Origin of the sequence: Flavobacterium sp. 102 (assembly GCF_003634615.1) — a bacterium.
Taxonomy (GTDB): Bacteria; Bacteroidota; Bacteroidia; order Flavobacteriales; family Flavobacteriaceae; genus Flavobacterium.
In genome coordinates this window covers 1,557,130-1,672,472 of sequence record NZ_RBKX01000001.1, presented here as the reverse complement: position 1 = coordinate 1,672,472, position 115,343 = coordinate 1,557,130, and the positions used below count along the sequence as shown (strand labels likewise).

At 36.9% G+C, this 115,343-nt stretch carries 94 protein-coding genes and 1 pseudogene (2 of these 95 only partly in view); 25 read left to right on the top strand and 70 right to left on the bottom strand.

Going from position 1 to position 115,343, the window contains the following annotated elements; all coding sequences use genetic code 11:
• The 5 genes from C8C84_RS07300 to C8C84_RS07280 form a co-directional block, all read right to left on the bottom strand.
• A protein-coding gene (locus C8C84_RS07300; protein ID WP_147406821.1) for a hypothetical protein crosses the window boundary here: on the bottom strand, positions 1-614 show its 5' portion. 1,576 nt of this gene lie to the left of the window's left edge; the window shows 614 of its 2,190 coding nt (coding positions 1-614); it begins with the start codon at positions 612-614; its stop codon lies beyond the left edge, outside the window.
• A 417-nt stretch (positions 615-1,031) separates the two neighbouring features.
• Complete coding sequence (locus C8C84_RS07295; protein ID WP_121312902.1) at positions 1,032-2,315, bottom strand: citrate synthase; 1,284 nt, start codon at positions 2,313-2,315, stop codon at positions 1,032-1,034.
• Between the two features lie 184 nt (positions 2,316-2,499).
• A complete protein-coding gene (locus tag C8C84_RS07290; protein WP_121312901.1) occupies positions 2,500-5,082 on the bottom strand; it encodes a T9SS type A sorting domain-containing protein in 2,583 nt (860 codons plus the stop codon).
• 109 nt (positions 5,083-5,191) lie between these two features.
• Entirely contained in the window at positions 5,192-5,950 is a 759-nt protein-coding gene (locus tag C8C84_RS07285) for a LytTR family DNA-binding domain-containing protein (RefSeq protein ID WP_121312900.1), read from the bottom strand.
• Positions 5,951-6,026: 76 nt separating this feature from the next.
• Entirely contained in the window at positions 6,027-7,988 is a 1,962-nt protein-coding gene (locus C8C84_RS07280) for a tetratricopeptide repeat protein (protein WP_121312899.1), read from the bottom strand.
• A 253-nt stretch (positions 7,989-8,241) separates the two neighbouring features.
• On the opposite strand from C8C84_RS07280, the gene C8C84_RS07275 reads away from it, so the two are divergent.
• Together C8C84_RS07275 and C8C84_RS07270 are read left to right on the top strand one after the other, a co-directional pair.
• Positions 8,242-8,970, top strand: a complete 729-nt coding sequence (locus tag C8C84_RS07275; RefSeq protein ID WP_121312898.1) for a methyltransferase domain-containing protein — start codon at positions 8,242-8,244, stop codon at positions 8,968-8,970.
• A gap of 2 nt (positions 8,971-8,972) precedes the next feature.
• Positions 8,973-9,728 (top strand): glycosyltransferase, encoded by a 756-nt coding sequence (locus C8C84_RS07270; protein WP_121312897.1) that lies wholly within the window; start codon positions 8,973-8,975, stop codon positions 9,726-9,728.
• A gap of 1 nt (position 9,729) precedes the next feature.
• Here C8C84_RS07270 and C8C84_RS07265 read toward each other — a convergent pair whose 3' ends face one another.
• Together C8C84_RS07265 and sucC are read right to left on the bottom strand one after the other, a co-directional pair.
• A complete protein-coding gene (locus C8C84_RS07265; protein ID WP_121312896.1) occupies positions 9,730-11,076 on the bottom strand; it encodes a glycosyltransferase family 39 protein in 1,347 nt (448 codons plus the stop codon).
• A 126-nt stretch (positions 11,077-11,202) separates the two neighbouring features.
• On the bottom strand, positions 11,203-12,396 hold the full coding sequence (gene sucC, locus C8C84_RS07260) for an ADP-forming succinate--CoA ligase subunit beta (RefSeq protein ID WP_121312895.1): 1,194 nt from the start codon (positions 12,394-12,396) through the stop codon (positions 11,203-11,205).
• Between the two features lie 196 nt (positions 12,397-12,592).
• On the opposite strand from sucC, the gene C8C84_RS07255 reads away from it, so the two are divergent.
• From C8C84_RS07255 to C8C84_RS07240, 4 genes are all read left to right on the top strand, one after another.
• Entirely contained in the window at positions 12,593-12,997 is a 405-nt protein-coding gene (locus C8C84_RS07255) for a hypothetical protein (RefSeq protein WP_121312894.1), read from the top strand.
• An 86-nt stretch (positions 12,998-13,083) separates the two neighbouring features.
• Complete coding sequence (gene lysA, locus C8C84_RS07250) at positions 13,084-14,289, top strand: diaminopimelate decarboxylase (RefSeq protein ID WP_121312893.1); 1,206 nt, start codon at positions 13,084-13,086, stop codon at positions 14,287-14,289.
• 138 nt (positions 14,290-14,427) lie between these two features.
• Positions 14,428-14,913: a phosphoglycerate mutase family protein gene (locus C8C84_RS07245; RefSeq protein ID WP_158592552.1), complete on the top strand. Its 486-nt coding sequence runs from the start codon at positions 14,428-14,430 to the stop codon at positions 14,911-14,913.
• A gap of 85 nt (positions 14,914-14,998) precedes the next feature.
• Positions 14,999-15,790, top strand: a complete 792-nt coding sequence (locus C8C84_RS07240; RefSeq protein ID WP_121312891.1) for a DUF3667 domain-containing protein — start codon at positions 14,999-15,001, stop codon at positions 15,788-15,790.
• An 84-nt stretch (positions 15,791-15,874) separates the two neighbouring features.
• On the opposite strand, the gene pafA is transcribed toward C8C84_RS07240, so the two are convergent.
• From pafA to C8C84_RS07200, 8 genes are all read right to left on the bottom strand, one after another.
• Positions 15,875-17,485 (bottom strand): alkaline phosphatase PafA, encoded by a 1,611-nt coding sequence (gene pafA / locus C8C84_RS07235; RefSeq protein ID WP_121312890.1) that lies wholly within the window; start codon positions 17,483-17,485, stop codon positions 15,875-15,877.
• 163 nt (positions 17,486-17,648) lie between these two features.
• Positions 17,649-19,532: an OmpA family protein gene (locus C8C84_RS07230; RefSeq protein ID WP_233549756.1), complete on the bottom strand. Its 1,884-nt coding sequence runs from the start codon at positions 19,530-19,532 to the stop codon at positions 17,649-17,651.
• A gap of 7 nt (positions 19,533-19,539) precedes the next feature.
• Complete coding sequence (locus tag C8C84_RS07225) at positions 19,540-20,505, bottom strand: type IX secretion system membrane protein PorP/SprF (protein ID WP_121312889.1); 966 nt, start codon at positions 20,503-20,505, stop codon at positions 19,540-19,542.
• A 5-nt stretch (positions 20,506-20,510) separates the two neighbouring features.
• Positions 20,511-28,532: a gliding motility-associated C-terminal domain-containing protein gene (locus tag C8C84_RS07220; protein WP_121312888.1), complete on the bottom strand. Its 8,022-nt coding sequence runs from the start codon at positions 28,530-28,532 to the stop codon at positions 20,511-20,513.
• 384 nt (positions 28,533-28,916) lie between these two features.
• Positions 28,917-29,861, bottom strand: coding sequence for a nitronate monooxygenase family protein (locus tag C8C84_RS07215; RefSeq protein WP_121312887.1), 945 nt, complete (start codon positions 29,859-29,861; stop codon positions 28,917-28,919).
• A gap of 22 nt (positions 29,862-29,883) precedes the next feature.
• Positions 29,884-31,491, bottom strand: a complete 1,608-nt coding sequence (locus tag C8C84_RS07210; protein WP_121312886.1) for a S8 family serine peptidase — start codon at positions 31,489-31,491, stop codon at positions 29,884-29,886.
• A gap of 26 nt (positions 31,492-31,517) precedes the next feature.
• A complete protein-coding gene (gene mnmA, locus C8C84_RS07205; protein ID WP_121312885.1) occupies positions 31,518-32,705 on the bottom strand; it encodes a tRNA 2-thiouridine(34) synthase MnmA in 1,188 nt (395 codons plus the stop codon).
• 164 nt (positions 32,706-32,869) lie between these two features.
• Positions 32,870-33,577, bottom strand: a complete 708-nt coding sequence (locus C8C84_RS07200) for a toxin-antitoxin system YwqK family antitoxin (protein ID WP_121312884.1) — start codon at positions 33,575-33,577, stop codon at positions 32,870-32,872.
• Positions 33,578-33,897: 320 nt separating this feature from the next.
• On the opposite strand from C8C84_RS07200, the gene C8C84_RS07195 reads away from it, so the two are divergent.
• Positions 33,898-34,884 carry a fasciclin domain-containing protein gene (locus tag C8C84_RS07195; protein WP_158592551.1) on the top strand — a complete coding sequence of 329 codons (987 nt, stop codon included), beginning with the start codon at positions 33,898-33,900 and terminating at the stop codon, positions 34,882-34,884.
• 52 nt (positions 34,885-34,936) lie between these two features.
• Here the strand turns inward: C8C84_RS07195 and proC are convergent, their stop codons facing one another.
• The 9 genes from proC to eno form a co-directional block, all read right to left on the bottom strand.
• Positions 34,937-35,737 (bottom strand): pyrroline-5-carboxylate reductase, encoded by an 801-nt coding sequence (gene proC / locus C8C84_RS07190; RefSeq protein WP_121312882.1) that lies wholly within the window; start codon positions 35,735-35,737, stop codon positions 34,937-34,939.
• Positions 35,738-35,809: 72 nt separating this feature from the next.
• Complete coding sequence (gene yidC / locus C8C84_RS07185) at positions 35,810-37,705, bottom strand: membrane protein insertase YidC (protein WP_121312881.1); 1,896 nt, start codon at positions 37,703-37,705, stop codon at positions 35,810-35,812.
• A 45-nt stretch (positions 37,706-37,750) separates the two neighbouring features.
• Positions 37,751-39,367 (bottom strand): CTP synthase, encoded by a 1,617-nt coding sequence (locus C8C84_RS07180; protein ID WP_121312880.1) that lies wholly within the window; start codon positions 39,365-39,367, stop codon positions 37,751-37,753.
• Positions 39,368-39,478: 111 nt separating this feature from the next.
• The gene (locus C8C84_RS07175) at positions 39,479-39,718 is read right to left on the bottom strand and encodes a DUF3820 family protein (protein WP_370453653.1); all 240 of its coding nucleotides are present in this window, start codon (positions 39,716-39,718) and stop codon (positions 39,479-39,481) included.
• On the bottom strand, positions 39,718-40,122 hold the full coding sequence (locus C8C84_RS07170) for an OsmC family protein (protein ID WP_121312879.1): 405 nt from the start codon (positions 40,120-40,122) through the stop codon (positions 39,718-39,720). The genes C8C84_RS07175 and C8C84_RS07170 overlap by 1 nt, the downstream gene beginning before the upstream one ends.
• Positions 40,122-42,161 (bottom strand): LysM peptidoglycan-binding domain-containing protein, encoded by a 2,040-nt coding sequence (locus tag C8C84_RS07165; protein ID WP_121312878.1) that lies wholly within the window; start codon positions 42,159-42,161, stop codon positions 40,122-40,124. The genes C8C84_RS07170 and C8C84_RS07165 overlap by 1 nt, the downstream gene beginning before the upstream one ends.
• Before the next feature lie 95 nt (positions 42,162-42,256).
• Positions 42,257-43,786 (bottom strand): glutamine-hydrolyzing GMP synthase, encoded by a 1,530-nt coding sequence (guaA, locus tag C8C84_RS07160; RefSeq protein WP_121312877.1) that lies wholly within the window; start codon positions 43,784-43,786, stop codon positions 42,257-42,259.
• Between the two features lie 92 nt (positions 43,787-43,878).
• Positions 43,879-45,216, bottom strand: coding sequence for a peptide-N-glycosidase F-related protein (locus tag C8C84_RS07155; protein ID WP_121312876.1), 1,338 nt, complete (start codon positions 45,214-45,216; stop codon positions 43,879-43,881).
• 194 nt (positions 45,217-45,410) lie between these two features.
• Entirely contained in the window at positions 45,411-46,703 is a 1,293-nt protein-coding gene (eno, locus tag C8C84_RS07150) for a phosphopyruvate hydratase (RefSeq protein WP_121312875.1), read from the bottom strand.
• 221 nt (positions 46,704-46,924) lie between these two features.
• Between eno and C8C84_RS07145 the strand changes: the two genes are divergently transcribed.
• Entirely contained in the window at positions 46,925-47,989 is a 1,065-nt protein-coding gene (locus C8C84_RS07145; protein ID WP_121312874.1) for a hypothetical protein, read from the top strand.
• 38 nt (positions 47,990-48,027) lie between these two features.
• Here the strand turns inward: C8C84_RS07145 and carA are convergent, their stop codons facing one another.
• From carA to rpsL, 33 genes and pseudogenes are all read right to left on the bottom strand, one after another.
• Positions 48,028-49,149 carry a glutamine-hydrolyzing carbamoyl-phosphate synthase small subunit gene (gene carA / locus C8C84_RS07140; RefSeq protein ID WP_121312873.1) on the bottom strand — a complete coding sequence of 374 codons (1,122 nt, stop codon included), beginning with the start codon at positions 49,147-49,149 and terminating at the stop codon, positions 48,028-48,030.
• A gap of 427 nt (positions 49,150-49,576) precedes the next feature.
• Positions 49,577-50,050, bottom strand: a pseudogene (gene rplQ / locus C8C84_RS07135) (50S ribosomal protein L17); the annotation flags it as partial.
• A gap of 61 nt (positions 50,051-50,111) precedes the next feature.
• Positions 50,112-51,104: a DNA-directed RNA polymerase subunit alpha gene (locus C8C84_RS07130; protein WP_121312871.1), complete on the bottom strand. Its 993-nt coding sequence runs from the start codon at positions 51,102-51,104 to the stop codon at positions 50,112-50,114.
• Between the two features lie 21 nt (positions 51,105-51,125).
• Positions 51,126-51,731, bottom strand: coding sequence for a 30S ribosomal protein S4 (gene rpsD, locus C8C84_RS07125; protein WP_121312870.1), 606 nt, complete (start codon positions 51,729-51,731; stop codon positions 51,126-51,128).
• Between the two features lie 80 nt (positions 51,732-51,811).
• The gene (gene rpsK / locus C8C84_RS07120) at positions 51,812-52,195 is read right to left on the bottom strand and encodes a 30S ribosomal protein S11 (protein WP_121312869.1); all 384 of its coding nucleotides are present in this window, start codon (positions 52,193-52,195) and stop codon (positions 51,812-51,814) included.
• 8 nt (positions 52,196-52,203) lie between these two features.
• The gene (gene rpsM / locus C8C84_RS07115; RefSeq protein ID WP_121312868.1) at positions 52,204-52,578 is read right to left on the bottom strand and encodes a 30S ribosomal protein S13; all 375 of its coding nucleotides are present in this window, start codon (positions 52,576-52,578) and stop codon (positions 52,204-52,206) included.
• Positions 52,579-52,580: 2 nt separating this feature from the next.
• Positions 52,581-52,697: a type B 50S ribosomal protein L36 gene (gene ykgO, locus C8C84_RS07110; protein ID WP_073370549.1), complete on the bottom strand. Its 117-nt coding sequence runs from the start codon at positions 52,695-52,697 to the stop codon at positions 52,581-52,583.
• A gap of 10 nt (positions 52,698-52,707) precedes the next feature.
• Entirely contained in the window at positions 52,708-52,923 is a 216-nt protein-coding gene (infA, locus tag C8C84_RS07105) for a translation initiation factor IF-1 (protein WP_026714631.1), read from the bottom strand.
• A gap of 5 nt (positions 52,924-52,928) precedes the next feature.
• The gene (gene secY / locus C8C84_RS07100; RefSeq protein WP_121312867.1) at positions 52,929-54,272 is read right to left on the bottom strand and encodes a preprotein translocase subunit SecY; all 1,344 of its coding nucleotides are present in this window, start codon (positions 54,270-54,272) and stop codon (positions 52,929-52,931) included.
• A gap of 11 nt (positions 54,273-54,283) precedes the next feature.
• Complete coding sequence (gene rplO / locus C8C84_RS07095; protein WP_121312866.1) at positions 54,284-54,736, bottom strand: 50S ribosomal protein L15; 453 nt, start codon at positions 54,734-54,736, stop codon at positions 54,284-54,286.
• 12 nt (positions 54,737-54,748) lie between these two features.
• Positions 54,749-54,931, bottom strand: coding sequence for a 50S ribosomal protein L30 (rpmD, locus tag C8C84_RS07090; protein WP_121312865.1), 183 nt, complete (start codon positions 54,929-54,931; stop codon positions 54,749-54,751).
• A gap of 12 nt (positions 54,932-54,943) precedes the next feature.
• On the bottom strand, positions 54,944-55,468 hold the full coding sequence (gene rpsE / locus C8C84_RS07085; protein ID WP_121312864.1) for a 30S ribosomal protein S5: 525 nt from the start codon (positions 55,466-55,468) through the stop codon (positions 54,944-54,946).
• A 3-nt stretch (positions 55,469-55,471) separates the two neighbouring features.
• Entirely contained in the window at positions 55,472-55,825 is a 354-nt protein-coding gene (gene rplR, locus C8C84_RS07080; protein WP_121312863.1) for a 50S ribosomal protein L18, read from the bottom strand.
• Between the two features lie 11 nt (positions 55,826-55,836).
• Positions 55,837-56,379 carry a 50S ribosomal protein L6 gene (gene rplF, locus C8C84_RS07075; protein WP_121312862.1) on the bottom strand — a complete coding sequence of 181 codons (543 nt, stop codon included), beginning with the start codon at positions 56,377-56,379 and terminating at the stop codon, positions 55,837-55,839.
• Between the two features lie 16 nt (positions 56,380-56,395).
• Positions 56,396-56,794: a 30S ribosomal protein S8 gene (gene rpsH / locus C8C84_RS07070; protein ID WP_121312861.1), complete on the bottom strand. Its 399-nt coding sequence runs from the start codon at positions 56,792-56,794 to the stop codon at positions 56,396-56,398.
• A gap of 104 nt (positions 56,795-56,898) precedes the next feature.
• Complete coding sequence (gene rpsN / locus C8C84_RS07065) at positions 56,899-57,168, bottom strand: 30S ribosomal protein S14 (RefSeq protein WP_121312860.1); 270 nt, start codon at positions 57,166-57,168, stop codon at positions 56,899-56,901.
• A 3-nt stretch (positions 57,169-57,171) separates the two neighbouring features.
• Positions 57,172-57,723 (bottom strand): 50S ribosomal protein L5, encoded by a 552-nt coding sequence (rplE, locus tag C8C84_RS07060; RefSeq protein WP_121312859.1) that lies wholly within the window; start codon positions 57,721-57,723, stop codon positions 57,172-57,174.
• 2 nt (positions 57,724-57,725) lie between these two features.
• Positions 57,726-58,040, bottom strand: a complete 315-nt coding sequence (rplX, locus tag C8C84_RS07055; protein ID WP_121312858.1) for a 50S ribosomal protein L24 — start codon at positions 58,038-58,040, stop codon at positions 57,726-57,728.
• An 11-nt stretch (positions 58,041-58,051) separates the two neighbouring features.
• Positions 58,052-58,420: a 50S ribosomal protein L14 gene (gene rplN / locus C8C84_RS07050; protein ID WP_007803649.1), complete on the bottom strand. Its 369-nt coding sequence runs from the start codon at positions 58,418-58,420 to the stop codon at positions 58,052-58,054.
• Between the two features lie 2 nt (positions 58,421-58,422).
• Positions 58,423-58,683 carry a 30S ribosomal protein S17 gene (gene rpsQ / locus C8C84_RS07045; protein ID WP_121312857.1) on the bottom strand — a complete coding sequence of 87 codons (261 nt, stop codon included), beginning with the start codon at positions 58,681-58,683 and terminating at the stop codon, positions 58,423-58,425.
• Between the two features lie 15 nt (positions 58,684-58,698).
• Positions 58,699-58,890, bottom strand: coding sequence for a 50S ribosomal protein L29 (gene rpmC, locus C8C84_RS07040; RefSeq protein ID WP_121315001.1), 192 nt, complete (start codon positions 58,888-58,890; stop codon positions 58,699-58,701).
• 13 nt (positions 58,891-58,903) lie between these two features.
• On the bottom strand, positions 58,904-59,329 hold the full coding sequence (gene rplP / locus C8C84_RS07035) for a 50S ribosomal protein L16 (RefSeq protein WP_121312856.1): 426 nt from the start codon (positions 59,327-59,329) through the stop codon (positions 58,904-58,906).
• 18 nt (positions 59,330-59,347) lie between these two features.
• The gene (gene rpsC / locus C8C84_RS07030) at positions 59,348-60,109 is read right to left on the bottom strand and encodes a 30S ribosomal protein S3 (protein ID WP_121312855.1); all 762 of its coding nucleotides are present in this window, start codon (positions 60,107-60,109) and stop codon (positions 59,348-59,350) included.
• A 5-nt stretch (positions 60,110-60,114) separates the two neighbouring features.
• On the bottom strand, positions 60,115-60,525 hold the full coding sequence (rplV, locus tag C8C84_RS07025) for a 50S ribosomal protein L22 (protein WP_121312854.1): 411 nt from the start codon (positions 60,523-60,525) through the stop codon (positions 60,115-60,117).
• Between the two features lie 6 nt (positions 60,526-60,531).
• Complete coding sequence (rpsS, locus tag C8C84_RS07020) at positions 60,532-60,810, bottom strand: 30S ribosomal protein S19 (protein ID WP_007136562.1); 279 nt, start codon at positions 60,808-60,810, stop codon at positions 60,532-60,534.
• A 6-nt stretch (positions 60,811-60,816) separates the two neighbouring features.
• Positions 60,817-61,641 carry a 50S ribosomal protein L2 gene (gene rplB / locus C8C84_RS07015; protein ID WP_121312853.1) on the bottom strand — a complete coding sequence of 275 codons (825 nt, stop codon included), beginning with the start codon at positions 61,639-61,641 and terminating at the stop codon, positions 60,817-60,819.
• A 6-nt stretch (positions 61,642-61,647) separates the two neighbouring features.
• Positions 61,648-61,938, bottom strand: a complete 291-nt coding sequence (gene rplW / locus C8C84_RS07010) for a 50S ribosomal protein L23 (protein ID WP_121312852.1) — start codon at positions 61,936-61,938, stop codon at positions 61,648-61,650.
• 6 nt (positions 61,939-61,944) lie between these two features.
• Positions 61,945-62,574, bottom strand: a complete 630-nt coding sequence (gene rplD / locus C8C84_RS07005) for a 50S ribosomal protein L4 (protein WP_121312851.1) — start codon at positions 62,572-62,574, stop codon at positions 61,945-61,947.
• Positions 62,574-63,191: a 50S ribosomal protein L3 gene (gene rplC, locus C8C84_RS07000; RefSeq protein WP_121312850.1), complete on the bottom strand. Its 618-nt coding sequence runs from the start codon at positions 63,189-63,191 to the stop codon at positions 62,574-62,576. Before rplC ends, rplD begins: the two co-directional genes overlap by 1 nt.
• 113 nt (positions 63,192-63,304) lie before the next feature.
• Positions 63,305-63,610 (bottom strand): 30S ribosomal protein S10, encoded by a 306-nt coding sequence (gene rpsJ / locus C8C84_RS06995; protein WP_026710316.1) that lies wholly within the window; start codon positions 63,608-63,610, stop codon positions 63,305-63,307.
• An 11-nt stretch (positions 63,611-63,621) separates the two neighbouring features.
• The gene (gene fusA / locus C8C84_RS06990; RefSeq protein WP_121312849.1) at positions 63,622-65,778 is read right to left on the bottom strand and encodes an elongation factor G; all 2,157 of its coding nucleotides are present in this window, start codon (positions 65,776-65,778) and stop codon (positions 63,622-63,624) included.
• Positions 65,779-65,788: 10 nt separating this feature from the next.
• Entirely contained in the window at positions 65,789-66,265 is a 477-nt protein-coding gene (rpsG, locus tag C8C84_RS06985; RefSeq protein WP_121312848.1) for a 30S ribosomal protein S7, read from the bottom strand.
• A gap of 24 nt (positions 66,266-66,289) precedes the next feature.
• On the bottom strand, positions 66,290-66,673 hold the full coding sequence (gene rpsL / locus C8C84_RS06980) for a 30S ribosomal protein S12 (RefSeq protein ID WP_007136570.1): 384 nt from the start codon (positions 66,671-66,673) through the stop codon (positions 66,290-66,292).
• Between the two features lie 274 nt (positions 66,674-66,947).
• Here rpsL and C8C84_RS06975 point away from each other — a divergent pair, with 274 nt between their 5' ends.
• Both C8C84_RS06975 and rlmB read left to right on the top strand, forming a co-directional pair.
• Positions 66,948-68,615, top strand: coding sequence for a hypothetical protein (locus tag C8C84_RS06975; RefSeq protein ID WP_121312847.1), 1,668 nt, complete (start codon positions 66,948-66,950; stop codon positions 68,613-68,615).
• A gap of 79 nt (positions 68,616-68,694) precedes the next feature.
• On the top strand, positions 68,695-69,429 hold the full coding sequence (rlmB, locus tag C8C84_RS06970; RefSeq protein WP_121312846.1) for a 23S rRNA (guanosine(2251)-2'-O)-methyltransferase RlmB: 735 nt from the start codon (positions 68,695-68,697) through the stop codon (positions 69,427-69,429).
• A gap of 114 nt (positions 69,430-69,543) precedes the next feature.
• On the opposite strand, the gene C8C84_RS06965 is transcribed toward rlmB, so the two are convergent.
• Positions 69,544-70,308 carry a rhomboid family intramembrane serine protease gene (locus C8C84_RS06965; RefSeq protein ID WP_121312845.1) on the bottom strand — a complete coding sequence of 255 codons (765 nt, stop codon included), beginning with the start codon at positions 70,306-70,308 and terminating at the stop codon, positions 69,544-69,546.
• Here C8C84_RS06965 and C8C84_RS06960 point away from each other — a divergent pair.
• On the top strand, positions 70,294-70,566 hold the full coding sequence (locus C8C84_RS06960) for a hypothetical protein (protein ID WP_121312844.1): 273 nt from the start codon (positions 70,294-70,296) through the stop codon (positions 70,564-70,566). The genes C8C84_RS06965 and C8C84_RS06960 overlap by 15 nt on opposite strands.
• A gap of 76 nt (positions 70,567-70,642) precedes the next feature.
• Positions 70,643-71,920, top strand: coding sequence for a replication-associated recombination protein A (locus tag C8C84_RS06955; RefSeq protein WP_121312843.1), 1,278 nt, complete (start codon positions 70,643-70,645; stop codon positions 71,918-71,920).
• 16 nt (positions 71,921-71,936) lie between these two features.
• Here the strand turns inward: C8C84_RS06955 and C8C84_RS06950 are convergent, their stop codons facing one another.
• Genes C8C84_RS06950 through radC form a run of 3 tightly spaced genes read right to left on the bottom strand, consistent with a single transcriptional unit; the run spans position 71,937 to position 74,080 of the window.
• The gene (locus C8C84_RS06950; protein WP_121312842.1) at positions 71,937-72,704 is read right to left on the bottom strand and encodes a hypothetical protein; all 768 of its coding nucleotides are present in this window, start codon (positions 72,702-72,704) and stop codon (positions 71,937-71,939) included.
• A 1-nt stretch (position 72,705) separates the two neighbouring features.
• Positions 72,706-73,389, bottom strand: coding sequence for a YjjG family noncanonical pyrimidine nucleotidase (locus tag C8C84_RS06945; protein WP_121312841.1), 684 nt, complete (start codon positions 73,387-73,389; stop codon positions 72,706-72,708).
• A 1-nt stretch (position 73,390) separates the two neighbouring features.
• Positions 73,391-74,080, bottom strand: coding sequence for a DNA repair protein RadC (gene radC / locus C8C84_RS06940; RefSeq protein WP_121312840.1), 690 nt, complete (start codon positions 74,078-74,080; stop codon positions 73,391-73,393).
• A 51-nt stretch (positions 74,081-74,131) separates the two neighbouring features.
• Between radC and C8C84_RS06935 the strand changes: the two genes are divergently transcribed.
• Entirely contained in the window at positions 74,132-74,746 is a 615-nt protein-coding gene (locus C8C84_RS06935; RefSeq protein ID WP_121312839.1) for a DUF1287 domain-containing protein, read from the top strand.
• A gap of 91 nt (positions 74,747-74,837) precedes the next feature.
• Here the strand turns inward: C8C84_RS06935 and murC are convergent, their stop codons facing one another.
• The gene (gene murC, locus C8C84_RS06930) at positions 74,838-76,193 is read right to left on the bottom strand and encodes a UDP-N-acetylmuramate--L-alanine ligase (RefSeq protein ID WP_121312838.1); all 1,356 of its coding nucleotides are present in this window, start codon (positions 76,191-76,193) and stop codon (positions 74,838-74,840) included.
• 2 nt (positions 76,194-76,195) lie between these two features.
• A complete protein-coding gene (locus C8C84_RS06925) occupies positions 76,196-76,894 on the bottom strand; it encodes a lipopolysaccharide assembly protein LapB (RefSeq protein WP_121312837.1) in 699 nt (232 codons plus the stop codon).
• Between the two features lie 491 nt (positions 76,895-77,385).
• On the opposite strand from C8C84_RS06925, the gene C8C84_RS06920 reads away from it, so the two are divergent.
• Together C8C84_RS06920 and C8C84_RS06915 are read left to right on the top strand one after the other, a co-directional pair.
• Positions 77,386-86,766 (top strand): PKD-like domain-containing protein, encoded by a 9,381-nt coding sequence (locus tag C8C84_RS06920; RefSeq protein ID WP_121312836.1) that lies wholly within the window; start codon positions 77,386-77,388, stop codon positions 86,764-86,766.
• A 182-nt stretch (positions 86,767-86,948) separates the two neighbouring features.
• The gene (locus tag C8C84_RS06915; protein WP_121312835.1) at positions 86,949-93,440 is read left to right on the top strand and encodes an MG2 domain-containing protein; all 6,492 of its coding nucleotides are present in this window, start codon (positions 86,949-86,951) and stop codon (positions 93,438-93,440) included.
• 53 nt (positions 93,441-93,493) lie between these two features.
• Here the strand turns inward: C8C84_RS06915 and C8C84_RS06910 are convergent, their stop codons facing one another.
• Positions 93,494-95,644 carry a S46 family peptidase gene (locus tag C8C84_RS06910; protein ID WP_121312834.1) on the bottom strand — a complete coding sequence of 717 codons (2,151 nt, stop codon included), beginning with the start codon at positions 95,642-95,644 and terminating at the stop codon, positions 93,494-93,496.
• A gap of 238 nt (positions 95,645-95,882) precedes the next feature.
• Here C8C84_RS06910 and C8C84_RS06905 point away from each other — a divergent pair, with 238 nt between their 5' ends.
• Positions 95,883-96,455 carry an outer membrane protein gene (locus tag C8C84_RS06905; RefSeq protein ID WP_121312833.1) on the top strand — a complete coding sequence of 191 codons (573 nt, stop codon included), beginning with the start codon at positions 95,883-95,885 and terminating at the stop codon, positions 96,453-96,455.
• Positions 96,456-96,507: 52 nt separating this feature from the next.
• Here the strand turns inward: C8C84_RS06905 and obgE are convergent, their stop codons facing one another.
• The 4 genes from obgE to hpt form a co-directional block, all read right to left on the bottom strand.
• Positions 96,508-97,542, bottom strand: coding sequence for a GTPase ObgE (gene obgE / locus C8C84_RS06900; RefSeq protein WP_121312832.1), 1,035 nt, complete (start codon positions 97,540-97,542; stop codon positions 96,508-96,510).
• A gap of 86 nt (positions 97,543-97,628) precedes the next feature.
• Positions 97,629-98,852 (bottom strand): hemolysin family protein, encoded by a 1,224-nt coding sequence (locus C8C84_RS06895; protein ID WP_233549870.1) that lies wholly within the window; start codon positions 98,850-98,852, stop codon positions 97,629-97,631.
• Between the two features lie 110 nt (positions 98,853-98,962).
• Positions 98,963-99,535 carry an adenylate kinase gene (locus C8C84_RS06890; protein WP_121312830.1) on the bottom strand — a complete coding sequence of 191 codons (573 nt, stop codon included), beginning with the start codon at positions 99,533-99,535 and terminating at the stop codon, positions 98,963-98,965.
• Positions 99,536-99,624: 89 nt separating this feature from the next.
• Positions 99,625-100,155: a hypoxanthine phosphoribosyltransferase gene (hpt, locus tag C8C84_RS06885; RefSeq protein ID WP_121312829.1), complete on the bottom strand. Its 531-nt coding sequence runs from the start codon at positions 100,153-100,155 to the stop codon at positions 99,625-99,627.
• Positions 100,156-100,252: 97 nt separating this feature from the next.
• On the opposite strand from hpt, the gene C8C84_RS06880 reads away from it, so the two are divergent.
• The 4 genes from C8C84_RS06880 (at position 100,253) to C8C84_RS06865 (ending at position 104,775) form a co-directional block, all read left to right on the top strand.
• Positions 100,253-100,786: a hypothetical protein gene (locus C8C84_RS06880; protein ID WP_121315000.1), complete on the top strand. Its 534-nt coding sequence runs from the start codon at positions 100,253-100,255 to the stop codon at positions 100,784-100,786.
• 57 nt (positions 100,787-100,843) lie between these two features.
• A complete protein-coding gene (locus C8C84_RS06875) occupies positions 100,844-102,013 on the top strand; it encodes a 5-(carboxyamino)imidazole ribonucleotide synthase (RefSeq protein WP_121312828.1) in 1,170 nt (389 codons plus the stop codon).
• A gap of 54 nt (positions 102,014-102,067) precedes the next feature.
• The gene (gene purE, locus C8C84_RS06870; protein ID WP_121312827.1) at positions 102,068-102,553 is read left to right on the top strand and encodes a 5-(carboxyamino)imidazole ribonucleotide mutase; all 486 of its coding nucleotides are present in this window, start codon (positions 102,068-102,070) and stop codon (positions 102,551-102,553) included.
• Between the two features lie 197 nt (positions 102,554-102,750).
• Positions 102,751-104,775 carry a M3 family metallopeptidase gene (locus tag C8C84_RS06865; protein WP_121312826.1) on the top strand — a complete coding sequence of 675 codons (2,025 nt, stop codon included), beginning with the start codon at positions 102,751-102,753 and terminating at the stop codon, positions 104,773-104,775.
• A gap of 213 nt (positions 104,776-104,988) precedes the next feature.
• Here C8C84_RS06865 and C8C84_RS06860 read toward each other — a convergent pair whose 3' ends face one another.
• Positions 104,989-109,014, bottom strand: coding sequence for a GEVED domain-containing protein (locus tag C8C84_RS06860; protein ID WP_121312825.1), 4,026 nt, complete (start codon positions 109,012-109,014; stop codon positions 104,989-104,991).
• A gap of 303 nt (positions 109,015-109,317) precedes the next feature.
• On the opposite strand from C8C84_RS06860, the gene C8C84_RS06855 reads away from it, so the two are divergent.
• The 3 genes from C8C84_RS06855 to C8C84_RS06845 all read left to right on the top strand — a co-directional run bounded on the left by C8C84_RS06855 (position 109,318) and on the right by C8C84_RS06845 (position 111,142).
• Positions 109,318-109,821 carry a GbsR/MarR family transcriptional regulator gene (locus C8C84_RS06855; protein ID WP_121312824.1) on the top strand — a complete coding sequence of 168 codons (504 nt, stop codon included), beginning with the start codon at positions 109,318-109,320 and terminating at the stop codon, positions 109,819-109,821.
• 428 nt (positions 109,822-110,249) lie between these two features.
• Complete coding sequence (locus C8C84_RS06850) at positions 110,250-110,690, top strand: hypothetical protein (protein WP_121312823.1); 441 nt, start codon at positions 110,250-110,252, stop codon at positions 110,688-110,690.
• Entirely contained in the window at positions 110,687-111,142 is a 456-nt protein-coding gene (locus tag C8C84_RS06845) for an SRPBCC family protein (protein WP_121312822.1), read from the top strand. The genes C8C84_RS06850 and C8C84_RS06845 overlap by 4 nt, the downstream gene beginning before the upstream one ends.
• Here the strand turns inward: C8C84_RS06845 and C8C84_RS06840 are convergent.
• Positions 111,122-111,937, bottom strand: a complete 816-nt coding sequence (locus C8C84_RS06840) for a hypothetical protein (protein WP_121312821.1) — start codon at positions 111,935-111,937, stop codon at positions 111,122-111,124. The two genes, C8C84_RS06845 and C8C84_RS06840, sit on opposite strands and share 21 nt — an antisense overlap.
• Positions 111,938-112,116: 179 nt before the next feature.
• Between C8C84_RS06840 and gcvP the strand changes: the two genes are divergently transcribed.
• Together gcvP and C8C84_RS06830 are read left to right on the top strand one after the other, a co-directional pair.
• Positions 112,117-114,960, top strand: coding sequence for an aminomethyl-transferring glycine dehydrogenase (gcvP, locus tag C8C84_RS06835; protein ID WP_233549754.1), 2,844 nt, complete (start codon positions 112,117-112,119; stop codon positions 114,958-114,960).
• A 134-nt stretch (positions 114,961-115,094) separates the two neighbouring features.
• Positions 115,095-115,343 carry the 5' portion of a group III truncated hemoglobin gene (locus tag C8C84_RS06830; protein WP_233549753.1) on the top strand. It continues 135 nt past the right edge of the window, so 249 of the gene's 384 nt are visible here — the first part of the coding sequence; it begins with the start codon at positions 115,095-115,097; the stop codon falls past the right edge of the window.

Sequence of the window (115,343 nt, the reverse complement as noted above, 5' to 3'; positions counted from 1 at the left end):
TCCGCAATAATAATGGCTTTATCTGTATTGTTTCCGGCTAATTTAGCTGTAGTAGGTGCTGATTCAAGAATCACATTCCCTAAAAAAACATTTCCGTTTCCGCTGATTAAATTTTTCGCTGTTTCGGCTCCAATAAAAATATTATAACTACCCGTTCTCAAATGTCTTGGAGTATTTACTCCCAAAGCGATATTATTATTTCCATTGGCGAATAACAAAGAAGCATATCCGACAGCCGTATTGTTACTACCGGTTGTATTCGATTCCATACTTCTATGTCCAATAGCAATATTACTTGCTCCGGTAATGTTGTACATTAAACTTCTGGTACCGAAAGCACTGTTTAAAGTTCCAAAAGTATTGTACCTCATTGACTCGTTTCCAAAAGCACTATTAAAACCCGCACTTGCAATACTTAACGCTCTAACTCCAAATGCATTGTTACTATTACTAGTATTGTTAAGTAGGGCATCTTTACCAAAACCGGTGTTAAAATCGCCAGTGTTGTTTACACCTGATCCTATTCCTGAAAAAGTATTATCAGTCTGTGCGCTAGTTTTTATAACTACGGCTAAAAGAGCTAACGTTGTAAATAAAAAGTATTTTTTTTTCATAATTAAAAAAATTTGGGGCATTAAAAAATCATTTAAAAACTCGTTAATTCAGGATTACTTAAGTTTGGCTTCAATACTTATTTTGTAAAAAAAACCATCTCGTTGCTTTATTGTAGGTTGTGCATTGAAATAGTTTACTGCTTAATTTTATTAAACCAAATTTATATTATTGTTTTTGAAAAATCTTCAAAATACATATTTAATCGATAAAATACACTTTTTTGAAAAATACTAATTAATTATTCTTACATTATAGTTATAACTTTACATTGTGTTAATTTTTAGGTCATTAGCCGTCGTTGCACGAGCATAAAAAAAAGGATATGAAAAACCCAAAACAGCATCATTTCATTCTTATAAACAAAAAACTCCTTGCTTTCGCAAGGAGTTTTTTAAAATAAATCCACTGATTTTATTTTATCTTTTGTCCATTGGTTGGAAATCTCTTAACGGATAACCCGTATAAACTTGTCTCGGTCTTCCGATTGGCTCTTTATTGATTCGCATCTCTTTCCATTGGGCTATCCAACCCGGAAGTCTTCCGATGGCAAACATTACGGTAAACATTTCTGTCGGAATACCTAAAGCACGATAGATGATTCCGGAGTAGAAATCAACATTCGGATATAATTTTCTGGATACAAAATAGTCATCTACTAAAGCAGAGGCTTCTAATTTTTTAGCAATATCTAAAATAGGATCATCAACACCTAAGGTATTTAAAACTTCATCAGCAGCCTTTTTGATAATTTTGGCTCTTGGATCAAAGTTTTTGTAAACTCTATGACCAAACCCCATTAAACGGAATGGATCATCTTTGTCTTTAGCTTTTGCCAAATATTTATCAGCATCTCCACCATCTTTTTGAATGGCTTCCAACATTTCCAATACTGCTTGGTTTGCACCACCATGTAATGGTCCCCAAAGTGCTGAAACACCCGCAGAGATTGAAGCAAACAAACCGGCATGAGAAGATCCAACGATTCTAACGGTTGAAGTAGAACAGTTTTGTTCATGGTCAGCGTGAAGGATAAATAATTTATCCAAAGCATCAATTACAACCGGATTTGCTTTGTAAGGTCCTGTTGGTAATTTAAACATTAACTGCATAAAATTATCCACATAACCTATAGTATTGTCATAATAGTTTAAAGGATAACCCATCATTTTTCTGTAGGTCCAAGTAGCAATCACCAAGAATTTACCCATGGTTTTGCATACTGCTTCATACATTTCTTTTTCGTTTTCAACATCCACCACTTTAGGATTAAATGCTGTTAATGCACTGGTAAGTGAAGATAAAACACCCATTGGATGAGCTGTTTTTGGAAAACCATCAATGATGTTTTTCATTTCTTCGTTTACTAATGTATATTTTCTAATATCATTTTCAAACTGTTGCAATTGGGCTTTGGTAGGCAGTTCTCCAAAAATTACTAAATAAGAAACCTCAAGGAAATCGGCTTTCTCTGCTAAATCTTCGATAGCATAACCACGGTAGCGAAGAATTCCTTCTTCACCATCGAGGAAAGTGATATCACTTTTACAAGAGCCTGAGTTTTTATAGCCCGGATCTAGTGTTATAGCACCGGTTAAGGCACGAAGTTTTTCAATATCGATGGCGGCTTCGTTTTCACTTCCTACAATTACAGGAAACTCGTACTTCTTACCATCAAATTCTAATATAGCTGTTTTAGACATGATATAAAATGGAAATAAATCTTGATAAATTAATAATTTAACAAAATTAGGGAATTCGAAATGAAATAAAAAAGAATTACAACAACGTTTTCGTTAATTATTTGATAAATTTTGCAAAATTGATATATAACCAAAAAAAGGCGCACTTTCGTACGCCTTTACCACAATTAATTTAACCCAAAATTTATTGCTTAATCAATTTATCAACTTTTATGCCTTTTTCTGTTACCACTTTCACAAAATAAATTCCATTGGATTGTGATGAAAGGTCAATTACTGTTATGGTATTGTTTATTATATTAGTTTGAATCAATCTTCCTTGAACATCAAACAATTGAGTTGATTTGATGTTGAAATCACCTTTAATATTAACCAATCCAGAAGTAGGATTCGGATAAATATTTAATGAATTATCAATCTCATAATCTGGATTACTCAAGGCTTGGAAAACCGTTTCCGCCTCATTAGTTTCCACAGGAAAATTATAATCAAAATAGATATTGGCTTGCTTGTTTACCATATCACCTTGCTGCAAAGAATTAGCAGACTGCAATTTAAGCAATACATTACCATGACCACCGGATTCTAATAAGATATTTTGGAAAACAAACTCGACTGTATTCCCATTTATTCTGGCATCTACTGCATGAGAAGCGTTTAATAATTGCAGTGTATTGATATCGAAATCTGCAGGATTTATTTCAGTTCTCACTACTATGTTCTCTGCTTGAAAAGTTCCTGTATTTTCAAATCGAATCATATAATGCAAATAGTTCCCTATTTCTGTTGGAGAAACGACATCGCCTTCTAAACAAGTAATGTCGTTTGGATCAAACGCACCGACTACGATTTGGTTGTAATCAAATGCATTGTCCTCCCAATTCTCATCTATTGACACATCAATAAATGAAGTGAAGGCTAAAATATCATCAATATTTACAGCCGGTGTATCCATTGGCGAATTGACGTGTAACGTTACTAGTATACTTCCGCTTTGAAACGGTAACAAATTGTTGATTTGCCAAGCCAAATTTCCTCCAGCAGAGGAATAAGGAACAGTTGAAGTAGAAACCAGCTGAAGTTTGGCAGCATCAAAATTGAAATTAACATAAACTGTTTCCGTTTGGTTTCCGTTATTTTTATAAACCAATTTATAGACAGCATCAAAACCAGGGCGCGCAGGTGTAACAGGCTCAATAACCATTTCTACATCTGAATGAACTCCGTTAGCAGTTATACAAAAATTTTGAGTAGCGGTGTTATTGTTGTTATCCGGGAAATTGATAGCGCCTATGGATGGTGTTGCAGTAAACCAACTCGGATTTTCAAAATCAGGAAGCCAAGTAAAAGTTCCTGTTTGAGTATAGAATGTATAGTCACCTGTTGTAGTCGTAAAAGAAGAACCTATTACTAATCCATCATTGATTTTAACTTTCATAAAAGGATGAAAAGTATCGTTGCTATCACAACCGTTATTATCAGCATCAAAAGTCAATACGCCGGTTATGGTATTATAATTTCCACCGGGAACAAAATCACAATAGCTGGTTATTGGCACGGTAGGCGTGCTTGAGATCAAACTATAGGTAAAATTATCCCCTTCGTCTACACAGATATAGGTTAAATTAGGCAGATTGTAATAAGTACTTGTGTTATAGTTAATATTATTCACTACGCCACTTTTTAGATTGATATGGGTCAAATTGGGATTGTTAAAATAACTTAAATTCATTAAAGATGGACTGTTAGAAAAATCCATTTCTGAAAGTAAGGTCGAACCACCGGCAAAAGAAGTCAAGTTAGGAAGATTTGAAAAATCGGCTGTAGCAATTGGATTATCGGACATAATCAATTGTTGCAACAAAGGAACATTAGACAAGTCTAAAGATGTAATCGTATTATTGTTAACAGCCAAACCTCTAAGACTTGGATAACCTGACAAATTAATTGTTGGAAAACCATTAGAACCTACATATAAATATTTCAGCAATGGCAATGAAGTTGGTAAAACTAAATTTGAAATTTGGTTTCCTTGTAAATTGATTTCTTCTATTGCGTTTATGTTTGTAAATCCTGAAGTATCGGTAATGTTATTTCCTGAAAGAATTAAGACTCTTAATGATGGGTAATTGGTGATTGAAATGGATGTCAGGTTACTATTCGCCAAATTGATTTCGGTAATTGCCGGTGAATTCGTAATAGCCAAATTACTTATCGCACAATCATTAGCAGTCAATCTGTTTAAAGAAGTTAATCCAATCAAATTCAAATCAGTCAACTGTGAATCGCCCCAAACACCAATAACAGTAACGTTTGCCAGATTTGTCAACGTCAACGAAGTGATATTGGAATAATAAAAATTGAAATGCGTCAAAGCCGGAAGATTTGAAAACGAAAAAACAGTAGTAGCGTTATTGCTACCTGAGATACTAATCGTTTGCAAATTGGTCAATCCGTTTAAATGGAAATCACTCACACTGTTACTATAACTACCAAAGTAGGCAAGATTAGTGAAATTTTCTAACCCAGAAAAATCATTAATCCCTTCAGATTGAAACTGTAATCCTGTTATCGCCAAAGCTTCAGCCATCTGAATTTCACCATCAGCATTCGTATCAACTGCTACATTTCCGGCACTACCGGTTGCAGTTGTATTGGAAGGACTTGCATTCAATAAGGCAGCTTTGAAATTTGCATCAGGAAAATTAATGATCTGAGCATTCGTTAATCCTGAAATTAAGAATAATAAAAAGTATAGTTTTTTCATAATATAGAGTATTCGTATTTGATTGATTTATTAGCCAATATAAATTTAACGGATGTTGCTTTACTAATTCTTCTTAAATGAGTAACGACCTATTTTGATTTAGAATTCGCTACAACATTTTCAATAATTCTTGTAATCTGTCTTTTTTTCTTTGCGAAATAGGAAGATTGCTGTTATCAGCCATAATCACATAACCGCCATCTTTCTTGATGTAGGATTTCAAATAAGCCAAATTGATTAAATGACTTTGGTGAATCCTTTCAAACCCATGTTCGGTTAACAATTCTTCGTATTCTTTCAAGGTTTTTGAAATCAAAATCGGTTTGTTGTTTTTGATATAAAACTTAGTATAATTGTCTTCGCTTTCGCAACGAATAATGTCGCTTACCTCAAAAAGATGAATTCCATCTGAGTTCGACAATGCGATGCGTTTGAAATTATCAACTTTCTTTCGGATATTTTCCAACAACAAATCGATGTGCGCCACATTGTCGTTTTTATCAATGACATTTTTCAGTTTCCCGATTACTTTCTCCAATTCTTCAGGATCAACCGGTTTTAGCAAAAAATCCAAAGCACTAAAACGAAAAGCCTTTATAGCGTATTGTTCATGAGCCGTGATAAAAACTATTTGAGAATTTAACTTCCCTTTTTTATTCACTTCTTCTAACAAATCAAAGCCGGAACCGTCACCCAAATGAATGTCTAAAAACAATACTTGCGGCGGATTTTGCAACAACAAAGCCGTACCACTTTCAACACTATCAGCTTCGCCAATAATATTAATTTCCGGAGCATAACGTGATAACAGACTTTTCATTCCGTTTCTTAAATTGGTGTCGTCATCAATTAATATGGCTGTAATCATTTTTTTTTCTTAATGTCAAATGCCTCAATGTCAAATGCCAAATATTCTTTATGACTTTCGACTTTATAACCTTCGACTATTTAATATATTGTATTGGCAGATGTAAGGTCACTTTGGTTCCCGAAATCTCTTCCGTATTGTTTTTAACTTCTTCGATTTTGAATTCTGTTTTTTGCTTGGTTGTCGATTCTATCATTTCCAAACGCTTTTTGGTGATGTCCAACGCCATCGATTTATGAGCTACAACCGAATGCTCTTTTTGAGCTTTCGACTCACTAAAGCCAATGCCGTTGTCTTCCACCGTACAAAACAAACTGTCTTTTTCAATGGTAAAACGCACTGAAATACTTCCTTTTTCTTTTTTGGGAATTACCCCATGAATTATCGCATTTTCTACAAAAGGCTGCAACAATAATGGCGGCAAAGCCATATCATCTTCAATCGCATCGCTTTTAAAAATAGAAAACGTAAATTTATTATTAAAACGCAATTGTTCCAACTCTAAATAGTTTTGTAAACTCTCAATTTCTTTGTCTATCGGAATTAATGTTTCTTTAGAATATTCTAAGGTCAAGCGCATTAATTTAGAGAACTTGGACAAATATTTGATGGCCGAGTCGGTTCCGTTTTGCACTATAAAACTCGAAATCGAACCCAAACAATTGAACACAAAATGAGGATTCATTTGTAAATGCAAGGCTTTTTGTTCATATTCTGCGAGTTCCTTTTGCAACGTAAGATTCTTTTTAAGCTGAATTCGATTGTAAATTAAAAAAGCCATTCCGAAAAGCAACAACCCAAAAATCGCGGCAAAAAAGAGCTGTAATGTATTTCTCTTAGATTCTTCTTTGAGCAATAAATCTCTTTTTTCGATTTCCTTTTGCTGAATGGCTTCACGCTTTTCGAAATCAAAATTCAATTCTTCTTCAACACTTCTACGAATATTTTCCTCATTGGTCAAACTGTCCTTGGCTTGGCTGTACAATTTAAAATGTTGTAACGCCAAAACGGAATTATTTTGCTTTTGGTAAATATCACTCAACAATTTTTCTGAAAGCACTACTTGTTCTAAAACTTTGATTTCTTTGGCTAAAACCAATGATTTATCAGCCATTTGCGTCGCTTCTTCAAGCTTATTTTGTTCCAAAAATAATTGGCCCAAAAGAAGGTAGCTATCGCCTATTCCAAATTTATCTTCAATGGTTTCAAAAGTTGAAATGGCTAATTTCCAGTGTTCAATGGCTTTGTTCGCTTGCCTAGTAACTTTATAATATAACCCGACATTATTGTACCATTCGCCCAATGCTCTCGGATTTGGATGCTGCTCCAAAGCTGTTTTGGCTTTAGAATAATAATCAAAAGCTTTGGATAAATTATTTTGTTTTAGGTAACCGTTTCCAATATTAGTATAAGTGATTCCGATGTTGGCATCCTTAAGTTTTTCTTGGATTTTTTGGGTTTTAATGAAGTATTCGAGTGCTTTAAAATCGGCTGATTGTGATTGATAAACGACACCGATATTGTTATACAATTTGGCACATTTTTCCTCATCTTTGATTTGCTCATAAATCTTAACCGCTTTCAAGTAATATTGTAGCGCTTTGGCATAATTACTTTGTTCCGAAAAAACAATTCCGATACTTCCTAATGCTTTCGCCAATCCATTTTGCCTTTCAATATCATTTTTAACAACCAAAGTTTCAAAAAGATGTTGGGCATCCGTAAAATGTTGCAATGCCTTAGGGTAATTTCCACTGATAATATTCGCATTTCCTAAATTCAATAACGCATTTCCTTCAGCCAATTCGTAGTTGATTTTTTGGGCCAAATCATACGCTTTTTGTGCATAATCCAACATTAACTTCGGATCACTCGTTTTGTATTGGTCGGCAATCGCATTGAGTAATTGCGCCTTATCAATATCGTTTCTGGTTTTATTTAAAAGAGAAACCAAACTGTCTATCTTCTGATTTTGTGACCAACTCACCATTGAAAAAAGCAACAAAAAATATAGAGGAAAGTATTTTTCTATCTTCATTCGTACATTTATATAATGTTCAAAACAAAAATAGCATTTCCTTTTGGTTGAAATATATTAAATGAGTATTTGACTGTTTTGGACGAGAATTTGCAACATTAGGCTTCGATTTTTTTGGGGCAATACAAAAAGTACTCGTGTCAAAAAGATAATTGAGCACTTTCAAGATTGGTTTTCAAAAATGATTGACAACTAAAAACTATCTTATGCTAAAAATATTATATTTACAACGTTTATAAATCAATCAGAATAAATGGATATTAAAGAGATTTCGAGCGGTGTTGACCAAAATACGCATTGGTACTACCAAAGCAAAAAAATTCCTTTACTCAATTACTTTGAAAGTTTATCAACTGACATTAAATATGACATCATCGACGTTGGTTCCGGCACCGGTTTTTTTGCGGAAGAAATTTTAAATGCCTTTCCTCAGAAAATAAACAATTGCTATTTAATCGATACTGAATACACCGAAGAAGAGATTCAAAAATCCTCCGGCACAAGACTAATCAAGCAAAACAAGATTCCTGATTTGATTTCAAATTCATTAGTGGTCATGATGGATGTTTTAGAACACTTAGAAGACGACAAAAAAATGCTTGATGAGATTAGGGCTAATGCCAAAGGCCAAAATTATTTTTTCATCACTGTTCCGGCTTTTAAATCTTTGTGGTCCGCTCATGATGAATATTTGTGTCACTATAGAAGATATACTATTCCATCGCTTAAAAAAGTGCTAGTGGAAAGCAACTATAAAATTACCTCAACTTATTATCTGTACGGAATCTTATTCCCGTTGGTTTGGTTAAGCAGAAGAATTTCCAACTTAGTTCCCAGTAAAGAAGTCAAATCAGAAATGAAACCGCTTCACCCTATTCTCAATAAAATCATATTTTCTATATGCCGTTTTGACGCAAACTATTTGACTAAAAATAAATTGATGGGTGTAACTTGTATTGCTTTCGGAAAAATCATAAAATAAAAATGGAGGAAAAGGAAAATACATTTCAAATCGGTATTGTGGTTCCCTGTTATAATGAAGCCAAAAGAATTCATTTAGATGACTTTGCCCAACACATTCAATCCCATTCCAATCATTTTTTCTGTTTTGTAAATGATGGTAGTAATGACGGTACTTTAGCATTATTAGACCAATTTTCAAAACAATTTCCCAATCAAGTCTATGTGCTTGACAATGACAAAAATTTGGGAAAAGCGGAAACCGTCAGAAATGGCGTCAACCATTTATTCTCTTTAAATAAATTTGACATCATCGGTTTTCTCGATGCTGATTTGGCCACACCATTATTTGAAATTGAACCAACGGTCAAAATATTCGAAAACAATAACAAACTAATCGTATTCGGCTCAAGAATTAAGCACCTTGGAGGCAATGTAGAAAGAAGATTTATCAGGTACTTATTAGGTAGAATATTCGCAACCGTAGTCAGCAATTGGCTGTTAAAAACCCCGGTTTACGACACCCAATGTGGTTTTAAGTTTTTCAAAAACACTATAATTGAAGCCATTTTTGCTAAAGAATTTAAATCTAAATGGTTTTTTGATATCGAATTATTTTGCAGAACCCTTCAAACCTATAAAAACACAGACATCAATGAAATAACCCAAGAAAGATTTCTAACTACTTGGAGAGATGTAAAAGGCTCAAAAATAAAACTAAGTGATTATTTCAAAGTGCCTTTTGAATTAATTAAGCTGAAAAAACACTACAAAATATAATTTATTTCAAGAAAACAAACTTTGAAATAAAGTTGACTTTTCGTTGTATCCAATTCATACGGTACAAACCGACAGCACTCATAATATACAAAGCCACGCGTGCCGGGAACATGTATCGCGGTTCCATATAAGTTAATCCGTGAAAAATTAACAGTGCTACAATTACACCCCAAAAAAGCCAATAATTAATTCGGTTCTTTTCTTTCCACAAAAACAGAGTTGCGCCTAAAATGATGATGATATTGATGGAGTTTATCAGTAAAATAATAAACCAATATCCTATGACACCTTGAATTGGTCCAAGATGAAATTGCTCCGGCTTTACACTATTGATGAAATACATATGGCCATAAAAACATTTGACAAAAAATTGTCGGGCAAACAAGAAAGGATGTTCAAGCGCATCTTTGATTAAGAATTCTCTATAAACTTCGGTGGAAGAACGTTGAGTCTCATTCATAGTCTTTTCTAACTCTTGACCACTTTTTCCCCAATTCTGATAATCTTTACTGTCCGATCGGATATCGCTTTCCCAAAAACGAAAATCAGTTGGTTCTTCCCTGAATTGAAATCTGCCTTGATGGGCCACATAATACAAAAGTCCTTCCTGATTGTCGCCTGATTTTTCTCCTGTTATTAACTTGGCCAATTGAAGCGTACCCAATCCCATGAAACCAATACAAGCAAAAGCGAAAGCCAATTTCTTTCCATAAATTCTAAAAAATGCCTTGTTTTTAAAGAAAGAATAGGCAATCACCAAAAACCCTATCATCAGTAATAACATTGTATTAGGTCTGTTCAATATCAAAAACCATATCCCAAGCGTTAGTAATAACCAGCCGGTTTCTTTTGCGGCATTCTGAGTTATTTTAGACCAACCGTATAAAGCCAAAGTCAGCGAAAAAAAAGCAGGCACTTCGGCCAAAATCCCTAAAGAATAGTAGCAATGAATCGGAAAAATAAAGAACAGCAAAACACTCAGTAGTCCAACTTCTTTGGAAAAGAGACTGGAACCGATTTTAAAAATCAAAAGCAAACTGATGGTAATGGTAATAAAAGTAAACACCACGCCGTAAACCCAAAGTTGGTTGTCCGTAGCATCGGAAGGCGCGACCAAATAAGCCGGCGTATAGAAAAAAACCGGTCCGGGCGCTTTGGTTATCATTACCTTTTCATAACCAATATCACCTTTGAGATATAAGGCCAAATGCTTCGCTTCTTCATGAAAAGTAATATCTCCAAAAGGTTTTGCTTTAAAAGGCAAATTGAGCACTACAACCATCATTAACGAGGAAATCAAAATAATGAGTAGATTAATCCTTTGGGTGAAAAAATACTTGATGTTCATTTACAGATTAGCTTGGTGATAAAATTAAGGTCGAAAAATAATAAAAAAACCCGAGCTTTCACTCAGGTTTTTAATTCTATATTCAATTTAGCTTCGCTCGATTCGGCTAAGCCTAGTGTTGAATTTTTAAGACAATGCGGCTTTCACTTGATCCGCTGCTTCTTGGAATTGTACTGCGGATAAAATCGGCATTCCTGAATTATCGATTAATTCTTTTGCAATCTCTGCATTGGTACCTTGTAAACGAACAATGATAGGCACTTTAATAGCATCACCCATGTTTTTGTAAGCGTCTACAACTCCTTGTGCTACTCTGTCACAACGAACAATTCCACCGAAAATATTGATCAAAATGGCTTTTACGTTTGGATCTTTTAAGATAATTCTAAACGCAGTTTCCACACGTTTTGCATCAGCCGTTCCACCTACGTCCAAGAAATTAGCCGGTTCAAAACCTGCATATTTTATCAAGTCCATAGTAGCCATGGCCAAACCTGCTCCGTTTACCATACAGCCAACAGTTCCGTCAAGATCAACGTAGTTTAAACCAACTTCTTTGGCTTCCACTTCAATTGGATTCTCTTCACGAATATCTCGCATGTCAGCATATTTTGGTTGTCTGAACAAAGCGTTGTCGTCGATATTTACTTTGGCATCAACCGCCATGATTTTGTTATCAGAGGTTTTTAACACCGGATTGATTTCAAACATTGAAGCGTCGCAACCAATGTAAGCATTGTATAAAGAATCAACGAACTTCACCATTTCTTTGAAAGCATTTCCTGAAAGACCTAAGTTGAAGGCAATTCTTCTCGCTTGGAAACCTTGTAAACCAACAGCCGGATCAATTTCTTCAGTAAAGATTAAATGTGGTGTGTGTTCTGCCACTTCTTCAATATCCATTCCACCTTCAGTAGAATACATAATCATATTTCTTCCTTTGGCTCTGTTTAACAAAACCGACATATAAAACTCCGAAGTTTCACTTTCTCCCGGATAATAAACATCTTCTGCGATTAAAACTTTGTGCACTTTTTTACCTTCAGGTGGTGTTTGTGGAGTAATCAATTGCATCCCGATGATTTGTTCTGCAATTTCTTCTACTTGTTGCAAGTTTTTGGCCAACTTCACTCCGCCGCCTTTTCCTCTTCCACCAGCGTGAATTTGAGCTTTGATTACATGCCAACCTGTTCCGGTTTCAGCAGTCAATTGTTTTGCCGCCGCAACTGCTTCTACAGGATTATTAGCCACAATTCCACGTTGAATGCGAACGCCGTAACTGGCTAAAATTTCTTTACCTTGATATTCGTGTATGTTCATAATAAATAGTTAGTTTTTATAAAGCATTGAACAATCCCGAAACTTCGGGACAGCTAAATGTGCCACAAAAGTAATTAATTAGTATCAAACCTAAAAGAAATGTATACCAATTTAGTATATTTCTTAATCTGCATTTTTTTTCCTCAGCCACGCAACCGTTTTTGAGTTAAAGCATCTAAGTTCTAAATCAAAAGACATGAAATCAATCTTATCCCTAACCATCTTATTACTGATTTTACTTTCAGGTTGCAGTAATGATTCCAATCCAAATTCCGATGCCGTTCAAGGACAATGGAAACTGATTAATGTAAGCGGCACTTTTGCCGGAATCGACAATAATTTTGCTCCCGGATTAATCACTTGGAACTTTAATCCAACGACGCAGACAGTGACTGTCGTCAATAACAATACTGATCCTGACAAATGGGATGTATTCGAAACCGGTGTTTACAACTACCTAATTATTGACAATCCTGAATTTCCTTGTGGTGAAATCATCAAAATAGACGGAATAGAGATGGGCTGTTTCTCAGTAACTGATAATGAATTTGTTATAGACCAGTCTATTGCTGATGGTTTTAGACTTAAATTGGTACAATAGCTTTCAAAAAGCATGAATTCTGCTATTTTTTCCTTTGGAATTGCGAGTGTTGCGACTTAGCTTTGCAGTTAAATTAAATAACAATTATGCAACCGACAGAATTAGAACAATTGGCCCGTGAATTCGGGAATCCACTTTATGTGTATGATGCTGAAAAAATTGAGTTTCAGTACAATCGTTTAACCAATGCTTTTGCCAAGGTGGAAAAGCTTCGCATCAACTACGCGATGAAAGCCTTGTCAAACATTTCTATTCTGAAGCTACTGAAGAACTTGGGCTCAGGTCTTGACACCGTTTCTATTCAGGAAGTACAATTGGGCTTGCATGCCGGATTTACACCGGACAAAATCATCTTTACACCCAACGGCGTTTCTTTCGAAGAAATCGAAGAAGTAGCGGCACTCGGCGTTCAAATCAATATTGACAATCTTTCCGTATTGGAACATTTTGGCACAAAACATCCGAAAGTTCCGGTTTGTATTCGTATCAATCCGCACGTAATGGCTGGTGGAAACGAGAATATTTCCGTGGGTCATATCGATAGTAAATTCGGAATTTCTATTTATCAAATTCCGCATATTTTACGCATCGTAGAAAACACTAAAATGCACATTAACGGAATCCACATGCATACAGGATCTGATATTTTGGATATCGAAGTATTCTTGTACGCTGCCGAAATTTTATTTGATGCTGCCAAACAATTTAAAGATTTAGATTTCTTGGATTTCGGTTCCGGATTTAAAGTACCTTATAAAAAAGGAGATATCGAAACCAACATCGAAGAATTAGGCAAAAAATTAACCAAACGCTTTTTGGCTTTTGAAAAAGAATACGGTCGCGAATTGACTTTGGCTTTCGAACCGGGAAAATTCTTGGTCAGTGAAGCCGGCTATTTTTTGGCTAAAGTCAATGTCATCAAACAAACCACTTCTACCGTTTTCGCCGGAATTGACACTGGCTTTAACCACTTGATTCGCCCGATGTTTTACGGTTCACAACACACTATTGAAAACATTTCGAACCCAAAAGGAAAAGAGCGTTTCTACACTGTTGTTGGTTACATTTGTGAAACGGATACTTTTGCCAGCAACCGCAGAATTACTGAAATTCATGAAGGCGATACTTTGTGTTTTAGAAATGCCGGAGCGTATTGTTTCTCGATGGCTTCCAACTATAACTCGCGTTTCAAACCTGCAGAAGTATTGTGGAAAAACGGCAAAGGTCATTTGATAAGAGAGAGAGAATCTTTTGAAGATTTATTACAGAACCAGATTTTGGTTGAAGTATAAAAATAGAATCCCGTCTCGTACCAAAAAACAAGACGGGATTTTTTTATGAGCAATCATTTCAATCCTACTATTTCATAAAAAGATTTATCTTTGACTATAACCTAAAGGTAAACGACCATGAAAAATTTTGGCTTAGTTATGATTTTACTATTTTCCTTAACTTCCTATTCCCAAAACTCAACAGCGTTCATCGTTTTACGACATGCTGAAAAGGCGGACAATAGCAAAGACACCAATCTTAGTACTGATGGTTTGCTAAGGGCAGAAGAACTTAAAAAAACATTAAGCACTGTATCTGTAGATGCTATTTATTCAACACCTTATAATCGCACAAAACAAACGGTAACACCATTGGCCACTGCTAAGGGAATTACTATTACGGAATATCCTGCTGATAAGCCTTATCAAGATTTTGTTACTGAACTAATGGCTTCCCATCGTGGAAAGACAATTGTCATTGTTGGGCATTCGAATACGGTTCCCGAAATTTTAAAAGTGCTTACCAACAATACTTTTAACGTAAGTATTAGCGAAAGTCAATTTGACAATTTGTTTGTTGTAACGCTTGTAGATGGGAAACAACCTGAAGTAGCTCCAATGAAATACGGAAAAAGCACACCTTAATTCTTCTGACAGAAAATTTTTAAAACTCCGTAAAAATTTTGTGGTATTTTTTGTAGTTTTGGTTGGCTAAAAAAACTAATCAAAAATGGAAAACACCTGTCAGAACTGTGGCACTGCAATAACTGTGAACTTTTGCGGCAATTGCGGTCAAAAAAAATTCAAGCGAATTGATAGAAAATATTTGATTGACGAATTGCAATATCTTTTATTGCATACCAACAAAGGTTTTTTTTATTCAATAAAAAAAATTCTAAAAAATCCAGGTAAAACTGCCAAAGAATTTATTGACGGTAGCCGAGTGAATCATTATAAACCAATAATGTTAACTTTTGTATTAAGTGGTATTTCTACATTTATTTCATTTAAGTTTTTAAAAATGGAAAAAATCATGAAAGCGTACTATGCTAGTTTAGATATCCCTGAAAGTACTGCAAACAATATGATGACATTCTTGTCGAGCTACAATTCATTATTAATGTTACTTTCTATACCTTTTATATCTATAATAACTTATTTATTGTTTAGAAAATGGAAGACTAATTTTTATGAACACATTATCATGAATTCTTATATTCAGTGTTTTTATCTATTGTTCACCATACTTCTGCTCTATCCTATTTTATTCTTTTTAAAAGATGGAAATGTTGGTTTGTTTATAACCATTACATCTCTTTCAATGCTTTCTATACCAGTAATTATGGTTTGGTTTTATAAAGATTTTTTTCCGGAGAAAAGTATTGGCGATGTTATAGTGAAAGTAGTTTTCTTTGTTCTTATTGGTATAGTGCTTTATGTTGTCTTGATTTTTGCTTTTGTAATTGGAACATTAGTGATGTATGGACCAGAATCACTAAGAGAATTAGCTCCGAAGAAATAAACAAAATCAATTGTCAAAACTTTTATAAATAAAAAATATATTCCAACCAAAAACATAAAAAGACTGCTTAAGCAGTCTTTTTTATTAGTTTTCTAAAATCTCTTCCAAAACCTCACTATCTGTTGCGTTAGGCAACGTGATTTTTAATTTTTGTGCCAATGTTGGAGCGATTTGTGTGATTTCTTTTTTATCGTGGGTTTCGCCTTTTTTGATGTTCCAACCATAAAATAATAAAGGCACATTAGTATCATAAGTATAAGGAGAGCCGTGTGTTGCACCAGTAGCTGAATACTCAATAAATCCGGGTTTATAGACAAAATACAAATCGCCGTTTTGAGTTGGATCATAGCCTTTTTGAACAAAGCTTAACAACTGGTCGGAACTTGAAGATGTCAGTATTTCTTCTTCGGTGTAAACTCTTTTTACATAATTTTTAGTGTATAAAAAGTCTTTGAAACTTTGTTTTACTTTTACTAAATCCAACCCTTTTGTTTTGATTATTTCTTTATCGAAATGAACATTATAACTGTCATATTTCAACAATAAATTAACGCCAAAAGTTTGTTCTGAAAACGCTACTAAATCTTTCGAAACGTCTTTATAACTGATGTTGTCTACATTATATTTGTGGTCTTTTAAGTGCGTTGGGTTTTCGGAGCAAGCATGATCGGCAGTCATAAAAATCAAATAATTTCCTTTACCAACAGTTTTATCTAAATAATTTAAAAAACCAGCTATCGTTAAATCAAGGCGCAAATAAGTATCTTGGATTTCAATCGAGCGCGGACCAAAAGTATGTCCGATATAATCGGTTGAGGAAAAACTAACCGCTAAAAAATCGGTGATATCATCTTTACCCAATGCTTCTTTTTCGATGGCTCTTTTAGCCAAATTGGCTAAAACATCATTTCCAAATGGTGTAACTCTTAATACTCCGGCATCGTTACTTTCATACATTTCTTTTAAATTGTATGGAAAAACCGGAGCCTTTTTATACAACTTTCCTTCATAATTGTTATCGTCCGTTAAACTCTCATTATATGTTTCGATAGGTTTTAGCAAAGGCCAACCGCTGTTCATATAAGGTAAATATTGTTTTTCCTTGTTGAAGTCATCCACCCATTTGGGTAAAGCATTTCCATAAAATGAACTCGAGATAAACTCACCTGTTTTAGTATACCAAAAAGCCCAATCCGCAAAATGTCCGGCCGGAAGAATGGCGCCTCGGTCTTTGATACTCATTCCTATCACTTTTCCTTTGAAGTTGGTGGCTAGTTTCAACTCATCGGTTATGGTGGTGGCTTGAAGATTCTTCGGTGACATTTTACCTTCTTTCTCTGTTCCCGGAACCAAAGTAGTCACACTTTCATCGTCTGTACAATACACTTCTTTTTTTAAGGTTCGGTGAAACCATTCGTTGCTAACAATGCCGTGCATAGCCGGAGTTGTTCCGGTATAAATAGACGCATGTCCGGGCGCGGTATAAGTTGGCATATAATTGTAATGCATATTGTGAAAAGTATAACCATCTTTCATCAATCGCTTAAAACCATTTTCGGTAAAATCGCTTTGAAAACGGTATAGGTATTCCATTTTCATTTGGTCAATCACTATGCCGACTACTAGTTTTGGTCTTTCCTGTGCCGAAAGATTAGAAAAAATCACTAAGGAAAATAAGGAAAATATTTTTTTCATTGGAGTTAACTATTGAACAACAAAAATAGCGATTACAACCGAATTCATTCTGAATATTTATGTTAATCTAAAGTTACCTTATAGCTAAAAAACAAATGCACGCTTGGTAAAGCATGCATCTGAGTTCAAAAAATCCAATTTATAACAACATTCAACAACTAACTTATTTCAGAATCATAAATGTACATCTACGATTGGTGGCATGTTCACTTTCGGTACAATCGTTTTTCGGACAAATGATCAATGGTTTGCTTTCACCATAACCTACAGATTTCATACGTTTTCTGTCTATTCCGTTTTGCACCAAATATTCTAAAGCCGAAGCCGCTCTTCTATTTGACAATCTCAAATTATACATCTCAGAAGCTCTGGTATCGGTATGAGAACCGATTTGAATTTCCATGTATGGGTATTTTTTCAATAAACCAACCAAGACATCTAAGACTTGTGCGGCTTGTGGTTTGATATTCCATTTGTCTAAGTCGAAGTAAATATTTTCTAACTCGATTAAAACCGTTCCGTCTTCTTTTTTGTTGATGATGTCTTCTGCATCGTAATAAGACTCAACTTTCATTTGTAAATCGATATAAACTTTGCCTTTCACGCTCGTATCAAATTCGGCTTCCGCCGGAATATAGAAATCTTTAAAAGCCATGATTTTGTATTTCGTATTCGGCTCCGTATTGAATGTAAAATCGCCATCTTTACCGACTAAAACTTCTTCGAGCAATTCGCCTTTTTCGTTATACAATTTCACTGTTGCACCAGGCAAAAGCTCCGATGATTTCATATCACGCACTTCACCTTCGACTAAATATTGCAGTTTATTATCTTCACGCACGAAAGTATATAAATTGTCATCTCCGGTCCGATTAGAAGCAAAATAACCTTTATCATTAGCTTCATCCAATATGAAATTGAAATCGTCCATTTCGCTGTTGATTGTTGAGCCTAGATTTAACGGTTTGTCGAATTCTGTTTCGTCCAATTTATAACTCATAAAAATATCCAGATTTCCGTTGCCTTGATGACCATCGGACGCAAAATACAAGGTTCCATCTTCGGTTAGAAAAGGAAATTGTTCGCGGTGAATGGTATTGATGGTTTCGCCTAAATTTCTCGGCTGACTAAAAGTGCCGTCTTGCAAAATATCGACTACAAAAAGATCCATCGAACCAATCGTTCCTTTCATATCGCTGGCAAAGTAGAGTTTCTTTCCGTCTTTCGTTAAAAATGGATGTTCCACTGAATATTCGTCGCTTGAAAACGAACACATTTTGACATTGGTCCATTTGTCACCAACATATTCTGCTTTATAAATTTTTACCGTGGCTACTCTTTCGTTGTTTATTTCTACTTGTTTGTCACCGGTTCTGTTGAAATACATGGTTTTACCATCGGCACTGAATGTTGCGTTACTTTCGTGTTTTTTGGTATTGATACTTTCGGGAAATGGTTCCACTTTGACCAATTGTCCTTTATCATTTACAGAAGCCATGAACAAATCGAGATAAGGTCTGTCATTCCAACCATAGGCTTTTTCATCGGCATTTCTTAGCGAGGCAAAAGTTACTTTATCTCCATAAAACGCAATTCCGAAATCACCATTGGTTTTGTTCTTCGACATCATTTCGAGTTTGAAACTGTGTGGTGTATTTCGCGTCACATTCTTCATGAACTTAGGCGTATTTTGGTCGAAACCTAAATATTCCGACATGATAACATCGCCTTTATCAAAATCTTTGGTGCCTTTTAAAGCATTGGCATAACGGAAATAAACTTCTTTTTTTACACTGTCTTTGTAAGTAAAGAACAACTGTCCATAGGCGCGAACAGCATTATTCATTTGGAAATTGAAATAGTAGCAATCGCCTAAATTCTGTAACACTTTTTGTGACTGTTCACATTGCTCATAAGCCTCTGCGGCTTTGACATAGGATTTTCTGTCAAACAAAGAATGGGCTTGTTTGACACTAACTTTTTTTTGGGCAAAAAGAGTGGTGATACTGCAAAAAATAAAAAGTATGTAGAAGATTTTTTTCATCATATCCATTTTAAAAGAATCTTGGTGATTTATCATACCCTTTTTTCGAAAGTCGGCCCAAATCAAGATCGAACAAAACAAACACTTCATGTGAACCTGAGTTAAAACTTCTCAAATTGGAAAGTGTATAATCATAAGAATAGCCAATTCTTAAGGTTGGTGTAACATAAAAACCTACCAAACCGCTAACAGAATCATCTATTCGATAACCTACTCCGGCTTCGAATCGGTTGTTGATTAAAACATTAGTCGTTAAATCTATTGAAACCGGTGCGCCTTCTACGCCTTTCGCCATGAAAGCCGGTTTCAATTTGAAATTATCGTTGCCGTTAAACGTAAACACATAACCACCGGTCATAAAGAAATGGATGGACTCAACACCACTACCTACCAATCCGTTATTGGTTTCTAAATGCCTTGATGTCATCAAGTTTGGAGCAGACAGTCCGAGATAATAGTTGTCGCCAAACAAATAAGTTCCGGCGCCAATATTTGGAAATGTTTCGCTGATGTTATTCTGAAATGCCGGATCGAGCACCGGATCGGTGTATTGAAAACCGTTAAAATTGGCACTAAAAAGCGTTACTCCGGCTTTTACCCCAAATGACAATCTTGTTTTTTCGGATAGCGATAATACATAAGCGAAATCGGCAAAAATATTACTCTCTTGTACAACGTCTCCGATTTCGTCATGAACAATAGAAATTCCCATTTCGACTTTTTTAGATAAAGGTTTGTGGGCAAAAAAAGATTGAGTTGTTGGAGCGCCTTCAATACCAACCCATTGGGCGCGATAGATTCCACCCATATTAATGACATCTTTATTCTCTGTCGCATATGCCGGATTAATGACACTCATATTATACATATAATGCGTAAACTGAGGATCTTGTTGCGCAACCACAGCAGAAGAGCTCAACACGATAAGTACCGCTGAAATATATTTTAAAAGACTATGTTTCCTATTTGTACTCATCTTCCTTATCTGTTTAGATATACTCTTCCTTGGATAGCTTCTCTTATTCCGTCATTGAAATTCAATATGTAGAAATAAACGCCTACTGGCAAAAGATTGTTTCCAAGATTTAATCCGCTAACGGTTGTTGTTCCGTCCCAATTTGGCGTATTTCTATTTCCTGTATAGATTAAATTTCCGTAACGGTTATAGATTTCCAATTTGAAATTCGGGTATAATAGCGCTAAGTTCGGAATTTCAAAAGTGTCGTTAATGCCGTCATTATTTGGCGAATAACCATCCGGAATAAATAAGTCATCACATACGGTTGTATCTACAGTTACTTCTAATCTAATGGCTCCTTCACAACCACTCGCCGCGATTAAAGCTGCATAATAGGTTGTACCGTTAACCAGTAAATCTGTACTGGCGTAAGCCGTTCCTCCGGTTGGAGCATTGTACCAAATTACGGTTGGGAATCCAATCAAATTAGCGGTCAAAGTCTCAATCGTTGGGTTATCATCTTGACAGAAAAGATTGCCATCCTGAATGATTTGTGGAGTTCCAATTAAGGTGACGTTGAAATTAATCGGATTGACAACATTCCCCGCGACACCACAGTTAGTTACTATAGAATTCAATTGGTTAATGGTTAATGTGGTACTTCCATTATTAATTAAATCGGTTGCCGGAATGGAAAAGGTTGCTGTTCCACCCGTGAATGTAACTGTAATAGTATTCAACGCCGTATTGGCTCCAGTTAATTGATAGGTGATGGTGTAATCGCCATTTGGTAAGTCAGTCGCTCCTGAAATGGTAACTAAGCTGGTAAAATTAGCACAAGTGTCTTGAACGGTGACTGATGCGGTGGTTAAACTTGGGATTGGATTAATTACAAAACTAACGGTTGCATTTTCATTGGCATTGGTACAACCGGTTGTGGCAATAATTCCAATAATAGTTAAAGTGTAATTTCCTGCTACTGTAAATATCGATGCCGGAACAGTGAACTGTCCTATTCCACCGGTAACTGTTACATTTCCGGTAACACCGGTCGTAGGCGTTGCATTGGGAATAGAGTAATTGAATTGGTAAACGCCATCCGGTAAGTTTACTGCATTGGCAATATTAACTACAAGACTATTTCCGAAACAAACATTGGCTGCAGATAAATTCGCACTGTCAATATCGGCTAAAGGTCTCACTTGGATTTGGGTTGCTACATTGGTTAAGCTGGTTGAACAATTCGTAACTGTGTTCAATATATTAGTAAACATGATTACAGTGGTTCCAATATTAGGAAGTGAAGCTGTTGGGATACTGAAATTGCCAATTCCTGAAGTAATCGTAACTGTTGCGGTTTGTCCGGACAAAATATTGGCACCGGATAAATCGTAGCTCAAAGTATAAGTTCCATCCACCATTCCGTTTAGATTCACAATTGCATTCGACCCTAAACAAGCCGGAGAAATCGTAACATTAACAGTGGAAATTATTGGATTGGCTAAAATAGTAAACTGAACCACTTCGGTATCGGTTGTACAAGCGTTGGTCACTGAATAAGTATAGCTGTAAGTTCCCGGAGCAAAATTGATAATGGTGATTGGTGAAGTTACCACTAGTGCACTACTGTCTGTCCATACACCACCAGAATTCTGACCCGTTAATAAAGTCGCCAAATCTAAAACGCCTACACTTGGACATAGCGATACAATTCCTGTAAATGTTCCTGCATTGGGTTGTGGATTTACAATTACTGTAACGGTAGAACTTGAATTTGCACAAGGCGAAGTACCAACTACAGTATAAGTAAAATTATAGGTTCCAACACCAACCGTTGAAGGATTGAATACATTGGCTATCAAAGCGCCTGTTCCATTATCATCATTCCAGGTTCCTGTGCCTTGCGTTCCATCTAATCCGGTAAATAAATCTACTGAAGTTGAAGTTACACAGACATTTAAAGTCTGGCCAACTCCACCGGAATTTGCTGCTTGGATTATAGTAACGATTACATCTGCAGTATCCGTTGTACATAAACCACCACCAACACTATAAGTATAAGTTGCGGCAACATCAACCGTCGGATTGAAAAACCCTGTTCCACTAGCTAAAGCCGGAGACCAAGTTCCGCCTGCTTGTGCATTGACACCTAATAATAGGAATAAATCTTGAGCTGTACCATTAGAACATACAGCAACCAAATTGTCATTTCCTGCATCCGGAACCGGATTTACGGTTACTGTAATTACAGCAAAATCATTATCACAAGGTTGGGTTCCTGTTAGTGTATAAGTATAATCGCCTTGCGGATCAACTGCCGGATTAAAGACACCGGTTCCACTTGCCATAGCCGGAGACCAAACTCCGCCGGGTTGTGAATTAGGACCTAATAACAAAGCTAAATCTTGAACCGAACTATTGACACAAAGCGAAATGGAGTTGTTACTTCCTGCTTCCGGTCCGGGAGTTACAGTTACGCTTACTGTTGCTATATCATCCACACAAGGAGCAACACCAGTGATTGTATAAGTGTAAACGCCTGAAGCATCAACTGCCGGATTAAAAATTCCGGTTCCGCTGGCTAAAGCAGGCGACCAAGTTCCTCCCAACTGAGGCGTTCCTAACAAAGAGGCAAATAAATCAACTGAATTTTGATTCGAACAAATAGTCAAAGTTCCATCGCTTCCTGCATCCGGAATCGGATTAACAATTACTTCTACAGAAGCTGATGCAGGCGGACAAGGAGTTGTTCCTAAAATGGTATAAGTATAAGTTCCGGCGGGATCGACTGTAGGATTAAACACTCCGGTTCCACTAGCCAATGCCGGTGACCAAGTTCCACCCAATTGAGCCGTCGGCCCTAATAATGGGAATAAATCAAATGATGGATTTAAAATACAAATTGTTGTACTTGCATTTGCACCGACTATTGGAGGTTCAACCACTGTTAGCGTTGTACTACTCGTTTGTGGATTTACACAACTAGGCGTACCTGAACTCGCCACACTTACAATATTTACAGTTGTATTAGCGGTATAAGTTCCGGTTAAAGTGGCTGTACCTGTTCCGTTTAAAACGATGGTTTGATTCGCACCGCCATTGATATTATAAGCAACCGTAGCATTTGGTGTACCGGTAAATGTAAAAGTAGCCGAATCTCCCGAACACAATGTCGTCGGACTTACCGAAACACTTGCTGTTGGCAATGGCTGAATGGTTAAAGTCACGCTACTTGTTTGAGGATTGACACAACTTGGTGTACCTGAACTAGCCACACTGACAATGTTTACAGTTGTATTAGCGGTATAAGTTCCGGTTAATGTTGCTGTGCCTGTTCCGTTTAAGGTGATTGTTTGATTCGCACCACCATTGATATTATAAGTAACTGTCGCATTTGGTGTTCCGGTAAATGTAAAAGTAGCGGAATCGCCTGAACACAATGTCGTCGGACTTACCGAAACGCTCACTATTGGTAATGGCTGAATGGTTAAAGTAACACTGCTCGCTTGTGGATTGACACAACTTGGTGTTCCTGAACTTGCCACGCTTACAATGTTTACAGTCGTATTTGCTGTATAAGTTCCCGTTAAGGTTGCGGTGCCTGCGCCGTTTAAAACTATGGTTTGATTAGCTCCGCCGTTGATGTTATAAGTAACCGTCGCATTTGGTGTACCGGTAAATGTAAAAGTCGCTGTACTTCCTGAACACAATGTCGTCGGACTCACCGAAACACTTGCTGTTGGCAATGGCTGAATGGTTAAAGTGATGCTACTTGTTTGTGGATTGACACAACTTGGTGTGCCTGCACTCGCCACACTGACAATGTTTACTGTCGTATTCGCAGTGTAGGTTCCGGTTAAAGTGGCTGTGCCTGTTCCGTTTAAAACGATGGTTTGATTCGCACCACCATTGATATTATAAGTAACTGTCGCATTTGGTGTTCCGGTAAATGTAAAAGTCGCTGTACTTCCTGAACACAATGTCGTCGGACTTACCGAAACACTCACTGTTGATAATGGCTGAATGGTTAAAGTCACACTGCTCGTTTGCGGATTGACACAACTTGGCGTACCTGAACTCGCTACACTAACAATATTGATTGTTGTATTTGCGGTGTAAGTTCCGGTTAAGGTTGCGGTGCCTGCGCCGTTTAAAACTATGGTTTGATTGGCTCCGCCGTTGATGTTATAAGTAACCGTTGCATTTGGTGTTCCGGTAAAAGTGAAAGTAGCCGAATCTCCCGAACACAATGTCGTCGGACTTACCGAAACACTCACTGTTGGTAATGGCAAAACAGTTAATGTTACACTACTCGTTTGCGGATTGACACAACTGGGTGTACCTGAACTAGCCACACTGACAATGTTTACAGTTGTATTAGCAGTATAAGTTCCGGTTAGAGTTGCTGTACCTGTTCCGTTTAAAACGATGGTTTGATTTGCACCACCATTGATGTTGTAAGTAACCGTCGCATTTGGTGTTCCGGTAAATGTAAAAGTAGCGGAATCGCCTGAACACAATGTCGTTGGACTAACCGAAACGCTGACTGTTGGCAATGGTTGAATGGTTAAAGTAACGCTACTCGTTTGCGGATTGACACAACTCGGCGTGCCTGAACTTGAAACACTTACAATATTTACTGTGGTGTTCGCGGTGTAAGTTCCCGTTAATGTTGCGGTGCCTGCGCCATTTAAAACTATGGTTTGATTGGCTCCGCCGTTGATGTTATAAGTAACCGTCGCATTTGGCGTACCGGTAAATGTAAAAGTTGCTGTGCTTCCTGAACACAATGTCGTCGGACTTACCGAAACACTTGTTGTTGGCAATGGCTGAATGGTTAAAGTGATGCTACTTGTTTGTGGATTGACACAACTTGGTGTGCCTGCACTCGCCACACTGACAATGTTTACTGTCGTATTCGCAGTATAGGTTCCGATTAAAGTGGCTGTGCCTGTTCCGTTTAAAACGATAGTTTGACTCACACCGCCATTGATATTATAAGTAACCGTCGCATTTGGCGTACCGGTAAATGTAAAAGTTGCTGTGCTTCCTGAACACAAGGTCGTTGGACTCACCGAAACACTTACAGTTGGTAATGGCAAAATGGTTAAAGTCACGCTACTTGTTTGAGGATTGACACAACTTGGTGTTCCTGAACTTGCCACACTAACAATGTTTACTGTCGTATTCGCAGTGTAGGTTCCGGTTAAGGTTGCGGTGCCTGTTCCGTTTAAAATGATAGTTTGATTCGCACCGCCATTGATATTATAAGTAACTGTCGCATCTGGTGTTCCGGTAAATGTAAAAGTTGCTGTGCTTCCTGAACACAAAGTCGTCGGACTAACCGAAACACTTGCTGTTGGCAATGGCTGAATGGTTAAAGTCACGCTACTTGTTTGAGGATTGACACAACTTGGTGTACCTGAACTCGCCACACTGACAATGTTTACAGTTGTATTAGCGGTATAAGTTCCGGTTAGTGTTGCTGTGCCGGCACCGTTTAAGGTGATTGTTTGATTCGCACCACCATTGATGTTGTAAGTAACCGTCGCATTTGGCGTACCGGTAAATGTAAAAGTTGCTGTGCTTCCTGAACACAATGTCGTCGGACTTACCGAAACACTTGCTGTTGGCAATGGCAAAACAGTTAATGTAACACTACTGGTTTGTGGATTGACACAACTTGGTGTACTTGAACTCGCCACACTAACAATGTTTACTGTCGTATTCGCGGTGTAAGTTCCCGTTAATGTTGCTGTCCCGGCACCGTTTAAAACGATAGTTTGATTCACACCACCATTGATGTTGTAAGTAACCGTCGCATTTGGTGTTCCGGTAAAAGTGAAAGTAGCCGAATCCCCCGAACACAATGTCGTCGGACTAACCGAAACACTTGCTGTTGGCAATGGCTGAATGATTAAAGTCACGCTACTTGTTTGAGGATTGACACAACTTGGTGTTCCTGAACTTGCCACACTAACAATGTTTACTGTCGTATTCGCAGTGTAGGTTCCGGTTAAGGTTGCTGTGCCTGTTCCGTTTAAAATGATAGTTTGATTCGCACCGCCATTGATATTATAAGTAACTGTCGCATCTGGTGTTCCGGTAAAAGTGAAAGTAGCCGAATCTCCCGAACACAATGTCGTCGGACTTACCGAAACACTCACTGTTGGCAATGGCAAAACAGTTAATGTAACACTGCTCGTTTGTGGATTGACACAACTTGGTGTGCCTGCACTCGCCGCACTAACAATGTTTACTGTCGTATTCGCAGTGTAGGTTCCGGTTAGTGTTGCTGTCCCGGCACCGTTTAAAACGATAGTTTGATTCGCACCACCATTGATGTTGTAAGTAACCGTCGCATTTGACGTACCTGTAAATGTAAAAGTTGCTGTACTTCCTGAACACAATGTCGTCGGACTTACCGAAACGCTCACTGTTGGCAATGGCAAAACAGTTAATGTTACACTACTAGTTTGCGGATTGACACAACTTGGCGTACCTGAACTCGCCACACTGACAATATTGATTGTCGTATTTGCGGTGTAAGTTCCGGTTAAAGTTGCTGTCCCGGCACCGTTTAAAACGATAGTTTGACTCGCACCACCATTGATATTATAAGTAACCGTTGCATTTGGTGTACCTGTAAATGTAAAAGTCGCTGGACTTCCTGAACATATTGGTGTCGGACTCACCGATACACTTGCAGTTGGTAATGGCAAAATGGTTAAAGCAACACTGCTAGTTTGTGGATTGACACAACTTGGCGTACCTGAACTCGCCACACTGACAATGTTTACTGTCGTATTCGCAGTGTAAGTTCCGGTTAAAGTTGCTGTGCCTGTTCCGTTTAAAGTGATTGTTTGATTCGCACCGCCATTGATATTATAAGTAACTGTCGCATTTGGTGTACCGGTAAATGTAAAAGTCGCTGGACTTCCGGAGCACGAAGGTGTTGGACTTACCGATACTGTTGCTGTTGGCAATCCCAAAATTGTAATTGTAACAGTCGATGTATCATTAGCACATAAAGCAGAGGAAACTGTATAAGTAAATACATAAGGACTACCTAAGAGTGTCATAGTAGAAACATCTAAAGTTCCTTGAAATCCATTTGTGGTTAAAATTGGACCGCTCCAAACACCCGTGTTGTCAGGTGTTCCTCCTAATAGATTAAACAGATCAAACGGAATTGTAGTAGCTATTTCATTCACACAAATACTTCTGTTTCCATTACTTCCGGCATCATTGGGTTCGTAAAGATTAACCAAAACCTCAAGCCTAATGCTACTTTCACATGGCGGATCAACAGTAGTTGCATAATAAAATTGTCCGTTAACCAATGGCGTTGAAAGATCTAACGGTATTCCAAAGGCTGATGTTAAATACCAATTATTATTCCCAGAAGCTACTAAATCACCCACAGTTGGCGGGCTCCCTGGAATATTACAAAATTCCTGAACAGCACTTCCCAGCGGCGTCGGAACCAATCCAACATTTACAAAAACAGAAAGTCTGGAAGTCTGACAACCTGTATCCGGATTCGTTTGACTTATATAATATATTGTATTATCAGTTAAAATTGCTGTAGGAGAAAGTGCTGTTCCACCATTGGGTGTAGTATACCATTGTAAATTATTCCCATTGATAACAAATTGTGGATTAGATGGGGTCGCTTGACTCAAACTGGTCACACAAACCCCTTGAAAATTGGCACCGGTTGGCGCAGAATATATTGTAACTGTAACACTCTGCCTTGGCCCACAATTACCGGTATTATCATCGACAAAATAATCCTCTCCATTGATTAATACCGTTGAATTGGTAAGTTGAGTATTTGAAGTTGCAGTAGCATACCATTTAATTCCACCTCCATTATCGACAGCTTGCAAACTGGCAATAGTAGGAGATTGGGTGTCGCAAAAAGATTGCGCAGTATTTGTTACTGTTGGACATTGAGAATAAACGAAACCATTCTGCCCAAATAGTGTTAGTATCAAAACACAGTAGAAAAAATAATTTTTGGCGAGAGTAGTTATTCTCATAAGCAGTTCTATTTAATACAATTTAAATCCGTACAACATCACTCCTTTTCATATGAAACAATAAAACTTCAACCAGAAAGAACATTTAATTCAGTTGCGAATCTATAGTATTAGTCAAAGTAAAATTACCACCACTATATTACTTATAATTTAGGCGACAAATTTTGACTTATTAAAATGTTATAAACAAAATAATCAACATTATTAACAACTTCCTAACAACACAACACGAGCATATTTTACTGACGTACAATCATTTAAAAAAAGAAAACCCAAAAAAAAGAAGTTATTAAGAATTTTTAAGAACCTCAGAAAAATAAAAATTGTTAACAAGATTACACTGAAATGCTATCTTATTAACAATAAATTGTAAAACTAAAATGGTTAAAATATTGGACGTTGTAGTTCTTGCTTGACAAATTCAAATTCAGAAATGATTTCTGCTACAATATTTTCAACTGATTTGATTTCATGAATCAATCCGGAAATTTGCCCTATCTCTAATTCGCCTTCCTCCAAATCTCCTTCAAACATGCCGCGCTTAGCTCTTGCCCTTCCTAAAAGTATTTTCAATTCCTCAGGACTTGGGCATTTTGCATATAATTCTTGGAGATCGTTATAGAATTTATTTTTTATCAAACGAACCGGTGCCAATTCTTTCAAAGTTAATTGTGTATCTCCTTCTTTGGTGTTGATTATAGTATTCTTGAAATTGTCATGGGCCGAACTTTCAAAAGATGCTGCAAAACGAGAACCTATTTGAACACCATCAGCGCCTAAAACCATCGCGGCCAACATGCCGCGACCGGTTGCAATTCCACCTGCGGCAATCAACGGAATTGAAATTTGTTCTTTCACCATGGGAATCAAGGTTAATGTGGTCGTTTCCTCTCTTCCATTATGTCCTCCAGCTTCAAAACCTTCGGCTACTACAGCGTCAACTCCGGCTTCCTGGGCTTTTAGAGCAAATTTAGAACTGCTCACTACATGCACAACAGTAATTCCTTTCTCCTTTAAGTAACTGGTCCAGGTTTTTGGATTTCCCGCTGAAGTGAAAACAATTTTAACACCTTCTTCGATTATGATTTGAATAATTTCTTCAATATTAGGATACAACATCGGCACATTTACCCCAAAAGGTTTGTCCGTTACAGTTTTACATTTTTGAATGTGTTCTCTCAAAACGTCTGGATACATCGATCCGGCGCCAATTAATCCTAATCCACCGGCATTACTGACAGCACTCGCTAATTTATAGCCACTATTCCAAATCATTCCGCCTTGAATAATTGGGTATTTAATCTTAAAAAGTTGGGTGATTTTATTCATCTAAATCAAAAATGATTGAAATTTAATGCTTGATAATTTTTCCGGATTGTTCCAATGCGTTACTCTTGATTTTATAATAATACATTCCGGAAGTTAAATGCTCGAGAGAAAGTTGTTGGTTAGCACTGATTTCTTTCTCTAAAACCATTTGTCCCAAATTATTATAAAGAGACATTTTAGCTACTTCAAAACCATTAGGGAAAGAAACTGAAATTATAGTATTGGCTGGATTTGGATAAACTAAAAATCTACCTACAACATTATCGTTCACTGAAAGCAAAGCCATATTTAATGCCAATTCAAAATCAGGAATTCCATAACCATATTCGTCCGTAGGATTCAGAAATCTATCTGCGGATTGTTTTACAAAATCAACAATTTGTTGGTTTGATGCCCAAGGAATCGCTTGCCAAAAACTCGCTATCGCACCAGCCATCACCGGACAAGAAAAGGAAGTTCCGCTTGCCGTAACAACATTTCCGGTTGTATTTGCTAAAGTAGTACTTTGCCCTTTGGCCATCACATCAGGCTTTATTCTTCCGTCAAAACTTGGTCCGATAGAACTAAAAGCAGCATACTGTTCATTAAACTGAACGGCGCCAACCGCCAAAACATTAGTCGCTTCGGCCGGAACTCCAATATTTGGATTAGCTGAATTTCCGGAATTTCCTGCACTGGCAACTACTACCATACCTTTACTAAAAGCTATATTAGCCCCTTGAGAAGCAAAAGCTTTATCGCCTGTCATATCAGAATAAGTATAACTGTAATTTGGATTATCATAGCCAAAATAACCCAATGAAGTCGAAATCACATCGGCACCAACCCTATCGGCTTCTTCGGCAGCTTGAACCCAGTAACTTTCTTCTACAGGGTTTTCACTTGAAATATCTTCTGTAATGTATAAATAGTATTGTGCATCAGGTGCAGTTCCAACCAATTGTCCTTCTACATAGCCCGACATGCAAGACAATGCCATAGTTCCGTGGTTGTGAGACGAAAAAACATTGGTATTGCCACCAACATAATTATATCCGCCCAAATACAAACCATTGTTGAACATTCTGTCAAACGGAGTAATTGTATTTACTGCAGAAAAACCTGAATCCATAACTGCAATAATTTTGCCTGAACCGGTAAAATCTTGTTGGTGTAACAAATGTGCATTAAGCATCGAAACTTGATTCAATGAATTGCCATAAGCAAAAGTTTCCTGGGTATCCAATTGTTTATTCACCGAATTAATCGCAGTCTGTAGTGGCATTTTAGCATTCAAAGAATGATCTGCATAGCGAATGTGATTTACAAAAGTCAAACTCGTCAAAGCTTCAATATCGGTAACGTTTCCTCGGATGTGAAGACAATTCAGCCATTTGGATTGGGCTTTAACTTCAATACCTTCGGCTGCTATAATTTGATCAATATAAGATTGTTCAATGGGTGCATCGCTGACATTCAACGCAATGCCTTGTGCTGTCCTTCTATCCAATGCTCTTTGGGTTAACATGGTCAATGGATTGTCTAAAAAAGTTTGCGCATTGGGTTTGTCATTAAAATAAACCCAAGCATCTTCTTGAGCATATCCTAAAAAACTAAATAGAAAAAATGCAATAAGTAATAGTTTGTTCATCGCCTTTACTTTTGTGATGTGCTAATTTATGAAATAACTCCTGAACCCACTAATTCATCGCCAATATTCCACGCAACAAACTGTCCTTCAGTAATAGCCGATTGTGGTTCGTCAAAAGAAACATACAAACCACTTTCAAATTGGTACAAAGTAGCTTTTTGCAAAGGTTGACGATAACGAATACGCGCCATTACTTCCATGGTTTCTCCATTTTTTAAAGCCAAATCTTCTCGAATCCAATGAATTTCGGCAGGTTGAACTCGTAATGTCTTTTTAAACAAACCGGGATGATTTACACCTTGACCGGTATAAATAGCATTGGTTTTTACATCAGTGGAGATGATAAAAAGCGCTTCTTTGGTTCCGCCCACGTTTAGTCCTTTTCTTTGTCCGATGGTAAAATAATGAGCCCCTTGGTGTTTGCCTACTACTTTTCCGCTATCGGAAGTATAAGAAATCCCTTTGGCTTCAAAAGCCAATTGTTCTTCTAACGAATGGAAAGTTGGTATTTCTTGATTATAAATTTCATCACCAGCGGTGATTTCATAAATAAATCCTTCTTTGGGTTGTAATTGTTGTTGCAAAAATTCGGGCAAACGAACTTTACCGATAAAGCAAAGACCTTGAGAATCTTTCTTTTCTGCGGTAACTAAATCCAGTTGAAGAGCAATTTCACGAACTTCCGGTTTGGTTAATTCACCTATGGGAAATAAAGATTTTGACAATTGTTCTTGTGATAATTGACACAAAAAATAAGATTGGTCTTTATTACCATCCTTTCCGGCTAACAATTGAAAAATTTCTTTTCCATCTTTTTCGATGGTTCCTTTTCGACAGTAATGTCCGGTTGCGACATAATCGGCTCCCAAACTTAAAGCGATTTTCATAAAAACATCAAACTTAATTTCGCGATTGCACAATACATCCGGATTTGGCGTGCGTCCTTGTTCGTATTCGTTGAACATATAGTCCACGATTTTTTCTTTGTATTGTTCGCTTAAATCAACTGTTTGGAAAGGAATTCCCAATTTTTCAGCTACGAGTAGTGCGTCGTTACTGTCTTCTAGCCATGGACATTCATTGGAAATGGTAACCGAATCGTCATGCCAATTCTTCATAAAAAGCCCAATGACTTCATAGCCTTGTTCTTTTAACAAATAAGCAGCAACACTGGAATCAACACCTCCGGAAAGACCGACAACAACTCTTTTCATTTTATAGCAGCGAAAATTTTAACTTCGTTCCGTTCTTCTCGTCTTTAGGACGAGATTCGGGTGTTGCAAAGTTAACTCAAAATCCGAATAATTTCACGTTCAGACATCAGTTAAAACAATGAAGTGGTAATCAAAACTTATCTCCTTGGGATAAGACCAATGATTTATTCAGTCGGTTGTTTAGGCATTTTGGGTCTTTTGAAATTTTTGTTTTCGTAGTTCATGTTAACCTCTTTCACCTTTCCTTTTTCAAGGACTTTCCATACACCTACTTTTTTTCCGTTTTTGAAAGAGCCTTGACCGGTTATTTTATTAGTCGCATCTTTGTAAACGGCCAAACCATCCAATTGATCATTTTTATAATTGCTTTCTTCAATTATGACACTGTTTTCGGCATAGCTTTTATACAATCCTTCTTTGACACCATTTTTATAGGTAGTTTCTTCAGCAATTTGCCCGCTCTTGTAGTATACTTTTCTAACACCATTCAATTTACCATTTGCATAAAATTCTAAAGTCATTATTTGAGGAGAATCAAAATGGTAATATTTCCACTCACCTTCAAACTTTTTATTGACAACCTTTCCTTCACTAACCTTACTTCCTTTTTGATTGTAAAAAATGGTATAACAAGAATTATCTTTTACATTGAAATCTCTTGTAGCTATAACAGTTCCTGCTTTAGTATCATCAAAAAATTTAAACAACCCAATTTCTTTACCATGTTCAAAAGTACCTTCATATCGTGGTCGTTTTGACTCTTCAAAAATGCCTTTCCACACGCCATGCTTCTTACCGTTTTCGTCTAATCTGTTAAAATCTTGTGCAAAAAGAACAACTGTTTGTAATAAAAAAAGGAAAATATACTTCATAAGAAATGTCATTGATTGGTATTAAATAAGAGCCACAAATTTAAAGTTATTATATAAACGGAGAATATATTTTTTTAGTATCCGCTGATTGTTAAAAATATTTTAAAACATAGCGTTATTTCTGTTTAACTTTTTGAAGTTAATCAGATAGCAATGAACTACAAAACTACTTACTCTATTTATAAACAACTGTAATATCGACATTTAACTACCTTAAACAAAACTGTTAAAGTATTTATAAATTGTTATTTTGTTTATTCTTCTTCGTTTTTTGTTAAACAATGTTTCATAATTTAGCTGAAACATTAAACAAAATAACCATGAAAAATCTAATCAAAAAAATGTCTATTGCATGTATTGCATTAACAATGTTGTCTTGTAGTGATGACGACAACAATTCAAACCAACCTCAAACTATTGCAGAAATTGCAACGGCTAATCCCGATTTCTCAACATTAGTAACGGCACTAAATCGTACTGGATTGACATCAACTCTGGACGGAGCCGGACAGTTTACTGTATTTGCTCCAACAAATAGCGCATTCACTACATTTTTTGCCTCACTTGGTGCAAACGTGAATGTTAATAATGTTGACGTAAATGTATTGAGAAGTATTTTATTAAATCACGTTATCGATTCAGAAATTCTGAGCTCAGCAATTCCAGCTTCAACTTACGTCACTACTCTTTCTCCATTTAGCTCTGCAACAAATTCACCTAGAATTAGCATGTTTGTTCAAAAATCAGGGGCATTTGTGACATTGAATGGTGGTATTGACAGCAAGGGTGCTGTTGTAACTACTGCCGATGTTGATGCCAGTAATGGTGTTATCCATATTGTAAATAGAGTAATTCAAATTCCTACTTTGGTTGACCACGTGGTTGATAACCCTGAATTTGAAACTTTGCAAACAGTGGTAACAAGTGTTGACCAAGCTGCTGTCTTGACCGCTTTATCAGGACTTACTGCGTCAGCTCCTGCTACTCTTTTTGCTCCAAATAATGCTGCATTTACAACAGCATTGGGCACAGGTGGTTTTGCTAATGGTGCAACTGCTGCTCAAGTTACTAAAGTATTACAGTACCACGTCACTACCGCTGGAAATGTGCGTTCAACTCAACTGACAAATAATCAAGTTGTTCCAATGTTTACAAATCCTGTTCAAAACACAACTGTTATTCTAGGAACTAACACAGTAGATATTCGTGATACTGCAAATAATTTATCGAGAGTATTTCAAGCAGATATTCAAGCTTCTAATGGTGTAATTCACGGTGTAAACAGAGTTTTACAACCTGCTCTATAATAATAAAATTGTTATGAAAATGAAGGCGCAACTTTAATGAGTTGCGCTTTTTTTATGAACCTAATTCTAATGCTCTGTCGTTCGCTGCTTTAACCGCTTCAACAATCGTGTTTTCTAAACTTCCTTTTTCAAAAACGCGTAGCGCACTTTCAGTAGTTCCGCCTTTGGAAGCGACTTTCGCAATCCATTCTTGGTTGGATAAAGAATAGCTGTTCTGAATCGCCACCGAACCCATAAAAGTTTGATTGACTAGCAATTCCGCTTCCGATTCATTAAACCCTAAATCAACCGCAGCTTTTATCATGGATTGCATGAAATAGAAGACATAAGCCGGTCCGCTACCTGAAATGGCTGTCGCGGCATCAATGAGTTTTTCGTTCTCTACATAAACCGATTTCCCGGTGGTGTTGATTAGGTTTTGAATAATAAAAAGTTCCTTTCTATCTACATTGGCAGAAGCTGTAAAAACCGTCATTCCCATTCCGATTTGTGTTGGAATATTGGGCATCGAACGCACAATCTTGGAACAAGACAATTGCTTTTCTATAGTTGCCAAAGTAATTCCGGCCATGACCGAAAAAATGATTTGCGAATTCTTCAAAAAGGGTTTTACAGCTTGCGCCAAATGACCAAAATCTTGTGGTTTTACGGCTAAAATAACGATGTCAAAATCGCCTATTTCATTAGCCGCTGTAGTCGAAAAATTGCCTTTCGGGATTCCGTTCTCTTTTCCTGAAAAATTATCATTTCTGACCAGAGCAAAAATGTCTTCCGGCTTGATAAATCTCGAACTGATAAAACTGTTGGCATAGGTTTTCCCCATGTTGCCAAAACCGATGATTAGCACTTTCATAGCTGTAAAATAAAAAAACTCTGTTTAAAGATATATTTTTAAACAGAGTTTTGAAAATTTATATTTCGGAAATTATTTCTTTTTGTTTTGAAGCTTTTTTTGCTCTTCAGCTTGTTCCATCATTTCACGCATCTTTTTCTGGAACTTACCTTCCGTTTTTGGCTTGGTTTTATTCTCTTGAATTTGGGCATGAATTTTATCGCTGTTGATAAAGTACTTTTTAATCACCAACATAATTCCGATGGTAATTAAGTTAGAAATAAAGTTATACAAACTCAAACCTGAACCGTAATTATTGAAGAACAACAACATCATTACCGGCGACAAATAAATCATGATTTTCATAATTTTCCCCATGTCAGGCATACCGTCTTGTGGTGGTTGTGCCATCATTTGGTCACCAGAAGTCATTTTCATATAAAAGAAAATCGCTATCGACGCCAAGATTGGAAACAAACTGATGTGATCACCATAAACCGGAATGTAGAAAGGTAATTTAACGATTTCGTCAAATGAAGATAAATCGTCTGCCCAAAGGAATCCTTTTTGTCTCAACTCAATCGCTGACGGGAAGAATTGGAACGAAGCATACATAAACGGAATCTGAATCAATGCCGGAATACAACCAGCCATCGGATTTACACCGGCTTTGTTGTACAACTTCATCGTTTCTTGTTGCTTTTTCATTGGATCTTTTTTGAATTTTTCTCCAATTTCCATGATTTCGGGACGCAATACTTTCATCTTGGCTTGCGACAAGAAAGATTTAAAAGTAATTGGCGACATCGCTATTTTGATTAAGATTGTAAATACAATAATCGCAATTCCCAATCCCATAAACGTACCCAAGAAACCGAATAACGGCACAAAAATAAACTTGTTTATCCAGCCGAAAATACCCCAACCTAACGGGATAATTTCGTCTAAGTTTCTGTCATACTCATTTAATATTTTATAATCCGACGGACCATAATACCAATTCATTTTATAATCCAATTCGCCATTAGCAAACGCTAAAGCAGAAGTTGTTTTGAATTCTTTGGTAAAAGTAGTATCAATATTTTCATCGTTTACCAAATCATTTGATTTCAATTTAGCCGATGCAAAAGGTGTTTTAGTCAATAAAATCGAAGTAAAGAAATGCTGTTTGTAAGCGATATAAGTTACCTTTTCAGGTGTTTCTTCTTTGTCTTTTCCTTGTCCTACATAATCATCTTTTCCGTCTTCATACTCAAATACGATTTCGGCATAACGATTCTCATACGCTATACTTTTCTCGTTTCTGTAGGTTTTCATATCCCATTGGAAATCTGCTGGTTTTGAAGTATTCAGCGCAGTATTCAACCCTTGAGAACGAATGTCAAAATCAAGCATGTAATCTTTTGGTTTCAACACATATTTGTATTCCAAATAGGCATTGGCACTCGACTTTAGTTTCATTGAAAGCACTTGATTTCCGTCAACAGTAGTCAAAGTTGGCTCAAAGAATAAATCTTTGGTATTCAACACTCGGTTGTCTTTGGTTAACAACTGCAAGTTGAAACTGGCATTGTTTTTTTTGATTAATTCAACCAGTTCTTTCGAATTTTTATCGAACTTTTTGTAGTTTTTTAAAGTAGCTTCAGCAATATAACCACCTCTATTAGCAACTTTCAATACCATTAATTCATTCTCGATAGTAGTGAAGTTTTCTTTAGCAGAAGGCAAAGTAGCCGAGTAAGCAAAGCTTCCTAGTGTTCCTTGTAGTTTTTGAATTTTAACCGAATCGGCAACCGAAGTATCTGCTATGGTTTGAGGAACTTCTTTCGTTGTTTCTGCTTTCGCCTTAGTTTCTGCTGCTTTTTCTGTTTTGGCTTTGTCCTGATCTTTTACTTCATCTTGTCTGTTATTGTACATCATCCAAAGGATAATCACGAAGATTAAAGCAAAGCCGATAATCGAATTAAAATCAAATTTCTTTTGTTCCATTTTTATATAATTAAGCTTTAAGCAATAGGCTCTAAGCAATAAGCATTATTTTTTATGTTTTACCATTGCGGCCACAAAGCTAACAAAAATTGGGTGTGGATTTGCAACAGTACTCTTATATTCCGGATGGTATTGAACACCGATGAAAAAAGGATGATTTTTTAATTCGATGATTTCTACCAAACCGGTATCAGGATTTACTCCCGAAGCAGTCAAACCGGCAGCTTCCAGTTGTTTTCTGTAGTCATTATTGAACTCATATCGGTGACGGTGACGTTCTAGAATTTGGCTTTTGCCATAAATTTCATAGGCCAAACTTCCTTCAGTCAAATCACATTTCCAAGCACCCAAACGCATTGTCCCGCCTTTATCGGTGATGTTTTTTTGTTCTTCCATGATAGAAATTACCGGATGTTTTGTTTCCTCATTCATCTCAGTTGAATTCGCATCTTTCAAACCGAGTATATTTCTTGAATATTCGATTACCGCCATTTGCATTCCCAAACAAATTCCGAAAAACGGAATGTTATTTTCTCTGGCATAACGAACCGTTTCAATTTTTCCTTCAATCCCGCGACCACCAAAACCAGGTGCCACCAATATTCCATCTAAACCTTGTAATTGTTCAGCTGCAGAGTTTTCATCAAGATATTCCGAGTGAATGCTGATTACGTTTACTTTAGTTTGATTGGCAGCTCCGGCGTGAATAAACGCTTCTAAAATCGATTTGTATGAATCTTGTAATTCTACATATTTTCCAACCAAACCTACGTTTACGGTTTGCTTCGGATGTTTTAATCGGTGTAAAAAAGTATTCCAGTTTTTTAAATCTGGGGCGGCTTTTTTAGGCAAATTTAATTTTTTTAACGCAACGATGTCTAAACCTTCTTCCAACATCAAATTCGGCACTTCATAAATCGTTGAAGCATCGATAGATTGGATAACGGCTTCACGTTTTACGTTACAGAATAGCGCTAACTTTTGACGCAACTCGTCCGATAATTCGTGTTCGGTTCTGCACACTAAGATGTCGGCTTTAATACCGCTTTCCATCAGCGTTTTTACCGAGTGTTGTGTTGGCTTTGTCTTTAATTCTCCGGCTGCCGCCAAATAAGGAACTAAAGTCAAATGAATGACCAATGAATTAGATTCACCCAATTCCCAAACCAATTGACGCACCGACTCGATATATGGCAACGATTCGATATCACCGACCGTTCCACCGATTTCTGTAATTACGATGTCAAAATCACCTGATTGTCCAAGCAATTGCATGCGGTCTTTGATTTCGTTGGTGATGTGAGGAACCACCTGAACTGTTTTTCCTAAAAATTCACCTCTTCGTTCCTTTTCAATTACAGAAAGATACACTCTTCCGGTAGTTACGTTATTGGCTTGCGAAGTCGGAACGTTTAAGAAACGCTCGTAATGTCCTAAATCCAAATCGGTTTCCGCACCGTCATCCGTTACAAAACATTCACCGTGTTCGTATGGATTTAAAGTTCCGGGGTCGACATTGATGTAAGGATCAAACTTTTGTATGGTCGTTCGATAACCTCTACCCTGTAGTAACTTGGCCAGAGAAGCTGCGATGATTCCTTTCCCTAAGGAAGATGTCACACCGCCGGTAACAAAAATGTATTTTGTTTGTGTTGGATTCATTGTAGATTATGTTGTTGTGTTGTTGTTGTAAAAAACGAGGCAAAAATACAATTATAATTCGATTGTTAGATTGTTAGATCGTTAGATTTTTAGAAAAAACAATCTGAGAATTTAATAATCTTTCTTAGGATATTGCTTTTTGATATTCCGTACCAATTCTTCCAAACCATTTAATTTGAGTTCGTAAACGAGTTGGAGTTGTTCACCGAGTTGTCCTTTTGGGAAGCCTTTTTGGGAATACCAAACCACGTAATACTCAGGCAAATCTATTAGATAGTAACCTTCATATTTGCCGAACGGCATTTTGGTGTGCGCGAGTTTGATGAGGAGTTTTTGTTGGTCGTTCAAAATTACTTCCAATTAAAAACAATTTCCCTTTTGATATCGGGATGCAAACTGAAATGTACCGGACAAGTTAATGCGGTTCTTTCCAAAATGGTTTTGGTTTTTTCATCAGCTTCGATATTCATTTCAAAAGTCACATGAATTTCAGAGATACGTCTAGGATCAGCCGCCATAATCTTAGTTACTTCTGCCGTTGAACCTGTAAAATCGATACCCATTTCACGCGCTTTGATGCCCATTACCGTCATCATGCAAGTGGCAAACCCATTGGCGACAGTATCCGTTGGCGAAAAGGCTTCTCCTTTGCCATTGTTGTCTAATGGAGCATCAGAAATGATTTCGCTTCCGGATTGCAAATGAATAGAAGACGTTCTTAAATCTCCTAAATAGGTAACTTTTGAGGTTGGCATTATAAAGCTTCTTTGATGGTTAAATCGGTGTCGTAGTACAAAATGTAGATGCCGTTATTGGAGTAACCGTAAGTAGCATTTTGGCTGTAATCAAATTTATTTTCCATTTGCTCTGAAGCATCGGTTTGAACCGTTTCTTCGAAAGTTTTTTCTTGAGACAAGCGCAACAGTACATCAAATGTTACATCAAAACCACGAATAGCGTACTGATTAGGGATGATTTTATTGACCTTCTTGTATTTGGCATCAAACTGATTGGCTTCAACTGTCTCGTTTGGTCTTGATAGCGATGGATACAACAATTTTAATTTGGTCAAACGCGTTAAGGATATCTCTTCAAAATCCAAAGTTTCATTGGGTTCCATGATGACCAATTGCATTTGATATTCTTTTTGAGCAGCCAGCATCGCATTGGTCGTGGCCAAAATCATTCCTGTACTTTCAGAAGCCAATAAAACATAATTCATTTTATCTTTCTGCAAATGAATTCTCAAACTGTCAGCAATAAAAGAACCTTTTGCACTTAACCCAACCAGTTTTGTCTCACTTTGCATTTCCTGAATATATTGTTTGACACTGCCTTTTTTAGCATCAACCACAGCAATAATATTGCCTCCTTTGGCTTTCATAAACTCAAAAATCGAACCACGCATTTGTTCTAAAGACGGCATGGATTGATACATATTGGAATAATTTTGGCCAACTTCTTTCGACAATGGAGAAATAACAGGTGTTTTGGTTGGCTCCACCAATTCGGCTAACTTCTCGACATTAGACTGATAAAATGGCCCGATAATGGCGTCCATGCCGGCTAAATTATTTTGTTGAACCAAATTCGCTACGTTGGAAGTACTTTTGGTTTCTTGAGAATCTAAAATTTTGATATCGACATTCATCCCTAAAACTTTGGCGGAATCTATCGCCATCAAAGCACCGGAATAAAAATCCAAGGTTAAATTCAGAAACTTATCTTTTTTCAAACGTGCTTGAGTAGAATTTACCGTATCGTTTTCGATTCTTGAAATATTAAAAGGCAAAAGTAATGCGAGTTGTTTTCTCGCATTAGTATTTAAATTCTTCATCAAATTGCCTTGCTCCTTTTTGGGGATATTTATTTTTTGACCCATGGGCACGCGTAAAATCATACCTAATTTTATTCCTTTTTTCAATTCAGGATTCAACTGAATTAATTCGGTTTCAGTAATTCCAAAATCGGCTGCAATACTTTGAATCGTTTCTTTGGGCTTGACTACATATTCTTGTAAATATTTTTTACCTGAATTTGGATTAACCTCTTTTGACAGGTCTTTGATTGGTTCAGCCGATTCAACAGGTTTTGAAACAGTTGCCGGAACATTTCCCGAAACCACTAATTTCAAACCAACAGGAAAATCACTTACAATTGCTGGATTTAGTCTTTCCAACTCTTGAATGGTCATACCGTATTTTTTAGAAATACCGTATTTGGTTTCCTTGGGTTCGATTATATGATAAGTAGTATTTCCTTTTAGAGTTTCTACTTTTGGTTCATTTTTTACAACAGGTTTTGATGTCTCTTTTGGCGCCACAATAGGTTTTTCCGTAAGCGGTTTGGCATAAGTCTCTTGACTTACAACACCAGAAGGAATTTTTATCGTTTGCCCAATTTTCAAACCTTCTTTCAACAACTCTGCATTGGCTTCTTTTATTGCGTCAACCGAAACTCCATATTTTCTTGAAACACTAAAAAGCGTTTCTTTAGGTTGCACCAAATGTGTGGTTGGTTTTGAATTGGTTTTAGGTTGCGTTTGCTTTGGAGCAGTGATTGTATTTTCTGCTGTAGATGGCGGAATTAATAAAACGCTGTTCAATTCAATTCCGTTTTGGGAATCCGGGTTTAGTTTATAAATATCAAAAGGAGTAACTTTATATTTTTGAGCGATTAACGTAATAGTTTCTCCTTTGGCAACAGTGTGCTTAACATATTTGTCCTGTCTGGCCATCATAGAAAAGGCTGTTCCAAAGACAAAAAGCAGTGAGAAAATAATTCGGTTTTTCATAAATTGGTCATTTATTTAACGTTAAAGTTAACAAAACTTTTGACTTGCAATGGTAATTCACTCTTTTTTCATTAACTATTTACTGTTAACAAAAACTATTCCCATTCTATTGTTGCAGGCGGTTTTGAACTGATATCATAAACCACTCTGTTCACCCCTTTTACTTTATTGATAATTTCGTTAGAGATTTTCATTAAGAAATCATAAGGCAAATGAACCCAATCTGCCGTCATTCCATCAGTTGATTCTACAGCACGAAGCGCTACCACTTTTTCATAAGTACGCTCATCACCCATCACACCAACACTATTGACCGGCAATAAAATAGCTCCGGCTTGCCAAACTTTATCGTACAAACCATGTTCTTTTAAACCGTTGATAAAAACAGCGTCGACTTCTTGCAAAATTCTAACTTTTTCAGGGGTTATTGCACCCAAAATTCTGATTGATAATCCGGGCCCGGGAAATGGATGTCTCCCTAAAAGTTCCGGGTCGATGCCTAATGTTTTTCCAACGCGACGTACTTCATCTTTGAAAAGCATACGCAAAGGTTCTACGATTTGGAGTTTCATAAAATCCGGTAAACCACCAACATTGTGATGTGATTTTATAGTCGCTGATGGTCCTTTTACCGAAACGGATTCGATTACATCAGGATAAATTGTGCCTTGTGCCAGCCATTTTACGTTTTCAATGCGATGGGCTTCATCATCAAACACTTCGATAAAAACACGCCCGATGGCTTTTCGTTTGGCTTCCGGCTCTTCAATTCCATCTAAGGCAGAAAGAAAACGTTCTGAAGCATCAACGCCTTTTACGTTTAATCCCATATCCTTGTACTGGTGTAATACATTTTCGAATTCATTTTTTCGCAACAAACCGTTGTTTACAAAAATACAATAGAGGTTTTTGCCAATGGCTTTGTGTAATAAAACAGCAGCTACTGTTGAATCTACACCACCGGAAAGTCCTAAAACCACTTTGTCATTCCCAACCTTGTCTTGTAAATCTTTCACACAATCTTCTACGAAAGCATTTGGCGTAAAATTCTGAGGCACTTCGGCAATTTTCACCAAGAAGTTCTCCAAAATTTGTTTTCCGTCCGTTGAATGGTATACTTCGGGGTGGAATTGAATCGCATAAGTTTTTTCACCTTCGATACGATAAGCAGCATTAGTTACGTCTTTGGTACTGGCTAACAATACACCATTGGTTGGCAATTGTTTGATAGTATCGCTATGACTCATCCAAACCTGACTATTCAAAGCTACTTCTTCAAAAAAGGCTTCATCGTCTTTGATGAATGACAGATTCGCTCTACCGTATTCACGAATGTTACTTGGCGCTACTTCACCACCATTGAAATGGGCTAAATATTGCGCACCATAGCAAACGGCGAGTAAAGGCATTTTGCCTCGAATTTGGGATAAATCAGGATGAGGAGCGTCTTCGGCTCTTACGGAATAAGGGCTACCCGAAAGGATAACTGCTTTGTAGGACGATAAATCATCTGGAAAATGATTAAAAGGGAAAATTTCGCAGAATATATTTAATTCGCGAACGCGGCGTGCAATAAGTTGTGTGTATTGCGAACCGAAATCTAAAATAAGTACGTTGTGTTGCATGCGCAAAAGTACTACTCTCGTTTGAAAATAAAAAACGGCAAAAGAAGATTCTTTAAAGGAATTTTCTTTTGCCGCAAATTTATGTGTTCAACCTACTCTTTTACAATCTTCTTGGTTTTCTCACCATTATCCGAATTTACTTTTAGGAAATAGATTCCGTTTGAATAATTTGAGACATCAAGACTAACCTGAGTTTCGTCAGCTACTTTTTTTATTAAAACTCTTCCTTGCACATCATACAATTCTATTGAATTAATCATGCTATTGGCATTAACGGTAATGTTATCTCTGGTTGGATTTGGATAATAATCAAAATCTAACTGAGTAAAACTTTCGACATTCAAAACAGTATTGTCGCCTTGCAAGTATAATGAAACAGGAATATATCCTTGTGCGCCAACAAAAACAGCATCGGGAACCGAAATTACAAATGAGTGGGTTCCGGCGCTTAAATTCCCTAAAGCTATTTCACGAATTGGAATAACCGAACCCGGACACCAATTGCTAAAAGATTGCCATTGCGCAGGAGTTCTTGGACTTGCCCCATAAATCCCATTAGGTTGTGTATTGAAAACCCTGTATGGTTCACATGTAGTTTCGCCCGGACGATAAGACAATATCTGATTAGAATCTAAAGAAATATAATGCCATCTTCTGTTGTATTCTTCTCCACCTGAATTGGCTCCGTGATTGGATGTGATCAAATGAAATTTAGCATTGTTGATTGGTGAAACAAGGTTAAAATTAATGGTTCTAACCGTTGTTCCTATTGCATCTGAAGCACTAGTCGTGTAATTATTCAAATCTTTTTTGAAGTTTAAAGGCAAAATAAAAGTGTCATTTGGAATTGTGGTATCTTCATTGGTTACAAATTCTAAAGTACCAAAAAAGACATCATTTCTTCCGGCACAACCAGCCACTTGGGTATTGGCAGCATAAGGCACACCAAAAACTTCTAATTCAATCCAAAAATCATAAATTGAATTCAGGTAACTGTCCTTTAAAATTTTGGCAGCATTGTTGACTGTAAAAGTATAAGGAACAGAACTTGGCTCTATATTTTTATTCATAAAAGGCGTGATAAATCTGCCTAATTCTATTCGACTTGTTGTATCAGGATTGTAGGTTGCTGCTCCCTTTGGCACTAAAGCCAAATTCACATTTCCGATTCTGTCATAATTATCACAAGCTGCAGTAATCAATACATTTAGTTGAAGTGTACTCCCAACTTGATCTAATATATCAGTAGTCAGTTTTTTAGTAAACAAATCGTTTCTCAATCGCATAACATCGGGATCAGTAGGGACATTTACCAATGCAGCATACCCGTCATAGAACAATACATTGTCATAAATCGAGATTGCAGTTTGTGCTTTTGAAGTCAGCATTAATCCAAAAACAGAAAGCACTAAGATGTAATATTTTTTCATAGTTAAGTTGTTATTCCGCTACGCTCCTTACAATTCGGCCGCGCTTCGGCAGTTGTTTCGAGTGCTAAAATAAGAAAAAAATTACGCTTCAAAAGGGCTTATTCTTTTGAATATCAATTAGAACTTATAAAATAAAAAAACACCCAACAAATTGATAAAACTGTTGGGTGTTGACATTTTATAATGATTGAAAATTATTTTTGTTTAAAAGCTCTTACGCCGGGAAAATAGGCCGTATCGCCTAATTCTTCCTCGATTCTTAATAATTGATTGTATTTCGCCATACGGTCTGAACGAGAAGCCGATCCGGTTTTGATTTGTCCACAGTTCAAAGCAACCGCTAAATCGGCAATCGTATTGTCTTCCGTTTCTCCCGAACGGTGTGACATTACCGAAGTATAACCGGCGTTGTGCGCCATGTTTACGGCTGCAATCGTTTCCGTCAAAGTACCGATTTGGTTTACTTTTACTAAGATTGAATTGGCAATTCCTTCATTAATTCCACGAGACAAACGTTCTACATTGGTTACAAATAAATCGTCTCCAACCAATTGTGTTTTGTTCCCGATTAATTCGGTTAAGTATTTCCAGCCTTCCCAATCGTCTTCATACATTCCGTCTTCGATAGAAATGATTGGATAGTTCGTAGCCAATGACGCTAAATATTCTGCTTGTTCTTTTGATGTCCTGATTTTTCCGGTGGCGCCTTCGAATTTGGTGTAATCGTATTTTCCGTCGACATAAAATTCAGATGCAGCACAATCAAGCGCTATCATTATCTCGTCACCGAATTTGTACCCGGCATTTTCAACTGCTTTTTTAATCGTATCCAAAGCATCTTCTGTTCCACCGGCAAGATTTGGTGCAAAACCTCCTTCATCACCTACCGCAGTAGACAAATTTCTGTCGTGTAAAACTTTTTTCAAGTTGTGAAAAATTTCAGTTCCCATTTGCATCGCATGCGTAAACGAAGTGGCTTTTACGGGCATAATCATAAACTCTTGGAACGCGATCGGCGCATCAGAGTGTGAACCACCGTTAATGATGTTCATCATGGGTACCGGTAAAGTATTGGCAGAAACACCACCAACGTAACGGTATAATGGCAAACCTAATTCGTTTGCAGCTGCTTTGGCCACTGCCAAAGAAACGCCTAAAATAGCGTTGGCACCAAGGTTTGATTTGTTTGGTGTTGCATCCAATTCAATCATTAATTGGTCGATATGATTTTGTTCGAAAACAGAAACACCCATTAATTCAGAAGCGATAGTCTCATTTACATTCTTAACCGCTTTCAAAACACCTTTCCCCATATAGGCTTTCCCGCCGTCTCTCAATTCTACTGCTTCGTGTTCTCCGGTTGAAGCACCACTTGGAACAGCCGCACGTCCTAAAACACCGTTTTCGGTTACTACATCTACTTCAATGGTTGGATTTCCTCTGGAATCAAGGATTTGTCTTGCGTGAACTTTTATGATAATGCTCATAGTATATTGTTTTTAGATTTTAATTAGGTTCACAAATTTAAGAAATTTAAAAACGAGATTATTAATTATTTGCACAACTTATAAACGCAATCGTTTTAGTTAGAATCAAAACTTCCAACCAATTGGTTTTACCATTAATTATACAACTTTAATAAAATATTAGATAACAATGTACTCTCGAGTTGTGTCTAATTTTACAGTAATAATTAAATACATCTGTCATGAAAAATTCATCTTTTAAAAACATCTCAAAAAACAATTTATCAAGTATATTTTGCTTAATTCTATTGGTTGGCTTTGCTCCTACTTCCTTATACTCTCAAGATTATCGTTATATCAATGCTTACATGGATGACTTTGGAAAGAACGAGATGTTTATTAAGAAATCATTGATGGATTATTCAGTGACTATAGTAGAAACGCAATTGGCTTCAAGATCTAACGCTACTGCCGGGAAAATTATAGAGAAATTAGAAAGTATTAATGCCAATTTGAGAAACAACAATAAAGGATTTGAAAACAATACTTTGCTAAGAGACAGTTTTATCAAAATGAACCAAAAAACGATAGAATCATTGCTTAATGGAAGTTTAATTTTAAACGATTATGATTATCAAAGCACTTTGTCTTTGGCAGAAATTGGCGTAAATTTTAATCAAAAAGAAAAAGACCTTGCCAGCTATTATGATGAGATGAAAAGCTACGAGAAAAACAAGAAAGCCTTTGGAACCAAATACAATATCAATTTCAAAAGCAGCAACGGAAAGAATGTTTTAGAATACAATGCTTATCAAAATATTTTGTTCTATAAAATCAATGTGATTGACCAAAAACTAACTACTGTAATCAAAGCTAGAGACAAAAAAGGATTTACTGATTGCTTGAACAGCATCACCGTTATGCATCAAGCTACAATGGTAAAAACAACCCAGTACAACGACAATTTTAAAGACAATACGCTTAACAATGCCAATATAAAATACTCCAATTTCATCAATGGTCAAAAAGCAAAATTCGCCAACTTATTTAATGAATATGTAGATGAACACAATGCACTTCAAGTACTAAAGAATTCAAATGCCTCTCAAACAAACGAGACAGTTGCTAACTACAATAAGGTTGTTAGAAATTATAATGCTAAAAAGAATTCGTTTTATGAAGTTTATAATACCATTCAATCTGCCAAAAAAATATTGTATGACAGTTGGTTTGTAACCAATGGTACTTTTCTAAAAAATAACGGAGAATTTGAAAACATCCACAGCAAATATGTTGTTTCTGAATAATTCCCCGTATAAAAATTTAATAAGTAAGAGGCAAAAGTTTACACTTCAAGTAGATTCTTTGCCTTTTTTATGTTGGTTATAAAATCATCAAACAAATAAGAAGAGTCATGCGGTCCCGGACTGGCTTCCGGATGGTATTGTACTGAGAAACAGTTTTTGGATTTCATTCGCATTCCGGCTACAGTATTGTCGTTGATATGGTAATGGGTGATTTCTAAATCAGGATGTTTTTCCAATTCTTCCCTGTTGACCGCAAATCCGTGATTTTGCGAGGTGATTTCTCCTTTTCCGGTCAAGACATTCATTACCGGATGATTGATTCCTCTGTGGCCGTTGAACATCTTGTAAGTAGAAACGCCATTGGCCAAACCAATAATTTGATGCCCTAAACAGATTCCGAAAACCGGTTTGTCTGAAGCTATCATTGCTGCAGCTACTTTAATTACGCCTTCCAACGGCTCCGGATCGCCCGGTCCGTTTGACAAGAAATAGCCATCAGCATTAAAAGATTTTAATTCTTCAAAAGTGGCGTTGTATGGGAATACTTTGATGTAGCAATCTCTTTTGGCTAGGTTTCTTAAGATGTTTCTTTTGATTCCTAAGTCGAGAGCTGCTATTTTATAAGTAGCTTTTTCGTCTCCGAAAAAATATGGTTCTGTTACTGATACTGTTGACGCCAATTCCAAACCTTTCATATCGGGAACGTTGGCTAGTTGTTGTTTTAAATCTTCTATCGGAGTGCCGTCTGTGCAGATTACGGCATTTTGTGCTCCGTGGTCTCTGATGTAACTTACCAAAGCTCTGGTATCAACGTCTGAGATACAGATTAGGTTTTCTTTTTCGAAGTAATCGTATAGGTTGCTTTCTGAATCACGGCGAGAATGGGTAAAGCTGAAGTTTTTACAAACCAACCCTGAAATCATGATTTTATCTGCTTCTACTTCGTTAGCGTTTACTCCGTAATTACCAATGTGTGGATTGGTCGCTACCATGATTTGTCCGAAATAGGACGGATCGGTGAAGATTTCTTGGTAACCGGTCATTCCGGTGTTGAAACAAACTTCGCCAAAGGTTTTACCCGAGATACCGATTGATTTTCCGTAAAAGATAGTGCCGTCTGCTAGCAGTAAGATGGCTTGTGGTCGTGTCGTATACTTCATTATGTTGTTGTGTTGTAGTTGTGCAAAATTAATTTATTGTTGGCTTATATTAAAATGGAATTGTAAAAGTTTATAAACATTCCTTTAGTTTCTCCTCTAGCCCCGATGGACGCGACTACCGTGTAGTGCAAACAGCGGGAAAATGGATGGCTGATAAATCCCGAACCATTCGCTGCTGACTTTAAAACAAAATATTTGTTCAATTCAAGCCAAAAAAAAAGGATAAACAAAACGTTTATCCTTTATATTTAAGAGTGGGCAACCATTAGGCTTGCTCTTCTTTAGATTCTTCGTCAGCCGGAGCTTCCGGAGTTTCGTCTGCTGTAGGAGCTTCTGCTTCAGCGATTGGAGTTTCCTCAACAATCGGAGCTTCAACAACTTCTGCAACCGGAGTTTCAACCACTTCTTCCACCACTGGTGCAGGAGCAGCTTCCACCACAGGAGCTTCCACTTTTTCAGGAGCTGCAGTAGAAGTAGCTTTAGCTTTTCCACCACGACGGCTTTTCGCTTTTTTCTCTTCTTTTTTACCTCCGTTGTATAGTTCGTTGAAATCTACTAACTCAATCATGGCCATATCTGCGTTATCTCCAAGACGGTTACCCATTTTGATGATACGAGTATATCCACCCGGACGATCACCTACTTTTGCAGCTACGTCTCTGAATAATTCAGTTACGGCATATTTGTTGCGTAAGTAAGCGAAAACGATACGTCTGTTGTGCGTAGTATCTTCTTTTGATTTTGTTACTAATGGCTCAACAAATTGTTTAAGCGCTTTAGCTTTAGCGACAGTAGTATTAATACGTTTGTGCTCGATAAGAGAACAAGCCATGTTAGCCAACATAGATTTTCTATGTCCGGTCTGTCTGCTTAAGTGATTTACTTTTTTTCCGTGTCTCATGACGTGTTTTTTTAACCTTCATCTTGCTCAATCCACCTTGGAGAGCAAAATATGAAGTAATTTATTCTTTATCTAATTTGTATTTACCTAAATCCATCCCGAAAGTTAAATTTTTATTGGCTACCAATTCGTCTAACTCCGTTAGCGATTTTTTACCAAAATTACGGAACTTCATTAAGTCGTTTTTGTTGAAAGAAACAAGATCTCCAAGAGTGTCAACTTCGGCTGCTTTCAAACAGTTTAAGGCTCTTACTGATAAATCCATATCTACAAGCTTAGTTTTTAACAACTGTCTCATGTGTAAAGATTCTTCGTCATAAGATTCTGTTTGCGCAATTTCATCAGCTTCTAAAGTAATTCTCTCATCAGAGAATAACATAAAGTGGTGAATTAAAACTTTGGCAGCTTCTGTTAAGGCATCTTTTGGATTGATAGAACCATCAGTTTTGATTTCAAAAACTAATTTTTCGTAATCTGTTTTTTGCTCCACACGGAAGTTTTCAATAGCGTATTTTACATTTTTTACCGGAGTAAAAATAGAATCTGTAAAAATAGTACCAATTGCTGCATTTTGTTTTTTGTTCTCCTCAGCAGGAACATAACCACGACCTTTCTCGATAGTTAATTCCATGTTTAGGTTAACTTTGCTATCCAAGTTACAAATTACCAGTTCCGGGTTTAACACTTGGAAACCGGAGATGAATTTTTGAAAATCACCTGCTGTAATTTGGTCTTTTCCTGAGATTGAGATAGAAACTGTTTCATTATCTACATCTTCGATCTGACGTTTGAAACGTACTTGTTTAAGATTAAGGATAATTTCAGTAACATCTTCAACAACTCCTGAAATGGTTGAAAACTCATGCTCAACTCCTTCGATACGAACCGAAGTAATGGCATAACCTTCTAACGCAGAAAGTAAAACTCTTCTAAGTGCATTACCAACTGTCAATCCGTATCCCGGTTCTAAAGGTCTGAATTCAAACTTACCTTCAAAATCGGTTGAATCGATCATGATAACTTTATCGGGCTTCTGAAAATTAAATATTGCCATAATTTAGACTAATGTCAATTATTATTTGTTGTACAACTCTACGATTAATTGCTCTTTAATATTTTCTGGAATTTGAAGTCTTTGAGGAACGGAAACAAAAGTCCCTTCTTTAGTATCATTATTCCAAGTGATCCACTCATATACATGAGAAGAATTGGCTAATGAGCGCTCAATAGCTTCAACAGATTTAGATTTTTCACGAACAGCAACTTTGTCACCTGGTTTCAAGTGGTAAGATGGGATGTTTACCAATTCTCCGTTTACAGTGATGTGACGGTGAGAAACGATTTGTCTTGCAGCTCTTCTTGAAGGTGCAATTCCCATTCTGAATACAACGTTATCTAAACGAGCTTCGCATAATTGTAAAAGGATTTCACCTGTTACGCCTTTAGAAGCTGCTGCTTTTTCGAAAAGGTTTCTGAATTGTTTTTCTAAAATTCCATAAGAATATTTAGCTTTTTGCTTTTCCATTAACTGGACAGCGTATTCAGATTTTTTACCTCTTTTTTTAGCCATCCCGTGTTGTCCAGGAGGATAATTTCTTTTTTCGAAGGATTTGTCTTCTCCGAATATTGCTTCGCCAAATTTACGAGCAATTCTTGTACTTGGACCAGTATATCTTGCCATTTTAAATTGTTTTAAGATAGAGATTATGAATTCAGGTCGAATCCTCCGATAATCTTTATTCTATCTTGATTATACTATAATTATACTCTACGTCTTTTAGGAGGACGACATCCGTTGTGTGGCATTGGAGTAACGTCGATGATTTCGGTTACTTCAATTCCTGAATTATGAATAGATCTGATAGCAGACTCACGTCCGTTACCCGGTCCTTTTACATAAACTTTTACTTTTTTAAGACCAGCTTCTAAAGCCACCTTTCCACAATCTTCTGCGGCCATTTGAGCTGCGTATGGAGTGTTCTTTTTAGAACCTCTAAAGCCCATTTTACCAGCTGAAGACCAAGAGATAACTTCACCTTTTTTGTTTGTTAACGAAATGATGATGTTATTAAAGGTTGCATTAATATGAGCTTCACCCGTTGATTCAACGATAACTTTACGTTTTTTTGCAGTTGCTTTAGCCATATTACTTATTATTTAGTTGCTTTTTTCTTGTTAGCAACAGTTTTTCTTTTACCTTTTCTTGTTCTAGAGTTGTTCTTAGTTCTTTGTCCTCTTAAAGGAAGACCAGATCTGTGACGGATACCTCTATAACATCCAATATCCATTAAACGTTTGATGTGTAATGACACTTCTGAACGAAGCTCACCTTCAATCTTGTAGTATGATACGGCGTCACGGACTCCTCCGATTTCGTCGTCATTCCAATCTTGAACTTTTTTATCTTGGCTCACTTGAGCTTTTTCTAAAATCTCAATAGCTCTACTTCTACCTACTCCGAAGATGTAGGTTAAAGCGATAACTCCTCTTTTGTTTTTTGGGATGTCTACCCCTGCTATTCTTGCCATAACTATCCTTGTCTTTGTTTAAATCTAGGATTCTTTTTGTTGATTACGTATAATCTGCCTTTTCTTCGTACAATCTTGCACTCGGCACTTCTTTTTTTAACTGATGCTCTTACTTTCATTGTAATACTTTTAATATCTATAAGTAATTCTTGCTTTTGACAAATCGTAAGGGCTCATTTCCAGTTTCACTTTGTCACCAGGTAACAATTTGATGTAATGCATACGCATTTTTCCGGAGATATGAGCAATTACAACGTGTCCGTTTTCTAATTCTACACGGAACATTGCATTTGACAATGCTTCGATTATTGATCCGTCTTGTTCTATTGCTGATTGTTTTGCCATAAAAATTAAGCTACTGCTTTTCTATTTTTACCCGTTTTCATCAATCCGTCATAGTGTTTATTCAATAAATAAGAATTTATTTGTTGAATAGTATCGATAGCTACACCAACCATAATGATTAATGAAGTACCACCATAGAACATAGCCCATGATTGTTGTACATCAAGACTAACAACAATCGCCGGGAACACAGCAATTAATGCTAAAAATAACGAACCAGGGAATGTTATAAGAGACATGATTCTATCTAAGAAATCGGCAGTTTCGACACCAGGTTTAACCCCCGGAATAAAACCACCACTTCTTTTTAAATCATCGGCCATTTTGTTTGTAGGAACTGTAATTGCAGTGTAGAAGAAAGTAAATATTAAAATCAACAATGCAAATACTAAGTTGTACCAAAATCCGAACATGTTACTAAACGTACCTGCAATAGACTGTGACGTTTCAGAGTTTGAAAGTCCAGCCACGGCTGCCGGTATGAACATAATAGCTTGCGCAAAAATGATTGGCATAACTCCTGCAGAATTCAGTTTTAACGGAATCCACTGTCTGTTACCTCCTAATGAATCTTGTTCGAAATCACCGGCTGTTGTACGACGAGCGTATTGCACCGGAATTTTTCTAACTGCCATTACCAATAGAACACAAGCAATGATTACCAATAACCAAACGATGATTTCAAGTACTAATAACATCGGACCACCATTGTTGTTGGTCACTTTAGAAGTAAACTCTTGAAACAAAGCTTGTGGTAATCTGGCAAGGATTCCTACCATAATTAATAGGGAAATACCATTACCAATACCTTTATCTGTAATTTTTTCACCTAACCACATAGCGAATACTGTACCTGTAGTTAGAATTAATACTGAAGAGAACAAAAACTGGAATGAATCAAATCCTAATAGGAATGCACTTGGAGGCAAAGTGGTGTATAGGTTATAAATATAACCAGGACCTTGTACCAAGGTGATTAAGATGGTTAACCATCTTGTAATTTGATTCAATCTTTTTCTGCCACTTTCGCCATCTTTTTGCAATTTCTGCAAGTAAGGAATAGCGATACCCATTAATTGAACAACAATTGAAGCTGAGATGTAAGGCATAATACCTAACGCAAAAACTGATGCTTTAGAGAAGGCTCCACCGGTAAACATATCAAGTATTGATCCAATACCTTGGTCTGTTTGACCTGCTAAGTTTTCTAACTGTGTAGCATCAATTCCCGGAAGAGTAACATGCGCTCCAAATCTATAAACCAATAACAGACCAAGAGTTACCAAGATTCTGTTTTTCAGTTCTTCTATTTTCCAAACATTATTTAATGATTCAAAAAATTTCTTCATTGTTCTGATAATTATAAGGTTACAGCTTCTCCACCAGCAGCCTCAATAGCGGCTTTAGCAGTTGCAGTAAATTTGTGAGCAGTTACTTTTAATTTTGCTTTTAATTCTCCTCTTCCTAAAATCTTAACCAATTCGTTTTTAGTAGCCAAACGAGTTTCTACATATACTGTAAAATCTACTGTATCTGTAACTGTTCCGTTATCTACTAATAATTGAAGTGCATCAAGATTAATACCTTGATATTCTTTACGGTTGATGTTTGTGAAACCAAACTTAGGTACACGTCTTTGAAGTGGCATTTGTCCACCTTCAAAACCAATCTTTTTAGAATAACCAGAACGAGACTTAGCTCCTTTGTGACCTCTTGCAGCGGTACCACCTTTACCAGAACCTTCTCCTCTACCTAATCTTTTGTTTTGATTGTGTGTAGAACCTTCAGCAGGTTGTAAGTTACTTAAATTCATAACTATGATTTGTTATTTAACTTCCTCTACGGAAACTAAGTGTTTAACTTTATTTATCATTCCAAGGATAGCTGGATTTGAATCATGCTCCACAACCTGTCCCATTTTACGAAGACCTAAAGCCTCTAATCCTCTCTTTTGTGTAAGAGGACAATTGATTTTGCTTCTAACTTGTTTTACTAATAATTTAGCCATAATTTCCTTGAATTAACCTTTAAAAACTTTTTCTAAAGAAATACCTCTTTGTTTTGCAACAGTAACGGCACTTCTCATTTGTAATAAAGCATCAAAAGTTGCTTTTACCACGTTATGAGGATTTGATGAACCTTGTGATTTTGACAATACATCGTGAATACCAACCGACTCAAGAACTGAACGAACAGCTCCACCAGCGATTACTCCGGTACCGTGAGATGCAGGCATCAAAAATACTGCTGCTCCACCAAATTTTCCTTTTTGTTCGTGAGGTACAGATTGACCACTTAAAGGAATTCTAACTAAGTTTTTCTTTGCATCTTCTACTGCTTTAGCAATAGCTTCAGAAACGTCTTTAGATTTTCCTAAACCATGTCCAACAACACCGTTTTCATCACCTACTACTACAATTGCAGAGAAGCCGAAAGCTCTACCACCTTTTGTAACTTTGGTAACACGATTTACACTTACCAGACGATCCTTTAATTCAAGACCGCTAGGTTTTACTAATTCTACATTTTTGTATTTAGACATAATATATTAGAATTTAAGTCCAGCCGCTCTTGCGCCTTCTGCTAATGATTTAATACGACCGTGGTACAAATAACCTCCTCTATCGAAAGTTACTTCAGTAATCCCGGCTTTTAACGCTTTTTCTGCTGCAAGTTTTCCAACTGCTGCGGCAACTTCAACGTTTGTACCTTTAATATCTACTCCTTTATCTTTTGATGAAGCAGCCAATAAAGTAACTCCATTCACATCATCGATTAGTTGTGCGTAGATTTCTTTATTACTTCTGAATACAGATAATCTTGGTCTAGCAGTAGTACCGCTAACAATCTTTCTGATTCTGAATTTAATTCTTTGTCTTCTTTCAGTTTTTGTTAATGACATAATGCTACTTTTTACGCTGATTTACCTGCTTTTCTTCTTAATACTTCACCAACAAACTTAACACCTTTTCCTTTGTAAGGTTCTGGTTTACGGAAACCTCTGATTTTCGCAGCGATTTGTCCGATTAATTGTTTGTCGAAAGATGTTAACTTCACGATTGGGTTTTTACCTTTTTCAGATATCGTTTCTAATTTTACTTCTGGAGCAACTTCTAAAACGATATTGTGAGAGAAACCTAATGCTAAGTCTAATTTTTGACCTTGGTTTGAAGCTCTATAACCTACTCCAACCAATTCTAATTCTTTGGTAAAACCTTCAGATACACCAATAATCATGTTATTGATTAATGATCTGTATAATCCGTGTTTTGCTCTATGATCTTTACTATCAGATGGTCTTTCTACTACTAGTTGACCTTCTTCAACTTTTACTGTTACGTCTGCGTAATCTTGTGTAAGTTGACCTAATTTTCCTTTAACTGTAATTACTGTTTCACTAACTTCAACAGTAACACCAGCAGGAATTGAAATTGGATTTTTACCTATTCTTGACATTGTTTAACTGTTTTTATTAGTATACGTAGCAAATTACTTCTCCACCAACATTTAATTGCTTAGCTTGTTTCCCGGTCATTAAACCTTTTGAAGTTGAAACAATAGCAATTCCTAATCCGTTAAGGATTCTTGGGATTTTTGTAGAACCTGCATATTTACGTAAACCTGGTTTACTAATTCTTTGAATATCTTTGATTACAGACTCTTTAGTATCTTTATCATACTTCAAAGCGATTTTGATAGTACCTTGAACAGTACTGTCTTCAAATTTGTAACTTAAGATATATCCTTGATCGAATAAAATCTTTGTGATTTCTTTTTTCAAGTTCGAAGCCGGGATTTCAACCACTTTGTGGTTTGCCATCACTGCATTTCTAACTCTCGTAAGATAATCTGCAATTGGATCTGTATACATATGTATAAATTTGCGGTCATGGTTTTCAAGAGGCACTCGCCCAATGAACCTTTAACCAATTAAAATTATTTTTTGGTTTGCAAAAGTAATAACTTATTGCGAGATTACCAAGAAGCTTTTTTAACTCCCGGGATTAATCCGTTATTTGCCATTTCACGGAATGTTACACGTGAAAGACCAAATTGACGCATATACCCTCTTGGTCTACCTGTTAATTTGCAACGATTGTGCATACGAACCGGTGAAGCATTTTTTGGTAATTTTTGTAAGCCTTCGTAATCTTTAGCTTCTAATAAAGCTTTTCTTTTCTCAGCGTACTTTGCTACCGTTTTTTCTCTTTTCACCTCACGGGCTTTCATTGATTCTTTAGCCATGTCTTAATTCTTTTTAAAAGGTAAACCTAATTCAGCCAATAATGACTTTGCTTCTTTATCTGTGTTTGCAGAAGTTACGAATGTAATATCCAAACCTGATATTTTATTTACTTTATCAATATCAATTTCTGGGAAAATGATTTGCTCAGTAACACCAAGGTTATAATTACCTCTTCCGTCAAAACCAGTAGCTTTGATACCGCTAAAATCTCTTACACGTGGTAAAGATGATGTGATAAGTCTATCTAAAAACTCATACATTCTTTCTCCTCTAAGAGTTACTTTGGCACCAATTGGCATCCCTTTTCTCAATTTGAAAGACGCAACGTCTTTCTTAGAGATTGTAGATACTGCTTTTTGTCCAGTTACTTTTGTCAATTCGTCAACTGCATAGTCAACTAATTTTTTATCAGAAACTGCTGCTCCAACGCCACGGCTCAAAACGATTTTTTCCAATTTAGGAACTTGCATTACGTTTTTATAACCGAATTCTTCTTTAAGGGCAGCAATTACTCTGTCCTTATATTCTTGCTTAAGTCTAGGTGTATATGCCATAACTATAATACTTGATTAGATTTTTTTGAAAATCTCACTTTCTTATCTCCTTCTGTTTTGATACCAACCTTAGTGGCAGATTTTGATTTTGGATCAATCAATGCAAGGTTTGAGATATGAATAGGAGCTTCTTTCTTAACAATTCCTCCTTGAGGGTTTTTAGCACTTGGTTTTGTATGTTTCGAAACCATGTTTACGCCTTCAACGATTGCTTTGTTTTTCTCACGGTCAACACTTACCACTTTACCTTCAGAACCTTTATGGTCTCCTGCGATAACGGTAACGATGTCTCCTGATTTTATTTTTAGCTTTATCATTTTACTAACAATTAAAGCACTTCTGGTGCTAATGATACAATTTTCATGAATTGTTTTTCACGAAGTTCTCTCGCAACCGGACCAAAAACACGTGTTCCTCTCATCTCACCTGCCGCGTTCAAAAGAACACAAGCATTGTCATCAAAACGGATATAAGAACCATCGGCTCTTCTCACTTCTTTTTTGGTACGTACAACAACTGCAGTAGAAACAGCACCTTTTTTCACGTTTCCGTTTGGTGTTGCGTCTTTTATTGACACTACAATTTTATCTCCAACAGAGGCATAACGACGTTTCGTTCCTCCTAAAACACGGATAGTCAAAACTTCTTTTGCTCCTGTGTTATCTGCTACTTTTAATCTCGATTCTTGTTGTACCATAATTACTTAGCTCTTTCAATGATTTCAACTAGTCTCCAACATTTGGTTTTTGATAAAGGTCTTGTTTCCATGATCTTTACTGTATCACCAATGTTACAGTCATTTGTTTCGTCGTGTGCATGAAACTTTTTAGTTTTTAACACGAACTTACCGTATAACGGGTGTTTTACTCTGGTTACTTGTGCCACAACAATAGACTTGTCCATTTTGTTTGACGTAACAACACCAATTCTTTCTTTTCTTAAATTTCTTTTATCTTCCATTTTAGCAGAATACAATTATTGTAACTCTCTTTTAGTTAGCTCTGTTGCTACTCTAGCAACCGCTCTTCTAGCACTTCTAATTTGAAGTGGATTGGCAATTGGAGAAATAGCGTGAGCTGATTTTAGGTCTGAATACGCTTTTCTTAATTGACTAAGTTTTTCTTGCAACTCAGCTGCGGATAGATTTATAATTTCTGATTGTTTCATAATTAATTTTAGATTATGCTTCGAAATCTCTAGCAACGACAAACTTAGTTTTTACAGGAAGTTTTTGAGCAGCAAGACGCAAAGCCTCTTTTGCAACCGCTAGTGGAACTCCACCAACTTCAAACATAATTTTTCCTGGTTTCACAACAGCAGCCCAATATTCGACCGCTCCTTTACCTTTACCCATACGTACCTCTAGAGGTTTTTTGGTGATCGGTTTATCTGGAAATATTTTAATCCATAACTGTCCTTCTCTTTTCATAAAACGAGTGGCAGCAATACGTGCCGCTTCGATTTGACGTGAAGTTAAGAACATTCCATTTTCATGTACTGATTTAATTCCAAACATTCCATTAGAAAGCTCGTGTCCTCTTTGAGAAACGCCTTTCATTCTACCCTTCTGTACCTTACGGTATTTTGTTCTTTTAGGCTGTAACATTTTTCTTTAGTTTAAAATTTACTTTCTTTTACGGTCTCCACCAGGTTTTCTGTCTTTGTTAAAAGGTTTTCTGTCTCCTCCTTTTGAAGAATCCCCGCCTTTTCCGCCAGAAGCTTGTTTTTTATCCATTCCAACAAGTGGAGATAAATCACGTTTTCCGTAAACCTCACCTTTCATGATCCATACTTTGATACCCATTCTACCATAAGTAGTATGTGCTTCAGCCAAAGCATAATCAATATCGGCTCTGAAAGTTGATAGAGGAATTCTACCTTCTTTGAATTGCTCAGAACGTGCCATTTCAGCACCGTTCAAACGACCAGAAATCAAAACTTTAATACCTTCTGCATTCATACGCATTGCTGCTGCGATAGCCATTTTAATAGCTCTTCTGTATGAAATACGGCTTTCGATTTGACGTGCAATACTAGTTCCAACTAAATACGCATCTAACTCAGGTCTTTTAATTTCAAAGATGTTGATTTGAACCTCTTTGTCAGTAACTTTCTTAAGTTCTTCTTTCAACTTGTCTACCTCTTGACCACCTTTCCCGATAATAATACCAGGTCTAGCAGTAGTGATAGTAACGGTTACAAGTTTCAAAGTTCTCTCGATGATTACTTTTGATACACTAGCTTTTGATAAACGAGCATGAATGTACTTTCTGATTTTATAATCTTCAGCGATTTTATCACCGTAATCATTTCCACCATACCAGTTTGAATCCCATCCTCTGATGATACCAAGTCTGTTTCCTATTGGATTTGTCTTTTGTCCCATCTTAATTAATTTGCTTGTGTGTTATCATTAGCTCCTAACACGATTGTCACGTGGTTTGAACGTTTTCTAATTCTGTGTGCTCTTCCTTGTGGGGCCGGACGAAGTCTTTTCAACATCATTCCACCGTCAACACGGATTTCTTTTATAAATAAGCCTGCTTCTGAAACGTTTCCGTCAGCATTTTTCTGCTCCCAATTGTTGATCGCTGATAATACTAATTTCTCTAATTTTCTTGAAGCTTCTTTTGAGCTAAATCTTAAAATATTTAAAGCTCTTTCCACTTTCTGACCTCTTACCAAGTCTGCTACTAAGCGCATTTTTCTAGGTGAAGTAGGGCAGTTATTCAATTTCGCGAAAGCAATAGACTTATTAGCCTCTTTTCTCGCATCTGCTGTTTCTCTTTTACGAACTCCCATTGCTTCTTATTTTTTACCTTTATTTTTTGCTCCAGCGTGACCTCTAAAAGATCTGGTTGGTGAAAACTCTCCTAATTTGTGTCCTACCATATTCTCAGTTACATAAACCGGAACGAATTGGCGACCATTGTGAACTGCGATAGTTTGTCCCACGAAATCCGGAGTAATCATAGATGCTCTAGACCAAGTCTTAACTACACCTTTATTTCCACCAGCAATATTTTCCTGAACTTTCTTATCTAATTTATAGTGTACAAAAGGTCCTTTTTTTAATGAACGTGCCATGTCTTATTATTTCTTTCTGCGTTCTACAATATACTTGTTACTCGGGTTAACTTTAGAACGAGTTCTATAACCTTTAGCAGGAAGACCTTTTCTAGAACGTGGGTGACCTCCAGAAGAACGTCCTTCACCACCACCCATTGGGTGATCGACAGGGTTCATAGCTACCGGTCTTGTTCTTGGTCTTCTACCTAACCATCTTGATCTACCTGCTTTACCAGATACGATTAATTGGTGGTCAGAATTAGATACTGCTCCAATGGTAGCTGAACAAGTCAACAAGATTAATCTTGTTTCTCCTGACGGCATTTTAATTGTTGCATATTTACCATCTCTTGCCATTAATTGAGCAAAAGTTCCTGCGCTTCTAGCAATAGTAGCTCCTTGACCCGGACGTAATTCAATACAAGAAATTACAGTTCCCAAAGGAATTTTGCTCAAAGGCAAAGTATTTCCGATTTCAGGAGCTGCACCTTCACCAGATACAACAGTTTGTCCTACTTGTAGACCATTTTGAGCAACGATATACGTTTTCTCTCCATCAACATACCACAATAATGCGATAAAAGCAGTTCTGTTTGGATCATACTCGATTGATTTCACTGTAGCAGGAATTCCCACTTTAGTTCTTTTGAAATCAATGATACGATACCTTTGTTTGTGACCACCGCCTGTATAACGCATGGTCATTTTTCCTTGACTATTTCTACCACCTGAGTTTTTTATCGGTGCGATCAATGAACGCTCCGGCTTATCAGTCGTGATGGCGTCAAAACCATTCACAACTCTAAAACGCTGACCAGGGGTAATAGGTTTTAATTTTCTAACTGACATTTTCTATTAGATATTATTATAAAAATCTATTGTTTCTCCTTCTTTTACTTGTACGACAGCTTTCTTGTAGCTGTTCGTTTTTCCGCTAATCAAACCACTTTTTGTATATTTAGTAGTTCTATCTGCTCTATAGTTCATCGTGTTAACAGAAACAACAGAAATTCCGTAAGCAGCTTCTACAGCTTTCTTAATTTGAACTTTGTTTGCTTTTTTATCAACAACAAAACCAAAACGGTTGAAAACCTCACCTTCTTTGGTGATTTTTTCAGTTATGATAGGCTTAATTATAATACTCATGGTCTATTATTTGCTTAAATTTTCTTCAATTCCTTCTAAAGATCCTTCTAAAAGAACTAAATTATTTGCATTTAAAATCTCGTAAGTACTTAATTCTGAGTTAGTTACTACGCTAGATGCCTTTAAATTGCGTGACGACAAATATACATTTTTATTTGAATCACCCAACACAAACAAAGATTTTTTGTTTTCTAACCCTAAAGCTTTCAAAACGTTGATGAAATTTTTAGTGTTTGGTGTTTCAAAATTAAAGTCTTCCACAACTAATAAATTTGATTCTTTAACTTTCAAAGAGAAGGCAGATTTTCTAGCCAATCTTTTTACAGTTTTGTTCAATTTGAAAGAGTAGCTTCTTGGTCTTGGACCGAATACTGTTCCTCCACCTTTGAACAATGGACTCTTTTTAGATCCTGCACGAGCAGTACCTGTTCCTTTTTGTTTTTTAATCTTACGAGTACTTCCCGCTACTTCAGCTCTTTCTTTTGCTTTGTGCGTACCTTGTCTTTGATTTGCTAAGTATTGCTTAACATCAAGATATACTGCGTGATTATTTGGCTCAATGCCGAATACTGAATCAGAAAGTTGAACTTTTCTTCCAGTATCTTTTCCGTTGATATCTATAACTTTTACTTCCATTACTTCTGAATGATTACGTAAGAGTTTTTGCATCCAGGAATAGCTCCTTTAACAACAAGCAGGTTCTTTTCAGCTACTACTTTTAAAACTCTAAGATTTTGTACTTTTACATTATCACCTCCCATTCTTCCCGCCATACGCATTCCTTTGAATACACGTGATGGATAAGAAGATGCTCCTACAGAACCTGGCGCTCTCAAACGGTTGTGTTGTCCGTGAGTAGCTTGTCCAACACCACCAAAACCGTGACGTTTTACAACCCCTTGGAAACCTTTTCCTTTTGATACACCTTGTACATCAACAAATTCTCCTTCGCTGAATACTTCCACGGTGATGTTATCACCTAATTTGTAATTTTCTTCAAACCCTTGGAATTCAACGACTTTTTTCTTAGCAGAAGTACCGGCTTTTTTAAAGTGACCTAAGTCAGCTTTAGTAGCGTGTTTTTCTGTTTTGTCATCGAAACCAAGTTGAAGAGCTGTATACCCGTCAACCTCATTGGTTCTGACTTGGGTAACGACACAAGGTCCAGCCTCGATTACTGTACAAGGAATGTTTTTCCCGTTTTCATCGAAAATGCTAGTCATGCCGATTTTTCTTCCAATTAACCCAGACATAATAAACTAATTATTAATTAATAAAATTTTTGTTATTCATTCATAAAGAATTAAGTATTAGAATAATTTTCAAAATCCTAATACTTAAAACTTAAATTGGCAAAGAGTATTACTTATACTTTGATTTCCACTTCAACACCACTTGGCAACTCTAATTTCATTAGAGCATCAATCGTTTTTGAAGATGAAGAGTAAATATCTAATAATCTTTTATACGAACTTACTTCAAACTGCTCTCTCGCTTTTTTGTTAACGTGCGGAGAACGCAATACAGTAAATATCTTTTTGTGTGTAGGTAACGGAATAGGACCTGTTACGACAGCACCTGTGCTTTTCACAGTTTTTACGATTTTCTCAGCTGATTTATCAACCAACATATGATCGTAAGACTTTAATTTTATTCTAATTTTTTGACTCATCTTGATAAGAATTAAGCGTTACCTTTTGCTTTTTTGATTACTTCTTCAGAAATATTTGAAGGAGTTTGCTCGTAGTGAGAGAATTCCATTGTAGAAGTTGCTCTACCTGAAGACAATGTTCTTAAGGTTGTTACATAACCAAACATTTCAGATAAAGGCACGTTAGCTTTGATTGTTTTAGCGCCATTTCTGTCACCCATATCATTAACTTGACCTCTACGACGGTTGATATCACCTACGATATCTCCCATGTTTTCTTCCGGAGTAATAACTTCCATTTTCATGATTGGCTCAAGGATTACAGCTCCGGCAGCTTTCGCTACTTCTTTGTACCCCATTTTAGCAGCCAATTCGAAAGAAAGCGCATCAGAATCTACCGGGTGGAAAGATCCATCTAATAAAGTTACTTTCAAACTATCTACTTGGTATCCAGCTAATGGACCAGTTTTCATAGCCTCTCTGAAACCTTTCTCTACAGAAGGAATGTATTCTTTAGGAACGTTACCACCTTTTACAGCATTAACAAACTGCAATCCTACAGGAACTTTACCATCAACTTCATCTGCCGGCTCAAGTAAAAATACGATATCACCGAATTTACCACGACCACCTGATTGTTTTTTGTATGTTTCTCTGTGTTGTGCAGATTTTGTGAAAGCTTCTTTGTATTCAACTTGAGGTTCCCCTTGGTTCACTTCAACTTTGAATTCACGTTTCATACGATCTACAAGGATGTCTAAGTGTAACTCACCCATTCCCGAAATAATCGTTTGACCTGAAGCCTCATCAGTTCTTACTGTAAACGTTGGATCTTCTTCAGCCAATTTAGCCAAAGCCATACCCATTTTATCAACGTCTGCTTTCGTTTTTGGTTCGATAGCGATACCAATTACCGGCGCAGGGAATTTCATTGACTCAAGAATGATTGGGTGCTTTTCGTCACACATTGTATCTCCAGTCTTGATATCTTTAAATCCAACTGCTGCTCCAATATCACCTGCTTCGATATAATCGATTGGGTTTTGCTTGTTAGCGTGCATTTGGTAGATACGAGAAATTCTTTCTTTATTTCCTGAACGAGTGTTCAAGATGTAAGAACCAGCATCTAAACGACCTGAATAAGCACGGAAGAAAGCCAAACGACCAACATAAGGGTCAGTAGCAATTTTAAATGCCAAAGCTGCGAACGGCTCTTTTACATCAGGACGACGTAAGATTTTAGTTTGATCTTCTTCCAATAATTCAGCATCATCAGGATGAATTCCTTCAATACCTTCTTTATCTAAAGGAGATGGTAAATATTTACATACAGCATCCAACATGAATTGAACACCTTTGTTTTTGAATGATGATCCGGCAATCATAGGAATGATAGCCATATCGATAGTAGCCGCTCTTAAAGCGATGTTGATTTCGTCTTCAGTAATAGAATCCGGATCTTCCATGTATTTATCAAGCAAGTTCTCATCATAATCAGCCACTGCCTCGATAAGGATATCTCTGTATTCTTTAACTTCAGTAACCATATCAGCAGGAATATCAACAATATCAAAAGTTGCCCCTTGAGTTTCATCATGCCATACGATAGCTTGATTTTTTACTAAATCAACCACTCCTTTAAAGTCGTTTTCTTCACCGATTGGCAAAGTAATCGCAACTGCGTTAGATTTTAACATGTCTCTAACTTGTTGACAAACGCTCAAGAAGTTTGAACCTTGACGGTCCATTTTGTTTACGAATCCCATACGTGGAACTCTATATTGATCGGCCAATCTCCAGTTAGTTTCTGATTGAGGCTCAACACCGTCAACAGCACTAAACAAGAAAACCAATCCATCCAATACACGTAATGAACGGTTTACCTCTACGGTAAAGTCAACGTGTCCAGGAGTATCAATAATGTTAAAGTGGTAATCTTGAGAAGTTGGTAATGGTTTACCTTGTTCTGTTGGAAAACTCCACTCACAAGTGGTAGCAGCAGAAGTAATGGTAATACCTCTTTCTTGCTCTTGTGCCATCCAGTCCATTGTTGCAGCACCATCGTGCACTTCACCAATTTTGTGTGATTTTCCGGTATAGAATAATATACGCTCCGTTGTTGTTGTTTTACCAGCATCAATGTGAGCAGCAATTCCGATGTTTCTTGTAAATTTTAAATCTCTAGCCATTTCTTAAATATTAAAATCTAAAGTGAGAGAATGCTTTATTTGCTTCTGCCATTTTGTGAGTATCCATTCTCTTCTTAACAGCAGCACCTTCTTCTTTAGCCGCAGCTAAGATTTCAGAAGCTAATTTACCAGCCATTGACTTTTCGTTTCTTCTTCTAGCATAAAGTATCATCCACTTCATAGCCATAGAGATTTTTCTGTCCGGTCTGATTTGCATTGGAATTTGGAATGTAGCTCCACCTACTCTACGACTACGTACTTCTACGTGAGGCATAACGTTGGTTAAAGCATCTTTCCAAACTTCTAATGATGCTTTCTCATCATTGTTCTTTTTTGCTTCTACGATATCCATTGCATCATAGAATACTTTGAAAGCTGTTGATTTCTTACCATCCCACATCAAGTTGTTCACGAAACGTGTCACTAACTGATCGTTAAATTTAGGATCCGGTAAAAGTGGTCTTTTCTTTGCCGCTCTTTTTCTCATGTCTTTACTTTAAAAGTTTTTAAATTACTTTTTTGCTTCTTTTGGGCGTTTAGCACCGTACTTAGATCTTCTTTGTGTTCTTCCTGCTACACCTGATGTATCAAGCGCACCACGCACAATGTGGTATCTAACTCCTGGTAAATCTTTTACCCTTCCGCCTCGCACTAATACTATCGAGTGCTCTTGTAGATTATGTCCTTCTCCTGGGATGTAAGCATTCACTTCATTTCCATTAGTCAAACGTACACGCGCTACTTTACGCATTGCTGAGTTTGGTTTTTTTGGAGTAGTAGTGTAAACACGCGTACAAACACCTCTTCTTTGAGGACAAGAATCTAAAGCAACCGATTTACTCTTCTTAGTGATTTGAGTTCTTCCTGTTCTTACTAATTGTTGAATTGTTGGCATAATTAAATACTAAAATTTCTTTATTTATTAAAATCCCGCTTTTTTAGGGGTTGCAAATGTAGTAATTATTTTCAATGAAACAAATCGTAATTAATTAATTTTTTCATCAATTAAATATTTGTCTTTTAATGAGATAAAGAATACCCATTATAAAGCAAGTGCTTTTAAAAACCCAAGCCTTGTGAATAGCTATTTCAAACAAATTATTTTTAGATTGGATTATCAACAATAAAAACAGAAATTTTGCGTTATTTTTATCCAAACTTTATAGTCTTTGAAAAAGATTTTTCTCTTTTTTTTTCTAATCATCGTCAGCGGGAATATTTCGGCACAAAATTTCTATCTGAAAATTATCGGGCAAAACGATACCGAAAACAAAACAATTGACAGCATCGGCTACACCAAAAAACACGAAAACGTAAAATCGATTGTAACCGAAAACAATTCCTTCTACGAAAAACTGACTAAAAAAGGATATACCGAAAGCCAATTCTCAGAAACTATTAAACTAAACGACTCTACTTTTAGCTATAAATATGACCTTGGCAAAAAAATAAATTATGCACACCTTTATATAGGTGTAAATAATCAAGAAAATATTCCCGATTATTACAAACTAAAAAACGACACACTCACCATTCCATACGAGGAAACCGAAAGCTTTCTGAACAACACTTTAAAAAAATTAGAAAGCAATGGATTTTCAATGGCTAAAGTGCAACTCATAAATCTACAAAACAAAGCCAACTTTATCACAGCCGAATTATCCGTCATCAAAGAAACCAAAAGACAACTCAACAGCATTGTTATTAACGGCTATGAAAAATTTCCGGAGAGCCACAAAAAAAACATCCTTAGACTTTATCGAAACAAAGTGTTTAATCAAAAGAACTTGGACAAACTTTACAACGACTTTGAAAAGTTCCGGTTTGTCAAACAAAGTAAGTATCCTGAAATTTTATTCACCAAAGATTCTACTAAAGTATATGTGTATTTGGAAAAAGCAAAACCCAACTCCTTTGACGGCTACATCGGCTTTACCAATGATGAAGAGAGTAAATTGATTTTGAGCGGTTATGTAGATTTAGTGTTGCAGAATATTTTAAACTCCGGTGAAAAATTTTCTCTGTATTGGAAAAGCGATGGCCAAGACCAAAAAACTTTCAATTTCGGCTTAGAATTGCCTTATATTTTCAAAAGCCCCATCGGACTCAAAACCGAACTCAACATTTTTAAACAAGACAGCACTTTTCAAAACACCCGAACCAACATAGAGCTTGGTTATTTTTTTAATTACAACACCCGATTGTATTTGGGTTATCAATCTACCGAATCAAGCGATATTCAAAATGCCAACACCACCAATTTGAGTGATTTCGACAATTCTTACATCACCACCGCACTAGAGTTTGTTGATTTCAAAAATGACGATTTCCTATTTCCGGAAAAAACTAATTTTAACCTAAAGCTAGGCACAGGGAAAAGAAATTCAAAACTAATTTCAGACAACCAACTTTTCGGAAGCCTTAACCTCAAGCACAATCTGTACCTGAACCAAAAAAATATCATCAATATAAAATCCCAAAATTTTTACCTGCAAAGCAAAAATTACATTGTTAACGAACTGTCCCGTTTTGGCGGCATCAACTCCATTCGTGGTTTTAACGAAAACAGCCTGCAAGCCAATACCTTCACCTCTTTACTGACTGAATATCGCTATGTTCTTGCGCCAACTTTATACATTCATTCCATTATTGATTATGGTTATTTGCAAGACAACACCGCTGACACTAACGAAAATCTTCTCGGCCTTGGTTTTGGTTTTGGTCTTTTGTCAAAAAACGGATTATTCAACATCGTTTATGCCAATGGAAGCACTAATAACCAAGCAATAAAACTGTCCAATTCAATCGTACACATTAGCTTTAAAGCTAGTTTTTAATAACATTGATATTGATTTAAAATATTATTTCCCATTTTTAAATTCATCCATTTAATCTATAATTGACTACATTTGCGCCATGGAAAAAGAAAACCAAATCTTCGGAATTAGAGCCATTATTGAAGCCATCAGCGCTGGAAAAGAAATTGACAAAGTGTTTATTCAAAGCGACGCCCAAAGCGAATTGATGCAGGAACTGATGAAAGCGATGAAAAAACACAGCATCAATTTCTCGTACGTTCCCGTTGAAAAACTAAACCGATTGACACCTAACAACCATCAAGGTGCTGTGGCAACCATTGCGCCAATCACCTTCGTCAAACTCGAAACTTTAGTAGATAGCGTAGTCGAAAGTGGCAAAACGCCTTTATTCCTAATCCTCGACCAATTGAGCGATGCCCGAAACTTCGGCGCCATCATCAGAACCGCAGAATGTACCGGCGTTGACGGAATCATTGTCCAAAAAACCGGTTCTGCTCCTGTCAATGGCGATACCGTAAAAACTTCTGCCGGAGCCGTTTTCAACGTGCCGATTTGCAAAGTTGATCACATTAAAGACGCTATATTTTACCTTCAAGGCAGCGGTATCAAAACTGTAGCCGCTACCGAAAAAACGGAAGACAACATTTACAACATCGACTTAAACCAACCCATAGCCATCATCATGGGAAGTGAAGACCGCGGCATCAATCCGTCTGTGTTGAAAATTGTAGATGAAAAAGCCAAGTTACCAATGTTCGGAACGATCGGCTCGTTGAATGTTTCTGTGGCTTGTGGGGCGTTTTTATATGAAACTGTTCGTCAACGTCAATAAATAGTCAGGCAGAACTTGTTTAAATCAGGAGCGAAAGGCTTGGGCTTTATCAGTAAACCTTATTCCCGCTTTCCGTTCTACTTCGTGCCACTACAATCGGGGCTAGACAGTTAGTTATTCGCCTGACTTGTTATCGTCAGTCGCTGCTTTAAAGTGATAAACATAATTGACTTCGGTTGCCGGAATCTCTTCCTCAATCTCTTCAGGTTTTGGCGTATTGACAAAATTCCCGTTGTCATCAAAATGTTTCATAAACAAATCGTTTTCCGGATTGAATTCGGGTTTCTCCCATTCGTATTGAATGTCTTTTTTATAATCAGGTGTTTTAAATAAGACTGCGAAAGCAAAACCGACTACCAATCCGGCCAAGTGTCCTTCCCAAGAAATAGTCTTATCAACATCCGGAAAAATAAACCAAACCATTCCGCCATAAAACATTACTACCGTTAGCGACAAAGCCATCAATCTATAATATTGCGTCATCATGCCTTTGAAGAAAATAAAGGAAACCAACACATAAATCAAACCACTGGCGCCAATGTGAAAAGACGTTCTGCCAATAACCCAAGTAATGATTCCGGAAAGCAAAATACCATAACACAAAACCTTCAGTGAAACATCTCTGTAGAAATATATCAGTGCCGTGGTTAAAACAAACAACGGAATGGAATTATTGGCAATGTGATTCAAATCGCCATGCAAAAACGGACTAAACAAAACGCCTTGCAAACCCGAAAATGTTCGTGGTAAAATCCCGTGTGGAGTCAAGTCAATATTAAAACTGTGTTCAAAAAAGAAAACCGCCCAAATCAAAATCAGCAGAAAGCTTGGAATAATCCAAACCGATGGTGTAAACTTAAAGTGATGGTAATCGTTCATGGTTTTATTTTAAAACATAATTGTTGTCAAAAACACAGCCAAATTAAAAGTAATGCTAAATTGTCAGTTGAACATGATTTTAACCGCAAAGTTCGCCAAGAAGGCGCAAAGCACACAAAGCTTATAGTCTTGAAACTAGAAATTCTTAGCGAAACTTTTTCAACTGAGTTTAAAAGAAGCCAACAGTTTGCATTTAGCCCCGATGGAAGTGACATCCCGAAATTTCGGGATATAACGGACAGCGGGAAAATGATTTAAAAAATGCTCAAGCGATTGGCTCCAACATTTCGACAAGCTCAATGTGACAATCAAAAAAATAACATAAATTTACAACATGGAAGCACCACTTGCCGAACGCATCAGACCACAACGTTTAGAAGATTATATCAGCCAATTGCATTTGGTGGGTGATAACGGTTCGCTAACCCAACAAATTGCGCGTGGCGTGATTCCGTCGATGATTTTTTGGGGTTCGCCCGGAACCGGAAAAACGACTTTGGCCCAAATCATAGCCAAGCAAAGCAATCGTCCGTTTTATGAATTGAGTGCGATTAACAGTGGCGTAAAAGATATACGCGACGTGATTGAAAAAGCCAAAACCAGCGGCGGTTTATTCACGGCTAAAAACCCAATTCTGTTTATTGATGAGATCCATCGTTTTAGTAAATCGCAACAGGATTCGCTTTTAGCAGCTGTCGAAAAAGGTTGGGTAACCTTAATCGGCGCCACGACTGAAAATCCGAGTTTTGAAGTCATTCCCGCTTTGTTGTCACGTTGTCAGGTGTATGTTTTGAATCCGTTTTCAAAAGAAGACTTGTTGGCTTTATTGCAACGCGCCATAAAAGAAGACAAAATCATTTCGACCAAAAAAATAAAACTAAAGGAAACAGAAGCGCTATTGCGACTTTCCGGTGGCGACGGGCGCAAACTGTTAAATATTTTCGAACTTGTTATAAACGCCAGCCCTGAAGGTCAAATTACGATAACGAATGATAAAGTATTGGAACTCGTTCAGCAAAACACGGTGCTTTATGACAAAACCGGCGAACAACATTATGATATTGTTTCGGCATTCATCAAATCCATTCGCGGAAGTGATCCAAACGGCGCGGTGTATTGGTTGGCCCGAATGATTGAAGGTGGCGAAGATGTGAAATTCATTGCCAGAAGAATGTTGATTTTATCAAGCGAAGATATTGGCAATGCGAATCCAACAGCTTTTATTATGGCCAATAATACTTTTCAGGCGGTTTCCACGATTGGCAATCCGGAGAGCAGAATTATTTTAAGTCAGTGTGCTATTTATTTGGCAACTTCACCTAAAAGCAATGCGAGTTATATGGCGATAGGCGAAGCCCAAGCTTTGGTCAAACAAACCGGAGATTTATCGGTACCGATTCATTTGCGCAATGCGCCGACAAAATTGATGAAAGAATTGGGTTATGGCGAAGAATACCAATATTCACATAACTACGCCAACAATTTTTCGGAACAAGAATACTTACCGGATGAAATCAGGAATACCGATTTGTACAAACCCGGAAATAATGCACGCGAAAACGAAATGCGCACTTTTTTGAAAAATCGTTGGAAGGATAAATATGGGTACTAGTGTTCAGTTCTAACTTTTAAAACTTCACTTCTACTCTTTCTGAAAATAGTTTGTCATTTTGATAATATTCAAAAAACCAACCGTTGTCTTTGGCGAAGAAAACACCATTTACATCTCCTTTGGAAGCGATGAAATAATCTTTTACAGAAGTATTGTAAATTTTATAAATCACTTTGGGTTCTGTATTAACCAATTGAAATCCGTTGGCAATAGGTTGTGCATATAATTGTCCTGAAACCAAAACTTTGGTAGGTTCAGTTGTCGGAACAGCCCTTTCTGAAGCAAGTTTAATTTCTGTTGGAACCTTAACTTCTGCCGTTTCTCCAATTTTTCCTAAGCTTTTTTCTGTGGGTTGGCTTCCATTGTATTTATAATTCAGTTTGTCAAATGATTTGAATGCTTCTCTAAGCGCTTCATTGTAGGCCGGAAAATACTCTTTGGTGCGGCTTGTTCCAAATGCTGTCTCGAATACAACCCTATCATAACAATCTTTTAAGACCACTTTTACTTTGGTCACAAACATAGTATTGTCATTCACAAGAGAAGCATTTAGAAAAGAACACCTATTAGTCAAAACTTCATTTGGCAATTCTTCCGTAGCTAAATACGATTTAAAACCATATTTCTGCAGCAAGAATTTAGTGGTAGTATTCAATCGGTAACGATCATTTTCTTTTAAAAAGTCGAATTTTATAGGAACAATTACGTATTGAAAATCATTAATATTTTGCGAGTAAGACGCAAATGACAATAACAAAATTAGGGACAGCAATACTTTTTTCATTTTACAATATGTTTTTTAATTCGATTAAACGATTGATGGTTGGCACTTCGGGAATGTTGTGACTGTTTTTTTCATCAAACAAAATAGCCTTCATCCCAAAATCAATGGCACCTCGAACATCAGCATCAATACAATCGCCAATCATAATGGCATTTTCTTTATTGGTTTTAGCCAAAGATAAGGCAAATTCAAATATATTTCTATGCGGTTTTTTGACGCCAGCCATTTCAGAATTGGTCACCGTCTTGAAATAACTTCCCAAACCGGAATTGCTTATTTTTTTATACTGAACTTCCGCAAAACCATTCGTAATAATATGCAGATTGTACTTTGAAAATAAGTAATCCAACACTTCAATGGCGCCATCAAACAGTTGATTATTATCGGGCAAAAAAGCAATATAATCGTGTGCTATTTTATCGATAGCTTCATCTGAAATAGGATAATTCATCGCATCAAATGATTGCTTTAATCGTTGGTAACGCAATTCTTCATGGGTGATTTTATCAACTTGGTACAACTTCCAACACGCTTGATTTATGGGTGCATAAATTTCGATAAAAGCTTCTGTATTTATCGTTGGATGATGTACTTTAAAAATCTTGTCAAAAGCCAAAACAGAATTTCGGTCAAAATCCCAAAGCGTATGATCTAGGTCAAAAAAAATGTCGGTGATGTGTTTCATTTTAAAAAATGCCTTCGTCTTGAAAGCTCAAATATCCTTTTTCGGTGATGATAATATGATCGAGCACTTTGATGTCGAGTTGCTCTCCGGCAAATTTAAGTTTTTTTGTAATATCTCGGTCGGCATCACTGGCGAGTAATTTGCCCGAAGGATGATTATGGGATAAAATAATTGCGGTAGCATTGTGTTCCAATGCCATTTTGAAGATCAAACGAACATCGACTACGGTTCCGGTAATGCCCCCTTTTGACAATTGCGATTTGTAAATCACTTTGTTAGCATTGTTTAAATACAATACCCAAAATTCTTCATGTAACAATTCTCCGATTATGGGTTGCATCATATCAAAAACAGCTTTACTTGAAGTAATCTTGGTTAACTCGACCGTTTCTTCTACTCTTCGTCTTCTGCCTAATTCTAACGCAGCCGCAATGGAAACAGCTTTTGCCTCGCCTATTCCTTTGAATTCCATTAATTGTTTCAGAGACAATTTTCCCAAAGCATTGAGATTGTTATTTACGCTCAACAAGATTCTTTTGCTCAATGATACCGCACTTTCATTCCGACTACCGGAACCAATTAAAATGGCTACCAATTCGGCATCGCTTAAAACTGTTTTGCCTTTCAGCATTAGTTTTTCACGCGGCTTATCGTCTTCTGCCCAATTCTTTATAGAGAAATTTTGTTCCAATGCAAATACTATAAATAAGATTTTTACGTTATAAAATGAAACACTAAAAGTATGAAAACTTTTTATTTTTCGCTAATTTTACTTACATTTTTAACTTGTGGACAAAAAAATAATGATATCAATGATCGTGTTATTGAAGCAAAGCCAAACTCATTTGAAGAAAAACTAGCAGTTGCTGCGATTTCAATTATTGACCCGAATATTATTTACACACCAACTTATGTTGCTATAAAATACCCGAATGGCGATGTTCCTGCCAAAACCGGAGTTTGCACCGATGTTGTGATTCGGGCTTACCGAAAATTGGGGATTGATTTACAAAAAGAAGTGCATGAAGACATGAAAGCCAACTTTTCAAAATACCCAACCAAATGGGGTTTAAAGAAAACCGACACCAATATTGACCACAGAAGAGTGCCGAATTTGGAAACTTTCTTTACTCGAAAAGGTAAAAAATTAGCCATTAGCCAAAATCCTGATGATTACAAAACCGGTGAAATGGTCACTTGGATGATTAATGGTAAACTACCACACATTGGTATTATTACAAATAAAAAATCACCGGACGGCAATCCGATGATAGTGCATAATGTTGGTGGCGGACAGGTTTTAGAAGACTGTTTGTTTAGCTATGAAATTGTTGGGCATTATAAGTATGAAAAGTAATAACTTTGTCATTTCGACGAAGGAGAAATCACATATTCAAAATCACTTAATGAGATTTCTCCCTTTGGTCGAAATGACAAAATTGAGAGAACTACTCTATCAATCCTTTTACCTCATCAAAATTCAATCCGCCATAATTTCCTGAACTCATCAAAAGCAAAGCGGAATTATTTAAATCATAAGAGAACAAAAAGTCTTTGAGCTCCGACGGATTGGTATAAATAATCAAATCATCTCTTTTGAAAGATTGTGCGATTTGGTCGTAAGTCACTTCCTCCAATTGTTTGATTTTAACAGCATCGGGTGAATAAAAAACCACCGCAACATCGGCTGCATCGAGTGCGCCTTCGTATTCTTTTAAGAATTCTGCGTTCAAACTACTGTATGTATGCAATTCTAGACACGCTACTAATTTTCTATCAGGATATTGTGTTTTAACTGCTTTTGTCGTTGCCGATACTTTACTTGGCGAATGCGCAAAATCTTTGTAAGCTACTTTGCCTTTGCCCTCGGCTATTTTTTCCAAACGTTTTGATGCACCTTTGAAACTCGCAATGGCTTCATAGAAATCAGCTTCGTCTACGCCCATATTTTGGCAAATCCATTTGGCGCCGGCTAAATTATTGAGATTGTGGGCACCAAAAACTTCGATCGGCATAGGTCCTTCGGGCGTATCTAATAAAGTCGTTCCATCTTTTACGGTATAACTTGGCGTTTGATAAGGTAATCTTCGGATGGTATTGGTACTTTCTTCAGCTACTTTTTTAACGGTTTCGTCTTCTTCGTTATAGACTAAAATACCGCCTTTGGTTATTTGGTTAACAAAAATTTCAAACTGCTCTACGTAGTTTTCAAACGTTGGAAACACATTGATATGATCCCAAGCAATGCCGGAAAGCAAAGCGATGTTCGGTTGGTACAAATGAAATTTTGGTCTTCTGTCGATGGGTGACGACAAATATTCATCGCCTTCTAAAACGATAAAATCGTTGTCATGCGTCAGATGAACCATCGTATCAAAACCTTCTAATTGGGCGCCAACCATATAATCAACTTCAATATTATGAAAATGCATCACGTGCAAAATCATGGAAGTAATAGTTGTTTTTCCGTGAGAACCACCAATGACTACGCGGGTTTTATTTTTAGATTGTTCGTATAAAAATTCGGGATAGGAATAAATTTTGAGTCCGAGTTCTTGTGCTTTCAGCAACTCCGGATTATCAGCTTTGGCATGCATTCCGAGAATTACGGCTTCGATATCGGCGGTGATTTTTTCGGGAAACCAACCCATTTCTGTTGGCAATAATCCTTTCTTTTCTAATCTAGATTTGGAAGGTTCAAAAATAGCATCATCGCTTCCGGTAACTTGGTATCCTTTATGGTGTAAGGCCAAGGCTAAATTGTGCATGGCTGCACCGCCAATGGCAATAAAATGTGTTCGCATTATTATGATTTGTTTTTTTCTTGATAGGTTTCTAAAACTAATTTGGCTTTCTCGGGCTGGTTCATTTTGTTTTTGTACAAATTAGCCAACTTTTGGTAAGAAGTTTTGGAGCCGCCAATTTCAATGGCTTTTTTATAATTTTTCTCCGCTTCTTTATATCGATTAAAATATTCGGCTATACGACCTTTTGACAAATAGCCATCAACGGGTGAAATTTTGAATAACTCATCTGAATATTTATGTGCTTTTTTCTCACTTCCACCAACAATTCCAGGCAATTCCAGATACAATTCGATTAAAGCCCAGCGCGCTTCAATATGATTAGGATTAAGCAGAATGGCTTTTTCAAAAGAAGCTTTGATCTCATCAATCATCCCTAATGCTTTGAATTTATTAGATTCTTTGGCTTTCATCCCAAGGCAACCACCATATTTATAATGGTAATTGGCTTCATTAGGTTTGAGCTTTCTCAATTTATCATAATAAGACATGGCTTTAGTCCATGCTTTATTGGCACCTTCAATGTCACCTAAGTATTCTAATACTTTGATATTATTAGGACTTTCTTTTAAGACATTCTCAAAAATAGGTTTGGCCAAAGCTGGTTTTCCTTGTATGACCAACTTCTCCGCTTTTTCGAAATCCGTTTGCGAAAAAATGGTTAGCGGTAATAAAAGGATGATTTTAAAAATCAATTTCATCAAACTCATTTTGGTTTTTTTGAATAACAAATATAGGGATTTTATAATAGTGATTCGAAGGGACAATTATGCATTTTTAACACTGCGTTTTGTCTTCGTTCAAGATTATTTATTGGTGGATTTTAAAAGAGGAATTCAATAAGAAATAAATTAATTTTTTTAACTAAAACCATTAGTAAAATCACAAAAAAAATGCTAAAAAAATAAATATTACTGATAGTTTAAACCAAAGAACTAAGAATGCAACCAATTGAATTTGCGAGAATTAAACACTTACAAACAATCGTTGACTTACCTTTTTAATGGGATAAAAAAAACACCGCATGCATTTCAACGAGAATTATGGCTAAACAACCTAAATATGAAACTCCTTACAGGTTTATTCCTAATTTTGCTCCAACAACACAACACTTTTAAGATATACCTATAAAAATAGTACATTTTTACAAAGTGCCTTATAACAAAGTATAACCGAAACAAAAAGTTACGTTATGGAAAAAAAATACTCTCAAACCGAAAAATTACAATCCACTATTTTGAGCTTACTCAACTTGAGAATGTTGTTGGTGTTTTTTAGATTAACTACAAAATCATTTTATCATACTTGGGCATTACCTTTGCTTTTTTTGTTTGTTTTTTTAGCTCCATCTAATTCAATTGGACAATCCCAAACAAGATTTGCTGGAGCTGGAGCTAATTCTGGTGGAGCAGGCACTGGATGGACTAATCCGGGACGTATAGTTTCCGATAACAATTCTTCCGCTACGGTCAACACTACTTCTGAACAATTGTTGAGTAGCAATCATGGCTTTACAATCCCTGCCGGATCAGTCATTAACGGTATAGAACTTCAAGTTGAACGTAATACAAGTAATACAAGCGGTGGAAGATTTGCAAATGACAATACTGTACGATTAATTAGAGGCGGAACTGTTCTAGGTGATAATAAAGCTGTTGCAACAAATTATGGAACTTCTTTTGCAGTCATTACATATGGTTCCCCAACTGATTTATGGGGAACAACTTGGACTGTAGCACAAATTAACGCAAATAACTTTGGCGCTGCTTTTTCGGTTAATATTGGTGGCGGAACACAGACTGTCGCTGTTGATTTCATGAGAATTATAGTGTACTATACACTTCCTCCAACAATAACCAATTTCACCCCAACATCAACTTGCGCCGGAGAAGAAGTAGTAATTACCGGAACCAATTTTACAGGAGCTACTGAGGTTAATTTTAACGGGGTTGCAGCAACCTCATTTACAGTTGATAGTGACACTCAAATTACAGCCATTGTCCCGTCCGGAATTACAACCGGAAAAATTACGGTTACGACACCCGGAGGAACAGCCACAAGTGCTGGTGACTTTACACCTGTCGCATTAAATACCGCAGGCACAGCATCTTCAACACCAACTATATGTATCAATACCGCATTAGTGGCTATTACTCATACCACTACAGGCGCAACAGGCATACAAGATAATGGAGTATCGGGAGCAAGCGGTTTGCCGGCAGGAGTTTCGGCCTCTTGGACCTCAAATACCATTACCATTACCGGAACACCTACTGAATCAGGAACTTTTAACTACACTATTCCATTAACCGGTGGTTGCGGAACCGAAAATGCTACCGGAACCATTACGGTAAATGCTAACGTGGTATCACCAACTGCCATAACTATTTCAGCGGGAACAGAACCTACTTGTCAGTTAACCAATGGGACAACGACTACAACTTACGCAACAACTGCCACAAACAATACCGGTTTTAATTGGAGTTTAAGTAATGGTGCCGCAGGAACCATTAGTGCTACTACTGGTGTAATGACTTGGGCAAATGGTTTTTCGGGAACCGTAGATATCCAAGTAACCGCGAATGGCTGTAACGGCCCAACATCACAGGTTATCCGAACTGTAACAATAACACCACCAGTTGGAACTCCTACTACAATAACCGTTTCAGCAGGAACTGAGCCTACATGTCAGCTAACCGATGGAACAACGACCACAACTTACACTACTACAGCTACAAACAATACCGGTTTTAACTGGAGTTTGAGTAATGGTGCTGCAGGAAGTATTAATGCTACGACAGGTGTGATGACATGGGCAAATGGTTTTTCGGGAACGGTAGATATTCGTGTAACCGCCAATGGATGTAACGGTCCATCGGTACAAGTAGCTCGTACTGTAAGTGTAACTTCCAATAATACTGTGGGAGTAGCTTCTTCAACACCAACCTTGTGTATCAATACGACTTTAATTGATATAACACATACTACAACTTACACAACCGGAATTGAGACACCAACAAATTTACCGGCAGGTCTAACAGCATCTTGGGCATCAAATACTATTACCATTAGTGGAATTCCAACTGTCTCAGGAACTTTTAATTATGACATTCCTTTAGTTGATGGCTGCGGCAGTGCATCAGCTACCGGAACAATTGTAGTTGAAAATCCAGTAGATTCTGCGGGAACAATATCCGGCACAGCTACTGTTTGTCAAGGGCAAAATGGCGTGGCGTATTCTGTACCGGTTATTGCCAATGCAACTGGTTACACTTGGACATTACCCTCCGGAGCTACAATCGCAACAGGAGCGAATACAAATTCGATTACTGTTAACTACGGTGCTGCTGCTATTTCAGGAGACATTACAGTTTATGGCACCAACAGTTGTGGTAATGGAATCGTTTCAACTTATCCTATTACTGTTGATGCATTACCGGTAACCGCAGGAACAATTATCGGAACAGCAGCCGTTTGTCAAGGACAAACTGGTGTAGCTTTTTCTGTTCCTGTTATAGCCAATGCCACAGATTACGCTTGGACTTTACCAGCCGGAGCAACTATAGCAACCGGAGCAAATACAGAATCAATTACTGTTGATTTTTCAGCCTCAGCTGTCTCAGGTAATATTACCGTATACGGAACAAATGCCTGTGGAAATGGGATTATTTCTGCAAACTATGCCGTAACAGTTAACACATTATCTATTGCGCCTATTAGTATCAGCGGAACAACTACAATTTGTGAAGGAAATTCAACTACACTTACTGTCAACGGAGGAACTGTTGGCACTGGAGGAATCATTGAATGGTTTACAGATTCTTGTGGTGGTACTTCTGCCGGAATAGGAAATAGCATAACTGTATCTCCTATTTTATCCACTACTTATTATGTGAGATATAATAGCACTTGCAACACAACGCTTTGTACTTCTGAAACTATTACAGTAAATCCATTACCTGTAGCTGCCGGAACAATTACCGGAACAGCCTCTGTTTGTCAAGGACAAAATGGTGTAACTTATTCGGTACCCGCTATTGCTAATGCTACAGATTATATTTGGTCATTACCTTCCGGAGCTACAATAGCAACTGGTGCAAATACAAATTCGATTGCAGTAGATTTTTCAGCGACAGCGATTTCTGGAAATATTACTGTGTTGGGCAGAAATGCCTGCGGAGACGGAATCGTATCCATTCTTACCATTACCGTAAATCCATTACCGGTGACTGCGGGAACTATTACCGGAACTGCAATCGTTTGTCAAGGGCAAAACGGTGTATCCTATTCAGTACCAGCTATTATTAATGCTACCAATTATATCTGGACCTTACCTTCCGGTGCTACTATAGCAACCGGTGCTAATACAAACGCAATTACCGTTGATTTCTCTGTTTCAGCGACCTCAGGCAATATTACTGTTCAGGGTACAAATGCATGTGGAAACGGAATCGTTTCTGCAAATTATCCTGTAACTGTTAACACATTGTCCATTGCGCCAACAAGCATCAGTGGAACAACAACCATTTGTGAAGGAGCCTCTACCACACTTACCTTAGTTGGAGGAACATCAGGAACCGGAGCCACAGCAGAATGGTTTACTGCTTCTTGTGGTGGAACCTCAGCAGGAACTGGCAATAGTATTACGGTATCTCCTATTACAACAACTTCTTATTATGTGAGATATAATGGCACTTGTAATACATCGGCTTGTTCTGCTACAACGGTAACCGTTAATCCATTACCTCTTGCTGCGGGAGTAATTACAGGTTCAGCTACGGTTTGTCAAGGACAAAATAGCGTTGTTTATTCAGTCCCAATTATAGCAAATGCAACCAATTATATATGGACTTTACCATTTGGCGCTTCTATAACCGCAGGAACAGGCACTAACGTAATAACTGTTAGTTTTAGTATGGCAGCAAACTCAGGAAACATAACCGTTCAAGGCACTAATGCGTGTGGAACCGGAGCTGTTTCTGCAAACTACGGTATTACCGTAAACATCACACCTTCAATTACAATCAATTACTCCACTACAATTTGTAGCGCTGGAACAGCGACAATTTTACCAACAAATGGTGGAGGAAACATAGTGCCACCAAGTACAACCTATTCATGGGGATTACCAACAGTCACAGGTGGAATTACAGGTGCAACTGCTTTAAGTGGTCAAACTTCTTTTGTTCAAACATTAACAAACCCAACCAACATACAACAAACGGCTTCCTACAATGTAACCGCTTCGACTAATGGCTGTAGTGCCAGTACTTTTTCGGTAGTTGTTTATGTAGATCCTAAACCTACAGTAGGTATATTGACAGGTCTTTCGTCACAGTCTATTTGTTCAGGCGCCAATATTGACCCAATAACATTCAACAATCCAAATACAATTTCGGGAACTATAGACTACAATTGGACCAGAAATACTATAGTCGGTGTTACCGGAATGGCAACTAGCGGAAATGGCGCAACAATTTCCGGAAACTTATCTAATAGTACCAACGCACCACAAACTATTGTGTTCAGTGTTACAGCGACTACGGAAGACAATTGTACTTCCGATCCGTTTACTGTGAGTGTAATAGTAAATCCGGTACCTACTGTAACGATTACTAATGCCACACAAAATATTTGTTCTGAAGGAAGCATTACTACTATTGGTATAAATCCTTTAAATGGTGTTGTCGGCACGACATATAGTTGGACAAGCAACAACCCAAATATAACCGGAATTCCTAATGGAAGCGGATCTTCAATTTCGGGAAGTTTAACCAATTCAACCAATACTGTACAAACTACAACTTTTACTATCAGCGCTACCGCAAATGGTTGCACTATTAACTCATTGGGAACAGCTACAATCACTGTAAAACCAAAACCAATCATAACAGTCGTAAATCCTGCTACTCAAACTTTGTGCGGAGGTGTTGCTATAAATCCAATTACTTATTCTTCAAACGTTGCAGGCACCATTTTTGGTTGGTCAAGAATCTCGTCATTAATTGGTATGCCAACTAGCGGTTCAGGGACTAGTATCAGCGGTACTTTAGAGAACTTTACTAGTAGTGATGTGACTGAAACTTTTACAATTACTGCAACAGTTGATGGATGTAGTTCTAGCACAACTGTACAAGTAATTGTTAAACCTAAACCGCAATTAACGATAACAAATAACCTACAGAGCATTTGTAATAATACAGCAATTAGTAGTATCACTATGAGCAGCTCGAATAGTTTAGCAGGAACGTCCTTTTCTTGGACTAGAAATAATGCTAATATCACGGGAATTGGAACAGTAGGTGGCCCACCTGTTTCTACTAATCCTATTACAGGAACTTTACAGCATTCACAATCTACAACACAAACAACGATATTTAGTATTTCAGTAACTGCAAGTAATGGATGTTCCAACTCGGGTATTGCTACAGTAAATGTTTATGCTCCATTAGTAGCACCGGTTATTGGCACAAATCAAACAGCCTGTCTTGTATCTACTCCAAATGCATTGACTATTACTACGCCTCCATCGGGCGGATCAGGGGTTTATACCTATCAATGGCAAAGTAGCCCTAATAATGTAACCTACACTAACATTGCAGGGCAAACCAACAATTCCTATCAACCGGCCCCCATCCCTTTATTTGGAGCAAATAATACATACTACAGGCTTATAGTAAGCAATCTATGTGGTAGTGTAACTAGTAATTTCGTTGTAATTCAACCGGCAGATAACGGTAGTATTACAACAAATTATAACAATCTACCCGGTATCTTATGTCCTGGCAGCTCTTTTACACCAACGGTCCTTTCTTCTCATTTTTCATTTTCTGCTGTTCGTTATGGATGGACAGCAAATGCTGCTAACATAACTCCGGCCACTGGTGGACCTGTTGGGTCAACAGGAGGATCGTATTTCTTTGGAATCTTTAGAGACTCATCAGCCAGTATTGGTCCATTAACAGCGCAAAACACCAGTGATGTAACGGTAATAAGTCCTGTTGTAATAACACCTTATGTATATGACTATAATGCTACAGGAGCAGTTATATGTACTTTACAATCCTATACTATTAACGTAACTATTCGCCCAACCCCGAGAGCAACTGCAACTGTTCCAAGCTCGACAATTTGCAGCAACAGCAGTGCAGGTATAGAAGTTAGAGGAAATATTCAAGATTCAGGTAATACTACAACTTTTAACTGGACTGTTAATAACAATCCTAATATTACAGGAGATAACACTTCCGGTTCCGGATCAATAGGTGTGGGCGGAAACTATATCATCAATAACACTTTAGTTAATAACTCGGCAACAACTCAAAATGTAATATACACCATTACTCCGGTTTCTAATGGTTGTACAGGAACACCTATATCTGTAACTATTAGCGTAGCACCAGCAGTCACTGCTGGAACTATTGCAGCTAATCAAACTATTTGTAGTGGTTCAAATCCTATAGCTTTTACACAAACAGCACCTACAGGATCAGGAACGTTAACATACGAATGGCAAAGTAGTACAACAGGTTTGGCAGGTTCATATTCGCCAATCCCTTCATCTAATATCGCAATATATGCTCCATCTGGATTAACAACTACAACTTGGTTTATAAGAACGGCGACTTATGTAACCACTGGACCAACACCTCCAGTTACTACAGGAGTTACTTACAACACTAATGGTGCTACTTGTTCACAAAGCACCACACCAATAATTATAACTGTAAACAATATTAATCCAGGTAGCATAGCCGGGAATCAAACTATTTGTTCTAGTGGAATACCAGTCGCCTTTACTAGTGTGGATGCAACAGGCGGTGGCGTAAGAACTTACCAATGGGAAATTAGTACTACCGATTGCAACTCTGATTTTAATGACATCACTATTAATGGAAATAATGCAACTTACACCGTTCCTTCCGGATTGACAGTAACAACTTATTACAGAAGAAAAGTTACTTATTTATTGAATGGAGTTAATTGTTCTGCTTACAGCAACTGTATTACTATAACCATCAACAACGTGACTGGCGGGACAATTGGTTCAGACCAAACCCTCTGTGGAAATAACCCAGCGGCATTTACCGTGATTACACCTTCAACAGGATCAGGAACACTTCGTTATGAATGGCAATCTAGTACAGAAGGATGCTCAAGTGGATGGAATACAATTGGTGGTGCAACAGGTACGACTTATGATGCTCCGGCCGGTTTATTAGTAACCACTTATTATCGAAGAATTACCTATTCATTGTTAAATCTTGTAGAATGTTCTGCAAGCAGTAACTGTATTACTGTAACAATTAATTCGGTTACTCCCGGAACCATTAGCGGGAACAGAACCGTTTGTTATGGTGGAAATCCAACAGCATTTACCGAAACTCCGGGTACAGGAACCGGGCTTCAGTATCAATGGCAAATAAGTACTTCGGGAGGTGCTGGACCTTGGACTAATATTATTGGAGCCACTAATCCAGATTATGATGAACCAGGGCCAATATATCAAAATACCTTTTTCAGAAGAGTCGCAACTGCCACATTAAATGGAAATAATTGTTCTGCAAACTCAAATTTCGTCACCGTTTTTGTTAACGAGGTAACGCCTACTGTAATTGCCGGAAATCAAAATGTTTGTAATACTATTGATAATCCAAGTGCTTTTACTATAGTAACACCGGCAACTGGCACAAGTACATTGACCTATCAATGGCAAAGTAGCACGACTGGTTGTTCTGGTCCATGGAATGATATTTCGGGTGCAGTAACTCAAGCATTTGACTCACCACCAGTAACACAAACTACTTACTTTCAACTAAGAGTAACTTCAACACTCAATGGCGTAAGCTGTACTGCTTTTAGTAATTGTATTGAGGTCACTTCATTTGGAAAATTATGGAATGGTTCTGCGAGTACTGCATGGGAAAATGATTTGAACTGGACACCAAATGGCGTTCCTGACAACACTAATTGTGTCATCATACCAAACGTTACCAATAAACCTGTTATTTCAGGAACTAATTATGAAGCTTTTGCCTACAGTCTTAGCATTTTAGCTAATTCAAGTCTACTCATTAATTCCTCAAACAACATCACAGTTACCGATTTTGTCAATGTAAATCCTACGGCAAACTTTACAATTCAAAACAATGCCAGTTTAGTACAGCATAATGACAGTGCGGTAAATACAGGACACATTTCCTATACGCGTACCACCAGACCAGTGACACGTTGGGCTTATGTATATTGGGGTTCACCGGTAGTTGAAAATGTTTTTAGCCAAATACCAAATCAATTTGATTTAAGATACAGATGGCAGTCTGGTACTTTAGATGGTGCTTGGATGGCTTTATCAAGTGTTTCTCCCGGTCAAGGTTTTATTGCAAGAGTTCGTAACATAGCTCCTTTCAGCACCGGAACCGGAACTATAGATTTTGTATATCAAGGTACTCCAGGAAATGGTGTAGTAACCGTTCCTGTTGATAGTTTTGACTCAAGTTCGACAGGACCTGGCAACACTGTTTTACTCGCAAATCCTTATCCAAGTGCGATTGATGCAGAAAAGTTTTTAACGTATGGTGTATTGCCTACAAACCTTCCTGAAAACAATTCAGAATTGGGCGGAACAATATTCTTTTGGACCTCAGTTACATTATACAGCGGAACCGGTCCTTACAATGTTTTAGATTATGGAAGTTGGAATCTCTCCGGTGGCGTTGGAACAGCTCCCTCAACAGACCCTTCTAATATGAGTCTAAGACCAAACGGAAAAATTGCTGCAGGTCAAGGTTTCTTTGCACAGGCTTATGCTGATGGAAACATTACATTCAACAACAGCATGCGCGTAACGAATGATAACCATCAATTTTTCAGATCATCAAACGCCACAACTTCCTCTGAAAATAGCTCTGAAAACAATAGAATTTGGCTAAACATCTACAGCAATACTACATTCCGTCAAATGATGGTCAATTACAAAGCCGAAGCAACAAATGGTCTTGACACTTATTACGACGGGGTTAGCTTTACAAACAATGAAGTAAATCTGTATTCTATCTTAGGAGATAAAAGTTTAGCGATTCAAGGTAGAGGATTACCATTTGATCAAAATGACGTAGTGCCTTTAGGCTATAAAATTACTAATCCAGGGATGTATTCTATAGCAGTTGATGAATTAGACGGATTGTTTTTAGGCGACCAAACCATTTACTTAAGAGATAATTTATTGGGCATTGACCACAATATCAAACAAAGTCCTTATACCTTTAATGCTGTTGCCGGTACTTTTGAAAATCGATTTGAAATTGTATATGTTACGAATACTCTTGGGGTAAACAATCCGGACAACAGTAACACTCAAGCTTCAATTATCAATAATGTAATCAGAGTCGAGTCAAGCGAATTTATCAAATCTATAAAAATCTATGATATTTCCGGCAAACTGATTAATCGCTATAAATTAGCGAATGTCACCAGACAATTTTCAGATAGTTTTAATTATCCAAATGGTATTTATATCGCCGAAATTACACTCGAAAATGATATGGTAGTTAAAAAGAAATTGATTCATTAGAAAACAAGAAATTGTAATAATAAAAAAACGCTTCAAATAATTGAAGCGTTTTTTTTATGGATAATCAAGATAAAATCTAATTAAAATCTTTCAAAAAATACTACTTTAGAGAATCTTTAAAAGCTTTCCAACCTTTTTTAAATTTTCACACTCTATACAATAGAGAAAAAATACTTTTATTTATGAAGCATATATACACCATCTTTTTATTCTTTATCTATTCATCTGGTTTTGCACAAGATTTTGAGAAAAATTGGGACAAGGTAATTCAACTTGAGAATGAAGGAAAAATAAAATCTGCCAATGCAATAGTAACAAAAATTCAATCTAAAGCTACTAGCACCAAAAATGAAGTACAACTAATAAAAACATTTTTTTATACTTCAAAATACATGTTGACTTTGGAAGAAGATGCACAAAGAAAAGTAATCACCAATCTTCAAAAAAGAATCTCTAAAGCACCTATCGCAACAAAAGCAATACTTAATTTGATTTATGCACGATGCTTAAAATCATACCTAGATGAAAATCAAAATAAAGTCTACAGTCGTACTAAACGAGACACAATTGAAATCAAAGATTTTATCACTTGGAGTTTGAATGATTTTGAAAGTCAAATAGACAGCGCCTACAAGAATACTTTAAAAAAAGTTGAAGTATTAAAAAAAACACCCTTAAATCAATATGAACCCATTTTTGATTACTTCCTAATAGAAAAATTCAACAACGCTACATTATACGATTATTTAATTCAGGCGAATATTGATCATTATATTCAAAAAGCCAACCAATGGGAAATGCCAAATTTCCAACTTTCAAAATACAATATGAATTTATTAGGGACGAATGAAGAATTTAATTCGTTGAAACTGGATAGTATAAAAAGTAGATCTGTCTCAAAAGTTCTCCTCTTATTCCAAAAAGCCCATCTGAAAAACACTCCTTCCGAACTCGAATTAGATCGTCTCTTGTTCTGCAACAAGTATATAATCAGAAAAGACTATGCCCTTTTAAAAAGACTTGACAATTTACAAAAACAATCAAAAGACACCTATTTAACTCAAAAAATCCAACTTGAGAAAGCTATACTATATAAAAATTTAGCCTCAAAAAAAGATTCTAAAAATTATAACGCTAAAGCCATTACTATTCTAGACAGTATTATAGCAATTCAAAACAAATCAAACGCTGTAAAAAATGCAATACATCAAAAAAATTGGATAATCTCGAAAGAACTTGATCTAAACATGCTCCAATATACTTATGAAAAAGAAAAGACCAGAGCTCTAATTCGCTTCAAAAATGTAGATTCAATTCAGATTTCATTTTACAAAGTAAACAGTAAAATTTTCCATATCGATTTTACCAATGATAGTATCGCAGCAAGTTACAAATCAAAGAACAAAAAATATATCGCTCAGAAATACTATTTGCCAAACCAAAAAGATTATTTCAACTACAGCACAGAGGTTCTTCTTCCCGAACTAGAATTGGGCAATTATATTGTTTTAATTGAAGACTTGGGCGAAACGAAATCGAAATTAACTTACAGAAAAATCACAGTAACAAATACAACGTTGTTAAACTACCAAAACGACAATAAATTATATTTCCAAACTATTCATAGAAAAACAGGACATCCAATTGCCAATTGTCAGATAAAAAGCGATGATTTCAATTTAAAAACAAACGATAAGGGAATAGCCTTTTTTCAACTTGACCTTCAAAAGAAAGACTATAAGTTTCAAGATAAAAAAATAGTAGTAATCCATCAAAATGACACTATTCAAGTACTCGGCAACTATATCAGAAACTATTATACAGATTACGAATCTGAAATTGAAGCTAAAGTAAATTTCTATATCGACAGAGCGATTTATCGTCCAGGGCAAACTGTGTATTTCAAAGGCATTGCGACGCAAATGTTGTATAATGAACAAAGAATATTGCCTAACTTTTTAGTAAAAGTTATTGTAGAAGATGCCAATGGAGACGAATTCAAATCATTTGAACTAACCACTAATGAATTTGGATCTTTTGTTGGCGAATTTGTACTGCCAAAAAATGGCTTAACCGGACAATACAGCCTAAGTATTGAAGAACCTGATGATTACGAAAAAGATGCACTTTACAATTCGTTATTGGAAGAGCATCCTATTTGGGACAATGGAGAAATGAATGACTCTTACAACTATTTTAGTGTAGAAGAATACAAACGCCCTAAGTTTGAAACCAAATTTGAACCCGTTACAGAAACCTATACCGTAAAACAAAAAATAAAAGTTGTCGGAATAGCAAAAGCCTTTGCGGGAAGTAAAATATCCGATGCTAAAGTAACTTATACTGTTGAAAGAAAATCGTTCAACAATTGGAAAGATGATTGGTCAAATGATGAAGAAACCCTAGTTTCATCAGAAACAAAAACCGATGCTGATGGTAAATTTAATATTGAATTCGAAGCCATTCCGGCTAAAGATTATACCAAAGAAAACCTGCCTATTTTCAGCTATGTAATCACAGCCGATGTAACTGATAATAACGGAGAAACTCACTCGGCAAATACAATTGTTAAAGTAGGTTATCACACTTTAAATTTAGACGCAATCCTTCCTTACTTTGTGAATTCGAACGAGAAAGAAAGCATCGTAATCAATAGTACTAACCTCAATAATCAATTCGTTCCCGTAGAAGGAGAAATAAAAATATATTATCAGAAAGCATTTCATAATAAATTCAAAAAAAGAGTTTTCAGTCAACCGGAAATAAAATCTATTTCTGATTCAGATTTTGAAAAACTATTTCCTTATGAAAACAACGAGGAAGCAACTGAGAAAAACACCAATGGAATTTTGGTCTACACAAAAAAAACCAACACTGCAAAGGAAAAATCGGTGCCATTAAATTTTATTTCTAATTATAAATCAGGGCATTACAAAGTAGTTTTTTCATCCAATGATAAATTCAATAATCCGATTGAAACCTCAACTGATTTTCTACTCTTCCAAAAAAAAGCTAATAATTTTCCTGAAAACAGTTTGGTAACAATCGAACAACTCAACGAAAATACGATAAAAGATGGCTTTGCCAAGATATTGATTAAAACTGCTTTACCTGAACTAAATCTTTCGGTTAGTGCTCATTTTAAAGACAGTCTCATTTACGAAAATAATATTACGGTGAAAAACCACCAACAAGAAATTAGAATACCGATTGCAAGTTATGTGCGCAAAGGATTTAAATTAACCCTAGAAAACATTTTTGAAAATCAATATTTTAAAACAGATAAAATAATTGTACTTAAAGAAGATGTTCCAAAAATTAGTTTCGAAATCGAAAGCTTCAGAAGTAAATTAGAACCAGGAAAAGAAGAAAATTGGTCTTTCAAGATCAAAGAAAACAATGCTAAAATTGAAGCCGAAGTCTTAGCTTCTATGTATGACGCTTCATTAGATCAATTTAAAACTACTCAATGGAGTAACTTGAAAAATAACGAAAGAATATACCATAATTACTATGGCAAAACGGAACTCAGCAGCGGAATGGAATATTTTCGCTTAAATTATTCAAATCAAAACAATAAAAGATTTGAATACCAAAATGAACGTACACAACTAATGTGGTTCGGTTTTGACATTAACAATACCAATAGTCCAAGTGTTCTTAAGGAATACCAAAAACAAATTACCAAAAAAGCAAAAAAACCAGCCAACTCCAAACTAATAACAGGTATTGTTTCGGATAGAATCGGACCTTTACCGGGAGCGAGCATAGTAGTAAAGGGAACTAACAGAAGTACACAAGCAGACTTCGATGGCTATTACGAAATTGAAGCTGCCTTTGGAGAAGTATTAACTGTTTCTTTTACAGGTTATAATAATAGAATTGTAACCGTAAATACAAACGAAATAAATGTCAAATTGATAGATGGCATGACATTAGATGAAGTTGTAGTAGAGGGATATTTTTCAACCAAAAAAGCACATACTACGGTTGCTCAAACTACTATTAATTCTGAAATTATTGAAAACTATCCAAATACATCATTTATTCAAACATTACAAGGTCAAATAGCCGGTTTAAACATAACTAGCGGGTCAGGTTCGCCGGGAAGCGGAAGTAGTATTGTAATCAGAGGCATTGGTTCCATTACTGCCAATTCAGAACCATTGTATGTAGTGGATGGCGTTCCAATAACAAGAGAAGAATTTTTAAAATTAAATCCGAACGACATTGCAGAGGCTAAAGTATTAAAAGATGCAGCGGCTACAGCTATTTTCGGAAACAGAGGAAGCAATGGTGTAATTATCATTAGTACCAAAAAAACCATAGAAGATTTAACCAAAATAAAAACACGAACCAACAGAAACGAAACCGCTTTCTTCTTTCCACAAATTCGCACCGATAAAGAAGGAAAAATAAGTTTCAAATTCAATGCACCCGAAGAACTGACCGAATGGAAATTTCGCTTATTGGCTCACAATAAAAAAGCACTTTCAGGCTATTTAGAAAAAAGTGTGGTAACCCAAAAAGAATTAATGGTTTTCCCTAATATGCCGCGCTTTTTTAGAGAAAATGACACTATCGTTATTTCGGCAAAAGTGGCTAATTTAACTTCTGAACTCAAAACCGGAATGGCCATCTTGCAACTCTTTGACGCAACAACTATGGAAAACATCGACGCTAAAACGATGAATAGTAATGCCTTTCGCAACTTTACCATTACGCCTTCGGGCAATAGTGTTGTGAGTTGGAAAATAACCATTCCGCAAGGTTTACAAGGATTGCAATACAAAGTAATTGCCAAAGCAGGAAATTATTCCGACGGAGAAGAAAGTGCTTTACCAGTGCTTACCAATAACATTTTGGTGACCGAAACCATTCCGGTTTGGATGAGAGAACACAGCAAAAAAGAATATGTGCTGACCAATTTAAAAAACAACACTTCCACTACACTTCGTCATCATTTGTTTACTTTGGAATACACCAGTAATCCAACTTGGATTGCTATTCAATCCTTACCGTATTTGATGGAATATGAGCATGATTGTGCCGAGCAATTGTTTTCCAAATACTATGCTAATGTATTGGCTTCAGAGATTATCAATAGTAATCCAAAAATTGCCAGCGTTTTTGAACAATGGAAAAAATCAGGGAAACCAATTTCCAAATTGGAACAAAACGAAGAACTCAAATCGTTGCTTTTAGCCGAAACACCTTGGATAAATGATGCGCAAAGCGAAGAAGAAAAGAAAAAGAATATGGCAACGCTATTCGATTTAGAAAAAACAAAATCTAATGAAGAAGCCATTCTCAAAAAATTAAAAGAAAAACAAAAACCTTCCGGCGGCTTTGCTTGGTTTGAAGATGGAAATGAAAACGAATACATTACCAGACATATCGTTAGCGGATTAGGACATCTTCAAAAATTAAAGATTAAAAAAGAAACTATCGATAGTTTCACTGAGATTACAAAAAAGGCCATTGATTATTTAGATAGTAAATACTTGGATAATAATAGTATCTCTAAAGATTATAAAATCTGGAATACGCAATACGCTGATTTGCACTATTTGTACATGAGAACTTTTTATTTGGAAAGTAATCCGATGAATGAAAAAGCAAAAGCCATTGCTACTAAACAATTGGAAGTGGTAAAAACAGATTGGCTGACTTATTCAATTTACAACAAAGGATTGGCTGCAATGATTTTGAATCGATTCGGAGATAAAAATACTGCCAAAAAAATCATCGAAAGCCTCAAAGAAACTTCAGCCACAAATGAAGATTCAGGCATGTATTGGATTGAAAATAAAGCCGGTTGGTATTGGTATCAATCACCAATAGAAACCCAAACACTATTAATAGAAGTATTCACTGAAATAACCGATGACAACAAATCTATCGACGCGATGAAAGTTTGGCTTTTGAAAAACAAACAAACCAAAAGTTGGAATACCACCAAAGCCACAACTGAAGCGATTTATGCCTTGTTATACCAGGGAAGCGATTGGTTATCGGTAAAAGACAATACTAAAATAAAAATTGGCAACAACAAAATCCTAACCTCAAAACTGGCAGAAAACGAAAAAGAAGCCGAAACCGGTTATGTAAAAATGAATTGGAAAGCCGATGAAATCAGTAATGATATGGCAAATATTTCTTTTGAGAATAATTCGAAAGTACCTAATTATGGCGGCATTTATTGGCAATACTTTGAAGATTTAGACCAAATAAAATCGAGTGACAAAGCGGCCATGACAGTAGCAAAAGAACTGTACCTGAAGAAAAATACGAATAACGGTCAACAATTGGAAAAAATCACATCCAAAAACCCTCTGAAAATTGGCGATTTAATAACCGTACGATTGGTAATTGAAACCAAAGAAGACATGGAATTTATTCATTTAAAAGACATGAGAGCTTCTTGCTTTGAACCGGTTGACGTACTTTCGAAATACGAATGGAAAGAAAGAACCAGCTACTATAAAAGCACAAAAGACGCTGCAACACATTTCTTTTTTGATAATCTAAACAAAGGAACTTATGTGATTGAATATGACATTAGAGTAAACAACAAAGGCGATTTTTCTAACGGAATTACATCCATAGAAAGTATGTATGCGCCCGAATTCACTAGTCATACCAAAGGCATCAGAATCAATGTTAGCGAATAAAAAAAAACGTCCCAATTACTCGGGACGTTTTTTAATATATAAACTAAATGAAATTATTTCACTAAAGTCATCTCGTCAACGATGTGCTTAGCTCCAGAGAAATTCTCAATTACCCATAATACATAACGGATATCAACGTTGATGGTTCTTTGTAATTTACTGTCAAAGATAACGTCTCCGGCCATCGCTTCGATATTTCCGTCGAAAGCCAAACCAATCAATTCTCCTTTACCGTTCAATACCGGTGAACCTGAATTTCCTCCTGTAATGTCATTATCCGTTAAGAAATTCACGTGTAGACTTCCGTCTTTATCAGCAAATCTACCGTAGTTTTTAGCTTTGTTCATTTCCAAAACTTTTACCGGCAAATCAAATTCTTGATCTCCTTTTTTGTATTTCTTTACTTGACCGTCAAGCGTAGTGTAGTTGTTGATTTTAGCATCATTGCGTTTGTCAGCCGGTAACGAACGTACTTTTCCGTAAGTCAAACGCATGGTTGAGTTAGCATCAGGATATTTGATTGAACCAATTTTTGATTCTCTTAAACCTTCTACCAATAAACGGAAAGAAGCACTATAATCATTTTGAGCTTTAGTAATTTCCTCTGATTTAGTATTGAAATGAGCTACCATATCATTTGAAAGTCCATACAAAGGATCGTTTTCCAAAGCACCTTGACTTGGAATTACCAAGAAAGCTTTAATTCTGTCCAATGAAGTAAAAATACTCATGTCGAAAGCCGCGTTTACATATTTAGTAAAGTCGTTGTTGTTTTCTTCAGCAATCTTTTTAACCGCAGGCGCAATCGCATAACCGGTTGATTTAGTAGCATACACTTTCAATTGTGCGGCCAATAAATCTCTTTCAGCCGGAATGTGTAATTCTTTGTACATTTCTGTTGCCATTTCCTCAATAGCCGGAGCCATTTGAGCACGTTTAGCAGCATCAGCTTTAACATAATTCTCTAATTGTCTTCCCAAAGTTCTTCCGATAGTTCCAAAAGAAGTCGTTCTGAACAATTGCGTTAAATAGCTATCATGTCTCGACTTCTCATTAGTTAACGCATAATACTTATTGATATTGGAAACTACGTTACCGTATTTAGCTTTGTTAGCCGGTTTATTAGCCCAAGTATTGAATTTAGTTTCTTGTGCGGCTTTAGTTTTGGCTGTACCAAATTTGGTCAAAGCATCAATCATACCTTGACGGTTTTTCCAGTAGTTAGCCGTTGAAGCATATTTTGAAGCATAAACCAAGTTCAAAGCATCACTTTGGTCCATGTATTTTTTCATATTGTCCATTCCGGTTTTGGCACCTTCAACCCAAGCAGGATAAGCAAATTTTACGTTTTGCTCAATTCCGCCAGCTGGCATCCAACGGTTAGTTCTACCCGGATAACCTAAAATCATAGCAAAGTCATTCTCTTTTACACCATTAATGTTAACCGGTAAATAGTGTTTTGGTTGTAATGGAACGTTACTTTCTGAATAATCTGCAGGATTACCATCTTTGTCTGCATATACTCTAAACATAGAGAAATCGGCAGTGTGACGTGGCCATTCCCAGTTGTCAGTATCTCCACCAAATTTCCCTAAACTTTCCGGTGGTGTTCCTACCAAACGAACGTCTTTGTAATCTTGGTAAACAAAATAGTAATATTCATTGCCTTGGAAAAAAGGACGAACAGAAACGGTGTATTTGCCACCGGCATTGTTTTCTTTTTCAATTTTAGCGATTTCAGCATTGATAGCTTTTTCTCTGTCAGCTTCGCTCATTCCGGGAGTAACAACTGCCAAAATACGTTTGGTACAGTCATCCATTCTTACGAAGAAACGAACAAATAAACTGGCCGGTTTGATTTCAGCTTTTCTACTTTCTGCCCAAAAACCGTCTTTTAACAAGTTTTTCTCAGCAGTAGATAATTCTGCAATCGCATCATAACCACAGTGGTGATTGGTTAAAACCAAACCGTCTTTAGAAATAATTTCCGCAGTACAACCTCCGTTGAATTGCACGATTGCATCTTTCAAACTGTGATTATTGATACTGTAAATTTCTTCGGCTGTCAATTGCAAGCCCATTTTTTGCATGTCTCTTTGATTTAATCTTTCGATAAACATCAAAAACCACATTCCTTCGTCAGCTTTAACACTCGATGGAACAAGCATAATGGCTGCAATCAAGGATAAAATAATTTTCTTCATTGTAATGTTATAAAGTTAATAGTTTGAATGTTAATAGTCTATCTGACAAAATACTTGTTATATCAAATATTCTAAAAACGACTGCGAAGATACTTTTTTTTGAGCAAATGATTTTAAAATTTTGTTAAAAAACTACAACGATATAGTGATTGCAAATAGTATTTAATTATTCAACACGAATAGCATAAGGTTTCTCTTTAAAAATTATTTTTTTACTTTAGCCCAATAAACCTTACATATGAAAAAAATTATCTCTTCATTACTTTTGTTTTCTGCTTTGCAAGCCTTCTCACAAGAAAAAACTTCTATTGAACTGAATTACCCAATTCCATCCGGCGACAACTTTATAAGCAATTATGATGGTTTAGTTGATGTTGGAATTAAATATAGATTTTCAGACAAGGAAAATTTTGCCTTTGGGGTTTCCTTAAACGCGAATTATTTGACTTATGACGAACCAGATATTGGTTTTAAAACCAAAAATTATAATTTTCAACCTCGAATATTTGGTGAACTCAAATTAAAAGGCATTCCAAGATTACATCCTGCACTTGGTTTAGGCTATACTTTTATGCAATTCAGCACGACTGGAAATGGTAATACAGGTGAAGAAATAATCAGTTTCAATGAATCAGAGAGTTTAAGCGGGTTCAATTTCAATGTTTCTTTTTCCTTTGATTTCACCAAAAAAATGTTTGCCCAAGTTCAATATGATGCGATAAAAGTGAGCAATACTCCGGAAGGTGTTCCGGATACAAAATACAATACAACTGCCAATTTTATAAAACTGGGAGTTGGTTACAGATTCTAATGACATAATCCAATAAGAATAAAAAACCCGCCTAAAAAGCGGGATTTTCTATTTATATACCATGACTATTCTCGGGTTCATCAGCATCAACATTCAACATTTCCCAAAGTTTATCTTTCAACTCTGTCAACCCTTGATTGGCAACTGAAGAAATAAACATATAAGGGATTCCTTTGAAGTCTTTGTCTAATTGTTTGCGCATTTCCGCTTTCAATTCGTCGTCTAACATATCGCTTTTGGAAACGACAATCAAACGGTCTTTATCTAACATTTCCGGATTGTAACGACGCAACTCATCCAATAGAATCTCGTACTCTTTTTTGATGTCATCCGCATCGGCAGGAACCAAAAACAACAGTGTTGAGTTACGCTCAATATGTCTCAAAAAGTAATGCCCTAAACCTTTTCCTTCGGCTGCGCCTTCTATAATTCCCGGAATATCCGCCATCACAAAGGATTTGAATTCTCTGTAAGCAACGATTCCTAAATTCGGTTTCAACGTAGTAAACGGATAATCAGCAATCTTTGGTTTGGCAGAAGTCAGCACCGATAATAAAGTCGATTTTCCGGCATTAGGGAAACCTACTAAACCAACATCGGCTAAGACTTTTAATTCCAAAATTACATCCAATTCTTCCGCCGGCATTCCCGGTTGGGCATATCTTGGCGTTTGATTCGTCGAACTTCTAAAATGCCAGTTACCCAAACCGCCTTTTCCGCCTTTAATCAAAATTCTTTCTTCGCCGTTTTCTGTGATTTCGAATAAAATTTCATCGGTTTCCTTATCGCGAACAACAGTTCCCAATGGCACTTCGATTATTTTATCTTCACCATCATGACCCGTACTTCTGGAACTTCCGCCATCTCCACCATGACCGGCTTTGACGTGACGCGCAAATTTTAAGTGAAATAACGTCCAAAGGCTTTTATTTCCTTTTAATATAATATGGCCGCCGCGACCACCATCACCACCATCGGGTCCGCCTTTTTCAATAAATTTTTCTCGGTGTAGATGCGAAGAACCTTTTCCTCCTTTTCCGGAAGAAACATATATTTTTACGTAGTCTACAAAGTTACCTTCTGTCATTTTTCTTTTCTTTTATTATCCCGATTAAGATTAATGGCTATAAAACCGAATGTCCACCGGACATTCTCCTCTTAATATCAAATCAACTATTCCTTAATTGCTTTCACAAGCACTTTATCAATCTTCACGCCATCCATATCGATGACTTCTATTTCAAATTTGTTCCAGATGAGTTTTTCACCTGTCTTTGGTATATTGCCTAATTCGGTCATGATCAAACCGCTCAATGTCGTTACATCATAATCGCTGATTAAATCATCCATATCGAAATAGGTCAAGAAATCGTGTAACGAATAATGTCCGTCAACCAACCATGTTCCGTCTTCACGGGCGATTAATTTGAATTCATCTTCATAAAAATCAGCCGCATCACCAACCAAAGCTTCTAAAATGTCATTCAACGTAATGATGCCTTGAAAAACTCCATATTCATCGGTTACCAGAGCGTAATGCACTTTAGATTTTTTGAAATTCTCCAATGCTTTATAAGCAGAAGTATGTTCTATTAAATAGACCGGATCTTTGGTAATCGATTTTAAATCAAATGGTCCTTTTTCAAAACCGGCGAACAAATCTTTGAGCAAAACTATGCCAACTACATCATCTAAATTCTCGTGACATACGGGATAAACCGAGTGCAATTCGTTTAGAACTTTAGCCTTTAATTCTTCAATGGTATCGTCATAAGAAAGATATACTATTGACTTTCTATGTGTCATCAAAGAGTTTACTTTTCGGTCACCAATGTGGAAAACACGCTCCACGATATCTTGTTCAATCTCTTGTACTTCTCCGCCTTCAGTACCTTCTTTGATGATGGCTTTGATTTCTTCCTCGGTTACTTTTCCATCAGCAGTTGGTCTGATTTTAAGAATTTTCAATATTCCTTCAGTCGAAATGGTAAGCAACCAAATAAAAGGTGCCGTGACAATTGAAACCATTTTCATCGGAACCGCTACTCCTTTAGCAATCGCTTCAGGGTAATTCAACCCGATTCGTTTGGGTAACAATTCCCCTAAAACCAGAGAGAAAAACGTCAAAACAACCACAACTATTCCAACCGCTATACTGTGACCATAAGGTCTTAATGCTTCAAAACTTTCTACAAATAGTTGAACATCTGCTGTGATTTTGTCTCCTGAATATATACCGGTCAAAATTCCGATTAAGGTAATTCCGATTTGTACTGTGGATAAAAATTTATTGGGTGAATTCGCTAAGTCTAAAGCGACTTTAGCATTAGTATTTCCTTTTTTTGCTGCGGTTTCCAAACGATTTTTACGCGCAGAAATCAAAGCGATTTCCGACATCGAAAAAACACCATTTAACAGTATTAAAAAAAGAATGATGAGTATCTCCATTTTGAGTTATGCGTTATAAGTTATGCGTTATGAATATAACAGCTAACCAAAAATTTCAATTATAAATTGTCTATTACTTTACTTAAACGCTGTGTTACTTCTTCGATTGAACCAATACCATTCACGGCATGAAATTTACCTTGAGCGTCGTAATAATGCATCAAAGGTGCGGTTTTTTCATTGTATTCCTGATATCTGTTGCGGATTTTTTCCTCATCTTGATCATCAGGTCTACCCGAAGTTTTACCTCTTTCCAGCAAACGAGCCACTAAAATATTGTCATCGGCTTCTAAAGCTACCGTAGCGGTGATGTTTTGGCCTTTTGATTCTAAAAATTTGTCTAAAGCTTCCGCTTGTGCAATCGTTCTGGGGAAACCGTCAAATAAAAATCCGGCGCATGTTGGGTTTTTATCTACTTCACTTTGCAACATTTGTATCGTCACTTCATCGGGAACCAAATCACCTTTGTCCATAAAGGTTTTGGCTAATTGGCCTAATTCGGTATCATTTTTAATATTGTATCTAAAAATATCTCCGGTTGAAAGATGGGTTAAATTGTATTTTCCTTTTAAAAATTCAGCTTGTGTGCCTTTTCCTGCACCTGGTTTTCCGAAAAGAACGATGTTGATCATTTTAGTAGTTATGAATTATAAATTATGAGTTAAATATTCTGTTTGTTACGATCGTTATTTTAACCAATAACAGACAACCGACAACTTTTTTATTGTGCCAATTGGTAAACGTCCGGTAAATTTCTTCCTAAACCATCGTAGTCTAAACCATAACCTACAATGAATTTATTTGGAATTCTAATCCCAACGTAATCAATTTTGATGTCTTTTTTATAAGCTTCGGGTTTGAAAAATAAAGTCGCAATTTTCAAGTGCTTTACTTTTTTTTCTTTAAAAATCGCTTTCAGTTCTTCAACCGTATTTCCGGTATCGACGATATCTTCTACAATCACAACCGTTCTGCCTTCTAAATCTTGGTTCAAACCGATCAATTGTTTCACTTCATTTGTGGTTTCTGTTCCTTCATAGGAAGCCATTTTCACAAAACTCACTTCGCACATACCGCGGTATTTCTTCATCAAGTCGCTCAAAACCATAAACGAGCCATTCAAAACACCCACAAAAACCGGAACATCATCAAAAAAATCATCGTCCATTTGTTTGGCCATATTTGCAATAGCAAAATCAATTTCGTCTGAAGAGATAAACGGCTCGAAGGTTTTATCGTGTAAGTGTATCATTTTGGTTTGATTTTTAAATAAGGTGCAAATTTACGCAAGTATTAAGTATCAAGTAGCAAGTATTTTAACTTTTTTGCAAAATTGGTATATTTACGAAATGAATCCGGAATACTATAAAACCATCGCCAACAGTACAGCGCATCGAAAAAGCAGAGATGACAACAAGAACTTTGTTTTTCAAAACCCTGAATCTTTAAAAGATTTGTTCGAAATCAGTTTCAACACTAAGGATAAAAACCACCATAAAGCGTGTTGGATTTTAGAATTGATTCTGGAAGAACGTTTGGAACTTCTCATTCCGTTTCAAGAGGAATTCTGTGCTGCTTTAACCCATTATACTTCGCCTTCTGCGATTCGCTCTTTGTCTAAAATTTGTTTATTTCTTTCCAAAAGCAAAAAAATCACCTTAACCGAAACCCAAGAAGAAAAAATCACAGAAGCTTGTTTGGATTGGCTAATTCAAACCGACAAAGCTGCCAATGCCGCTTACTCGATGAGGGCTTTATATAATTTAGGCAAAAAATATTCTTGGATAAATGAAGAACTGAAACTTATACTTTCCAGAGAATTCGAAAACCAAACGCCCGGTTATCGTTTTGCTGTTAAAGACCTATTAAAACGATTGCGATAATTTTTAAATGTTACTTATCTTTGCGCAAACAACTACAACACACAACAACTACAACGAATGAACTATTTCTCTTCCGATTTTAAACTCGGCATACTCGGCGGCGGACAATTAGGCAAAATGATTTTGTCCGAAAGCCGTAAATTTGACATCCAAACTTATGTCCTTGACCCAAGCGCAGCAGCACCATCACAATTTGGTGCCACACAATTTTTCATAGGAAATTTGATGGATTTTGACACGGTGTACCAATTTGGTAAAATGGTCAATCTGTTGACGATTGAAATCGAGAACGTAAATTTAGAAGCATTGGACAAATTAGAAGCCGAAGGTTTACCTGTTTTTCCATCGCCAAAAACCTTGCGAATGATTCAAAACAAAGGAAAGCAGAAAGATTTCTATGTTGAAAACAACATCCCAACTTCACCACACCAACGTTATGTTGACCTAAATGCTCTTAGAGATGCTGTCACATCGAGCGATACCGAAACTTCGGTAGAGATGCCGTTTGTGTGGAAATGTGCCCAATTTGGTTACGATGGAAACGGTGTAAAAATTGTGCGTTCAGCCATTGATTTAATCAACTTACCCGATGTAGAATGTATCGCGGAGCAAATGGTTCCTTTTAAAAATGAATTGGCAGTTATTGTCGCTCGTTCAGTTTCAGGTGAAGTAAAAACGTATCCGGTTGTTGAAATGGAATTCCATCCCGAAGCCAACCAAGTGGAATACGTAATCTGTCCGGCGCGAATTGATGATAAAGTAGCAAAAAAAGCAACCGAAATAGCCTTACAAGTTTCTAAAGCTTTCAACCACGTTGGATTACTTGCCGTAGAAATGTTCCAAACGGCAGACGATGAAATTCTGGTGAATGAAGTCGCGCCTCGTCCGCACAATTCAGGACATTATAGTATTGAAGCGAGTTACACATCACAATTTGAAAATCATTTGCGCGCCATATTGAATTTGCCTTTGGGAAACACCGCTAGCAAAGTGGCCGGAATTATGGTAAATTTGGTTGGCGAAGAAGGTTTTTCTGGACAAGTCGTTTACGAAAATATCGAAAAAATCATGGCGATTGACGGCGTAACGCCACACATTTACGGCAAACGCGAAACACGTCCGTTTAGAAAAATGGGACACGTAACAATCGTTAATGAAAATATGATTGAAGCGAGAAAAATTGCGGAAGAAGTAAAGAATAGCATTAGAGTGATCAGTGGTCAGTAAGCAGTGGTCAGTTGAAGTTAAAAACTTGAAACATTAAACTTGAAACAAAATATAATGAGCAAAGTAGCCATAATCATGGGTTCAAAATCAGATTTACCCGTAATGCAAGAAGCCATCGACATCCTTCAAGGTTTTGACATACAAACTGAAGTCGATATCGTTTCAGCACACAGAACACCCGAGAAATTATTTGAATTCAGCAAAAATGCCCATCATCGCGGGATTTCTGTGATTATTGCCGGCGCCGGCGGTGCTGCACATTTGCCGGGAATGGTTGCTTCTATGTCTCCATTGCCCGTGATTGGCGTTCCGGTAAAATCCAGCAATTCTATCGATGGATGGGATTCTATCCTTTCTATTTTACAAATGCCGGGCGGTGTTCCTGTAGCCACTGTAGCTCTAAATGGAGCCAAAAATGCCGGAATTTTAGCCGCACAAATCATCGGAAGTCATAACAAAATCGTACTCGACAAAATCATTTTATACAAAGAAAGCCTAAAAGAATCGGTGAACAAATCATCCGATGAACTGAAAAAATAGAAGCTTTTTTAGGAGCTTTTTCCCGCTATACGTTCCAATCTTTTTATCGCTTTTGTCACCCTGAGCGTCCCGAAATTTCGGGAAAGGGATTTTTCTAAAAGCAATAAAAAGGATTTCCACTGCTATCGGGGCTAAAAAAAACAGTTGTTTAAATTGAACACTAACTTAAAATTTGCGCCTTTGCGCCTTTGCGAGCAATGAAAATACTTACTCAAAATTTCAATACCAAACACAATACCGCACCGTTTTCACAAATCAAAATCGAAGATTACCAACCGGCTTTCGAAGAAAACATCGCCAAAGCCAGAGCCGAAATTGATGCGATAACCAACAATCCGGAAGCACCAACTTTTGAAAACACCATTGAAGCCTTGGATTTCTCCGGTCAGGAATTGGATAGATTGTCTTCTATTTTCTTCAACTTAAATTCAGCGGAAACTTGTGACGAAATACAAAAAATAGCGCAGGATGTGTCGCCTTTATTGACTGCGTTTGGAAACGATATTGCGCTGAACGAGGATTTATTCAAAAGAGTCAAAGCCGTTCACGACCAAAAAGAAAACTTGACGTTAACACCGGAACAATCGACTTTATTAGACAAAAAATACAAAAGTTTTGCCCGAAACGGCGCCTTACTTTCCGAAGAAAAAAAAGAACTTTTACGCGAAATAGACAAGGTTTTGGCCAAACTCAAACTGACTTTCGGCGAAAATGTTTTGGCTGAAACCAACAGCTATAAATTACACATCAGCCATGAAGCCGATTTAAAAGGTTTGCCTGATGGTGCGAAAGAAACGGCGCGTTCCCTAGCCAAAGCTGATGACATGGAAGGTTGGCTGTTTACTTTAGATTTTCCAAGCTATTTGCCTTTTGTAACGTATATCGATAACCGAGAACTACGCAAAGAAATGGCTATCGCCGCCGGAAAAAAAGCCTTTCAGGAAAACGATTACGACAATCAGGAAAATGTAATAAACATTGTGAAATTACGCCATGAAAGAGCGCAACTCTTAGGCTACAACTCACATTCGCATTTTGTTTTAGAAGAACGTATGGCGCAAAATCCCAAAAAAGTGCAATCGTTTTTGAATGATTTATTGGATAAAGCAAAACCGGCAGCCCAAAAAGAATTCGCCGAACTAGCGGCTTTCGCCAAAGAATTAGACGGACTGGAAAGTTTGGAGAAATGGGATGGTGCTTACTATTCAGAAAAATTAAAGCAAAAACTATTCAGTTTGGATGATGAGATTTTAAAACCTTATTTCCAATTAGAAAACGTATTAAATGGAGCATTTACAGTAGCTGAAAAACTATTCGGCATTACTTTTAAAGAAGTGTTCGACATAGATAAATACCACAAAGATGTACAAACTTTTGAGGTGTTAGATTTTGAAGGTAAATTAGTGGCTGTTTTCTACTCCGACTTTTTCCCAAGAAAAGGCAAACGCAACGGTGCTTGGATGACTTCTTTCAAACCACAGTATATAAAGGATGGAATCAACGAAAGACCACATGTTTCTATCGTTTGCAATTTTACACCACCAACAGAAACGAAGCCTTCACTCCTAACCTTTAACGAAGTGACCACTTTGTTCCATGAATTTGGACACGCGTTACACGGCATGTTAGCCAATACGACTTATCCGAGTTTGTCGGGAACTTCTGTATATTGGGATTTTGTAGAATTGCCGAGCCAAGTGATGGAAAACTGGTGTTACGAACCGGAAGCCTTAGCTTTGTTTGCCAAACATTATGAAACGGGCGAAATTATTCCGCAACAATATGTTGATAAAATCAAAGAAAGTGCGAGTTTCTTAGAAGGCATGGCCACTTTACGTCAATTGAGTTTTGGGCTTTTAGACATGGCTTATCATGCGAAACCACAAACGATAGAGAATGTAAAAGCCTTTGAAAAAGCAGCCATGGACAACACAACTTTGTATCCTGATGTAGCCGAAAATTGTATGAGCGTTTCGTTTTCACATATTTTTCAAGGTGGTTATTCTTCGGGGTATTACAGTTATAAATGGGCTGAAGTTTTGGACGCCGATGCTTTTGCGTATTTTCAAGAAAAAGGCATTTTCAATACTGAAGTCGCTACCAAATTCAAAGACAACGTACTTTCCAAAGGCGGAACCGAATTACCGATGGAATTATACAAACGTTTTCGCGGACAAGAACCGAAGCCGGAAGCTTTGTTGAAACGCGCGGGATTAATTTAGATTGTTGGATTATTAGATCGTTAGATTATTAGAAACCGGAGTTAACGCTTCGGTTTTTTTACGCAGTTTAACCGCGTTAGGGATTGTAGTGAAAAGCCCACAGCGTAGCGAGGACTTGTAACGGAAAGCCCGACCCAAAGGGTAACGCCCCAATACTTTTTAAAACAAAAAAGCCACCGAAAGGTGGCTTTTCTCTATAGTGATTAACTAAGATTAGTTTTTCATTACTTTGATAGTTCTTGAAGCGTTTTCTGCTTGTACTTTCACAAAGTAAGTACCGCTGCCCAAGTTAGTCATATCGATAGTCGTTGAAATTTCATTCACATTTTTAGAAGCTATTTTTTGACCTAAAGTATTGTATACTTCAATCGCAACAATATTTCCTGTGTATTCTAAATTCAACTCATTAGTCACCGGATTTGGATAGTATTTTAATCCAGCCAAATCAAATGAAGTGTTTCCTAAAGTTACTGTAACTGTAACTGCAAAAGCAGCACTTCTACAACCTTGAACTGATGTATGAACTGCATAATAAGTTGCACCGTTGGTCAATTGAGTAGTCAATGCCAATTGGTTTACATCATCTACAGCATCTTCTTCTGAAGCGTACCAAGCAATGTTATTACCTACTACTACTAAATCAGCCACCGTAGCTTCAGATGCATTAGCAACTTCTATAGTTTGTACGGCATTTCCTGTTGGAGCCGGTGCTGAATTTACGTTTATAGTTATTGCAGCTTGAGCTGAACAACCAGTACTAGTATTAGTTCCTGTAACAGTATAGGTTGTTGTCTCAGTTGGAGCAACTGAAACTGGGCTACCGGTTAAGGCACCCGGTGTCCAAGACCAGTTAACATTAGAAGTACTGGTTCCGAAAACTACATTCAAACGTCTTACAGATGGTGCTGGAACTACCGTAGTAGCCGCCACAAGATCTTGAAGTGTCGTTACCGCTGAATCTGTACCGGTAATAGCAGAAATTGTCATATTGGTAGCAGTCGCTGTATAATAGGTAATGGCATTATTAGTACTATCTGCACCGTCTTGTCTGATATCTAAAACAATATTAGAAATACCATCCCAAGCATATGGTGTATCAAAAGTAATGGTATTAACTCCTACAGCGTGAGCATAAGTAGCCGGACCATAAACAGTTGTTAAACCTGTTGTTTGGAAAGCAGACAAAGTAGTATTGGCAGTTGTTCCGATGCGAACAGAGAAATTAGTCACATTGGTTCCAGACCCTAAAGTAGTAATATTGTAAGCAATTGAATTAATGTTACCCGCTGTTATCCCTGCAGCTTGCAATTCGGCAGCAGTAAAGATAGTTTGGTTCCAATACTGATCCCAACGGTTACAAAATGCAGTTGGCTGCTCTGTTTGAACCGTTAAAGTTGTATCTGTTCCGATAGCTTTAGTAAGATTAGCGGTCAGTGTTGTAAGCGCTCCTTCACAAAGAGTCGTTTCAGTAGCAGATGCAGCGACAATTGGCACTGCTGCAACAGTTACCGCAACAGTAGCAGTTGTTTGACATAACGCTCCTGAAGATTGTGAAGCAGTAAGTGTATAAGCAGTTGTCACTGTTGGATTAAATAACCAACCATTCACAGCATCACCTGTAACACCTGTAGATGGTGACCAAACATAAGTATCATAATCAGCTGCACCTGTTGCAACTGTTACAGCTGTTGATGTTGCACCCGGACAAATAGAAGTAGCATTTGTGCTCAAAGTTAATGCAGGAGCTGTCGTAACTGTTGCCACAACTTCCGTTCTGGCTGAAGCACAAACAGCACTATATTTTACATCATAGAAATAGTAATAATTGGCTGTAGTTGTTCCTCCCCATTCTGAAGAAGTAACATTCAACACCCCATCAGTTCCGTTATAAGGGAAAGTAACACCTGAATTATCACGAATTAAACTAACTCCAGATGTTGCTTTAACTAAGATTCTGTATCCGCTTCCTGCAGGAACCGGGAAATTAATTGGAATAATATTTGGCGTTGTCGTTCCACCAGCTGCAACTGCAATATTACCAGTTGAATATAACTCCGTTAAAGCGGCATTAGTAACCTTAATATTAATAGTACCGGCAGTGGTAGAATAAACAGAAACGCTTTGTACTTCAACCGGTGCTGTTGTATTGAAAACAATACCCCAGTTATTGGTTGTAGAAGTGGTCGCTGCAGTTGCAGGAGCTGCTTTTCCTGAAGTTTGAGTCGCTCCGACTACAGCAGCTTCAGCCCAATAAGACGTTGTTGCATTGATGTTTGGAGTTGCAAATGTCGCACCTGTTCCTAACGATCCGCCACCAGTATTCGCTGCGTACCATCTAACAATTCCTTCACTTGAAGTAGCGGCTAAAGTGGCACTCCCTTGTCCACAAACTGAACCCGGCGTAGTTCCGGTAATTGTTGGAGGGTTACATGGTGTAGTAAAATTAACTGCAATAGATGTCCAATCACTAAGAACACTTGAACCACAGTTGCTTCTTACCCAAACAAAATAGGTAGTACTTGGCGCCAAACCTGTAGAAATAACAGCAGTTAAAATACCAGCACCAACACTTCCTGATGGTGTAGAACCTGCAGTTGGAGCAGTATTTGTTGCAGAAAAATAATAGTCATAACCTTCACTTGGTGTTGATACAGAAGCTGTCCAATTAAGAGTGGCGGTAAAAGCGGTATTAGCTGTCGCTGTCAACCCTGAAGGAGCTAAACAAGCTGGTTGTGCAATTACAGTAAGTTTGTAATCTTCAGCTTCAGTTCTTGTATTTGTACTAGCACAAGCATCCGGAGTTGCATTGTTGAAGTCAATTCTAATTCTCATTCTGTAATCACCTAAAGCAGTTCCATTTGGCACAACAAAACTTCCAGTTTGGTTATTACCATAAGCAGTAGTAGCAAAAACTCTTTCAGTAGTATTATCAAATACTAAATCATTATTCCAATCAACCCAAATACAAGTACCAACTGAACCACCAACAATATCAGAGGCAAAATTAATCGTACCGGTTGGATACTGACTTACTGTTGCGGTTGCATAATTATTTTGGTATCCTGTGGCTGTATAACCAGAAGCTAAGTTTGAAATATTAGCTAAACCACCGGTTGTTGAGAAATTGTTGATGTAAGTCGCACTTGAAGTGGAAGACGGGATACAATGCCCCGTATAAAAACTTGCTGAAGCCCAACCACTGTAATCGCCCGAACCACAATCTGATCTTACATAATAGGTGTAAGTAGTATTGGCACTCAAGCCGGACAATGGGAAAGTAAGTCCGTTTATAGCTCCATTAGTAAATAATCCGGTAGCACCGCTTCCTGCAGCACCTGAGGTTCTTACTTCATATTCATATCCGTTTGCAGGAGATGAAACTGAAGCTACCCAAGAAATGGTAGCACTGTTCAGCGAATTAACTGAAGTTAATCCAGAAGGTGCAACACAACTTGGTGGTGCCCATGCATAAGTTAAACCGTTACTTGGTATAGTAGCACCATTAATCGCCATTGTTACATTGTTAGCTGTACCTGCAGTAGAGTTTATCCAATCGCCGCCAGCTTCAACAATTGTTCTATTACTGTAAACAGTAGCAGAACCACCTCCTAAACCTACTTGTGGATACACTGTAGTTAATGGAGTAACTCTATCAACACAAGCTCCATAAACAATTTTAATCGCACCGGTTGACGTGTTCAAACGAATTTGGAAATTCAAATTTTCAGCTGATGCAGCTCCTGCACCTGTAGCAGCATATCGACACACATTTGCCCATTGTAATACAAACTCATTGCCTACTTGTTCCCATCTGATTTCAGGAGTGCCTGTACCAGCACTTTCCGCTTTTGCATCTAAGTCAGCTGCAAAAGCTGATACAGCATTACGACCAGCCGAAATTGGAGTATTGGTTGTGGTTGTGCTTCCGAATAAAACATATCCGTTAGCACTTACAAATACTGAAGTGTAAGTTACACCTTGAAATACAAACGAATTGGGTAGTGTAACTGTTGCTGTTTCGTCATCAAAACCATCATAACCGGTCCAAAGTACAGTACCACCTGAAATAGGTGCATAAGTGTTAGCTGTTTGGGTAAACGAATAAGAAGTTACCTGAGCCGAAGCAGTGTTACTACAAACAAAAAGTAGCAGCACAAAAAACAGTAAAAAAGAAAAATTGTTATTAGAGGCAATGGTTTTCTGCCATCTAAAACAATTTAAAAAAGTAAGTTTTTTCATTTTTAAAAAATAAAGGGTTAATTGAGCTAATTTAGATTCTTTTATCAGTTCTGTGAATCAATTAAAATGTTTTAACCTTATAAGCTTAATTTTTTAAAAAAAATAACTTAAAAGCTTAATTTTATACCTCATAAAAGTTAAAAAAATATTTTTTTCGCAATTCATTTGCAAAAAACCATCATCAAAAAAATAACTTTCATTTTTTATTGAAAGTTTAAAAACTTCTACTTACCTTTGAGGTATGGCAATGAGAATTTTTAACGCGATATACAATTGACCTTTAAAAATCAATAAAAGCAACAAATGAAATACAGAGAAGCAAAAAACAAGTTCGTTCAAACATGGGGCGCGTTAGGTTCACAATGGGGAATCAACAAAACCATGGCGCAAATTCATGCCTTGTTGATGGTTTCTAACGAAGCTGTTTCTATGGAAGACATCATGGAAGAATTACAAATTTCTCGCGGGAATGCCAGTATGAATTTAAGAGCTTTGATGGATTGGGGCATTGTTTACAAAGAATACAAAACCGGCGAACGTAGAGAATATTTTACAGCCGAAAAAGACCTCGATGAATTAGCCGTAAAAATCTCCAAAGAACGCAGCAAACGTGAAATCAAACCGGCACTGAAAGTTTTAAAAGAAGTCTCTTCCATTGAAGCTGACGGCACTGCCGAAGAAAGACATTTTGTAGAGCAAACCACCAAATTGTATGATTTCGTTTTAAAAGCAGACAATATGTTAGACAAAATAACCGAATTCAATGACAATTGGTTGGGAAGACTGGTTATTAAAATCATGAAATAGCCAATTCAGAAAATTTGATAATAACACAAAAGTCATATTGGCTATTCAATGAGACAGATAAAAAACAATAGAAAAGAGACGAATTAAGTAAAAAAAAATTAATCTAAACTTTCATTTTTTTTCTAAAAGTTTAAAACACAAATAAAATATGAAAACAATATTTACAATCACAAAAATCATAAATATTATAGCGCTTCTTTTTATATTCTTAGGTGCTTATGCTTGGCTGTAACAGGTGTTTTACAAGTTTTAGCTACATCACTATTCTTCTTTTTATTCCCAAAAAATAAATTCATCTATATCTATTTTGGTTTGGTAATTATCTTCTTTTACTTTGGGATGGCAAAGACATAAATTGGTGGTTTATCATCCCAATGTTTCTAATCTTCTTCTTAAATTATATCATTTACAATCAAAAATTATAAATCATGATCTTCACTATCCCAAATTGGCTCATCATTCTCAGCGGAGTTGGCCAAATTTTCACCGCTTTAATTTATCCATACATTCGCCACCATGTTTTTGATTGGTATAACGATGTCAAACAACTCAAACCGCTCAATCAAGAAATTGTCAAAACGTATGGAAGATACATACAAGGACTAAATTTTTCTTTTGGTTTAATTGCCATTTTATTCACTAACGAATTAAAAGAACAATCTGCTTTAGCCGTCGCCTTAACCGGATTGATTGCGATGTATTGGGTTGGAAAAGTTGCTACTCAAATAGCCTATTATCCGATGTATCAAATTCCTCAAAAAACCATTTTTAAAATCGGAAGTTATGGTATGAATACATTGTTTTTGCTTTTTGCAGTGGTAAATACTCTGCTATTTATTCATAATCTAATTGGACACTACAAATTATGACTACCATTCGGCTCATCACCAAAATAAACGCACCGATTCAAACTGTTTTTGATTTGGCAAGAAACATTGATATTCACCAACAATCAACCGCGCAATCTAACGAAAAAGCAATTGCCGGAAGAACTTCCGGATTAATTGAACTCGGAGAAACAGTAACTTTTCGAGGGAAACATTTTGGCTTTTACCTCAAACACCAAAGTAAAATTACCGAAATGGAAACCCCAAATTATTTTGTAGATGAGATGGCAAAAGGTCATTTCAAATTTTTTCGACACGAGCATACTTTTGTCACTCAAAATGGCCATACGGTTATGATTGATTTTCTACAATACAAAGCACCGTTTAGTATTTTTGGCAAACTCTTTAACAATCTATTACTCAAAAAACACTTGACTGATTTCCTTTTAAAAAGAAATGAAATCCTAAAAAATTTAGCTGAAAACCAGCAATAAAATCCACCACAAAACCGGTATGCTTTCTGCCCAAAAAGAAGAATAATATTTGGATTGTTTTTCATTGGCAAATACTAAAAAAAGTATCACAGTGATAGCAATTCCGGCTTTTAAAAACAAAATTGGATAATTGAAATTTATATCCAAAAACTCTAAACCAACAAAAGCCAGCATAAGCAACGAACCCAATTTTTTAGTTCGCTCCACGCCTATCTGTTGCGGCACCGTTTTCAAATGCGGATCGTCTTGTTTCAAATCGATAATTTCAAAAATCAAGATCAATACAAAAATCAGAATAAACCGCTGAATCGCAACCAAAAAAACATAAGTGGTCAATGGAATTTCAGCGTTAATGATTGGTAAAAACAAAGTAACACCAACCCAACACAAAGCCACAATATAAATCTTTATGCCTGCCCAATTTCGGGCATTTTTTCTATTGGGGAAGAACGGTAAAGTGTAAAGTAAGGTCAGTATCAAAAAGACAACCGCAATGATTTTGGTTTTTTGGGACAATTCCAGAAAGTAAAATCCGCAAGCCAACAACGAAAGAAAACTCAAAAAGGCAATTGCTTTTAATTGCGTTCGCATCTGTAATTTTTGGGTTCGTGCCAAAGCATCATACTTTACGAAATTATACCCGACAATTGTCCCAAAAAAAGCAAAAAAAGCGCTCGTTTCAATAGTCGAAATTTGAAATAAAAAACCCGTCATTCGCACCAATGCAAAAACCGACAAAGCCACGTGAATACTGCTATTGATATAAAAGTCAAAAAGTAGTTTGAAAATCCGCATAGCCTAAAAGTAAGCAAAGTGTTAATAAGAAGCCTATTTAGTTGAAAAATTCTCAAAACATTAGACTTTGTTTAGCACAAAATTAGAACATTAATAATTACTTTTGTTGGCGTTAAAAAACAATCATGTTTTACAACACAACAAGCACAACTAAACACACTTATAGAACTTACAATTTAATGAGAACAGACGCATTTGCATTACGCCACATAGGTCCACGTGAGAGCGACCTAAACCACATGTTCAAAACTATCGGAGTTGAATCTTTTGACCAATTAATTTACGAAACCATACCGGATGATATTCGTTTAAAAAACGACTTAAATCTGGATGCACCGATGACCGAATATGAATATTTAACGCACATTCAGGAATTGGGCAAAAAAAATAAAGTATTCAAATCCTATATCGGTTTGGGTTATCACCCGGCGATTGTGCCACCGGTAATCCAAAGAAACATATTTGAAAATCCGGGTTGGTATACCGCTTACACGCCATACCAAGCTGAAATTGCACAAGGTCGTTTAGAAGCAATTCTGAATTTCCAAACCATGGTTATCGAGTTAACCGGAATGGAAATCGCCAATGCTTCTCTGTTAGACGAAGGAACGGCTGCCGCAGAAGCCATGGCGTTATTGTTCGATGTTCGTTCTCGTGACCAAAAGAAAAACAACACCCGTAAATTTTTCGTTTCAGAAGAAATATTACCGCAAACTTTATCGGTTTTACAAACCCGTTCTACACCAATCGGAGTGGAATTGGTAATCGGTAACCACGAAACTTTTGATTTCTCAACCGACTTTTTCGGAGCGATTTTACAATATCCCGGCAAATACGGTCAGGTAAATGACTATAGTGCTTTTATCGCTAAAGCCAAAGAAAACGAAATTAAAGTGGCCGTTGCTGCCGACATTTTATCATTGACTACCTTGACTTCTCCTGGAGAAATGGGCGCTGCCGTAGTAGTTGGAACGACGCAACGTTTTGGCATCCCAATGGGTTACGGAGGACCACACGCGGCTTACTTCGCCACCAAAGAAGAATACAAACGTTCGATGCCGGGAAGAATCATCGGAGTGTCGATAGATGCCAACGGAAAGCGTGCGCTGCGCATGGCTTTAGGGACTCGTGAGCAACACATCAAACGTGAAAAAGCAACTTCCAATATCTGTACGGCGCAAGTTTTATTAGCCGTTATGGCCGGAATGTATGCGGTTTATCACGGGCCAAAAGGCTTGAAATATATCGCGGCTAAAGTTCATGCTTCGGCAGTGACTTTGGCAGATGCTTTAAATAAATTAGGCGTTTACCAAAGCAATACCGCTTTCTTTGATACGATTTCGGTAAAAGCAGATTCGGCTAAAGTAAAAACGGTTGCTGAAAAAAACGAAGTGAATTTCTTCTATGCAGATAATGAAACCATTTCTATTTCGATTAACGAAACGACTTCGTTGAACGACTTGAACCAAATCATCGCCATTTTTGCAGAAGCCACCGGTAAAGATTCTTTCAAGGTTTCTGAATTAAGTTCAAACAATAATTTCCCAACTTCCTTAGAAAGAACTTCAACGTTCTTGCAACACGAAGTGTTCAACAACCATCATTCTGAATCTCAGTTGATGCGTTATATCAAAAAATTAGAGCGCAAAGATTTATCGTTAAACCACTCGATGATTTCCTTGGGTTCGTGTACGATGAAGCTCAATGCGGCTGCCGAAATGTTGCCATTGTCGATGGCAAATTGGAACAGCATTCACCCTTTCGCGCCTATCGAACAAGCAGAAGGTTATATCACGATGCTTAAAAAATTAGAGCAACAATTGAACGTAGTTACCGGTTTTGCCGGGACAACTTTGCAACCCAACTCCGGTGCGCAAGGCGAATACGCCGGTTTGATGGCGATTCGTGCTTACCACCAATCTCGTGGCGACAACCACAGAAATGTGTGTTTGATTCCATCCTCTGCTCACGGAACCAATCCGGCTTCGGCGGCGATGGCAGGTATGCAAATTATCGTAACCAAAACCATGGAAAATGGTAACATCGATGTAGAAGATTTGAGAGCAAGAGCGATTGAGCATAAAGATAATCTTTCAGCCTTGATGGTAACTTACCCATCAACTCATGGTGTTTTTGAAAGTGCGATTTGTGAAATTACCAAAATCATCCATGACAATGGTGGTTTAGTTTATATGGATGGTGCCAATATGAATGCGCAGGTTGGTTTGACCAATCCGGCAACGATTGGTGCTGACGTTTGTCACTTGAACTTACACAAAACATTCGCAATTCCTCACGGTGGTGGCGGACCTGGTGTTGGCCCAATTTGTGTCAACGAAAAACTGGTACCTTTCTTACCGAGCAATCCTATCATCAATGTTGGCGGTGACCAAGCGATTACTGCTATTTCTGCTGCGCCTTATGGTTCGGCTTTGGTGTGTTTGATTTCTTATGGCTACATCACCATGTTGGGTGCTGAAGGCTTGAAAAGTTCCACAGAACATGCGATTTTGAATGCCAATTATATGAAAGCTCGTTTAGAAGCACATTATCCGGTTTTATATTCAGGAGAAATGGGACGCGCGGCACACGAAATGATTTTAGATTGTCGTTCTTTCAAACAAAATGGTATCGAAGTAACGGATATCGCCAAACGTTTGATGGATTACGGTTTCCATGCGCCAACGGTTTCTTTCCCGGTAGCCGGAACGTTGATGATTGAACCAACAGAATCTGAAGATTTAGCTGAGTTAGATCGTTTTTGTGATGCGATGATTGCCATTCGTAAAGAAATTGACGCAGCTTCTGCTGACGACACCAATAACGTATTAAAAAATTCACCACATACTTTAGCCATGCTAACAGCGGATACTTGGGTTTACCCATACACGCGTGAGCAAGCGGCTTATCCATTGGACTATATTCACGAAAATAAATTCTGGCCAAGCGTTCGTCGTGTTGATGATGCTTACGGCGACAGAAATTTAGTTTGTTCTTGTGCGCCAATTGAGGCATACCTGTAAAAAAACAATCAGTCATTTGTGACTAGTGATTAGCTAAAGGTTTCAAGTTGTAAAATTTGAAACCTTTTATTTTAAACTGATTTTAATCAGGTAATCTAAAAGTGTGAAGTTTTATTTTTGTTCCAAATGAAAAAATGATGAACGATATTCAAAATCAAGACGATTTGTTTTTATTGGTCGATGAGTTTTACAAAAAGCTTTTATCCGATGATTCCATCAGCTACATTTTTACCGAGGTAGTTAAAATAAAACTCGAAGAACATTTGCCTATCTTAGTTACTTTTTGGTCACAAGCCATTTTGGGAACCGGCGGATACACTAACAATTTGACGCAAATTCATTTGGATGTCAATGCCAAAGAATATTTATCTCCTGAACTTTTC

Bases quoted from the DNA above. Each gene is read 5' to 3' on its own strand.
- C8C84_RS07265 (WP_121312896.1), bottom strand. From the start codon at position 11,076: ATGAACATCAAGTATTTTTTCACCCAAAGGATTAATCTACTCATTATT.
- carA (WP_121312873.1), bottom strand. From the start codon at position 49,149: ATGAAGTATACGACACGACCACAAGCCATCTTACTGCTAGCAGACGGC.
- purE (WP_121312827.1), top strand. From the start codon at position 102,068: ATGAGCAAAGTAGCCATAATCATGGGTTCAAAATCAGATTTACCCGTA.
- C8C84_RS06850 (WP_121312823.1), top strand. From the start codon at position 110,250: ATGATCTTCACTATCCCAAATTGGCTCATCATTCTCAGCGGAGTTGGC.
- rpsD (WP_121312870.1), bottom strand. From the start codon at position 51,731: ATGGCAAGATATACTGGTCCAAGTACAAGAATTGCTCGTAAATTTGGC.
- C8C84_RS07280 (WP_121312899.1), bottom strand. From the start codon at position 7,988: ATGAAGATAGAAAAATACTTTCCTCTATATTTTTTGTTGCTTTTTTCA.
- rplN (WP_007803649.1), bottom strand. From the start codon at position 58,420: ATGGTACAACAAGAATCGAGATTAAAAGTAGCAGATAACACAGGAGCA.
- rplX (WP_121312858.1), bottom strand. From the start codon at position 58,040: ATGATAAAGCTAAAAATAAAATCAGGAGACATCGTTACCGTTATCGCA.
- rplB (WP_121312853.1), bottom strand. From the start codon at position 61,641: ATGTCAGTTAGAAAATTAAAACCTATTACCCCTGGTCAGCGTTTTAGA.
- rplW (WP_121312852.1), bottom strand. From the start codon at position 61,938: ATGAGTATTATAATTAAGCCTATCATAACTGAAAAAATCACCAAAGAA.
- proC (WP_121312882.1), bottom strand. From the start codon at position 35,737: ATGAAAGTGCTAATCATCGGTTTTGGCAACATGGGGAAAACCTATGCC.
- lysA (WP_121312893.1), top strand. From the start codon at position 13,084: ATGCAACCGACAGAATTAGAACAATTGGCCCGTGAATTCGGGAATCCA.
- rplR (WP_121312863.1), bottom strand. From the start codon at position 55,825: ATGTCATTAACAAAAACTGAAAGAAGACAAAGAATTAAATTCAGAATC.
- C8C84_RS06880 (WP_121315000.1), top strand. From the start codon at position 100,253: ATGAATCCGGAATACTATAAAACCATCGCCAACAGTACAGCGCATCGA.
- rplE (WP_121312859.1), bottom strand. From the start codon at position 57,723: ATGGCATATACACCTAGACTTAAGCAAGAATATAAGGACAGAGTAATT.
- C8C84_RS06935 (WP_121312839.1), top strand. From the start codon at position 74,132: ATGAAAACTTTTTATTTTTCGCTAATTTTACTTACATTTTTAACTTGT.
- C8C84_RS06945 (WP_121312841.1), bottom strand. From the start codon at position 73,389: ATGAAACACATCACCGACATTTTTTTTGACCTAGATCATACGCTTTGG.
- C8C84_RS06865 (WP_121312826.1), top strand. From the start codon at position 102,751: ATGAAAATACTTACTCAAAATTTCAATACCAAACACAATACCGCACCG.
- C8C84_RS06915 (WP_121312835.1), top strand. From the start codon at position 86,949: ATGAAGCATATATACACCATCTTTTTATTCTTTATCTATTCATCTGGT.
- C8C84_RS07295 (WP_121312902.1), bottom strand. From the start codon at position 2,315: ATGTCTAAAACAGCTATATTAGAATTTGATGGTAAGAAGTACGAGTTT.
- C8C84_RS07245 (WP_158592552.1), top strand. From the start codon at position 14,428: ATGATTTTACTATTTTCCTTAACTTCCTATTCCCAAAACTCAACAGCG.
- rpsL (WP_007136570.1), bottom strand. From the start codon at position 66,673: ATGCCAACAATTCAACAATTAGTAAGAACAGGAAGAACTCAAATCACT.
- C8C84_RS06955 (WP_121312843.1), top strand. From the start codon at position 70,643: ATGGAAGCACCACTTGCCGAACGCATCAGACCACAACGTTTAGAAGAT.
- rpmC (WP_121315001.1), bottom strand. From the start codon at position 58,890: ATGAAACAATCAGAAATTATAAATCTATCCGCAGCTGAGTTGCAAGAA.
- rplC (WP_121312850.1), bottom strand. From the start codon at position 63,191: ATGTCTGGGTTAATTGGAAGAAAAATCGGCATGACTAGCATTTTCGAT.
- rpsK (WP_121312869.1), bottom strand. From the start codon at position 52,195: ATGGCTAAAGCAACTGCAAAAAAACGTAAAGTTATCGTTGAATCAACG.
- yidC (WP_121312881.1), bottom strand. From the start codon at position 37,705: ATGGAACAAAAGAAATTTGATTTTAATTCGATTATCGGCTTTGCTTTA.
- C8C84_RS07170 (WP_121312879.1), bottom strand. From the start codon at position 40,122: ATGCCAACCTCAAAAGTTACCTATTTAGGAGATTTAAGAACGTCTTCT.
- C8C84_RS07180 (WP_121312880.1), bottom strand. From the start codon at position 39,367: ATGAATCCAACACAAACAAAATACATTTTTGTTACCGGCGGTGTGACA.
- rplP (WP_121312856.1), bottom strand. From the start codon at position 59,329: ATGTTACAGCCTAAAAGAACAAAATACCGTAAGGTACAGAAGGGTAGA.
- gcvP (WP_233549754.1), top strand. From the start codon at position 112,117: ATGAGAACAGACGCATTTGCATTACGCCACATAGGTCCACGTGAGAGC.
- C8C84_RS06910 (WP_121312834.1), bottom strand. From the start codon at position 95,644: ATGAAGAAAATTATTTTATCCTTGATTGCAGCCATTATGCTTGTTCCA.
- pafA (WP_121312890.1), bottom strand. From the start codon at position 17,485: ATGAAAAAAATATTTTCCTTATTTTCCTTAGTGATTTTTTCTAATCTT.
- C8C84_RS07255 (WP_121312894.1), top strand. From the start codon at position 12,593: ATGAAATCAATCTTATCCCTAACCATCTTATTACTGATTTTACTTTCA.
- rplV (WP_121312854.1), bottom strand. From the start codon at position 60,525: ATGGGAGTTCGTAAAAGAGAAACAGCAGATGCGAGAAAAGAGGCTAAT.
- rlmB (WP_121312846.1), top strand. From the start codon at position 68,695: ATGGAAAAAGAAAACCAAATCTTCGGAATTAGAGCCATTATTGAAGCC.
- sucC (WP_121312895.1), bottom strand. From the start codon at position 12,396: ATGAACATACACGAATATCAAGGTAAAGAAATTTTAGCCAGTTACGGC.
- C8C84_RS07210 (WP_121312886.1), bottom strand. From the start codon at position 31,491: ATGAACAAACTATTACTTATTGCATTTTTTCTATTTAGTTTTTTAGGA.
- C8C84_RS06950 (WP_121312842.1), bottom strand. From the start codon at position 72,704: ATGAAAAAAGTATTGCTGTCCCTAATTTTGTTATTGTCATTTGCGTCT.
- C8C84_RS06890 (WP_121312830.1), bottom strand. From the start codon at position 99,535: ATGATCAACATCGTTCTTTTCGGAAAACCAGGTGCAGGAAAAGGCACA.
- rpsM (WP_121312868.1), bottom strand. From the start codon at position 52,578: ATGGCAAGAATAGCAGGGGTAGACATCCCAAAAAACAAAAGAGGAGTT.
- rplF (WP_121312862.1), bottom strand. From the start codon at position 56,379: ATGTCAAGAATAGGTAAAAATCCAATTTCAATTCCTGCTGGTGTTACT.
- C8C84_RS07285 (WP_121312900.1), bottom strand. From the start codon at position 5,950: ATGATTACAGCCATATTAATTGATGACGACACCAATTTAAGAAACGGA.
- C8C84_RS07145 (WP_121312874.1), top strand. From the start codon at position 46,925: ATGAAAAATTCATCTTTTAAAAACATCTCAAAAAACAATTTATCAAGT.
- rplO (WP_121312866.1), bottom strand. From the start codon at position 54,736: ATGAATTTAAGTAACTTACAACCTGCTGAAGGTTCTACACACAATCAA.
- C8C84_RS06860 (WP_121312825.1), bottom strand. From the start codon at position 109,014: ATGAAAAAACTTACTTTTTTAAATTGTTTTAGATGGCAGAAAACCATT.
- C8C84_RS06845 (WP_121312822.1), top strand. From the start codon at position 110,687: ATGACTACCATTCGGCTCATCACCAAAATAAACGCACCGATTCAAACT.
- eno (WP_121312875.1), bottom strand. From the start codon at position 46,703: ATGAGCATTATCATAAAAGTTCACGCAAGACAAATCCTTGATTCCAGA.
- C8C84_RS07165 (WP_121312878.1), bottom strand. From the start codon at position 42,161: ATGAAAAACCGAATTATTTTCTCACTGCTTTTTGTCTTTGGAACAGCC.
- C8C84_RS06895 (WP_233549870.1), bottom strand. From the start codon at position 98,852: ATGTCGGAAATCGCTTTGATTTCTGCGCGTAAAAATCGTTTGGAAACC.
- rpsQ (WP_121312857.1), bottom strand. From the start codon at position 58,683: ATGGAAGATAAAAGAAATTTAAGAAAAGAAAGAATTGGTGTTGTTACG.
- fusA (WP_121312849.1), bottom strand. From the start codon at position 65,778: ATGGCTAGAGATTTAAAATTTACAAGAAACATCGGAATTGCTGCTCAC.
- C8C84_RS07290 (WP_121312901.1), bottom strand. From the start codon at position 5,082: ATGAAAAAACTATACTTTTTATTATTCTTAATTTCAGGATTAACGAAT.
- C8C84_RS07200 (WP_121312884.1), bottom strand. From the start codon at position 33,577: ATGAAGTATATTTTCCTTTTTTTATTACAAACAGTTGTTCTTTTTGCA.
- guaA (WP_121312877.1), bottom strand. From the start codon at position 43,786: ATGCAACACAACGTACTTATTTTAGATTTCGGTTCGCAATACACACAA.
- C8C84_RS07240 (WP_121312891.1), top strand. From the start codon at position 14,999: ATGGAAAACACCTGTCAGAACTGTGGCACTGCAATAACTGTGAACTTT.
- C8C84_RS07230 (WP_233549756.1), bottom strand. From the start codon at position 19,532: ATGATGAAAAAAATCTTCTACATACTTTTTATTTTTTGCAGTATCACC.
- infA (WP_026714631.1), bottom strand. From the start codon at position 52,923: ATGGCAAAACAATCAGCAATAGAACAAGACGGATCAATAATCGAAGCA.
- C8C84_RS07215 (WP_121312887.1), bottom strand. From the start codon at position 29,861: ATGAATAAAATCACCCAACTTTTTAAGATTAAATACCCAATTATTCAA.
- murC (WP_121312838.1), bottom strand. From the start codon at position 76,193: ATGCGAACACATTTTATTGCCATTGGCGGTGCAGCCATGCACAATTTA.
- rpsG (WP_121312848.1), bottom strand. From the start codon at position 66,265: ATGAGAAAAAGAGCGGCAAAGAAAAGACCACTTTTACCGGATCCTAAA.
- rplD (WP_121312851.1), bottom strand. From the start codon at position 62,574: ATGGAAGTAAAAGTTATAGATATCAACGGAAAAGATACTGGAAGAAAA.
- C8C84_RS06960 (WP_121312844.1), top strand. From the start codon at position 70,294: ATGGTAATCGTTCATGGTTTTATTTTAAAACATAATTGTTGTCAAAAA.
- C8C84_RS07195 (WP_158592551.1), top strand. From the start codon at position 33,898: ATGAAAAATCTAATCAAAAAAATGTCTATTGCATGTATTGCATTAACA.
- C8C84_RS07225 (WP_121312889.1), bottom strand. From the start codon at position 20,505: ATGAGTACAAATAGGAAACATAGTCTTTTAAAATATATTTCAGCGGTA.
- C8C84_RS07275 (WP_121312898.1), top strand. From the start codon at position 8,242: ATGGATATTAAAGAGATTTCGAGCGGTGTTGACCAAAATACGCATTGG.
- C8C84_RS06875 (WP_121312828.1), top strand. From the start codon at position 100,844: ATGAACTATTTCTCTTCCGATTTTAAACTCGGCATACTCGGCGGCGGA.
- C8C84_RS06840 (WP_121312821.1), bottom strand. From the start codon at position 111,937: ATGCGGATTTTCAAACTACTTTTTGACTTTTATATCAATAGCAGTATT.
- hpt (WP_121312829.1), bottom strand. From the start codon at position 100,155: ATGATACACTTACACGATAAAACCTTCGAGCCGTTTATCTCTTCAGAC.
- rpsH (WP_121312861.1), bottom strand. From the start codon at position 56,794: ATGTATACAGATCCAATTGCAGATTATCTTACGAGAGTTAGAAATGCA.
- C8C84_RS06965 (WP_121312845.1), bottom strand. From the start codon at position 70,308: ATGAACGATTACCATCACTTTAAGTTTACACCATCGGTTTGGATTATT.
- rpmD (WP_121312865.1), bottom strand. From the start codon at position 54,931: ATGGCTAAATTATTAGTAAAACAAGTTAGAAGCAAAATCAATTGTCCT.
- C8C84_RS07220 (WP_121312888.1), bottom strand. From the start codon at position 28,532: ATGAGAATAACTACTCTCGCCAAAAATTATTTTTTCTACTGTGTTTTG.
- rpsC (WP_121312855.1), bottom strand. From the start codon at position 60,109: ATGGGACAAAAGACAAATCCAATAGGAAACAGACTTGGTATCATCAGA.
- obgE (WP_121312832.1), bottom strand. From the start codon at position 97,542: ATGACAGAAGGTAACTTTGTAGACTACGTAAAAATATATGTTTCTTCC.
- ykgO (WP_073370549.1), bottom strand. From the start codon at position 52,697: ATGAAAGTAAGAGCATCAGTTAAAAAAAGAAGTGCCGAGTGCAAGATT.
- rpsN (WP_121312860.1), bottom strand. From the start codon at position 57,168: ATGGCTAAAGAATCAATGAAAGCCCGTGAGGTGAAAAGAGAAAAAACG.
- C8C84_RS07130 (WP_121312871.1), bottom strand. From the start codon at position 51,104: ATGGCAATATTTAATTTTCAGAAGCCCGATAAAGTTATCATGATCGAT.
- C8C84_RS06855 (WP_121312824.1), top strand. From the start codon at position 109,318: ATGAAATACAGAGAAGCAAAAAACAAGTTCGTTCAAACATGGGGCGCG.
- C8C84_RS07155 (WP_121312876.1), bottom strand. From the start codon at position 45,216: ATGAAAAAATATTACATCTTAGTGCTTTCTGTTTTTGGATTAATGCTG.
- C8C84_RS06920 (WP_121312836.1), top strand. From the start codon at position 77,386: ATGGAAAAAAAATACTCTCAAACCGAAAAATTACAATCCACTATTTTG.
- C8C84_RS06905 (WP_121312833.1), top strand. From the start codon at position 95,883: ATGAAAAAAATTATCTCTTCATTACTTTTGTTTTCTGCTTTGCAAGCC.
- C8C84_RS06925 (WP_121312837.1), bottom strand. From the start codon at position 76,894: ATGAAATTGATTTTTAAAATCATCCTTTTATTACCGCTAACCATTTTT.
- rpsS (WP_007136562.1), bottom strand. From the start codon at position 60,810: ATGGCACGTTCATTAAAAAAAGGACCTTTTGTACACTATAAATTAGAT.
- C8C84_RS07270 (WP_121312897.1), top strand. From the start codon at position 8,973: ATGGAGGAAAAGGAAAATACATTTCAAATCGGTATTGTGGTTCCCTGT.
- secY (WP_121312867.1), bottom strand. From the start codon at position 54,272: ATGAAGAAATTTTTTGAATCATTAAATAATGTTTGGAAAATAGAAGAA.
- mnmA (WP_121312885.1), bottom strand. From the start codon at position 32,705: ATGAAAAGAGTTGTTGTCGGTCTTTCCGGAGGTGTTGATTCCAGTGTT.
- rpsJ (WP_026710316.1), bottom strand. From the start codon at position 63,610: ATGAGTCAAAAAATTAGAATAAAATTAAAGTCTTACGATCATATGTTG.